Origin of the sequence: Actinoplanes sp. NPDC023801 (assembly GCF_040639655.1) — a bacterium.
Lineage (GTDB): Bacteria > Actinomycetota > Actinomycetes > Mycobacteriales > Micromonosporaceae > Actinoplanes.
This window is the reverse complement of the sequence record NZ_JBFAAI010000041.1, coordinates 1-86,136: the sequence shown is the minus strand read 5'-3', so window position 1 is coordinate 86,136 and position 86,136 is coordinate 1. Positions and strand designations below refer to the sequence as shown.

At 69.0% G+C, this 86,136-nt stretch carries 70 protein-coding genes and 5 pseudogenes; 37 read left to right on the top strand and 38 right to left on the bottom strand.

Translation table 11 applies throughout. The annotated features are described in order from the left end of the window. Both AB0G04_RS41070 and AB0G04_RS41065 read right to left on the bottom strand, forming a co-directional pair. A partial coding sequence (locus AB0G04_RS41070; protein ID WP_360995108.1) for a hypothetical protein occupies nt 1–412 on the bottom strand: 412 nt, incomplete at its 3' end. 366 nt (nt 413–778) lie between these two features. Further along, nucleotides 779–2,257, bottom strand: a complete 1,479-nt coding sequence (locus AB0G04_RS41065) for an SGNH/GDSL hydrolase family protein (RefSeq protein WP_360995105.1) — start codon at nt 2,255–2,257, stop codon at nt 779–781. Nucleotides 2,258–2,788: 531 nt separating this feature from the next. On the opposite strand from AB0G04_RS41065, the gene AB0G04_RS41060 reads away from it, so the two are divergent. Beyond that, nucleotides 2,789–3,118, top strand: coding sequence for a transposase (locus tag AB0G04_RS41060; RefSeq protein ID WP_360995102.1), 330 nt, complete (start codon nt 2,789–2,791; stop codon nt 3,116–3,118). On the opposite strand, the gene AB0G04_RS41055 is transcribed toward AB0G04_RS41060, so the two are convergent. The 6 genes from AB0G04_RS41055 to AB0G04_RS41030 form a co-directional block, all read right to left on the bottom strand. Next, the gene (locus AB0G04_RS41055) at nt 3,051–6,128 is read right to left on the bottom strand and encodes an FtsX-like permease family protein (RefSeq protein WP_360995100.1); all 3,078 of its coding nucleotides are present in this window, start codon (nt 6,126–6,128) and stop codon (nt 3,051–3,053) included. The genes AB0G04_RS41060 and AB0G04_RS41055 overlap by 68 nt on opposite strands. Beyond that, nucleotides 6,125–9,220, bottom strand: coding sequence for an ABC transporter permease (locus AB0G04_RS41050; protein WP_360995097.1), 3,096 nt, complete (start codon nt 9,218–9,220; stop codon nt 6,125–6,127). The genes AB0G04_RS41055 and AB0G04_RS41050 overlap by 4 nt, the downstream gene beginning before the upstream one ends. 73 nt (nt 9,221–9,293) lie before the next feature. After that, nucleotides 9,294–9,686, bottom strand: coding sequence for an NUDIX domain-containing protein (locus AB0G04_RS41045; RefSeq protein ID WP_360995094.1), 393 nt, complete (start codon nt 9,684–9,686; stop codon nt 9,294–9,296). After that, on the bottom strand, nt 9,683–10,048 hold the full coding sequence (locus AB0G04_RS41040) for a TfoX/Sxy family protein (protein ID WP_360995092.1): 366 nt from the start codon (nt 10,046–10,048) through the stop codon (nt 9,683–9,685). Before AB0G04_RS41040 ends, AB0G04_RS41045 begins: the two co-directional genes overlap by 4 nt. Continuing rightward, nucleotides 10,045–10,674 carry a helix-turn-helix domain-containing protein gene (locus tag AB0G04_RS41035; RefSeq protein ID WP_360995090.1) on the bottom strand — a complete coding sequence of 210 codons (630 nt, stop codon included), beginning with the start codon at nt 10,672–10,674 and terminating at the stop codon, nt 10,045–10,047. The genes AB0G04_RS41040 and AB0G04_RS41035 overlap by 4 nt, the downstream gene beginning before the upstream one ends. Further along, complete coding sequence (locus AB0G04_RS41030) at nt 10,671–11,330, bottom strand: type 1 glutamine amidotransferase domain-containing protein (RefSeq protein ID WP_360995088.1); 660 nt, start codon at nt 11,328–11,330, stop codon at nt 10,671–10,673. Before AB0G04_RS41030 ends, AB0G04_RS41035 begins: the two co-directional genes overlap by 4 nt. Nucleotides 11,331–11,773: 443 nt before the next feature. Between AB0G04_RS41030 and AB0G04_RS41025 the strand changes: the two genes are divergently transcribed. Further along, nucleotides 11,774–12,700, top strand: a complete 927-nt coding sequence (locus tag AB0G04_RS41025) for an NADP-dependent oxidoreductase (RefSeq protein ID WP_360995085.1) — start codon at nt 11,774–11,776, stop codon at nt 12,698–12,700. Nucleotides 12,701–12,894: 194 nt separating this feature from the next. On the opposite strand, the gene AB0G04_RS41020 is transcribed toward AB0G04_RS41025, so the two are convergent. Further along, the gene (locus tag AB0G04_RS41020; protein WP_360995083.1) at nt 12,895–13,851 is read right to left on the bottom strand and encodes a GGDEF domain-containing protein; all 957 of its coding nucleotides are present in this window, start codon (nt 13,849–13,851) and stop codon (nt 12,895–12,897) included. 318 nt (nt 13,852–14,169) lie between these two features. Between AB0G04_RS41020 and AB0G04_RS41015 the strand changes: the two genes are divergently transcribed. Beyond that, nucleotides 14,170–14,376 carry a DUF397 domain-containing protein gene (locus AB0G04_RS41015; RefSeq protein ID WP_360995080.1) on the top strand — a complete coding sequence of 69 codons (207 nt, stop codon included), beginning with the start codon at nt 14,170–14,172 and terminating at the stop codon, nt 14,374–14,376. 60 nt (nt 14,377–14,436) lie between these two features. On the opposite strand, the gene AB0G04_RS41010 is transcribed toward AB0G04_RS41015, so the two are convergent. Together AB0G04_RS41010 and AB0G04_RS41005 are read right to left on the bottom strand one after the other, a co-directional pair. Then, the gene (locus AB0G04_RS41010; protein ID WP_360995121.1) at nt 14,437–15,234 is read right to left on the bottom strand and encodes a helix-turn-helix transcriptional regulator; all 798 of its coding nucleotides are present in this window, start codon (nt 15,232–15,234) and stop codon (nt 14,437–14,439) included. A 220-nt stretch (nt 15,235–15,454) separates the two neighbouring features. Further along, entirely contained in the window at nt 15,455–15,796 is a 342-nt protein-coding gene (locus tag AB0G04_RS41005) for a helix-turn-helix domain-containing protein (protein ID WP_360995119.1), read from the bottom strand. Between the two features lie 175 nt (nt 15,797–15,971). Here AB0G04_RS41005 and AB0G04_RS41000 point away from each other — a divergent pair, with 175 nt between their 5' ends. Continuing rightward, nucleotides 15,972–16,787: an NAD(P)H-binding protein gene (locus AB0G04_RS41000; protein ID WP_360995077.1), complete on the top strand. Its 816-nt coding sequence runs from the start codon at nt 15,972–15,974 to the stop codon at nt 16,785–16,787. 6 nt (nt 16,788–16,793) lie between these two features. Here the strand turns inward: AB0G04_RS41000 and AB0G04_RS40995 are convergent, their stop codons facing one another. Further along, nucleotides 16,794–19,157 (bottom strand): acylase, encoded by a 2,364-nt coding sequence (locus AB0G04_RS40995; protein WP_360995075.1) that lies wholly within the window; start codon nt 19,155–19,157, stop codon nt 16,794–16,796. A gap of 323 nt (nt 19,158–19,480) precedes the next feature. On the opposite strand from AB0G04_RS40995, the pseudogene AB0G04_RS40990 reads away from it, so the two are divergent. From AB0G04_RS40990 to AB0G04_RS40960, 7 genes and pseudogenes are all read left to right on the top strand, one after another. Continuing rightward, nucleotides 19,481–21,119, top strand: a pseudogene (locus AB0G04_RS40990) (glycoside hydrolase family 15 protein). A 237-nt stretch (nt 21,120–21,356) separates the two neighbouring features. Beyond that, entirely contained in the window at nt 21,357–22,007 is a 651-nt protein-coding gene (locus AB0G04_RS40985; protein ID WP_360995117.1) for an alpha/beta fold hydrolase, read from the top strand. Nucleotides 22,008–22,073: 66 nt separating this feature from the next. Next, on the top strand, nt 22,074–22,412 hold the full coding sequence (locus AB0G04_RS40980; RefSeq protein ID WP_360995073.1) for a hypothetical protein: 339 nt from the start codon (nt 22,074–22,076) through the stop codon (nt 22,410–22,412). Further along, on the top strand, nt 22,388–23,170 hold the full coding sequence (locus AB0G04_RS40975; protein WP_360995070.1) for an ATP-binding cassette domain-containing protein: 783 nt from the start codon (nt 22,388–22,390) through the stop codon (nt 23,168–23,170). The genes AB0G04_RS40980 and AB0G04_RS40975 overlap by 25 nt, the downstream gene beginning before the upstream one ends. 1,162 nt (nt 23,171–24,332) lie before the next feature. After that, a complete protein-coding gene (locus AB0G04_RS40970; protein ID WP_360995067.1) occupies nt 24,333–24,983 on the top strand; it encodes a hypothetical protein in 651 nt (216 codons plus the stop codon). A 526-nt stretch (nt 24,984–25,509) separates the two neighbouring features. Further along, complete coding sequence (locus AB0G04_RS40965; RefSeq protein ID WP_360995064.1) at nt 25,510–26,346, top strand: alpha/beta hydrolase; 837 nt, start codon at nt 25,510–25,512, stop codon at nt 26,344–26,346. After that, nucleotides 26,339–26,926: a WHG domain-containing protein gene (locus tag AB0G04_RS40960; protein ID WP_360995062.1), complete on the top strand. Its 588-nt coding sequence runs from the start codon at nt 26,339–26,341 to the stop codon at nt 26,924–26,926. Before AB0G04_RS40965 ends, AB0G04_RS40960 begins: the two co-directional genes overlap by 8 nt. A 48-nt stretch (nt 26,927–26,974) precedes the next feature. Here AB0G04_RS40960 and AB0G04_RS40955 read toward each other — a convergent pair whose 3' ends face one another. After that, complete coding sequence (locus tag AB0G04_RS40955; protein WP_360995059.1) at nt 26,975–28,411, bottom strand: GGDEF domain-containing protein; 1,437 nt, start codon at nt 28,409–28,411, stop codon at nt 26,975–26,977. Nucleotides 28,412–28,565: 154 nt separating this feature from the next. Then, the gene (locus tag AB0G04_RS40950; protein WP_360995056.1) at nt 28,566–29,006 is read right to left on the bottom strand and encodes an OsmC family protein; all 441 of its coding nucleotides are present in this window, start codon (nt 29,004–29,006) and stop codon (nt 28,566–28,568) included. 167 nt (nt 29,007–29,173) lie between these two features. On the opposite strand from AB0G04_RS40950, the gene AB0G04_RS40945 reads away from it, so the two are divergent. Beyond that, the gene (locus tag AB0G04_RS40945; protein ID WP_360995053.1) at nt 29,174–29,842 is read left to right on the top strand and encodes an aminoglycoside phosphotransferase family protein; all 669 of its coding nucleotides are present in this window, start codon (nt 29,174–29,176) and stop codon (nt 29,840–29,842) included. 84 nt (nt 29,843–29,926) lie between these two features. Here the strand turns inward: AB0G04_RS40945 and AB0G04_RS40940 are convergent, their stop codons facing one another. Together AB0G04_RS40940 and AB0G04_RS40935 are read right to left on the bottom strand one after the other, a co-directional pair. Next, the gene (locus AB0G04_RS40940; RefSeq protein ID WP_360995114.1) at nt 29,927–30,139 is read right to left on the bottom strand and encodes a DUF397 domain-containing protein; all 213 of its coding nucleotides are present in this window, start codon (nt 30,137–30,139) and stop codon (nt 29,927–29,929) included. Continuing rightward, nucleotides 30,131–30,457 (bottom strand): annotated as a pseudogene (locus tag AB0G04_RS40935) (Scr1 family TA system antitoxin-like transcriptional regulator); the annotation flags it as partial. The gene AB0G04_RS40940 and the pseudogene AB0G04_RS40935, both read right to left, overlap by 9 nt. Nucleotides 30,458–30,971: 514 nt before the next feature. Here AB0G04_RS40935 and AB0G04_RS40930 point away from each other — a divergent pair. Together AB0G04_RS40930 and AB0G04_RS40925 are read left to right on the top strand one after the other, a co-directional pair. Then, nucleotides 30,972–31,370 (top strand): hypothetical protein, encoded by a 399-nt coding sequence (locus AB0G04_RS40930; protein WP_360995051.1) that lies wholly within the window; start codon nt 30,972–30,974, stop codon nt 31,368–31,370. Nucleotides 31,371–31,558: 188 nt separating this feature from the next. Next, nucleotides 31,559–31,714: pseudogene (locus AB0G04_RS40925) on the top strand (transposase); the annotation flags it as partial. A gap of 78 nt (nt 31,715–31,792) precedes the next feature. Here AB0G04_RS40925 and AB0G04_RS40920 read toward each other — a convergent pair. Continuing rightward, nucleotides 31,793–35,137 carry an NB-ARC domain-containing protein gene (locus AB0G04_RS40920; RefSeq protein ID WP_360995048.1) on the bottom strand — a complete coding sequence of 1,115 codons (3,345 nt, stop codon included), beginning with the start codon at nt 35,135–35,137 and terminating at the stop codon, nt 31,793–31,795. 724 nt (nt 35,138–35,861) lie between these two features. On the opposite strand from AB0G04_RS40920, the gene AB0G04_RS40915 reads away from it, so the two are divergent. The 5 genes from AB0G04_RS40915 (at nt 35,862) to AB0G04_RS40895 (ending at nt 41,645) form a co-directional block, all read left to right on the top strand. After that, the gene (locus AB0G04_RS40915; RefSeq protein WP_360995045.1) at nt 35,862–36,467 is read left to right on the top strand and encodes an SMI1/KNR4 family protein; all 606 of its coding nucleotides are present in this window, start codon (nt 35,862–35,864) and stop codon (nt 36,465–36,467) included. Between the two features lie 236 nt (nt 36,468–36,703). Beyond that, nucleotides 36,704–37,543, top strand: coding sequence for an aldo/keto reductase (locus AB0G04_RS40910; protein WP_360995042.1), 840 nt, complete (start codon nt 36,704–36,706; stop codon nt 37,541–37,543). A gap of 150 nt (nt 37,544–37,693) precedes the next feature. Further along, on the top strand, nt 37,694–38,128 hold the full coding sequence (locus AB0G04_RS40905; protein ID WP_360995039.1) for a transposase: 435 nt from the start codon (nt 37,694–37,696) through the stop codon (nt 38,126–38,128). A 58-nt stretch (nt 38,129–38,186) separates the two neighbouring features. Next, nucleotides 38,187–38,801 carry a class I SAM-dependent methyltransferase gene (locus tag AB0G04_RS40900; RefSeq protein ID WP_360995036.1) on the top strand — a complete coding sequence of 205 codons (615 nt, stop codon included), beginning with the start codon at nt 38,187–38,189 and terminating at the stop codon, nt 38,799–38,801. A gap of 543 nt (nt 38,802–39,344) precedes the next feature. Continuing rightward, nucleotides 39,345–41,645, top strand: a complete 2,301-nt coding sequence (locus AB0G04_RS40895; protein WP_360995033.1) for a PAS domain S-box protein — start codon at nt 39,345–39,347, stop codon at nt 41,643–41,645. Nucleotides 41,646–41,812: 167 nt separating this feature from the next. Here AB0G04_RS40895 and AB0G04_RS40890 read toward each other — a convergent pair whose 3' ends face one another. From AB0G04_RS40890 to AB0G04_RS40850, 9 genes are all read right to left on the bottom strand, one after another. Continuing rightward, nucleotides 41,813–42,787 (bottom strand): alpha/beta hydrolase, encoded by a 975-nt coding sequence (locus tag AB0G04_RS40890; protein WP_360995030.1) that lies wholly within the window; start codon nt 42,785–42,787, stop codon nt 41,813–41,815. 74 nt (nt 42,788–42,861) lie between these two features. Continuing rightward, entirely contained in the window at nt 42,862–44,577 is a 1,716-nt protein-coding gene (locus tag AB0G04_RS40885; protein ID WP_360995027.1) for an exo-alpha-sialidase, read from the bottom strand. A 106-nt stretch (nt 44,578–44,683) separates the two neighbouring features. Then, nucleotides 44,684–45,385 carry a putative N-acetylmannosamine-6-phosphate 2-epimerase gene (locus AB0G04_RS40880; protein WP_360995024.1) on the bottom strand — a complete coding sequence of 234 codons (702 nt, stop codon included), beginning with the start codon at nt 45,383–45,385 and terminating at the stop codon, nt 44,684–44,686. Continuing rightward, entirely contained in the window at nt 45,382–46,305 is a 924-nt protein-coding gene (locus tag AB0G04_RS40875; RefSeq protein ID WP_360995111.1) for an ROK family protein, read from the bottom strand. Before AB0G04_RS40875 ends, AB0G04_RS40880 begins: the two co-directional genes overlap by 4 nt. A gap of 2 nt (nt 46,306–46,307) precedes the next feature. Then, nucleotides 46,308–47,279 (bottom strand): dihydrodipicolinate synthase family protein, encoded by a 972-nt coding sequence (locus AB0G04_RS40870; protein ID WP_360995021.1) that lies wholly within the window; start codon nt 47,277–47,279, stop codon nt 46,308–46,310. Beyond that, nucleotides 47,276–48,289: an ABC transporter ATP-binding protein gene (locus tag AB0G04_RS40865; RefSeq protein ID WP_360995019.1), complete on the bottom strand. Its 1,014-nt coding sequence runs from the start codon at nt 48,287–48,289 to the stop codon at nt 47,276–47,278. The genes AB0G04_RS40870 and AB0G04_RS40865 overlap by 4 nt, the downstream gene beginning before the upstream one ends. Then, on the bottom strand, nt 48,282–50,210 hold the full coding sequence (locus AB0G04_RS40860) for a dipeptide/oligopeptide/nickel ABC transporter permease/ATP-binding protein (RefSeq protein WP_360995017.1): 1,929 nt from the start codon (nt 50,208–50,210) through the stop codon (nt 48,282–48,284). Before AB0G04_RS40860 ends, AB0G04_RS40865 begins: the two co-directional genes overlap by 8 nt. Continuing rightward, on the bottom strand, nt 50,210–51,169 hold the full coding sequence (locus tag AB0G04_RS40855; RefSeq protein WP_360995014.1) for an ABC transporter permease: 960 nt from the start codon (nt 51,167–51,169) through the stop codon (nt 50,210–50,212). Before AB0G04_RS40855 ends, AB0G04_RS40860 begins: the two co-directional genes overlap by 1 nt. Nucleotides 51,170–51,243: 74 nt before the next feature. Next, nucleotides 51,244–52,827, bottom strand: a complete 1,584-nt coding sequence (locus AB0G04_RS40850; protein WP_360995011.1) for an ABC transporter substrate-binding protein — start codon at nt 52,825–52,827, stop codon at nt 51,244–51,246. Between the two features lie 226 nt (nt 52,828–53,053). Here AB0G04_RS40850 and AB0G04_RS40845 point away from each other — a divergent pair, with 226 nt between their 5' ends. The 3 genes and pseudogenes from AB0G04_RS40845 to AB0G04_RS40835 all read left to right on the top strand — a co-directional run. Beyond that, nucleotides 53,054–53,782, top strand: a complete 729-nt coding sequence (locus AB0G04_RS40845) for an FCD domain-containing protein (protein ID WP_360995008.1) — start codon at nt 53,054–53,056, stop codon at nt 53,780–53,782. A gap of 1,314 nt (nt 53,783–55,096) precedes the next feature. After that, nucleotides 55,097–55,540 carry a hypothetical protein gene (locus AB0G04_RS40840; protein ID WP_360995005.1) on the top strand — a complete coding sequence of 148 codons (444 nt, stop codon included), beginning with the start codon at nt 55,097–55,099 and terminating at the stop codon, nt 55,538–55,540. A gap of 404 nt (nt 55,541–55,944) precedes the next feature. Beyond that, nucleotides 55,945–56,221, top strand: a pseudogene (locus AB0G04_RS40835) (Tn3 family transposase); the annotation flags it as partial. 76 nt (nt 56,222–56,297) lie between these two features. Here AB0G04_RS40835 and AB0G04_RS40830 read toward each other — a convergent pair. Both AB0G04_RS40830 and AB0G04_RS40825 read right to left on the bottom strand, forming a co-directional pair. Further along, a complete protein-coding gene (locus AB0G04_RS40830; RefSeq protein ID WP_360995003.1) occupies nt 56,298–57,158 on the bottom strand; it encodes an NAD(P)-dependent oxidoreductase in 861 nt (286 codons plus the stop codon). A gap of 614 nt (nt 57,159–57,772) precedes the next feature. Further along, nucleotides 57,773–58,384, bottom strand: coding sequence for a TetR/AcrR family transcriptional regulator (locus AB0G04_RS40825; protein ID WP_360995000.1), 612 nt, complete (start codon nt 58,382–58,384; stop codon nt 57,773–57,775). Nucleotides 58,385–58,537: 153 nt separating this feature from the next. Between AB0G04_RS40825 and AB0G04_RS40820 the strand changes: the two genes are divergently transcribed. The 7 genes from AB0G04_RS40820 to AB0G04_RS40790 all read left to right on the top strand — a co-directional run bounded on the left by AB0G04_RS40820 (nt 58,538) and on the right by AB0G04_RS40790 (nt 64,302). Then, nucleotides 58,538–58,687: a hypothetical protein gene (locus AB0G04_RS40820; RefSeq protein WP_360994997.1), complete on the top strand. Its 150-nt coding sequence runs from the start codon at nt 58,538–58,540 to the stop codon at nt 58,685–58,687. 2 nt (nt 58,688–58,689) lie between these two features. Beyond that, entirely contained in the window at nt 58,690–59,565 is an 876-nt protein-coding gene (locus AB0G04_RS40815) for an MBL fold metallo-hydrolase (protein WP_360994994.1), read from the top strand. 173 nt (nt 59,566–59,738) lie between these two features. Beyond that, a complete protein-coding gene (locus AB0G04_RS40810; RefSeq protein ID WP_360994991.1) occupies nt 59,739–59,978 on the top strand; it encodes a hypothetical protein in 240 nt (79 codons plus the stop codon). A gap of 52 nt (nt 59,979–60,030) precedes the next feature. Then, entirely contained in the window at nt 60,031–60,843 is an 813-nt protein-coding gene (locus AB0G04_RS40805; RefSeq protein WP_360994988.1) for an SDR family oxidoreductase, read from the top strand. A gap of 546 nt (nt 60,844–61,389) precedes the next feature. Continuing rightward, nucleotides 61,390–62,889: an alginate lyase family protein gene (locus AB0G04_RS40800; RefSeq protein WP_360994985.1), complete on the top strand. Its 1,500-nt coding sequence runs from the start codon at nt 61,390–61,392 to the stop codon at nt 62,887–62,889. Between the two features lie 208 nt (nt 62,890–63,097). Continuing rightward, on the top strand, nt 63,098–63,508 hold the full coding sequence (locus AB0G04_RS40795) for a hypothetical protein (RefSeq protein ID WP_360994982.1): 411 nt from the start codon (nt 63,098–63,100) through the stop codon (nt 63,506–63,508). Between the two features lie 326 nt (nt 63,509–63,834). Then, a complete protein-coding gene (locus AB0G04_RS40790; protein WP_360994980.1) occupies nt 63,835–64,302 on the top strand; it encodes a hypothetical protein in 468 nt (155 codons plus the stop codon). A gap of 3 nt (nt 64,303–64,305) precedes the next feature. On the opposite strand, the gene AB0G04_RS40785 is transcribed toward AB0G04_RS40790, so the two are convergent. Next, on the bottom strand, nt 64,306–64,764 hold the full coding sequence (locus AB0G04_RS40785) for a hypothetical protein (protein WP_360994977.1): 459 nt from the start codon (nt 64,762–64,764) through the stop codon (nt 64,306–64,308). A 141-nt stretch (nt 64,765–64,905) separates the two neighbouring features. Here AB0G04_RS40785 and AB0G04_RS40780 point away from each other — a divergent pair, with 141 nt between their 5' ends. Further along, the gene (locus AB0G04_RS40780; protein ID WP_360994974.1) at nt 64,906–65,136 is read left to right on the top strand and encodes a recombinase family protein; all 231 of its coding nucleotides are present in this window, start codon (nt 64,906–64,908) and stop codon (nt 65,134–65,136) included. 131 nt (nt 65,137–65,267) lie between these two features. Here AB0G04_RS40780 and AB0G04_RS40775 read toward each other — a convergent pair whose 3' ends face one another. After that, on the bottom strand, nt 65,268–67,310 hold the full coding sequence (locus AB0G04_RS40775) for a tetratricopeptide repeat protein (protein WP_360994971.1): 2,043 nt from the start codon (nt 67,308–67,310) through the stop codon (nt 65,268–65,270). A 202-nt stretch (nt 67,311–67,512) separates the two neighbouring features. On the opposite strand from AB0G04_RS40775, the gene AB0G04_RS40770 reads away from it, so the two are divergent. Both AB0G04_RS40770 and AB0G04_RS40765 read left to right on the top strand, forming a co-directional pair. Beyond that, nucleotides 67,513–67,992: an inorganic diphosphatase gene (locus tag AB0G04_RS40770; RefSeq protein ID WP_360994968.1), complete on the top strand. Its 480-nt coding sequence runs from the start codon at nt 67,513–67,515 to the stop codon at nt 67,990–67,992. Nucleotides 67,993–68,280: 288 nt separating this feature from the next. Further along, nucleotides 68,281–68,412 (top strand): hypothetical protein, encoded by a 132-nt coding sequence (locus tag AB0G04_RS40765; RefSeq protein WP_360994965.1) that lies wholly within the window; start codon nt 68,281–68,283, stop codon nt 68,410–68,412. A 97-nt stretch (nt 68,413–68,509) separates the two neighbouring features. On the opposite strand, the gene AB0G04_RS40760 is transcribed toward AB0G04_RS40765, so the two are convergent. Further along, complete coding sequence (locus AB0G04_RS40760; RefSeq protein WP_360994962.1) at nt 68,510–69,442, bottom strand: hypothetical protein; 933 nt, start codon at nt 69,440–69,442, stop codon at nt 68,510–68,512. 429 nt (nt 69,443–69,871) lie between these two features. Between AB0G04_RS40760 and AB0G04_RS40755 the strand changes: the two genes are divergently transcribed. After that, the gene (locus AB0G04_RS40755) at nt 69,872–70,852 is read left to right on the top strand and encodes an ATP-dependent DNA ligase (RefSeq protein ID WP_360994959.1); all 981 of its coding nucleotides are present in this window, start codon (nt 69,872–69,874) and stop codon (nt 70,850–70,852) included. Between the two features lie 116 nt (nt 70,853–70,968). Here the strand turns inward: AB0G04_RS40755 and AB0G04_RS40750 are convergent, their stop codons facing one another. Next, entirely contained in the window at nt 70,969–71,880 is a 912-nt protein-coding gene (locus tag AB0G04_RS40750) for a hypothetical protein (RefSeq protein ID WP_360994956.1), read from the bottom strand. An 894-nt stretch (nt 71,881–72,774) separates the two neighbouring features. On the opposite strand from AB0G04_RS40750, the gene AB0G04_RS40745 reads away from it, so the two are divergent. Then, nucleotides 72,775–73,341, top strand: coding sequence for a hypothetical protein (locus tag AB0G04_RS40745; protein WP_360994953.1), 567 nt, complete (start codon nt 72,775–72,777; stop codon nt 73,339–73,341). A 381-nt stretch (nt 73,342–73,722) separates the two neighbouring features. On the opposite strand, the pseudogene AB0G04_RS40740 reads toward AB0G04_RS40745, so the two are convergent. The 3 genes and pseudogenes from AB0G04_RS40740 to AB0G04_RS40730 all read right to left on the bottom strand — a co-directional run bounded on the left by AB0G04_RS40740 (nt 73,723) and on the right by AB0G04_RS40730 (nt 78,907). Beyond that, nucleotides 73,723–75,014 (bottom strand): annotated as a pseudogene (locus AB0G04_RS40740) (IS701 family transposase). 554 nt (nt 75,015–75,568) lie between these two features. After that, nucleotides 75,569–75,871, bottom strand: coding sequence for a hypothetical protein (locus AB0G04_RS40735; RefSeq protein ID WP_360994950.1), 303 nt, complete (start codon nt 75,869–75,871; stop codon nt 75,569–75,571). Between the two features lie 1,479 nt (nt 75,872–77,350). Continuing rightward, nucleotides 77,351–78,907 (bottom strand): methyl-accepting chemotaxis protein, encoded by a 1,557-nt coding sequence (locus AB0G04_RS40730; protein ID WP_360994947.1) that lies wholly within the window; start codon nt 78,905–78,907, stop codon nt 77,351–77,353. A gap of 248 nt (nt 78,908–79,155) precedes the next feature. Between AB0G04_RS40730 and AB0G04_RS40725 the strand changes: the two genes are divergently transcribed. Both AB0G04_RS40725 and AB0G04_RS40720 read left to right on the top strand, forming a co-directional pair. Continuing rightward, the gene (locus AB0G04_RS40725; RefSeq protein WP_360994944.1) at nt 79,156–79,659 is read left to right on the top strand and encodes a hypothetical protein; all 504 of its coding nucleotides are present in this window, start codon (nt 79,156–79,158) and stop codon (nt 79,657–79,659) included. 389 nt (nt 79,660–80,048) lie between these two features. After that, nucleotides 80,049–80,348, top strand: a complete 300-nt coding sequence (locus tag AB0G04_RS40720; RefSeq protein ID WP_360994941.1) for a hypothetical protein — start codon at nt 80,049–80,051, stop codon at nt 80,346–80,348. Between the two features lie 486 nt (nt 80,349–80,834). Here AB0G04_RS40720 and AB0G04_RS40715 read toward each other — a convergent pair whose 3' ends face one another. The 3 genes from AB0G04_RS40715 to AB0G04_RS40705 all read right to left on the bottom strand — a co-directional run bounded on the left by AB0G04_RS40715 (nt 80,835) and on the right by AB0G04_RS40705 (nt 83,907). Next, a complete protein-coding gene (locus tag AB0G04_RS40715) occupies nt 80,835–82,457 on the bottom strand; it encodes a S8 family serine peptidase (protein WP_360994938.1) in 1,623 nt (540 codons plus the stop codon). Between the two features lie 358 nt (nt 82,458–82,815). Continuing rightward, nucleotides 82,816–83,403 (bottom strand): hypothetical protein, encoded by a 588-nt coding sequence (locus tag AB0G04_RS40710; RefSeq protein WP_360994935.1) that lies wholly within the window; start codon nt 83,401–83,403, stop codon nt 82,816–82,818. Nucleotides 83,404–83,559: 156 nt separating this feature from the next. After that, nucleotides 83,560–83,907: a site-specific integrase gene (locus tag AB0G04_RS40705; protein ID WP_360994932.1), complete on the bottom strand. Its 348-nt coding sequence runs from the start codon at nt 83,905–83,907 to the stop codon at nt 83,560–83,562. 289 nt (nt 83,908–84,196) lie between these two features. Here AB0G04_RS40705 and AB0G04_RS40700 point away from each other — a divergent pair, with 289 nt between their 5' ends. Beyond that, entirely contained in the window at nt 84,197–85,897 is a 1,701-nt protein-coding gene (locus tag AB0G04_RS40700) for an L-lactate permease (RefSeq protein WP_360994929.1), read from the top strand. Nucleotides 85,898–86,136 lie beyond the last annotated feature (239 nt).

Here is an 86,136-nt window from a genome sequence, read left to right as displayed (position 1 = left end):
TTGCCTGCACGACTGCGAGCACCGCGTCGCACACTGCCCGCAGCGCGGACTGATCCGCCAGGACGACGAGCAAGTCAAGCCAGAGGAATGCGCCGAATCCAGGGCGGAAGACCCTGACATCGACATTGCTGACCGGGCCGCGAGGATGAGAGTCGCCGTAGCTCCAGAGGGTTTGAAGCTGATAGAGGTCCGGGACCAGGCTGTCGGCCCACACTCGGCCACTGATGGGTCCCCCGCTGCCGTCTTCGGCGCGGGTAAAACCGGTCATCTTGCGGTCGACCGGGGCCGCACCCGGGGGCTGGACCAGGAGCAGCAACGCAGCCTCGGCAGCGTCGTGCCAGCTGGCCACCGCAGGCAGATCGGCCACATCCAGATAAAGCACGGCCCGAACTGAACAGGAGCCGATCTCCATCGGACCTCCCGAGAATTGCGAAGCGTTGCCCCGGGATGGGGACCTGGAACACGGTACGGCCCGCGTGGATCGCGCCAGTTGAGGACCTGGCCACAGCCCGCGTGGTGTCTCCTACGGGTCGGGATTGTCGGCGGTGATGGTGCCGACACCAGCTCGCCTGCACCGCGTTCGGATGCGGGCCCGCGTCCACCAACCGGTAGCCGTACGGCGGACGACCACCCAGATGACGACCCTGTTCCCGCACCTGCGCACTCATCGCCGCCCGCACCCGAGGCCGCGTCCGCAACACCTCCCGGCCACCCTTACTGAAGGGAGGAGGCTACGCCGCGCGGACATTCCGGTAGGGAGGCCGCGCGGCGTTTTGCATCAGTCCAGGAAAGATGCAGCGGCTGCACTGATAGCTGCTTGTCCGCTGTTGGACGGGTGTAGTCCATCAGATGCGTACAAGCCCCCACCAACACCTGCCGGTGAGCCGGTCGACGTCAAGTCGAGTAGCGCAACAGATGAATCTGCGGCCGCTACATCGCGGATGGCATCGACGAAGTCGCTCCATGTGTAGCCATTAATGGAGCCGTAGGCTGAGAAGTCCCAAGGGATCACGACCGCGATAGACGGTTGGTGGGTGGAGTGCGTACTCGCCTTGGAACGGATGCTGTCGATCATTTCTTGCAAGTTTGCAGTGACGCCGGCAGGGGTCTCCGAGCCGCTCAGGTAGTCGTTCGCGCCAAGTGCAACGGTTACCAGGTCTGCTTTTGCGGTCGCTGTGATCTCGGCCTGGTCCCACATGCTGGAGGTGAAGTCGTCGGTGGTGGCACCGGTGTGCGCGGCGTCGTACAGGCGGATGCCTTTGGTCTCATCGCCGTTGTACACCATCAAGCCTTCAAGATAACTTGTGCCTGATACGCCGGTGATAGTGACCGTATGCGTGCCGGGTGTTGTGAAGGTGACGTGGACGTGGCTGGACGGATCGTAGCTGCCCGAAGTGCTGACATTCACCGGCGCGCCGGAATCAACTTTGTAGCTGAAGGTGCCGCCAGCGCCCCGAGAGTACAAGATGTCAACTGATGTACCGGTGACCGTGAACGTTTCGTAGCCGCCGGCGCTCATGTTGACAATGCGGTTACCAAGGGAGCCACCCCAGTCTTCCCAGGTGTGGCTGCCGCCCGATGAGGTGAATGGCATCCAGGTTGAATCAGGGGCGTAGGTTGCGTAAAAAGATGGCAGATAGCCCGCGCCGCCCGTTACGCCAGTCGTCGGGTAGGTATTGCGCAGACTGCCAAGTGCTTTGTCGATCCAGCGATCGGGCCTGCTTGATGCGCCCTGACCCTCTGTGAAGGAATCCCCCCAGGCAACCCAGGTCGCTGGTTGCGAGTTGCGGTTTGCGACAGCGCTCCTCCAGCGTCCAAGGGCGTTGTCGCCATAGCTGCTGCCCGGAGGTACGGTGGTGCCACCGCCGACAGTAAAGGTTTTCGAAGCACCCGCTTGGTACCAGACGTTATTGACGCTGAGGCACACAAAATAGGTGTACGTTCCGGCGTCGAAAGTTTTCCCGGAGCCATTCAACGTCGTGCCGGTTGTGCTAATAGTATGGTTGGTGCGCTTATCGAAGTCCCAAATTCTGTCAGAAGCATCGCGCACACAGATACCGGCGTATTCGGCCGTTGCCTGTGGCGACGCCTGCACATTGGCGGTAGCCGTGACGTTAGTGCCGCTCACTGTTGCCGACATCGATGTCAGGGTAAATGTCGGATTGGCATGAGCTGCCTTGCTATGCGTGAATGGCGCGGCGGCTGCCGCCACCATCACAATAGTGAGAAATCCTTGGTATGCGTTTCTACGCACCACGTACTGCCTCCTGGCCATGGAACTTGAAATGAACTCGATGTGCTGGTTCTTGAAGAGCCCGACCCCGCCGCCACGACACCGCCTGGGTGTGTGGGACACGACGCACGTACGCCTCCGGGTCATCGAGCCGAGTCCACCGGTTCGCGGTACGGGCCAGCGATACCTGCACGAGATCCTCCGTATCGCGCCGGTCACCGGTCAGCAGGTACGCGGTACGCGCGAACGTCGACGTCCGTGGGCGAACAAACTCCTCGTAGCCCACCCGCCGGATGGAAACCTCGACCAGTCCGTTCCGCGACCCGCAGCTGGCCGAGGCGACAACAGAGGGCCTGTCGTGGTGCTCCATGGCTGCCCGGACGGCCGCCTCGCGGAAGCGCCACCGTGCTGGATTCCGAGTGGCTGAGGCATATGTCGAGGCAGCAGCTGACGGTCGACGACGACTCTGTCCAGATGCGACAGCACGTCCACCAGGCTTCCATGATCGCACCGTCGGCACGTTAACACAGTGGACGATCACAGCGACCGATCTCGATGAACAATCGGTCAGTCCAACTGTCAGGCGTCCTTGACACCGATCGCGACGCCTCATCCGGCGACCGGAACCGGCACCGCCTGTCGCGGGCCGGGAACCGGCGCATCAACCGGGTCCTGCACATCATGGCCGCCGCTACTACCGGCGCAAACTCGCCGAAGGTAAAACCACCATGCGTGTGTTGGAACGAAGGCCGGGGGCGGCGTCCCCGTACGCCAGGTCCGCCGCGCCCACGTCAGCGCTCTCATCGCACCGCCGATGTCAAAGCGTTCCCCGGCGCATCACACGCCGGCGCAGATTGCGTCCCGTGGCGACGGCCACCGCCGTGAGCACCAGCAGGACCACCGCACCCACCGCGAGCAGCACGGTGACCCGCGGCCAGCCGGGCAGTGGAAGATCCGGCGGGTACGGGCCGGCGAGCGGCAGCGCCCAGCCGGTGACCAGCCACGCGATCGCCCCGACCAGCAGTCCGATCACTACGGCGACAGCAACCAGTGCCGGGTACGTCCAGAGCATCGCCTGTCCGGCCGGGCCAGGACGCAGCCCCTGGTTCCGTAGCACGGAGAGGTCCTCGACCCGGCGGCGCCGGTCCACCGCTGCCGCCAGCACCAGTGCGCCCGCTCCCAGCAGTACGGCCAGAGCGCCGGTCAGCACGTGGAACCAGAGCGCCAGCGCCGGCCCCTGCTGTTCGAGGCGGCGGCGTACCTGATCGGAGTGGACGTCGGCGATGACGGTGAGCCCCTGTGCCGAGACCCGGTCCAGGATGTCCGGCGGCGCCGCCGCGTTGAGCCAGATCTGTGGCGCGTTGCCGAGGCCGGCGTTCATGGTCATCCGGTCCGCGTACTCGAGGTCGACCACGACGGCCCGGCGGCCCAACTGGGGCACGACCGGCAGGGTCCCGGCGTTGGTGACCAGCATGGGCTTGGCGTCCAGACCGCTGATGACGTCGTCGGCGAGGCGGCCACCGGCCACGACGACCGGGATCGGGTCCGGGGTACTGGCCGGCTTGATCCAGACGAGCGGGGAGACGCTTACCGATTCGTCGAAGTCGAGCCGCAGGCCGTTCGGCGCTTGCGCCAGCCGCACCTCCGGGCTTGCCCGCCAGCTGTCCGGGTCGGCCAGCCGGGTCGGCGGCAACACTTCCCGGTCCGGGCCGGTGGCGCGCACGCCATGGAGCACCACCTCGGCGGTGATGCGGGACGAGCCGGTCCGGGCGAGCCCGATGCCGTCGATCCGGCAACCTTCCTGGCAGACCGCGATCCTCTGCTGGTACGTGACCGGCCGGTTCTGCAGCTCGCCGAGCTCGATCACCGCGTCACCGATCCCGTTCAGCGACGAGACCGACACCTGGAGCCGCAGGCCTTTCGTGCCCGGTACCAGGCCGGACGCCGACACGTCGACGGCGATGTCCGGGCCGGGGAACTCCGGTGGAGCCGGCAACTCCGGGCGCACCCGGCTGGCGACCTCGGCCGGGCCGGGTCCGTCGCCCGGCCACGCCGCGACGGCCGCCAGCCGGGTGGAGTCCACGGCCAGGCCTGGCGCGGCGGCGGCGGAGCTGCCCGGGGGCAGCCGGATGACCGCCATGGCGAAGTCACCGTCGGGGTCGATCCGGCGCACCGCGGCCAGCAGCTGCTGGGGTTGTGCCGTCTGCACGGTGAGGACCCGGTCCGCACCGATGCCGAGGGTTGCCTCGACGGCGCGGCCGGAGGCGGCGGTGTCCACCGCGCAGGTCGCGTATCCGGCCACGGCCACGGTGGCCACCAGCAGTGCGAAGAGCCGGCCGGCGCCGGGCCGGCGGGCGAGCTGCAGACCGGCCAGGGCGACACCGAGACGGCCGCGGTGCAGGGCGCGGATCGCGTACCGGCTGATCAAGGGAAGCAGGGCGCGGGCGGCGAGCAGGCCGAGGGCGAGCATCAGGACGGCGGGTGCGAACAGGCCCACCCCGGTCAGCGAACCCTTGGAGAGTACGAGCTGGACCGAGGCGACGACGGCGAGGAGTACGGCGAGCGCGTCCGCCGCGATCGCCCACCGGCTGTTGGCGGTGGAGGGGTGCCGGCGCAGCAGTCCGGCTACCGAGCCGACGAACTGGCGGCGCTGAGCCGCCATCACCGACAGCAGCGCTGCCCCCGCAGCCAGTGGCGCGTGGCGCAGTGAGCTCCAGCCGGAGGGGATGCCGCCGTCCGGGAAGACGATCGCCGCGATCGCGTTGACCAGCAGCTGCCCGATCAGGCAGCCGCACAGGGCGCCGGCCAGGACCGCGACGAGGCTCTCGCCGGCCGCCAGCCACCACCGCGTCCACCATCGCGAGCCACGCAGCGCGACGACCGCCAACTCGTTCTGCCGGCCCTCGAGGCCGTAGCCGACGGTGAGGAAGATGGTGAAGCAGGCGAGCAGGATCAGTGGCACGGCCAGCACCGGCACGAGCAGCCGGGTCGACGACTGTCCGATGTCGATGCGGTCCAGCAGTGCCGTCATCCCGGTGTCGATCTGCACCGCCATGCCGACGTCGGCGGTGGTCTGATTCAGCTTCCGCAGGTCGGCCCGGAGCTGGTCGAGACGGTCGGGGTGCAACGCGGCCGGGCCGGCCCGGCCGTCCATCGCCAGCGTGATCCGGCCGTGGTCCATCGTCTGCTGCGTCACCGCGGCGGTGAAGATAGGTTCGCCCGGGCCGGTCTCCGGTGTCGCGGTGAAGTAGCCGCGGGCGCCCCAGAAGCCGGCACTCGGCTCGGTCGGCCGGTAGGTGCCGGCGATCAGAAGGCGTCGCGGCTTCCCGTCCGGTGTCCAGACCTTCCGCCGTGGATCCGGATCGGGCACGGCCGACCGCAGCTCGACCGCGTCGCCTGCCTTGAGGTTCAGCCGCTGTGCCGTGTGCTCCCCGAGCAGTACATCGCCCTCCGCGGCCAGGCAGCGGCCGGTCAGGATCTGCAGGTGGGCGCAGACGTCCTGGCGGTAGACGAAGCGCCCGGGGTTCGCCGCATCCGAGTCGATGCCGATGACCCAGTACTCCGCCGAGTAGACGTAGGTGAAGCCGGGCAGGGCGACCAGCGCCGCGGCCACGTCGCCGAACTGCAACCCACCCTGCTCCGCCTGGTCCGGGTTCTGGCCCGGGTCCCGGGTGTCGTCCTCGGTGGCGACGCGCTCGTTCTGCACCGCGCTCGCCACCAGGCCGAGCTCGTCGGGCGCGGCGGTGGCGATCTGCCCGAGGGCGACCGCACGGTCGACCGCGATCAGATAGGCCGGTGCGGCGACCGCGGAGGTGACCGCCAGCAGGCCGAGCAGTGCCAGGGTGACGGCCTGCCCGCGGCGGTGCCAGAGCATGACGAAGACCAGCGAGATCATCGACCGTCCTCTTTCGGATCGGCACCGCGACCGGCCGCGGTGCCGGCCGGCACGCCGCCGGCATGCCGGTCAGGCGACGGCGCCGCGGGCGGTGCCGAGCCGGGCGCTCGAAGGCTGCGAAGGAGCGGCAGCACCGACAGCCACCCGGTCACGCCGAGCACGACGAGGGCGATCAGCGCGGACAGCGCGAGCACAGCGCCGCTGAGGGTGGCCGGCGGCGGCAGCACCGCCCAGCCGTCGGTGAACGGTGGCACGACGATCCGGGTGAGCGGCCCGACCAGCAAGGCGGAGAACACACCGACCGACAGACCGGCCAGTACGAGGGCGGCCGTCCCGGCATGACCGGTGGTGACCGCCACGGGGGCAGATAGTCCCTGCAGGCGCAGCGCCTCGAGTTGCCCGCGCAGCATGGGCCGGTCGACGGCGACAGCGACGGCTGTCGTGGCCGCGGCGAGCAGTAGCGCCGCCACGCCGGCCAGCAACGCGAACTGTGCGACGGCCGCCGGTCCCTGGTGGCCGAGGACGACGGATCGTTCCTTGGCGCTGTCGTCCGTGATCACGGTGAGCCCGGCCGCGGTCAGGTCGGCCACCAGGCTCGAGCGGGCGCCGGCGGAGAGCCAGACCTGGTACTCCCCGGGCGGCTCGCTCTCACCCGCGACACGGCGGGTGGCGTCCAGGTCGACGAGGATCCCGGTCGTTCCCAGCCCGGGCAGGGCCTGGGCGGTGCCGGCGACCCGCGCCGGGACCCGGCCGAACGAGTTCAGCAGCGGGTCGGTGAGCCGCCACTCGGCCGGAGCCTCGCCGGCCAGCACCACCGGCAGAGGCATCGAGGTGTCGGACGCCCAGACCTCGGTGCCACTCAACGGCACTCCCAGCTCGTTGCGGTCGGCGGACAGCCGCAGGCCGTCGCCGGTCGTGGCGATGTCGATGGCGACGCCCCCGACGGCGGGCCGCCACCAGCCGATATTGCCGAACCGGGCGGGGTCCAGGATCTCCGCGGCCGGGCCGTCCTGCCGCAGGCTCTGCAGCGTCACCACGGTATCCGGCGGGAGTGGGCTCCACCTGCTTCGCCAGCCCGGCGCGGTCAGCCCCCAGCGGACCAGGCGACAGCCGGGCGCGGCGGCGCATCCGGGCGCCGGAGCCGAGACCGTGCCCTCCCCCGCGCCCAGAACACCGAAGTCGACCTGCACCGGCAGGCCGGTGCCCTCGTGCTGGAGCAGCAGCTCGACAGTGACCGGGGCGGTGCCCTCGTACCGCGTCCGAAGGGTCAGCCGGTCGCCGGTGACCACCGGCAGCGGTTTCACGCTGCCGGCCGCCGTCGCGTCCGGGAGCAGGCCGCCCGGCCCGAACTCGGGGCGCCACTCGGCGACCGCGGCGAGCCGCGTGGTGTCCACGGCCAGCACCGGCGGGATGGTCGTGGTGTCGGCGACCACCGCCATCGCCTCCCGGCCGCCCGGATCGGCCCGCCGGACCGCCGCGAGCAGCGCCGTACGGTTCGGCGCCTCCACCTTGAGCACCCGGGCGGCGCCCAGCTCCGCGGCGCTGCGATCGGCGCGAACGGTACGGTCGGCAGCCAGCCCGCCGGCTGCCGTGGCGAAGCTGGCGACCGCCACCACGATCAGGGCGAACACCCGGTCGGCGCCGCGCTGGCGGGAGACCTGGACGGCGGTGAGGCCGAGCCCGAGCCGCCCGGCACGCAACGCCACGTTGCCGGCCCGGTCGGCGACGCGTACCAGCAGCCGCGCCGCCAGCAGTGCCACGGCCAGCGCGGCGAGCGCGGGCGCGGCGGCCTTGAGGCCGTCCTCCGACCCGCCGGACCGCGCCTGGTAGACCGCGGCGGCAGCAACGGCGGCGAGCACCTGGTCGACCATGGTGGAGCGCCAGTCGGCGCGTCGCATCGCCGAGCGCTGCAGCAGCACCGCGACCGGCTGCCGCAGCACCAGCGCCTCACCGATGATCAGCACGAGCAGGCTGCCGAGCAGTACGGCGGCGACGGCGGCTCCCACGAGCAACAGCGCAGCGTCCCGGTCGCTCGGCGGCACCGCCCCGGCGAGGCCACCGGCGAGCAGAAGCCCGGCGGGCGCACCGACCAGCACACCGAGCACCAGCGGCACCAGGTGTTGTCCCCCGGCCAGCCGCAGGATGACGCCCCGGCTCACGCCGTGCAGTTTGAGCAGCGCCACGTCGGTACGCCGGTCCCGGCCGGTGCAGCGCCCGGCGATCCCGATCGCGAACCAGGTGAGGATCAGCGTCTGCAGGCCCGCGGTCAGAACGCCGCGGCGCACCGTGTCCCGGTCCCTGGCGATGCGCTCCAGCACCGTGTCGATGCCGGTGATCATCCGCAGCCTGTCCAGGCTCAGCCGGGCCTCGGCATCGGCCAGCGCGACACCGAGGCGCTGCGCGCCGTCGCCGCGGATCAGGTCTGGCGGGACCCGGACGTCGTACGTGAGCGTCGGCTCCGGGAACCGGTCGGAACCGAACGTCTCGACCGGTGTGAAGGCCGGGTCCAGTCCGGGGGTCTCGGCCCGGAACAGCGGATTGCTCCAATACGGGTCCGCGGGATCGCGCATCGAGTAACGGGCGACGACCGTGAACTGGAACGGTGTGCTCAACGGGTCCAGCAGGGTCAGTTTGTCGCCGGTTGCCAGCCCCAGGTTCTGGGCGGTGGCGTTGCTGACCGCGATCTGAAGCGGGGCGGACGGACAGGGCCCGTCGAGGCGGACGTGCTGACAGAGGTCGTCCCGGTAGGCGACCGCCATGGTCGCGTCTGCGTCGGCCCGGGTGACGGTCAGCGGCAGCCGGATCCCGCGCACCGGCTGGTCCAGTGAGCTGGACAACTCACCGGAGGCGACGTCGGCGAACCGGCCGAGCACGCCGGCCGCGTCGTTCCGGGTACTGGTCTCGGTCTGGATCGAGATGTTGCGCTGGGCCGCCGAGGCGGCGCTCAGCTGAGCCTCGGCAGCGCGGGTCGCGGATGCGTACGCATACCAAGGACCGGCGGCAGCGACGGTGGCGGCCAGTGCGGTCAGCACAAAGATCGCCAGTACCTGCGCGGTTCGCGCCCGCACCGCGTCGAAAACGAGCGCGAACAAACTACACCCTCCCCCGATCCACGGGCAGGCTACGCGATGGCCACAGCACGTGGGGGGCACTGTGGATCTGCGGCTAGCGCATCGCTTCCATCAGCGCCGTACGTACGGGTTCGTGGGCAAGAGGAGGCAGCTCCTCGGGCCGGAACCAGCGGATCTCGTCGTGTTCTTCGGGGGCGGCGTTTACTGGTGTCCCCGCCCACTGCTTGACAATCCAGGCGCTGAAGTGCACGGATTCCCCTCCGCGGCCCGCCTGCAACCGGCACAGATGGATCGCCGAGCCGGGATCTATCTGTACGCCCAGTTCCTCGTCCAGCTCCCTGGCGAGCCCAGCCAGTTCTGTCTCGCCCGTCTCCAGGTGCCCGCCGCCAAGGCCCCACACGTCCGGGTAGACAGGACGGTTCGGACTTCGGTGCACGAGCAGAATCTGACCTTCGCGGATCAACGCCCCCATGACGATCTGAATCATGGGCGGGATAGTGGCATGACCCTCCGACAAGAACCAGCGGGGCGGCCCGCATCGCCACCTGTTCCGAAGAGGAGGTCGCGGAGCAGGTTCGAGTCCTCCAGTGCGTCAGCCGGGACGCTCCAGTAGGCCTCGACGGTGATGGTGCGGCCGCGGGCGGTGTACCGGAACGGAACCGAGCCGTTGTCGTGCCAGTTGTCGCGGTGTGCGGAATCGACCTTGGCGTAAGCGGTGTCCATGACGATGCCGATCTGCTTCCCCTCGTGCCGTAGTGACCAGCCACCGAAGAAGGGGACGAGGTCGACGTCCGGACGGGGGCCGAGGAGGTCGAGGATGTGCTCGGCCAGGGCACGGGAGCCGGTCATGCGACGGCTGCCGTGGTGTACCGGGCGACGAGTGTGCGGTATGCCTCGCGCAGCTCATCGAGGCGGTCGGCACCGAGGGCGAGGGGGACGCCGTAGAAGCCGGCGAGCAGGCCGGTCACCGCCGCCTCCGGGTCCGGCGACGATGGCAGATGCTGGCGGAACAGATCGGCCTGCGGTGTCACGGTGACGTCGAGGGCACGCAGGTCGTCGAAGACGAGCAGCCGTTCGGCGGCGCTGATGTTCAACACGGCACAGATACCGCCACCGCGTGCGACCTCGGCGGTGATCTCGAACCACATGCGGGGCCCCGCGACGATGGACCGGGCCGTCTCGTCGAAGAACCGCTGGATGAAGTCGACGCCGTCCGACGCACCGTCGGCGGCCAGGACGGTGCCGATGCGCCACATGCAGATGTGGTAAGCGAGCAGGTCGGTCTTGGAACCGAAGTGCGCGAAGAACGTCGGCTCGGACACCTCGGCTGCCGCCGCGAGTTCCCGCACCGGGATGTCAGCGAACGCCGTGTGTTCGACGCGTTCGCGCAGGGCCTGCCACAGCCCCACCCGGAGGCGGGCCCGCTTGCGTTCGCGCAGCGGCAGCGCCGCGAACTGGTCGGCGGGAGTGGTCACGGCAGCGTCAGAACGTCGACGACAGCGGCGGCGACACCGGCTGACGAAGCCGGGTTCTGGCCGGTGAGCAGGCGGCCGTCCCGGCGCACCGTCGGCGTGAACGGCTCACCGACCTCTACCACGGCGCCGAGACTCTTGAGCCGTTGCTCCAGCGAGAAGGGCAGTACGGCGGTCGCGCCGGCCAGCACCTCCTCGGCGTCGCTGAACCCCGTCACGGTCCGCCCCGCCACGAGCGGTTCCCCGGTCGCAGTGGTCGCACCGAGCAGCCCGGCCACGCCATGGCAGACGGCCGCCACGACACCGGTGCGGCCGATCGTGCTGACGATCCCGGCGAGGGACTCGTCGTCGGGGAAGTCCCACATGGTGCCGTGTCCGCCGACCAGGAACACCGCGTCGTAGCCGGCCGGGTCGACGGACGTCAGCGGCACGGTGCCGGCCAGCACAGTGTCGAGGATGGGGTCGATGGCGGTGTCGTTCGTGCTGGCCGGGTCCACCGTCGGCCGCCCGCCGCGCACCGAGGTCAGATCGACGGCCAGCCCGGCATCCCGGAAAGCGCGCAGGGGGACCACGAGCTCTTCCAGCCAGAAACCGGTAGGCCGGCCGGTAGCACCGAACGTGTCGTGCGAAGTGAGCACCATGAGAACCGATCGCGTCATGATCACAGTATGCACAAAACCTTTAGCGGACACAAGATTTTGTGCATACGTCCCCAGCAATCAGCGCCCGACCACGAACAGCCCTCGGCCCGCCTCGAATCGGCGAGCGAACCTGCGGGCGTAGCGTGTGTCCAGTTCACCGCGTGGAACCAGCAGCAGCCCCGAACGTCCGGACGAGCCATGACCCGGCGGGTCAGGTGCCGGACCGTACTCGATCGGAACGACATGCACACCGGATCCTCGACGGGATCAGGCCGCGGAAGCCGAGCGACTCTGTCCAACCGGAACAGCCAGCCCGGTTCCGGCGGGGATGGTGGTGCGCGCAGGGAGGAGACCGACGGAATGCCGCGTGGCCGGGGCAGGCATCCGAGCCGGTCGGCCGGCGCCAGGTAACGGCTACGGCGCGGGCAGTGAATCGGCAGGCGACGGTCTAGAGTGGACTCGTGCTGGGAGTCGTCGCGGCCGCGCTTGGCGGTCCTGAGGTGTTGCAGGTGACCGAACTGCCCGAGCCCCAGGCGGGGCCTGGGCAGGTGGTCGTCCGGATCCGTGCGGTCTGTGTGCACCCGGCTGACCTTGCCGCCACGACCGGAGAGATTCCTCGCGGGCCGGTTCCGCCGCCGTTCTCGCCCGGCTGGGACATCGCCGGTGAGGTGGCCTCGGTCGGCCCCGGTACGGCGGATTTCGGGGTGGGTGATCGTGTCGTCGGGATGATCCCGTGGTACTTGACGCGGGGTACACCAGGTGGCTATGCCGAGTTTGTGGCCGCCGACGCGGACTGGCTGGTGCGCCTGCCGGACGAGCTCGACTTCGTGTCCGCTTCCACGGTGCCGCTCAACGCCCAGACCGCACACCAGGGGCTGTCACTGGTTTCCTTGGCCATGCTGCCGGCCGGCAGCAGCATTCTGGTCACCGGTGCCAGCGGCGGTGTCGGCGGCTTCGCCGTCCAGCTTGCCCTTCGGGGTGGCTACCGTGTCGTGGCCCAGGCAAGCGACGGCGATGAGCAATGGGTGCGCGATCTCGGCGCTCACGAGGTGGTCTCCCGGTCCGTCGATCTGGCCACGGTCGGACCGGTGGGCGCGGTGTTCGACGCGGTCCCCGTCGGCGAGGCGGCGGCCGCTGTCGTCCAGGACCGGGGAATCGTGGTGACGACCCGGCCCACACCGGCCATCGTTCCGGCACGTGGTGTGCGCCAGGAGCTGCAACTCATCCGGCACGACCGCGGGCTGCTGGCCGACTTGGTGGGGCAGGTGGCGGCTGGACAGCTACGTACACGCGTGGCGGTCACGATGCCGCTGACCGAAGCGGCCGACGCACACCGGCGGGTATTGGCCGGTGGGCTGCGCGGAAAGCTCGTGCTGACGGTGGGCTGACAGGCTGACGCCGGCCTGACAACGACGGTGGGCTGACAAGCTGATGCCGGCCTGACAGCCGACGGTGCGGGCTGACTGACGGTGCGGCTGACTGACGGTGCGGCTGACTGACGGTGTGGCTGACTGACGGTGTGGCTGACAGGGAGTGCGGCGGTGACCGAGCCTGCCGCGATGGCGACCGTCAGCTCGCGCAGTCACATGGAGGCGGAGGACTTCCGGTCCAGGTACGGATCGGCTTCGGCTCGGACCGTGAGACAGTCCGTGGCTATCGTGTCGACCATCGTGCCGGCTCCGTCCTGGCATCGGTAGCGAACCAGCGCCGCCCATTCGCAGGCACCCTCGACCACCCCCGCACGACGCGCGCCACTGCGGCGCACCCATACCGGGTCGCCCGGCCGGTACACCACCGCGGATCCGGAGGCTGCCGGACCCGGAGGGGGCACAGGGACGGCAGCCGGCTCGTACGTCTCGGTGTGGTCGCCGGTCTCGGTGGCCACGACCCAGGTGATACCGGTCTTGTCGGTGGTTTTCGCGTGCCGCTTGGCGCTGAACATGGCCTGGTCCGCGCGGCGCAGCAGATCGGTAAGGTCGCGGGAGGGCCCAGCCGGCACGATGCCGATCGAGGCGGTGACGGACAGGGTGTGGCCCAGCACGTTCATCGGGGGCGCGATCGCAGCGCTCAGCGAGCCGGCCACCTCGTGCCACCACGCCCCCGGGGCATCAGCGCGCGGGGCGCGGGGCAGCGCGGCGAACTCGTCACCGCCGAACCGGGCCACCAGATGGTCGCCGAGGCAGGCGACGATGCGCTTGGCGACCACGCGGAGGACCTCGTCACCGGCATCGTGCCCGTAGGTGTCGTTGATCGGCTTGAAACCGTTGAGGTCGAGGATCAGGACGGCCGACGAGCAGTTGTCGCGGCGCAGCAACTCCGGGGCGAGCGTGTGAAAGAGGCGGCGATTGGCGAGTCCGGTGAGGTCGTCGTGGCCGGCCATCCATCGAAGCGAGGCTCGCTCCTGCTCCAGCTGCTGAACGTGGGCCGCGAGTTGATCGATGCGAGCCTGGAGGCGGGCGGTTTCGGGCTCGGTCCCCGGCTGGGCGTCATCTGACAGAGCACCGCCGGTGCCGGCGGCGGCAGGGTCGAGGATCCGCATCAGCCGTCCTCTCAAAACTCTGGCGGACCAGCGGGAGCTGTCGAGCCGACGGCGAGGGATCGCCAAGCACCACAGTGGAATCATGGCAGCCGGTTCAGACGTGTGCAAGATTTCACGCGGACAACTGTCACGGTGACGAGATGCATCCGAAGCAGGTTTCAGCTACTTTGAGTTCGTGCAATTTCGTGGTGAAAGAGCCGCCCGCGTACGTGAAATCCGGATTTTGCACTTCGGGCAGGCATTAAGGGCCGTATACGGCCACTCGATCGGTGGCAGGCCGATTACCCACAGTGAGCAACTCCAGAAGGAGGGGCACTGATGAGTAGTGAAACTGGCTGGATCATTTCCAGCAGGTCGACAGGCAACGGGGGCAGTTGCGTCGAGGCTCGCCGTCAGAACGGCCTCATCGAGGTCCGCAACAGCAAGGCACGCGAGGCCGGCACGGTGGTGTTCACGACCGAGGAGTGGGCCTCGTTCCTGTTCGGCGCCAAGCGCGGCGAGTTCGACCAGCTCCTGACCGACTGATCACGCCGGCCCGATCACCGCGGGCAGCCTCCCCGGTCACCTCGAGCAGTTCTCAGTCCGTCACAGGAACTCACCGACCGGCACGGAATCCTTGCTGATGAGATCGAAGATCCGCCGGTATTCGTCTACCTCGACCTGTTCCTCCAGGTAAAGGGCACCGACGTGGGACTCGAGGTAGACCACGTCGGGGTCGTCCGGGTCGTCGAACTCCAGGATCCGGAACGCACCGGCCATCGCCGCGTGCGCCCCGACCGAGAACGGCAGCACCCGCACGTCGACCGTATCCTCCCGGGACAGTCGTCGCAGATGCTCGATCTGCCCCTTCATCACCTGGTCGCCGCCGACCGGCCGGGTCAACGTTCCCTCGCCGAGCACCGTCACGAGACGGATGGGTGGGTTGCGAGCGAAGAGCGTCTTCTGCCGCTGCATGCGGAGGTTGATGTGGCGCTCGGCGACCTCCGAGTCGGCCGGCTGCTCGGCGCCGAACACCGCTCGCGCGTACTCCGGGGTCTGCAGCTCGCCGGGCACGATCTCGCCGTCGTACCCGAACATCCGGGATGCGGACGCCTCCAGCCCGACGTACAGCTTGAACCACTCGGGGATCACCGGGCTGGCGTCCCACCACTCCTGCTGTGACGTGCCCAGCGCGAGGTCGGCGAGCGCGTCAGTGATGCTCTGGTCCGCACCGTAGAGCCAGCAGAGCGCGCGTACGTTGGCCCCGGTCACCGGCACCTTGCCCGTCTCGATGCGGTGCAGTGTCGGCTCCGAGATCCCCAGCCGCGCTTCCACCACATCCCGCCGGCTCATCCCGCAGGCCGTGCGCAGGCGCGTCAATCGCCGCCCCAACGCCCGCCGCACGACGCGTTGGCCTGTGACCGGCACGCCTTACCTCCGCCTTGCCAACCCCATGTGGACGGTGACGCAGGTTACCGTACCCGCAACGCCGCGTTGTCAACAGGCAACCCGTCGTTGCGGACCCAACGTGTTATGGGGACGAGCCGGTGTTCGCGGTGAGGCGCGCCCCGGCGTAGCGGCGCGCGGCGATCTCTCTGGAGATGTGCTCGCGGGATCCTGTTGATCAGCGGATGTCGTGTCCGGGATGCTCGGCATCGTAGGCGTCGCGGGCCCCGGCGATGGTTTCCCGGTGTGCCAGCGACCAGTCGGCCAGCGCCTTGACCAGGTGGGTGAGGCTCGCGCCGACCTCGGTGAGGCGGTAGTCGACCTGCGCCGGCACGGTCGGATACACGGTGCGCCGCACCAGCCCGTCCCGCTCCAGCCTGCGCACCGTGAGCGTCAGCATCCGCTGGGAGATCCCCTGCACGGCACGCTCGATCTCCCGGAAGCGGCGCGGTCCCCCGGCGAGCTCCACGATCACGAGTACGGACCACTTGTCGCCCACACGATCGAGCACGTCCCGGATCCCGCAGTCCTGATGCTCCGGCTGCCCGCACGGTTCGAGCGCGGCGGGGACGGTTACCCCGGTGTGCGTCACTGACACGGAACTGCCTCCTTGCGAGCCGGTGGTGGCCGGATCAGGATCTCTTACCGCGGCAACCGAAGAGAACCACTGCAGGAGGTATCCCACCGTGATCCTGGTGACCGGCGCGAACGGACAGCTCGCCTCCCTCATCCTGGTCCAGCTCGACGCCCGGGGTGTGCCGGCGGCCGGAGGCAGCCGTACCCCCACGGGCGACCAGCGCCATCTCGACTTCGACGACCCGGGTGGCCTCGACCTCACCGGAGTCACGACCCTGGTCCTGGTCTCCGCCGGCTACGCGGAGGACGACCGGGTGGTGGCCCGTCACCGGGCGGTCCTGGACGCGGCGGTACGCGACGGCGTGCGCCACATCATCTACACCAGCGTGACCAGCGCCGGCGACCACCTGGCGTTCGCGCTGGCCCATCGCGCCACCGAGCGCATGATCCGGCACAGCGGCCTGGCCTGGACCCTGCTGCGCAACGGACTGTACGCCGAGCTTTTCGGCGCCCTGCTGACGTGGACGCCCGACGGGCTGGAGTCGCCCTTCGGCGACGGCACGCTGGCCGCGGCGTCCCGGGCCGACCTGGCCGCCGCCGCGGCAGCGGTGGCGAGCACGCCCTCCACCCACGCGGGCCGGACCTATGACCTGGTGGGCGAGCCGATCAGCGCCACCGGCGTGGCCGCGCACCTCGGCGTCGGCCACCGCACGATCAGCCTGGGCGAGTACCGCACCCGGCTGCTGAACGACGGCGGCCTGCTGCCGTTCCAGCCACCGATGCTCGCCTCGATCGCCACCGGCATCCGGCACGGCTTTCTCGGCGGCACCGGCCCTGACCTGAAGCAGCTGCTGCGACGCCCGCCGTCGAACGCCGTGACCATCGCGGCCCGGACGATCGACGCCCTGCGCCCGGCAAGGACCGGGCCGGCGTGACGTGGCTCAGCGTCCCCGCTGCACCACCCGGAAGACCCGCAGGTTCGGGTCGGCCGCGATCTGCGCCTCGGTGTACTTGACGGTGTCCCAGCCCTTCCGCGAGTAGAGCGAGGTCTGGTCGGCGTACCAGGGTGAGTTCGGGTTCGCCGACTGCGAATAGGTGAGGATCTGCCGGCCCGACGGGCCGTTGCGGCCGAGCTCGACGGCCATCACGAACGACGATCCATGTACGACCTGCGGGTACCCCACGCCCGGCACGAGCGGGTTGGTGATCACGTTGAAGACGCCGGCCTCACCACGGCCGCCGTGGATGGGGATGCGTCGTTCGCCACGGCTGTCGGTGTGGATGTCACCGAACTTCGCGTCGAGCGGGATGCCGGCGAGTCGTTGCACGGCGTCGGCGAGCGCCACCCGTACCCGCGGATCTGTGGTGTTGAGACGGCGCGGGGTACGCACCGGGTCGGTGGCATCGAAGGTGTCGGCGAACCTGATTCCGCCCGCCAGGGCGAATTCCGTGAACAGGTGCGCGCCCCGGCTGTCCAGGTCGACACGCAGGTCGAAGCGGGACAGCGCCTCGCAGGCCGCGGTGAGATCGACGGTCGCGCCGTTCGAGGCGGTCGCGGCCGGCTGCTGACGGCAGAGCGCCACCAGGTCGTCGCGGACGAGTTCGGCGCCGTACACCCGGTTGCCGAACATGACCTGCCAGAGCCGGGCGGTGGTGAAGCCCTTGCCGGGCAGGCCGTCCGTGCCGGCGAGGCGCTGCTGGATCTGGTCGAGCCCCAGCCGGGTACGCAGACTGCGCTGGGTGCGCTCGTTGCCGAGGATCCGCGGGAAGCCCTCCAGCGGCGCGGCCGGGCTGGCCAGCCAGTGACTGTCGTTGGAGTTGGTGACGTAGTCGTCGCGGAACCGCACCGGCAGGTTGGCCGGGCCGAGAATGCCCGGGACCGCGGCGTCGGGGTCGGCACCGAGCCCGCAGTCCGACCGGGAGCCGTCCAGGACCGCCTGGCCGCTGGAGGCGTAGAGCGGCTGGAAAGGCGCCGGGATACAGGCAGCCGCGAGCGCATCGGTCACCCGCGGAACGACCGAATGATCACCGTAGAGCGCCTCGCCGCGCGCGTCGGCCGCGATCACGTTGACCCAGGGAAGGAACTGGTACCGGTCGAGGACCGCCTTGAGCGCCCGGACATCCTTGGCCTGGCCCATCCGCAACCACCCGTCGAAGGCGCGGTTGTTGCCCGCGTTGACGTCGGTGATGGCGTACGCGGTGGCCGGCGTCCAGTCGAAGGTGCCCGGCACCACGGCCACCGGGCCGTAGCGGGTGTCGTGGAAGGTGCGGCTGACCGCGCCGCCGCCGGTCTGCACGGTGACCGTGCGGGTGCGCATCCTCTCGGGCCGGCCGTCGACGTAGTAGGAGGTGGGGTCTCCCGGCACGAGACTCAGGCGGTGCCACACGAACCGGCGCGCGGTGGAGACGGTGTGGCTCCAGGCGACGGTACGGTTGTGCCCGATCTCGACGATGGGGTCACCGATCAGCGCCGCGCCTTCGACGTCGTAGCGGCCGGGCACCTTGAGGTGCATCCGGTAGAAGCGTTCGGCGCCCTGCCACGGGAAGTGCGGGTTGGCCAGCACCATCCCGTTGCCGTTCGCGGTGGCCTGCGCACCGAGGCCGTAGGCGTTGCTGCCGATACCCGCGCTCGCCCCGTCGAGGGCGGCGACGACCGCGGCGGCGTCCGGAGTCTCCGGGGCTTCCGCGGGCCCTGCGGCTGCCGGTGGCGTTGCGGCGACGATGCCGTCGAGCAGCGCCCGGGAGCCGGCCCGGACCATGCTGTCCCACGACGTACGCCAGAAATCCATCTCGGAGATCGGGCGCACCCAGGCCTTGCCGCGGCACGCCGGGTCGGTCAGGCGGTGCACGCCGGTGCGGCGCAGGAAGTGGTTGTAGCCGGCGACGAAGCCGCGGATCTGGTCACGGACGTCGTCGGACGGTGACCGCACACCGTCGCGGGGACCCTCGAGCAGCCGCTCGGCGACGCGGTCGTCGAGCGCCTTGCGGTAGAAAAGGTCGCTGCGCACGTTGGCGTCGTCCGGCCCGGCCGCACCGAACCACCGCGACCGTTCACCGTTGGCCGTCACCACACTCTCGGCAATGACGCAGATGTTGTCCTCGGCCTGCACGTACCCGACGCCGAACCCGAGGCTGCCGAAGTCATCGGCGGTGATGTGCGGGACGCCGTAGGAGGCCCGGCGAATCAGGGCCGCATAGCCGCCGCCACGCTCCGTGGCGGAAGCCGGTGACGGTACCACTGCGCTCGCCACGACCACTCCGAAGGCGGCCGCCGCTGCTTTGAGGCACACGGACAAGGACGTCACGGCAGCATCTCCCCCTTGATGCGATGCCCGGCGGCTTCATCGCGACGGTGGGAGGGCACCGGCTGATGCCGCGGCCCTGCCCGCTCGTCGCCGCCGAGCTTTCCGGCTGTTCCCCGGCGACTGCTCTACCGTCCACATACTCTCATCGCCGGCGGGACTGGTGAAGCAACCAAGCTCATCAATTCCACCGCGCCGGAAGCACTTAAATCCCACGGTGGATCGACGGAACCGGCACCGAAGTCAGCTGGGAGCCGCGCGCCCGCCGCATGTCTCATCCGCACGGTATGAGACGGCCGGACCGGCGCAGCGGTCACTCTGACTACATGCCTGACTATCCCCTGATCGCTGACCATGGCCTCATCGGCGATCTTCAGACCGCGGCTCTGGTCGCCACCGACGGCTCCATCGACTGGTTCTGCGCACCGAGGTTCGACTCGCCGAGCATTTTCGGTGCCCTGGATGACCTTCACCGTCGACATCGCTCCGAGGTTCGACTACGGACGTGATCCGCACAAGATTCATGTGTCCGACGACGGCGTGGTGTTCCAGGGCACCCACACGTCGATGACGGCCCACCTGGTGCGGGAACCCGGCGACGAGCGGCGGGCCCGCACCCTGGTGGACGCTGATGGCGACCTGCACGCCGAACTCCGGCTGGAGTCGGGCGAGATGCGCGGCATCGTCCTGGAGACAGGCGTGGCCGGGCCGGTGCGAACTGTCCGGGCAGCCGAGGCCTCGCAACTGTTCGACGAGACGGTGGCGTTCTGGAAGCCCTGGCTCCGGCAGTCGACCTACACCGGACGCTGGCGCGAGATGGTGAACCGGTCGGCGATCACCCTCAAGCTCATGACGTACGCACCCAGCGGCGGCCTGGTGGCGGCACCGACCGCCGGACTGCCTGAGCAGATCGGCGGCGAACGCAACTGGGACTATCGCTACACCTGGATCCGCGACGCCTCCTTCTCGGTGTACTCCCTGCTCGGCCTCGGGTTCACCGACGAGGCGGCTGCGCTCGGGCGCTGGCTGCGCGACCGGATCGACGAAGGCTCCGGCAGCCGGAGCGCCGGCGGCCCGCTGCGCGTCATGTACCGCGTCGACGGCTCCAGCGATCTGACCGAGGAGAACCTCGGCCATTGGGAGGGCTACCGCGGCTCCTCGCCGGTCCGCATCGGCAACGCCGCCTCGGACCAGCTGCTGCTCGACATCTATGGCGAGGCGCTCGACAGCATCTATGCCGCCGACCGGCACGGCGTCACCGCCGGCCACCACGGCTGGGTACGGATCTGTGAGCTGCTCGACTGGGTGACCGACAACTGGAACCAGCCGGAGGAAGGTATCTGGGAGACTCGCGGCGGCCGGCAGGAGTTCACCTACGGGCGACTGATGTGCTGGGTGGCGCTGGACCGCGGCATTCGCCTCGCCGACGCCCACGGGCGCCCGGCGGCCCTGGACCGATGGCGCCGCGAACGCGACGCCATCTACCACCAGATCATGGACCGCGGCTGGAGCCCGGCCCGCGGCGCGTTCCGGCAGCATTACAACACCGACGTGCTCGACTCCTCCCTGCTGCGGATGTCCACGGTCGGCTTCATCACGCCGGACGACCCCATGTGGACCTCGACGCTCCGCGTGATGGACGCCGAACTCGTCACCGACAGCCTCATGTACCGCTACAACCCTTCGGCGTCGCCCGACGGCCTGCGCGGCAGTGAGGGGACGTTCCCCCGGTGCACATTCGCCTACGTCAGCGCGCTGACCCGGGCCGGCATGCTCGACAAGGCCCGGGTCACCTTCGAGAAGATGCTGACCTACGCCAACCATGTCGGCCTCTACTCGGAAGAGATCGCCCTGACCGGCGAGCAGATCGGCAACTTCCCGCAGGCGTTCACCCACCTCTCGCTCATCGACGCCGCGATCGCCCTCGACAGCGCACTCGACGCCGTACGCGGCCCCGGCCGGTGACCGGCGGCCGCCGCCGACGGAGGCGGCCTTCACCCGCCACGGATGAGTTCGGCTCACCACACGTCACCGTGCCGGGCTGGCATGACCTGAATGTCGAGGTCCGCGGGCGTCGCGTCTTCGTCCGGAGGGGTCCGGACGTTGCCGGCACGGTCCCTCTCGTACACGTACACGGATTCGCGGTGTCCGGCCGCTACCTGATGCCGACCGCGGAAGCACTCGCCCACCGGGCGGCCAAGCCTGGTCCCCGACCTGCCCGGCTACGGCCGCAGCGAGGAATGGGGCCACGTCCTCGGCATCTCCTCGCTGGCCTGGGCACTGCTGGACACCCTCGACGAGCTCGGCCTGCAACGCGTGACGCTGGTGGGCAACTCGATGGGCGCACTGGTATGCCTGGAAGTCGCCCACAGCGCCCCCGAACGGGTCGCCGGCGTCGTGCTCACGTCGCCGGCCGGAGGCATCCACAACCAGCCGCTGACCCGGGCCCTCGCGCAGCTGGCACGTGACGTCCGGCGGGAAAGCCGCGAGATGATACGAGTCGTACTCCCGGACTACCTCCGCTTCGGGCCGGTGAACGCCCTGCATCTGTTCAGTGAGCTCACGCGATTCCCCTCGCTCGAACGCATCCTGCGCACGCCCGTACCCACCCTCGTCGTGCTCGGATCCCGCGATCCGCTCATGCCGCCGCTGCGGCGCGTGAAGGAGACCGGCCGCCTGGCACCGCCGCACGTGTCGATCGCGATGATCGACGGTGCGGCCCACGCGATGAACTTCAGCCATCCCGGCGAGCTCTCCCATGTCATCGGGAGCTGGCTCGCCGGCGGCGCCGTCACCGACGATCCGGATCAGCCCGGCATCGCACATGTCCTGCAGCTTGACGACCCGGATTGAACGCCACGGTGCGGCCCGGCCGGCGTCGTCACGGACGGGCGGCCGCGTCCTTCGGCCGCCGTGCAGATGTCGAGCAGACACCGCAGTTCCCTGGTCCGGGCGGTGCCGAGCGTGCCGCCCACCCCCATTGCCCGCCGCACATGCTGGACCGCGCTGCGGAACATCCCGAGAGCGGCGATCGGCGGTGTGCAGGGCACGCTCCGTCAGTTGATCTACGCCGCCCGGCAGGGGCACACCGCACTCGTGCTCTTCGACCACCATCTGGCGGTCGTGGAGGCCGAGCCCGACCTGCCCGCCCCCATCGAGCCGCACCCGGTTGCGCCGCTGGTGCACGGCATCGAGTTCCGCGACGTGTGGTTCCGCTACGGCGACGATCACCCGTGGGTACTGCGGGGGTGTCGCTGACCGTTGCGGCGCACCGGGCGACGGCGCTCGTCGGTCTCAACGGCGCCGGCAAGAGCCCCCTCGTCAAACTGCTGTGCCGGCTGTACGACCCGACCCGCGGAGCGACCCTCTGGGACGGGGTGGATCTGCGGATGATGCCGGTGGACGAGTTGCGCCGCCGGATCGGCGTGGTGCTCCAGGACTTCATGGAGTACGAGCTCAGCGCGCACGACAACATCGCCGTGGGCGACCTCGACGCGGTCGGCCCCGATGCGGTGCGGCAGGCGGGCTGCCACGACCGGATCACCGCCCTACCGCACGGCTACGACAGTCTGCTGACCCGGATGTTCGCGCACACCGTCGACGACAGTCCTCAGGCCGTGCTCTCCGGCGGCCGGTGGCAGCGCCTGGCGCTCGCCCGGGCGCTGATGCGCCGCGACCCAGACCTGCTGATCCTGGACGAGCCGAATTCGGGGCTCGACGCGCAGGCGGAGGCGGACATGCACGAGGCCCTGCGGTGGCGGCACTACCCGGCGATCCGGTGCCGGGCGGAGGCGGACGTGCACGAGGCCCTGCGGTGGCGGCACTACCCGGCGATCCGGTGCCGGCCGGGTCGGTTCTCGACGGCGTACGCAGTGTGCACGCCACCGTTCCCGTGGGCAGCGTCGTGCCGCTGGGCGATGCCGACGCGGCAAGCCGCGACTTCAAGCAGCTGGGTTTCTTCCCCCTGCACGCCGTGCTCGGGCTCGCCGCGCGTCGTGACACTCCCGGCGAGGTGACGATCGCCGTCGTCGAGTCTGAGGGGCAGGCCCCTCAGGACCGGCGACCTTGCCCTTGCAGCGGCGCCGTTCGGGGCGAGAAGAACAGTTGCCGCTCAGCCTGCGACTCGGCAATCCACGCCGCCTCGGATACCGCCGGCCGGTGTACGTTTTCCACGTCCCGCCCGACCCGGCGCAGTATTGAGGCAAGGCGCGAGCCGCGTCCACGATGACGGACGCGTCGCATCAAAACTCTTATCCTCCCCGGGATACGAATCGGCGTTGCGCCGCATTCGCGGCTCGGAAGGTAGCCGACTTCGATCTTCATTCTGCGCGCCACCGCAATCACTGACGCACCGATCGAGGCCGATTGATCAAACTATGAGAACCGGCCATGACCGGCAAGCTCGGTGAACAAAGCGCGGAGTGCGGCCTCATCATTGAGAAGTGGACGGCCCGCCGTCCGACGATCGCCGGGATCAAAGGGGACGAATGGTGTGTAAGCCTCGGGTTTGACCGAGTGTGCTCTTTCCCCGGTTCCGTGGAATCGGCATGCTGGCATACGCGATCGTGAGCGGCGCGCTGATCGCGATCGCCCCGGTAGAAGAAGGCCGTGAACCGGGCTCACGCAAAAATCCGCGCCCCGGACGACCGAACGATCGCCACGGTCAGCACCTGCAAAGTCCTGCTCAAGCGGCGCCGCTGCCCACACCGCGCCCCGCGTGCATGCAGGTCGTTCCCGTCCTGCACATGTAGAGAGCGGCCGCTACGCAGGACAGAAAGGCCCATAGCGGATGAACATCACGGGGCTGAGATGACGTAATGGTGATTGCGCCGACCAAACGTGACTTGACCCGCCTAATTGTCCGGCATATCGAGGGCGTCGCCGATTACGGCTGGGCATCCCGCTTTCGTACATCGTAGCAAAACCGCGGAACGGAAATCCGTGTGCGCGCGGATCCGTAATGGTCGGACCGGAGCGGAAATTATTAAGATAAAATGCATACGGCCTGCCGAGCTCGCCGATATTGGCGGCGGCGGTTGATACACCAAGGATCCGCCCTTCGCCGCGCGATTTCGGTAGGCCGGTTGCCCTGCGTGACCGGCACCTGCGGCGTACTGTCGAAATGCATCCTTCGCCTGGGCATTCACCCGGCGATCCAACAATAGAAGCGAGAACACGATGCACGCTTATTCGCGGATTTCTCTTGCCATCGTCGGTGCCGCAGGGCTGGCCATCTCGGGCCTTTCCGCCGCTTCGCCCGCCACGGCTGCACCCAACGACAAAGTGCCGATCTGCCACCAGACGGGGTCAGCGACGAACCCTTACGTGCTGATCGATGTGAGCCAGTCCGCCGTCGATGCTCACCTCCGTAAACACGGCGGCCCGGGAGGCGACTTCATAGCCGACCCGGTAACCGGATGTACGGTCCCGCCCGTCATCACGGATCCGGATCCGAATCCGGGCCCGTTCGTCCTGTGCGTGGTCGGTGCAGGGGTCACTCAGACCTCCACGACGGTGACCGGAACCACGGGCGATGACGTCATCGACTGCACGAACGCCAGCCCCGGGAAGACGATTACGGGCAACGGCGGCAACGACACGATCACCGGTACTGCGTTCGGCGACGTCATCACCACCGGCGCCGGCAACGACACCGTAACCGGCGGTGCCGGCGCTGACTTCATCAACGCCGGCGACGGCAACAACACTGTCACCGGCGGAGACGGCAATGACACCATCACCACCGGTTCGGGCAATGACACGCTCACCGGTGGCCCGGGCACGGACGTGCTCTTCCCCGGCACCGGCAGCGATACCGTCACTCAATGATCAGCCCCTTGACAGGGACGCCCGGCGAGTTCGACCGCGCCGCCTAGCAGGCAGCACCAACTCGCACACCCGGGACTATCCGCAAGATAGTCGCAGATGAGAACGATGGCTCCGGCTTCCTTGCACAAGGGCCGGAGCCATCGCCTTCCGGTGGCCACCCCGGTCGGCGCTCGAGCGGCCGACGGAGCCGATGTCGTGGAGCTTCGCGCATCGGACCGGCGCCGTTCCGGCCGGGCGGAAACACCCGGGGGCGAAGCGCGGGCTGCGGCGGACGTGCGTCACGACACTCCCGCCCGCCGACCCCGTGGCCTGCCGCCCCCGTTGACCATCGCGTTCGGGCCTTCGGCGGGCGGAGGATCGGCCGACACAACGCCACCGCGCAACAACTCGCGGCAGGCGACATCGACGAGGTAGCGATCACCGTCGTCGAGTCGCACCCGGAGATCAGGGCAGGCTGACCTTGACACCTGCGGCTAATGACATTAGCTTTTAAGGCAACGAGGTTAGCCAACCCCTGGAGAGCATGATGACCGAGTACCTGAACATCGCCGGTAACAAGATCACTTACGACGTGACCGGCGAAGGACCCCTGGTGGTGCTCGCGCACGGCATGGGCGACAGCCGCCACTCCTACCGCTTCGTCGCCCCCGCCCTGGTGGCCGCCGGGTACCGGGTCGCCAACATGGACATCCGGGGCTGCGGGGACTCCAGTACCGGATGGGACGGTTATCGCCGTACCGACATCGCCGGCGACATGGTCGCTCTCGTTCGTCACCTCGGGGGCCCGGCCGTGATCATGGGGCAGTCGATCAGTGGCGGCGCCGCGACGATCGCCGCCGCCACGGCGCCGGAGCTGATCAGCGGGGTCATCGAGTTGGCACCGTTCACCCGTGAACAGGCCATCTCGCTGGGCGACCTGATCCGGGTGAAACGCTACCGTGCGGGATTCACCCAGCTCGGTATGACCATGGTTTCGGGAAGCCTGTCGAGCTGGAAGAAGTACCTCGACCTGGCGTACCCGGCCAAGCCCGCCGACTGGGCCGGCGAGCTCGCACGGATCGAGACCACCATGAGTGAGCCCGGCCGCATGAAGATTTTGCAGGCCATGTGCAAGACGAGCCCGGGCGACGCGGGCGCGCAGCTACCGAACGTCAAGTGCCCGGTCCTGATCATTCAAGGCAGCCTCGACCCCGACTGGGCCGACCCCCGCGCCGAAGGCGAGAAGATCATCGCCGACCTGCCCGCCGGGCTGGGGCAGCTGGCCGTGATCGAAGGCGCCGGCCACTACCCGCACGCGCAGACCCCGGACCAGGTGGTCGCCCTGTCATTGCCCTTCCTCACCCGGACGCTGGCCAATGCCTAGGGCCGGACTCGACCAGGCCGCGGTCACCGCCGCCGGCGCCGCCCTGGCCGACGAGGTCGGCCTCAACGGGCTCAGCATGGGCCTGCTCGCCGAACGGCTCGGCGTCCGGACGCCCTCGCTATACAAGCACGTCGCCGGCCAGGCCGATCTGATCCACCGGATCGCCGTCCTGTCCCTGAACGAGTTCGCCGATGCCATCCGCGACGCCATCCAGGGGCGAGCCGGCCGGGATGCCCTCGTCGCCGGCGCACACGCGATGCGCAGGTGGGTCCTGGAACATCCCGGACGGTACGCCGCCGGCAACGCCGCCGCCGTGACCGGCTCCGACGACCCGCTCCTCCCGGCCATCCAGCGGGTACTCGCCTCCTGGACGGCCATGCTGCACGGATACCACCTGGATCCCGGCAAGGAGATCCACGCCCTGCGGATGCTGCGCAGCATCCTGCACGGATTCGCCACCCTGGAGGCCGCCGGCAGCTTCCAGATCGCCGCCGACATCGGCGAGAGCTTCACCTGGATGCTCGATTTCATCGACCACGGCCTCAACGCGAACCAGTCCGACTCCCTCACCACCAGGTGAACGGGCTGTTGCGCACCTTGCTGAGAGCTGCCGCGGCGAATCGGTTCCTCAGGCTGCGACCGGCTCGGCGGCGACGCTGAGACTGAGCGCGCCGATGCGCTTGGAGCGTTTGGCGTCGTACATCGCCAGGTCGGCGCGGACGATCAATTCGTCGGTGGTGTCACCGGGCACGGCGTGCGCCACCCCGGCACTGACCCCGATGCGCACATTCCCGGCACCGACCGGGATCGACTGTGTGACCAGGTCACGGATGCGTGCGGTGATCGTGTCCACGGCATCACCCGGGCAGATGAAGACGAACTCGTCGCCACCGAGGCGGTACACCGTGTATCCGCCGGGAACGCCGTCGCGCAGCCGCTCCGCGACGGCGACCAGCAACGCGTCACCGGCGGCGTGCCCGAGCCGGTCGTTGACGGCTTTGAAGCCGTCCAGATCGCAGAAGATCACGGTGGTCCCGGCCGGACTCCCGGCGAGCGCGGTGGTCAGGTCGGCCATGCAGGCCACCCGGTTCGGCAGGCCGGTCAGAGCGTCCGTGGTGACGAGACGCTGCAGTCGCTGCTCGGCGAGGCGCCGCTGTGCCGCGAGGCGGGAGATGCGCAACATCACCAGCGGGACGATCCCGGCGGAGCCGAATGCCACCAGGATGCCGGCACTCGGCTGCCCAGCCATCATGCGGATACCGCCGACGATCGGGATCAGTGCGACCATCGTGCCGAGGAAGGTGAGCCGCAGCGGGGTCAGGTCGTCGGCCGGCGCCGGGCCCGGCTGCGTGCTCGTGATCGCCGAGGGGTGCAGGGCGGCGCAGGCGACGCACGCGTAGCCCATCATGAACAGCGCGTTGGTCCAGTCGGGGCGCACCCCGGTCGCCGGGTCGGTGAAGAAGATCGCCGCGAGGTTGCCGCTCATGGCGCCGGCCATGGCCCAGGCCAGCAGCCGGACGGCGGGCAGGCGGGGTCCGGACGCCATCGACACCCGGGCCAGCGCCCCCATCGTCCCGCACATCACGAACACGCTGAAGAACAGGGCGACCTGCCGGCCGAGGGATGTCCCCGTGGCGGTCAGGTGAGGCAGCACGGCCGCGTCCCACAGCAGGCCGCCGAATGCCAGAGCAGCGACCGCGGAGTCGATGACGCCACCGACGTCGCGGCGCCCGCGGCGCACGACCACGGTAAGGGCGCCGGCGAGTGAGCACACGTTCGCCACGGTGAAGAACAGGTCGGCGAGGCCGCCGTCACCGGTGGCGTGATGGCGCACCTCGACGTCCCAGAGCCACACCATGTTGCCGACGTTGAAGAAGCCCAGCATCGCCAGCAGCAGCCACCACGGCGACCGGGTCCCGGCGGGGCTGCGCCGGGCGCCGGACCACACCGCGGGCACCGCGGACAGCGTGAGCAGCATGAACGGCAGGCCTCGCCACTCGGTGGGACACACCAGAAAGAGCACGACGAGGCCGGCGGACCAGGCGGCGAACCAACGCAACAGCACGTCGGCTCACATCGGCGCGAGGCAGCGCGGCCTGAGAGGGCCGGGCAAGCGTCACGCCGTGACGCCCCCCACCAGCCCCCGCACCCTCACCGGGCGCCCTCGGCTCAAGGGTTCGCCGTACCCGTCGCGGCGCGAGGACGGCAGCAGGTGGTCGTCAATCGGCCGGCGCATGGCCGGTGCGGGTGTCGACCGGAGTGCCGAGCTCGATTGTTCGCGAGACGGTGCAGAGCCGGTCGTGTGACATTCGCGCCGCGCGTGGCAGCATCTCCCGGGCAGCGTCGCCGGCGGCGCCCTCCGGGAACGTCGCCCGCAGCTCCACGGCCAGGTTGATCAACCGGTTCCCGCCGGTCTCGTCCCGGACCTTGTCGGCGGTGACGTGGACGGTGAAGCTGTCCGGCTCGGCACGCTTGCTGGTGATGAAGTCGACGTCCGCGCCCGTGCAGCCACCGAGAGCGGCGAGCAGAAGCTCCACCGGGGTGAAGTCGGCGCCGTCGCCGACGCCGATGGTCATCGTGCCGCCGCGGGCGTTGTGAACCTCGTACTGGCCGAGGCTCGTCCGGTGCAGGGTCACGACACGCAGGGTCTCGTCTGCCATACCGGTGAACCTATCCCACCATGATCTCCGCACTTTCCGGCCCTCCCGGCCACCCGAGGGGTGCGGGGCGGTGGCGGCATGAGCAAGGCCGTGCGCCTCCATCCGTACGATGGTGGCGCATCGATCGTCACCACGGCGACGGGTGCCCTTGACCGGGAGGCCGGGAATTGCCCGAGACACACGCCACCGAGGCCACCGGTGCCGTCCCGCCGGGTACCGCCTCCGTGCTCGATCCGGAGGTCTGCGCGCGCTGGCGGCTGACCGCCGGCCCGGTGCTGGCGGACCGGCCGAGCGGCACCTGGGACGCGACGCGAGACGGCGTCCCGGTGATCGTGAAGTACTTCGACGATGCGACCTTCCCCGACTGGCGCTATCCCTTGCGTGTCGCGTCCGCACTGCGGGGCCTGGGCTGGCCTACCCCGGAACCGGTCGAGGAGCCGCTGACCGGCCCGTACGGTACGTGGATGCTGTTCCGGCGGCTGCCCGGCCGATCCCTGCGGCCGGCGGAGAAGGATCAGCCGGCCGAACGACGGGCCCGGGGGCGACTGCTTGCGGAGTTCCACGCGGCCGCAGCAGCCACCGGCATAGACGATCAGCGCGGCGGCTTCCACACCCCTGCGGAGGTCGTCACCGATCCTGAGCTGGAACCCTGGCTCCGACGTCATGAGGCGGCGCACCCGGAGCAGGCCAGGGTGCTGCTGCGCTGTCAGGAGTCCGCCGCGTCGTGGTTCATCGACCACCCGGCCCCGGACGCTCCGCGCATCGTCATCCACGGTGATTTCGCGCCCTGGAACCTGCTGTTCATGGTTTCCCCCGGACATCGACACGGATTTTAGTCGATCCGCACTCGGGGTGTCCGCCCCTGAACTGCCTGTCGATCGCCAAGGCCCACGGGCGTCCTGGGCCCTGGCGACGAGCGGCTACCGGGTCACCCCGTCAGAGGTCGAACTCGCCGTCCTTGGCCCCGCCAACGAACGCTCCCACTCGGTCAAGGTGAAGACTTGCGCGGGCAGCGTCCGGTCCTTCGTGTCGCGGACTTCAACGGTGTCGTCGACGCGCCGGACCTCGACGCACGCGCCTTTGTCTCCGCTGCGTGTGCTCTTGCGCCAGGTCATGGCGAAGCGCGACAGCATGGAGGCGTAGGCGCCTTCCTTGCAGGGGATCACCTGAATGGTGACGTTCCGGAGCTTGGCGAGGTCAAGCATGGCGGTGAGCTGCTCGTGCATCACCTCGGGTCTACCGATCTGCCGGTGCAGAACCGCCTCGTCCATGACGGCGACGAGCTGTAGCTTGTCCTCGGTCACCGGCTTCTGGCGTTCCATTCGGTCGACACCTCGGCTTCTTCTCGCAGCCGGCGGAGCTGCGCGCCGAGCTGAAGTCGGACCACGACCTGGTGCAACTCGCGATCTACATGTGGAACCAGCTTGAGGAAGCGGTTCGCGAGCTCCCACCGACGCCGGCTGCGGAAATGTTCGAGCGCTTCGTCAAGTGGACACGCTGAGCGGCCACGTCAGTGAGTTTGTAAGCGACTTTCGAGCGCCGGGTGTCAGTCGGTTGCAGCGCCGCGAGGCTGCCGACGACAAGATCCTCGCCAAGACCATCGCCCGTTACGGCCGCACCGGTTGCATGATCATCTGCGACTTGAGCATGGCGATCCGTCAGCCGTCTCCCGCGAGAACCCCCGCACTGAGCAGCATTGCAACCAATTTACAACCACGGATTGTCACCCTGTCTGCGACCTTCCATCGAAGGCGGTACGCAAGGAGACAGGAGAACTGATGGTCAACAAGCCCGCGGCTGGCTGGCCGCTTCTGCACAGCACCTAGAGCAGCGTCGCGCTGTCGCGACCCGCGATGAGTTATGCGACCACGTAGTCGCCTCGTCGTGGGAGATGCCAGTACCACACCGGGCACACGTGGCAGTTCCAACAGCCGATCGACAGAGACAGGAAGAGGTAAGCGAAGCGTGAAGAACAGACGGACTCTCAAGAAGGTCATCGCGGTGCTGATGGTGGGCGCGGCAACCACGGCGGTACAGGTGGCCACGAACTCACCCGCGTCGGCACACGACGCTTCCGGAGTGGTGTGGACCTCCGGACCGGGCCCGCTGCCATGGAACGTTGCCGCGCGGGGGCGCGTCACCAACAACTACACGCGGGTGTGGGCCGAGGACGCGAAGGCGGACAATCTCCCGGCGCACGTCTTCTACCGGTACTGGAATTCGGGCAGCCTGGTGACGTCCGTTGTCACCGACACGAGTTCCTCCGGCGGGGCCGTCTCCACGGGCGCGCCCGGGACAGTGCACTCGTTCCAGGTATGTGTCGGGAACTCCAACATGACCTGCTCGGGGTGGTACAGCGCGTAGCAACGCGGGGACGGAAAACCTGGACGGGTCGAGCGCAGTGCGGCGACCCGTCCAGGAGCGGCGAAGGGCGGGGCGCCCAGCCACAACACGACCGCCCTCCTTCTCGCCGACATGATTAACGTCAGTGTCGGAGCAGCGGTAGTCAGCGTACTCGAGAAGGATCGGGCTCCCGCTGACCTGCACGGGCTGTCCTCATCGTGCCCAACGCCGGCTACGAGGCCCCGCGTATCGCCTGGCTGCTGCGGGATTTGCCGGTGGAGATCCTCGGCGGGATGCGCTCCGACCGGGTGCTGCGTCGAGCGACTCCGCCCCGCGTCTACCAGCCCGGAGCCGGCTTGCCTCGCCACAGCTACCAGCCGTTGGACTGCCCGACCGGCGGATGCCGGATGGCATTGATTGGCAGAAGCTCCGAGCTGTGACAATTAGCCCAATGGGGATCGTCTACCTTTGGCTCGCTCTTTCGGATTAGAAAGGGGCGGGTTGAAATTAAAAAGGTACAGCCCAGCCGCACCTCCGACTGTTACACGGTGATTTGTAGGATCCCAGGTACAACAAAGAGCGGCTCGTTCAAGTCGCATCACTGAGACGCAGGCAAGGCCACCTCGATCCCAGATCCGCACTGTCCCGTCATCGCCGCCGCAGGTAGCGATCCAGTCGCCGTCGGGGGCGATCGCCACCGCGGAAATCCGTCCTTGGTGGGCGGTCAGTTCACCGCGTGGGTTGCCGGTGGCTGCGTCCCAGATCCGTATTGTCTTGTCGTCGCTGCCGGTGGCGATCCAGGTTCCGTCGGGGGCGATCGCCGCAGCGACCACCGAGTCTGTGTGACCGGTTAGTTCGCCGCGTGGGTTGCCGGTAGCTGCGTCCCAGATTCGCACCGTTCCGTCGCCGCCGCCGGTAGCGATCCAGCTCCCGTCAGGGACGATCGCCACCGCATGCACCGAGCTGGTGTGGTTGGCCAGTTCACTGCGTGGGGTGCCGGTAGCTGCGTCCCAGATCCGCACCATCCCGTCGCCGCCGCCGGTGGCAGCCCAGCTCCCGTCCGGGGCAATCGCCACCGCGACCACCGAACTGTGGCTGGTCAGTTCACCGCATGGGTTGCCGGTGACTGCGTCCCAGATCCGTACCGTCACGTCATCGCCGCTGCTGGTGGCGATCCAGGTTCCGTCGGGGGCGATCGCCACTGCGGACACCCGGCCCTTGTGGGCGGTCAGTTCATCCCGGGGGTTGCCGGTGGCCGCGTCCCAGATCCGTACTGTCCCGTCGTCGCCGCTGCCGGTGGCAATCCAGTCGCCGTCGGGAGCGATCGCCACCGTGCGTACCGTGCTGGTGTGGCCGGTAAGTTCACCGCGGGGGTTGCCGGTGACTGCGTCCCAGATCCGCACCGTCCCGTCACTGCTGCCGGTGGCGATCCAGGCTCCGTCGGGGGCGATCGCCACCGCGGATACCCCTTTGTGGGCGGTCAGTTCGCCGCGGGGGTTGCCGGTGGTTGCGTCCCAGATTCGCACCGTTCCGTCGCCTCCTCCGGTGGCGATCCAGCTCCCGTCAGGGGCGATCGCCACCGCGACAACCGAACTGGTGTGGCCGGTCAATTCACCGCGGGGGTTGCCGGTGACCGGGTCCCAGATCCGTACCGTCCGTTCGTACCCGCTGCTGGTGGCGATCCAGGTTCCGTCGGGGGCGACCGCCACCGCGACTACCCACCCCTTGTGGGCGGCCAGTTTGGCGCGTGGTGTGCCAGTATCTGAATCCCAGACTCGCACCGTCCCGTCATCGCCGCCGGTAACGATCCAAGCTCCATCCGGGGCGACCGCCACAGCGAACACCGTGCCCCTGTGACCGGCCAGTTCACCACGGGGGTTGCCGGTGACCGGATCCCAGATGCGCACCGTCCCGTCACCGCCGCCGGTAGCGATCCAGGCTCCATCCGGAGCGATCGCCACGCTTTGCAGCGAGTACTTGTCGGCGTGGATCACCCGTCGAGTGGCGGGATCGGGCAAATCTGGCAACGCCCACGTGGTTTGCAACCGAGGGTGCTGGCAGGCGAGGCGGCGGGCTTGTGGTCCCCAATCGGGATCATGATCGACTCGACTGAAGAGCACGTCGGTCAGTGAGTACGGTGGATCGGTCGGTGTCAGCAGATGGGCGCTCTGTCCGAGTACCCGGGTGAGCCGGGCGGTGCGAGGGGTGACTATGTGGGCGAGGTCGGCGAACGGCCCTGCCGGTCCGGCCTCGTGTAACCGTGACCGCACCCACCGCAGGTCCGTGGCAAGCAGCTCCGCATCGACGTGACGGCTGACGGCGAGATGCTCGACCAAATGTTGGCGCATGTAACGAGCGGTTTCAGGCAGCTCCCACCAGGCTGTCACCTGATCTCCGTTGGAGACCCCCGGCGCATGCGGCAGGTCGACGGCGACCGCATCTAACAGCGCCTGGTGCACGTCGGGGACCTGGTCAGCGAGTTGTTGGTGCAGGTAGTCGCGCACCACGTCGTGCAGGCCGATCGTGCCGCCGGTGTCGGTCGCCGTCAGCGTCAGCAGGGCCAGATCAGCCAGCCGCGTGCACAGCACGCTGGACTGTACTTCGTCCAGTTGACCGGTAGCCCGCCACAAGACGGCGACCAGCCTGACCGGGATGACCTCGTCCTCGATGAAGATCGCTAGCTCGGCCAGCCGAGCGCGCTCCTCCTCGGTGAGTAGGCCTGCGCTGGCCTCAATCGTGGCCGCCACCGCCTGGCTACGCTGTTCCGGGTCGTCAACGTCCAGCTGCCGCACATCCACCCCGGGTAGATGTCCGGTCGCCTGCAACGGTCCGTCATGTCGCAGCCGCCGCAGCAACTCCCGTGCCCCCACGGTCAGATCGGTATGAGACTGTGCCAAGGTTGCCAGGTTGCGGTTGGTCAGCCGCAGCAGGAGCGGCCACCGACCGGTCTCCTCCAGCAATGCTTGCACCACCGTCTCCGGCAGCCTGGGGAGATCGGCGGTCAACACTCGCCGGGCTTGCGCTGACGACATCCGATCCACCTGCACCGGGACCACCTGCCCCACGGCCAAAGACGGGATGCGTGTGGTCACCAAACGGACACACGGGCCCGCTACCGGGAACACCTCCAGCTGGTCGTCGAACCACACATCGTCGAGCACGAGCAGCCGCCGCGGTCCCTCGGCGAGCACCGCCGCCAGGTGCTCTGCCGCCTGCCGCACATCCGTGAACTGCTGGGCCCGACCCGGATCAATCCGTTTGAGAAGGTCGTTGACCTTCTCCACCAGTGCACCGCGACGCGCGTCGCGACCTAATGTCACCCAGTAAACCCGACCACTGAACCGGCGCAACACCCGCGGATCCGCCCGGACCAAACGCGCCACCGTGGTCTTGCCGAACCCTCCAGCGCCGCACACTGCCGTAGTGACTCTTACCGTTCCAGACTTTCGCCGGCCCAGCACCGCACTTACGATCTGCCGCACCTCGGCAGGCCGATCCACCACCCACGACTCCGGCCGCTGATACGCGGGCACCAGCTCGGCCAGGCTGTCCTCATAGCGTCGCTGCGCCCACCACGCCAACACCCCCGCGGCCGCCACCGCCGCCACCGACCCGGCCAACCACCACAGATAATTGCGGTTCATGGACGGCAACCAACCCGGCCACCACGAAACCGGACTACCCGTCGCCGCGTTCGCCGCGATCGACGCGAACGCCGCAGCCCCTGCGGCAACCAAAGCAGCCGCGACCATCACCAGCAACCGAACCCGTCGCACCGACCACCCCATCAATCGGAAACCTTGATCCAACCGCAACCAAACGATCAGTCGCCAACCGATCGGGGAGATCCATCACTTCGGATTCCAACGAGCCCTGGAAATCGTTCGCCAGCTCCTCCGGTTCACGCATCGCCGCCCCCAAATGGCCGTCGTCGACCTACTCCGCCCGGCCAGCACCGCCGAACACCAACACTTTGAGCATCCTCAGCGTCATCCGGCTAATGGCTCGATACCGTTGTTCGGATTGCCTACATGGCGCTTACGAACGGCCGCGCATTACCTAATCCGAAATTACCTCAAATCCTCGCGCCTTCATCGGTCACGGCGCTTGAACGCGGGACGCGGCCCTTCTAACCACGACGCGGCCACCGAATTGATGAGCAACTATGACTCCCAATGGAAAGTTGCTATACACAATACCGAAACGCTCTACAGCATTCCGCTCCCGACTTGAGCCACACTCTCATCGGCATGACAGGACACCGGTCCGTCGCCAGGCCACCGGTCGCGACGGCGGTGGGCGACCCTAGCGCGGACAGCGGCAGATCCGGATGTTCGGTTCAAGCAATTCGACGTTCTGTTGGTGAGCCATTTGCGCTTCGGTGATCTCGGGCTATGACCTCACCGGGCTCGGTCGCCTCCGCACCGTAGAGGCTGTGCAGTTCAAGAGCCGCGCGCTACTGTCCCGACCATGGGACAGGTCACCGACGCTTGGTCGGCCATCGAGAGGTGGATGGCGAGACACGCACCGCGGAGCGCGGAGCTGCTGGCCGGCCCCGCCGACCCGGCCGAGATCGCCGCCGCCGAGGCCCGGCTCCGGGTGGCGTTCCCGCCCGAGCTGGTCGAGTCCCTGCGCCGCCACGACGGGCTGAGCCGGTGGGGGTGGGACAACGTGCTCCCCGGGCAGCCCCCGCTCCAGGTCGCTCAGATCGTCGCGCATCACGAAATGTGCATGGAGATTGCCGGCTACTCTGACGGGCGGAAGCCGGTCGAGGAGGGCGGCGACGAGCCGTGGTGGCACCCGCTCTGGATCCCGTTCGCCGAGATCGACGGCGACGCGCAGATCATTGACCTGCGACCAGGCCCCGGCCACGGGCGGCTGGGCTGGGCCTACCACGACGACCGCGGCACCTTCCGCGACGCGTGGCCGAGCCTCGGCGCCTACCTGGCCGCGACGGCCGATGCGCTCCTGCGCGGCGGCGGCACCAGCAGGTACGCCGACGGTGGACGGTACTGCTTCCCGTACCTGACGCCGGAGGACACGCTGTGGTGGGCTCCTCCGGGCACGTCCGACCTGGACGGCGAGCCACTGCGCCCGGCACCGGTCGGCCTCACCTGAACGTGAAGTGACGGTGCGCAAGCGCCAGCGCGCGCGTCGCGGCAGATAGCTCGATTCCGCACCGCAGCGAGGGTGTATGCGTGCCGGTCAGCGCGCTGCGCGCGGGCTACGACGGGGACCCAGCGCGCGTTCTCTGCGGCAGATCAGTGCACTCTTACTCCTCTCGCGGCCTCGATGCGGGGACAGACACGAACGGATTGCGTTGCTAGCGTTGCGCCTTCAACGGGGGGAGCTGAATGACATCGAAGGGGTTCCGTATCGGCGGAGATCTGGAGGTGCGGCGACTCGGCTTCGGGGCCATGCACCTGTCCACCGAGGCGGGTCCTGCCCGCGAGTCGTCTTTGGCGGTGGCCCGGCGAGTCGTCGAGCTGGGCGTCACGCTGATCGACACCGCCTACCTGTATGGCGGGGGAGCCAACGAGGAGCTTCTCGCCGAGGCTCTGTACCCCTATCCGGACGGGCTGGTCATCACCACCAAGGTCGGTGTCGCGCGATCGGGCCCGCACGGCGAATGGAAACTGGACGGGCGGCCGGATGTCCTCCGCACGCAGGTCGAGCAGGCGCTACGCCGACTGCGCGTCGAGCGGATCGAGCTGCTCCAGTTGCACCGGATCGACCCGGAAACACCGCTCGCGGATCAGCTGGGCACGCTGCGGGACATGAGGACTGAGGGCAAGATCGGCCGAGTTGGACTGTCCGAGGTCACCGTTGCCGAACTCGACCAGGCGCGGCAGATCGTCGATGTGGCGAGCGTGCAGAACCGGTACAACGTGCTCGACCGCGAGCATGAGCCTGTGCTCCTCGCCTGCGAGCATGCCGGGATCGCCTTTCTGCCGTGGCGGCCTGTCGCGGCCGGCACATCAGGGGAACTGGCGGGGATCGCCGCCGTGGCGTCCGAGGTGGGCGCCACTCCCACCCAGGTCCTCCTCGCCTGGCTCCTCAGCCGCTCGCCGGTCATGCTGCCGATCCCCGGCACCGCCCGGGTGGAGCACGTGGAGGAGAACCTCGCTGCCGGGGAACTCCACCTCACCTCCGCTCAATACGCCGCCCTGGATCGGCTGCACCAGCCCACATAGTTCCCTGCCACGCCTGCACTGCCACGCACTTACTTCGGCAGGTGAGCGCGTTCGTAGGGCCCCGCCGCCGAGCCGACGGCTGTGACCCAGTGTCATCCGGCGCCCGGGTAGGTGACGCTTCGGCATGCCGAAGCCCGCGGAGCCGTGTCCGTGACTATCGATGTGATCGTGGACACCAAAGGCCTGCTCATGACGGTGAAGGTGACTGCGGCAGACGTCACCGACCGCGACGCCGCCCGGGAACTGCTGCCCGAGCTGCGCGAGCGGAACCCGGAGCTGACCCTGATGTGGGGCGACAATGCCTACACCGGTCTGGCCGACTGGGCCCGCAACGACCTCGACCTCACGTTCAAGGTGGTGAAGAAGCCACCGAATCAGGTCGGGTTCAAGGTGCTGCCCCACCGGTGGATCGTGGAACGGTCACTCTCCTGGCTGATGCGCGCCCGCCGCAACGCCCGCGACTACGAACGCTTGCCCGAGCACTCCGAAGTGCACATCACCTGGGCGAACATCACCCTGATGACCCGCCGAATCACCCGCGCGGACGCTCGACGAGCCGCAGTACCTAAGCCCATCGCTGCCTGATCCAGCTCGCCATCATGCAGGCCCGCATTTCTGTTCGGACTGACTCTAGAGTGACGCCGTGAAAAACCATCCGGTCCGTGACGCCTACTCGTACAAGTCAGAGCAGTACATCGCCTTGTTCGATGGTGACTGGCAGGCCCACGCGGACGACACGGCCCTCGTCCGAGGTCACCTTGTCGGCCTGGACGGAACGGTACTTGATCTCGGTTGCGGCCCCGGGCATTGGAGCGCCTACCTGTATTCGCTCGGCGCCGACGTGACCGGCGTCGACTTGGTCCCCGAGTTCATCGACTACGCCCGGACCAACTTTCCCGGGCCAAAGTTCCAGCTCGGAGAGATGACCGACCTGGACCTTCCCGCCCATTCGGTGGCCGGCATCCTCTCCTGGTATTCAACCATTCACATCCCGCCATCGGAGCTGGACGGTGTACTAACCCAGTTCCGCCGGCTGCTGACCCCTTCCGGGAAGCTAGTAATCGGCTTCTTTGACAGCGACGACGAGGTGGCCGCGTTCGATCACAAGGTCCACACGGCATACCGCTGGCCTGTAGACGAGTTCTCCGCTCGCCTGAGAGAAGCCGGTTTCACCGAACTTCAACGTCTTAGGCAGCAGTTTCCGGAAGGCCCAGACCGCAAGTATGCGGCCATTGCCGCAGCCGCCGCTGCGTCATAGTGGCCGACTGACCAGCCCTGCGGCCAACGCGCATGCTCGGTGACGACCGCTGCGCGCGGACGGTGCGGTCACCTCCGCAATTCGGCGTTCGGATCGGCGTTACCGTGACGGTGCTACGAACGGCAGAGATGAAGCTCGGCAGGCCAATACTCGCACTAGCTGCGGAAACAGGTTGCGAGACAGCTACTCACTCACGCCGGCGGCTGGCGGCTGGCGCTGATCCCGCACGCCGACGGCCAGGACGGCTGCTACCGGCTGTGCCGCGACCGCGTCTGGGCAGGTGACTGCCCCGCCCCCAGCTCACCGGCCTGCTGGGCGGCCACGGCCTGGTCTTCGACGACTTCACCGCAGCCCAAATCGACTGCTGCGTCATGGTGGACCCGAGCACACAGGTGGCGTGCCTGCGTCCCGCCGAACCCGTCGACGGCCAGAACCACCTGCCGCTGTGCGGCATGTGCCGGCAGAGCCTCACCAGGATGCACGGCTTCCCCCGCCCACAGGCCTGCAGACATCCACGCCGGCCCTACCCCTCCTGGGCATGCTGTGGGGCGACGCCGGCACCGGCCACCACCAGCGGAACTGTCGCACCACTTACGTCACCCCGTCGCCAAGATCCTCGGCTGGGCCGAGATCCTGCACGACGACGACACCATGCCCGCCACCTGCACGTCATCTACCGAGCCGCCCAAGACCTGCAACGACTACTCGACACCGCCGCCTCGCCGCCGTGACCTCCGGCCGACGGTCCTGCCACACCACCGGCGCAGCCTGGCCACATTGCTCCTGATTGGCACCGCTCAGGATCCGCAGTTCGCAGCCGAAGTAGCAAGCATGCCGGAGCAGACATTCTTGCTGGCGAATATCGTGATCACCTTCGCCTACGCGTCGATCACGGTGGCGATCCTCGTGCCGGTCTCCCGGGCCGGGCAGCTGCGCACCAACAAACTGGCCGTGGCCACCTCGATGATCTTCTTCAGCTGCGCGGTCGGGCACGCCCTGCACGCGATCATGGCCTACCAGACGATCATCCGCGGCCCGGCGGCACATCACATGGCCGGCAACGCGGTCGGCTGGTCGTGGACCTCAGCGCTGTGGGACGCCACCACAGCCGCGATCGGCGTCTACTACTGGACCCTGCGCCGCGGCTACGGGGTCCTGCTCGGCCCCGGTGGCATCTACGTCGACCCATGGGGTCAGCACCGCCTGGACGAGGCGGCCGCCCGCGAACGCGCCGTCCGCGATCTCGCCGAAGCCCAGCGGGCCACCTTGGCCACCGTGGTGGAGCACAGCGACGACGCGATCGTCGGTCTCACCCCCGAGGGGCTGATCACTGCCTGGAACCACGGCGCCGAGAAGATCTTCGGCTACACCGCCGCAGAAATGCTCGGCCGGCCCGCCACCATGCTCGCCGACCAGCACGGAGCCGAGCACCAGAACACCGTGCTGGCCAGCATCCGCAGCGGTGACGGCCGCCGGTCGTACGAGGCGCGGCGGCTGCGCAAGGACGGCACCCCGGTCGATCTCGCCTTGACCATCACCCCGATCACGGACGAGGCCGGCGCGGTGATCGGGGTGTCGGCGATCGCCCGCGACATCACCGCGGCCAAGGAGGCCGCCGAATACCAGCGTGCCGTTGGGGAACGCAGCAACAAGGCCCAGCGGATGGAGAGCCTGGGCAAACTCGCCGGCGGGGTGGCGCACGGTTTCAACAACATCCTGGCGATCATCGGGAACTACACCGACTTCGCGATCGAGGAGACCGGCGACAAACCACAGGTGCAGGCCGACCTGAAGCAGGCCCGCACCGCAGTCGACCGGGCCAGCAACCTGACCCGCCAGTTGCTCATTTTCACCCGCGGGGACGCCATCCAGCCGCAGGACATCGACCTGAACGCCTCGATCGCCGAAGTCCACGCCATGCTGCAACGCACCATCGGTGAGCACATCACCCTGCTGGCCCTGCCCGCCGGGCAGCCGCTGGTCGTGCACGCCGACCCCGGGCAAATCCAGCAGATCCTGCTCAACCTGGCCATCAACGCCCGCGACGCCATGCCCGAAGGCGGCACGATAGTGCTGGAAGCCAACACCGCCGTCCTCGACGGCGACGAGGTGAACATGCAGCCCCCGCTGCCCGCCGGCACCTACGCCCGGCTGCTGGTCAGCGACACCGGCCACGGCATGTCCGCCGACACCGCCGCCCGGATCTTCGAGCCGTTCTACACCACCAAACCCCAGGGCAAGGGCACCGGACTCGGCCTGGCCACCGTCTACGGCATCGTCACCGAAGCCGGCGGCAGCATCAACGTCTACTCCGAGATCGACATCGGCACCACCTTCCGCATCTACCTACCCCTGGTCGCCGCCGCCGCCACCACGACCGACACGGTCACCACCCAGCAGGCGCCGCCACCCGGCGACGGAAGCACCGTGCTGATCGTGGAAGACGAACCCGCCCTCGCCCGCGTCGTAGCCCGCATCGTCGGCAACGGCGGATACCACGTCCTCGTCGCCGCCAGCGGCCCCGAAGCCCTGGCAGTGTACGACCAGCACGGCTGCGACCTGCTACTCACCGACGTGATCATGCCGGAGATGTCCGGGCCCCGGCTCGCCGAAATCCTGCACGAGCACGACCCGCAGCTGCCCGTGGTGTACATGTCCGGCTACAGCAACGGCCTGCTCGGCAAAACCCCCATCCTCGACGAGGACATCACCTTCCTCGAAAAGCCCTTCACCGCCTACGACCTGCTGCACAAAGTCGCCGCGGCCCGGCGCACAAACAGCGACACCAAACCGGTAGAAGCACCGGCGCGGGCCCCGGCGTCGGTGATCGACCGTGGGCTGTAACGACTACAGAGGTATCCACGGCGGCATCGATCGCCACAGTCTTGCAGTGTGAGGCGTCGGCCTGCTCGAATGCGCCCGCCGGCTCACCTGTCCTTGAACAACTATCAAACGCTACGCACGACCAGCCGACCTTCTCCGGGATCCCGGCGGCCCGGCAACGGTCCCGGTCATCCGTCTACGGCGCGGGCAGATACCACTGCCGGGCCAGTGAGTGCGCGCTTGAGCGCGTTGACGCGCAGTGCCCAGATTCGCTGGGAGAGCTCCGCGTCCGGGGCTAGCGACTCCGCGCCGTGGTAGGCGCCGGGGTGGACGTGCAGCTCGGTGGGGACACCGGCCTGTAGGAGCCGCTGGGCGAAGGCGATGTCCTCGTCGCGGAACAGGTCGACGGTACCGACGTCGATGAAGGCCGGCGGCAGAGCGGAGAGGTTATCTTCGCGTGCCGGAGCCGCGTATCGGTCGGCGGGCTGGCCGGCGAGGTAGCAGTTCCAGGCTTCTACGCTGGCGGCGCGGTCCCAGATGCCGATGTCGGTGATCTCGTGGCTGGAGGGTGTCTCGTGGCGGTCGTCGACCATCGGGTAGATCGGCATCATCAAGCGCAGCGGCGGCCCGCCCCGGTCGCGGGCGGCGAGCGCGGTCGCGATGGTCAGCCCTCCACCGGCGCTGGCGCCGTAGATGGCCAGCCGATCGCGGGCGATGCCGACTTCGGCAGCGTTGTCGTACGTCCAGACGAGCCCCGCGTAGCAGTCTTCCAACGCGGCGGGGTACGGGTGCTCGGGCGCCAGCCGGTACTCGACCGAGACGACGACGGCCTGGACTTGTTCGCAGAGCAGGGCGGCAGCGGCGTCTTCACCGGCGACGGTTCCGAGGATCATGCCGCCGCCGTGGATGTAGTAGATGCCGGGCAGGCTGGTGGTCGCGGTGGCGGGGCGGTAGACGCGTACCGAGAGATGCGAGCCTTGCACCGTCAGGTCCTGCTGGATTACGCGCGGGTTGCCGGTAGCGGGTTCGGCCGCTTTCAGGGCGTTGATGGTGGCGCGGCGTTCGATGATGTCCGCGATGGCGTTGAAGCCGCCGGGGAAGGCCGCGAGGCGCGCGTCGAGGGCTGGCAGCATGTCGGGGTCGATGAGGGGACGCTGACGCATGTCTGCTCCGGGGTGGGACAGGCCCGGCCGGTCCGGCATCGTTGCCGGCACGGCCGGGCCTGTGATCGGGTCGGTCAGGCGGCGCGCAGCCAGCCGAGACCGAAGCGGGTGAAGTAGATGCCGCCGGTGCCACCGACCTCGTACAGGTTGGCGGCGGTCCCGTCACCGAGCACCGCCATCGTCGAGTACCCGGCGGCGCCGGGCTTGATCAACGCGCGGGCCGGCCAGGTGGCGCCGTCGTCGGTGGAGAGCCGGACGGTGAGGTTGCTACGTGCCGACGAGCTCGCGTTGTTGCTGAACAGCATGGTCGCGGTGCGCGCCGGCGCGCCGGCTACCGGGCGCAAGTAGGAGAGCTGGTCGGCGTTGCAGAGGGGGTCGATCAGGGTGGTGTTCGCGGTCGCCGCGCCGAAGGTGTTGCCGCCGTCGGACGAGGTGGCGAAGTAGCGGTTCCGGTTGCTGTTGTGCCGCATGTCCTGCACGACGGCGCCGGTGCTGCGTTCGACAGCCTTGCTCTCGTTGACGTTGGTGCCGGCTGAGCCGCCGCTGCGCCAGGTAGCACCGTGGTCATCGCTGTAGATGTTGGCGGCGTGGGTAGTGCCGGCGGAGTCGCGGTAAACGATCGGTTGCACGAGCCGGCCGTTGCTGAGCTGGATGCCGTGGCCGGAGGAGGCGAACAGCTGCTGCCAGGCCGGGTTCTTCACCGACGGGTTGAGGTCGACCGGGACGCTCCAGGTGGCGCCGTTGTCGCTGCTCTTGATGTAGCGCACGTGCAGGCTGCCGGTGTCGGTCGGCGAGTTGGAACCGGTGCCGGCGGAGTAGAAGCCGACCCCGGGCCGCGGCGAGTAGTTGTAGATCAGGAAGACGGTTCCGGTGGTGCGGTCGACGAGGAAGCTGGCGTCGCCTTCGCCCTCGCTGGTGGTGGCGGGGCGGCGTACGACGTAGGGCTGCTGCCAGGTGACGCCGCCGTCGGTGCTGCGGGTCATCGCCATCTGGATGTTGTTGGTGCCGCCGCCGAGGTCGTACGCGCCGTCGACGCGGGCGTCGGCCACGGCCAGCACGGTGCCGTTGTTGGTGACGGCCATCGCGGGGATGCGTACCGATCGGGCCGTTGCGTCGGTGCCGTTAAGGCCCTTGATGACGGTGCTGGTGGTCATCAGCGTGGTGGTCGTCATCTGCGGGGTGCCGGCGGCGAGCCGGCAGCCGGTGGTGCCGGTGGCGGTGTCGTCGAAGCCGTCGGCGGTGGTGCGCAGCGTGTAGACGGTGCCGGTGGGCACGGTCCAGTAGTGCGTGTAGTTGCCACCGGCAGCCACGGTGGTAACCCACGGCGAGTTGACCCGGCCCGGCCAGGCGACGGTGAAGGCCCGGCTGACCGTGGTGCGGTTCTCCAGGACCAGCTGCAGCCTGCCCTGCGTGCAGTCGTAGCTGACCAGCGCGGACATACCGGTACCGCAGCCGAAGAGTCCACTGCGGGTGGTGCTGAATCCGCTGACCGTCGTGGTGGTGATGGAGTACGCGGTGCTGGGGTTTAACGTCCAGTAGAGGGTGCTGCTGGCGCCGGCGGCGACCGTGCGGGTCCAGGGTGAGCCGGTGCGCCCGGCCCAGGTGACGGTGAACGTCTCGGTGCTGGGGCCACTGTTGGTGAGCGTCAGGTTCAGCCGGCTGGTGGTGCAGTCGGCTGCGGTGGTGGCGCTGACCGCGGGGGCGGCCTGAGCGGGGCCGGCCGTGGCAAGGCCGACGACGGTGGCTGTGGTGGCGAGGAGCAAGGTGAGCAGGGTACTCCGAAGACGCATGCCACTCCTTCGTGGAACGCCGGTAGGGACGGGGGTGCGGCGAAAGGGTGTTCCGCCGAGCCGGCCGCTGCCGCGTAGGGGGTGACGGCACCGGCCGGGGATTGGGTCAGCCCCTGCGGGGCCGATCGGTGTGCGCGGCGAAGCTGCCGGCGATCCAGGCCGGGTCGGTGATCGCGGTGCCGACCACCACCGCGGTGGCCCCGGCGTCCAGGGCGGCCCGGACCTGCTCCGGCCGGTGGTACCGGCCTTCGGCGACGATCACCGTGGACGGCAGGGCCCGGCTCAGCGCGGCCACCAGGTCCAGGTCGGGTCCGGGGCCTTGAGGGCTGTCCGCGGTGTAGCCGGACAGGGTGGTCGCGATCATGTCGGCTCCGGCGGCGGCGGCGGCGATACCGTCGTCCACAGTGGCGACGTCGGCCATGACGAGGCCACCCGCCGCCTGCACCGCCTCGACGGTGTGCAGCAGTGGCGTGCCGTCCGGCCGGCGTCGCCGGGTGCCGTCGGTGGCCACCACGGCCGCGCCGGCGGCGAGTACCTGCAGCGCGTCGTCGGCGGTGGGGGTGATGAAGACGCCGGCGATGCCGCGTTTGGTGAGCCCGATGATCGGCACCTCGACGGCGGAGGCGACCTCCTGGATGTCGGGGACACCGCCCACTCCCCCGCACCTGATGGCGGTGGCGCCGCCGAGCACGGCGGCGCGGGCCATCCGGGCGATGGTGGGCGAGTCGCGCAGTGGGTGGCCGGTCCCGGCCTGGCAGGAGGCGATCAGGCCACCGCCTACGACCCGCACGAATTCGTCGAGGGTCACGACGGGACCTCCTGGCCGATCTGCCGGGCCAGGTGTGCCGCGCCCAGCAGGGGCGCGTCGGCGGCGGTCGCCGGTACCAGCACCGGCAGGGTCCGCAGCGGAGGCAGCGCCTCGGTGTGGAAGGCCGCGGCGACGGTTGCGGTGAACTCCGGGATGCCGTGCACGACTCCGCCGCCGAGGGTCACCGCGTCCGCGTCGATCGCGGCGACCAGCCCGGCCAGGGCCCGGCCGAGCATGTGCGCGGCGGCGTGGATGACCGTGCGGGCGTCCTGATTGCCGGCGCGCATCAGCGCGGTGACGTCGGTGAGTGGGCGCACTGGGCGGTTGGTGGCCCGGGCGTAGGCGGCGGCGATGGCCGGTCCAGCCGCAACCGCTTCCAGGTGGTCGTAGCGGCCGCAGCCGCACGCCAGGGCGCCCTGGCCGGGCACCAGCAGGTGGGCGACCTCCCCGGTCACCGCGTGCGGTCCGGTCACCGGGCGCCCGTGGCGGATCAGGGCGCCGCCGACACCGGTGCCGACGGAGACGTGCAGCACCTGCTGGCAGTCGCGCAGCGCCGGGTCGAGGACCGCGCCGACCGCGGCGGCGCGCACGTCGTTGGCGACCGCGACGGGCAGCTGCAGCATCCGCGACAGCTCGTCGCGGATCGGCGTGCCCGCCCAACCGGGCAGAGTCTGAGTGGCCGAGCGCACCACTCCGGTGCTGCTGTCGACCACGCCGGGCGCGCCGACGCCGACCGCCCGGACCCTCTCGCCGCCCTGGTCGGCACGTTGGCGGAGGTCGGCGACGAGTTCGGCAACCACGCACAGGATGGCCGGGGCGCCATGCGGGGTGTCCACCCGGATCCGGTCGCGGATCACGCCGGTGTCGTCGACCAGCGCCGCGGCGATCTTGGTGCCGCCGATGTCGACAGCGGCGACCATACTCACAGCAGGCCCGCCGTGATCAGGATCTGTCGTACGTACTCGGTCTCGGCGGCGTCCAGCCCGATCTGCGGCGGCGCGGTGACGGCGTGCTCGATGACCCCACGCAGCTGCAGGGCGGTCTTGAACGCGCCGAGCGCCGACGAACCACGGCCCATCCGCGACGCCGGGGCGGCCCGGACGATGCGCATCAGGCGCAGCAGTCGCTCCTGCTCGCGGCCGGCCCGCTCCCAGTCGCCGGCGCGAGCGTGGGCGTAAAGGGTGGCGTAGCCGTGCGGGTCGACGTTGCCGAGCCCTGGCACCACACCGTCGGCGCCCATCCGCAGCGCGCTGTCCACGGTCAGCTCGGAGCCGGTGAGGACGCTGAACCCGGTCAGCCCGGCGTCGTTGCGCGCCACGATCAGGTCCCGCAGGCCCGCGTCGTCGCCGGTGGAGTCCTTGAGCCCGGCGAGCACCCCGTCGGCGGCCAGGCGCAGCAGCATGTCATGGTCGAGGTGGCTGTGTACCGAGACCGGCAGGTCGTAGGCGTACAGCGGGGCCTCGCACTGCTCGGCGATGCGGCGCAGGTGCAGCTCGATCTCGGTGGGGTGGGTGCGGGTGTAGAACGGCGCGGTGGCCACGATGCCGGCGCAGCCGTCGCGGACTGCCCGGTGGGCGTGGTCGAGGACCCGCATGGTGGTCATGTCGATGACGCCGATCAGCACCGGAACCTGTCCGCCGACGTGCCCGAGCACCGTGTCGATCACGGTCTGTCGGTGGCGGTCGGGCAGGAAGGCGACCTCGCTGGAGGAGCCGAGGATGAACAGCCCGTTGACGCCGCCGGTGATCTGGAAGTCGACCAGGCGCAGCAGCGAGGCGACGTCAACCTCGAAGTCGGGGGTCAGCGGGGTGCACACCGGCGGCACCACCCCGGTCAGCGACGGGGCAGCGGCACCGGCCGGCGAGGTGAGCGGGACGGTGGTGATGGCGGTCATGAATTGAGCTCCTGTACAGGGTCCGCGACGGGGCGGGGCAGATCTGCGGGGTCGGTGACGGGGTGGAAGCAGCGATACCGGCGGTCGTTCTCGGTGGCGTACGGCGGCATCTCGGTGGCACAGAGCTCGGTGGCCCGCCAGCAGCGGGTGCGGAACGGGCACCCGGACGGCGGGTTCACCGCCGACGGGACCGGCCCGGTCAGCGGGATGGCCCGCATCGGGTGGAGCAGGCCGGGTGCGGCGGAGAACAGCGCCTGGGTGTACGGGTGCCGGCCGTCGCGGACCCGGGCGGCGGGCAGCTCCTCGACGACGCGGCCGAGGTACATGGTGACGATGCGGTTGGAGACCCGGCGCACGGTCTGCAGGTCGTGCGAGACGAACACCATCGCCAGGCCGAGGCGTTCGCGCAGGTCGAGCAGCAGGTTGAGGATCTGGGCGCGGACCGATACGTCGAGCGCCGAGGTGGGTTCGTCGGCGATCAGCAGCGGCGGTTCCAGGGCCAGGGCCCGGGCGATGGCGACGCGTTGCCGCTGGCCGCCGGACATCTGGCTGGGCAGCGCGTCGCGGGCCGAGCCGGGCAGCCCGACCAGTTCCATCAGCTCGCCGACGCGGGCGCGGCGTTCCACCGGTGTGCGCCATTTCTGTACGTCGAGCGGGTCGCCGATGATCTGCTCGACGCTGAGACGGCGGTTCAGGGATGTGGCCGGGTCCTGGAAGACCATCCCGACGAGCCGGCCGATGTGCCGGCGCCGCTCGGCGGTCTTCATCGCCCAGATGTCGCGTCCGCCGAGGCGGACCGTGCCTGCGGTCGGCTGCTGCAGGCCGACCAGGACCTTGACCAGTGTCGACTTGCCGCAGCCGGACTCGCCGACCACGCCGAGGGTCTCCCCCGGCGCGACGCTGACGTCGGCCTTGGTCAGGGCGTGCACCCGGGCACGGTTGAGTACCGACCCCCCGGGGGCGCGGAATTCGACGCTGACCTCGCTCAGGTCAGCCAGTGCATCAGTCATGGACGCCAACCTTCTCGACCTCTTCGACCTGTGCCGGGTGATGACAGGCGGCCAGGTGCCCGTTGACCTCGGCCAGCGGCGGCCGGTCGTCGATGCAGATCTGGGTGGCCCGCGGGCAGCGGTCGGCGAACCGGCAGCCGGCCGGGAAGTCGGCCGGTGACGGCACGGTGCCGCGAATCTGCACGAGCCGGGGCACCTGCGCCTCCAGCGACAGCACCGAGCCGAGCAGCCCGCGGGTGTAGTGATGGGTGGGTGCGGCCAGCACCCCGGCGGTGGCGCCCTGTTCGACGATGTGCCCGCCGTACATCACCGCGATCCGGTCGCAGACGTCGCTGACCAGGGCCAGGTCGTGCGAGACCAGGATCAGGGCGAAACCGAGTTCGGCGCGCAGCCGCAGCAGCAGTTCGATGACCTGGGCCTGGACGGTGACGTCGAGGGCTGTGGTGGGTTCGTCGGCGACCACGAGTTGCGGGTCGCGGGCCAGCGCCATCGCGATGACGACACGCTGGCGCTGCCCGCCGGACAACTCGTGCGGATACGACGACAGGGTCCGGCGCGCATCGAGGCCGACGAGGTTCATCAGCTCCTCGGCGGTACGGGTGCCGCCGCGCTTGATGATCTGCTTGAGCTGGGCCCGCACGGTCATCGACGGGTTGAGCGCCGACAGCGCGTCCTGATAGATCATCGCGATGCGCCGGCCCATCAGCTGACGGCGCTGCCCAGCACCGAGGGTCAGCAGGTCGGTGCCGTCGAAACAGATGGTGCCGCTGGTACGGGCGCCGCGCGGCTGCAGGCCCATCACGGTCAGCGCGGTCAGCGACTTGCCGCAACCGGACTCACCGATCAGACCGAGCACCTCGCCGGGCCGGACCTCGAAGCTGACCCCGTCGACGATGTCCACGCCGCGGTGGCTGCCGGGGAACCCGACGCGCAAGTCGCGGACCGACAGCACCGGCGCGCCGGTGACCGCTGGCCGGGCCTGCAACGCTAACCGTCTCGCCGCCTGGGCCAGGCCGGGCAGCGCGACCGGGGTCTCCCGCTCGACGTCGGTGAACTCGGTCGCGGCCGGGCCGGCTCCGGAGCGCCGGCGTGCGGCCGGGGCCGCCCAGGCGTCCGAGATGCCCTCGGCCAGAATGTTCAGGCACAGCACGGTGACCAGGATCAGCAGGCCGGGGAAGAAGGTGGCCCACCAGCCGCCGCTGGCCAGCAGCTGCTGACCGTACGCGATGACGCTGCCCCATGACGACGCGCCGGCCTCCGGCTGCAGGCCGCCGCCGATGAACGACAGCGACGCCTCGAAGACGATTGCGTTGGCGACCATGACGGTGGCGTAGACCAGGATCGGAGCGGCGCAGTTACGGGTTACGTGCCGCACCAGGATGTGCCGGCGCCCGGCGCCGATCACTCGCTCCGCCGCGACGTAGTCCTCCTGGTACTGCGCGGCCACGTTGGCGCGCACTAGCCGGGCGATCTGCGGGATCATCACGAACCCGATCGCGCCGACCAGCACCGTGATGCTGTCGTTGCCGTACGCCACAACCAGGATCGCGGCGAGCACGATGGTCGGGAACGCCATGATCACGTCGAGGACCCGCATGACGATCTCGTCGACGGCGCGCCGGCTGGTCGCCGCGATCGCACCGAGCACCGTGCCGATCAGCAGGGCCAGGCCGGCGGAGCCGAAGCCGACGATCAGCGAGCGCGGGGTGCCGGCGACCAGCCGGGAGTAGATGTCGCGGCCGAGCCGGTCGACGCCGAACCAGTGGTTGCCGTTCGGTCCGGTCGACGGCGCGGCGAGCGCGACCTGGGTGGGGTCGTGCCGGATCAGCCAGGGCGCGGCGATCGCGCTCGCGACGACCAGCAGCAGCAAGCCGAGGCATATCTTGGCGATGAGCGGCAGGCGCCGCAATCCGGTAAGCATCAGTGGGCTCCTCGCATGCGCGGGTTGGCCGCCAGGTACAGCAGGTCGACCACGAGGTTCACGACGACGAAGCCCAGCGCGATGGTGATGACCAGACCGCGGGCCAGGCCGATGTCGTTCTGCTGGACGGCGCTCATGATCTGGGTGCCCATGCCGGGTAGCGTGAAGATCGCCTCGATGATCACCGCGCCGCCGATCAGGTAGCCCACCTGCAGGCCGAGCACGGTCAGCGGGGTCAGCAAGGCGTTGCGCAGCACGTTGCGGCCGACCACGACCACCGGCGGCAGGCCGGCGCCGATGGCGGTACGCACGTAGTCGCGGTCCAACTCCTCCACCATCGAGGTTCGCACCACCCGGGCCAGGGCGCAGCCGGTCGGCACGGCGAGCGCGATCGCCGGCAGGATCAGGTGCTGCAGCCAACCGCCGATCGACTCCGACGGTGCGACGTAGTGGCCACTGGGCAGCGACCCGCCGCCGATCGTGGACAGCTGCTGGATCAGCAGGATCGCCAGCCAGAACGACGGGATCGAGATACCGGCCATCGACAGCAGCCGGGTGACCTGGTCAGGCCAGCGGTCGCGGAAGAGCGCGCCGGTGAGGCCCAGCGTCAGGGCCAGCAGCACGGCCAGGCCGACGCCGAGGGCGGTGAGCTGAAGAGTGACCGGCAGCGCGTCGCCGATGATGCCGCTGATGGGCGCGGCGAGCGAGAACGTCTGGCCCAGGTCGCCCTGCAGCAGCGCCCACAGGTAGTCGACGTAGCGGATCAGCAGCGGCCGGTCGAGGCCATTGGCCGCGTTGAACGCGGCGATCTGCTCCGGGGTGGCCTGTTCTCCGAGCACCGACAGCGCGGCATCGTTCGGCGACAGGGCCATCACCAGGAAGATGAACAGGATGATGCCGAGCATCAGCGGGATCAGCGCCGCGAGCCGGCGCAGGATGATGCCGAGGAAGGCGTCCACCTGATGCTCCTTTCCGTGTCAGGGCGCGGCCGCCCGAGGGCGGCCACACCGCTTACGCGTGGGGTCACGAAAGCTCAGCCGCGCGAGGAGCCGAGGAAGTAGAGGCCGGTGGTCGCCGCGCCGGCGAAGTCCTTGACCTTGGCCGGGTCGTAACCGGTGATCATCTTGGCGTGGAAGACCGGGTAGAGCGGCACCTCGTCGGCGATCAGGTCGAGGGCCTTCTTCCACAGCGTCGTCTGCTCGGCGCCGGAGGCCTTCGCGGCGTCCTCGATGAGCTTCGCGCACTCGGTCGCCGCCGGCGTGCCGGCCCAGCGGTGTCGGTTCTTGGTCCAGGTCTCGTTGGTGTAGAACCAGCGCAGCAGCAGATCCACATCCGGGCCGAAGACTGTCGGGTCGCCGCTGGCGGCGAGCACCCGGAAGCCCGCGCCGGGCACGATGGTGCCGTACACGGCTGACGACGGGTTGGTGTTGAGGGTGGCGGTCACCCCGATCGCCTTCCACGCGTCGATCAGCACCGGCGCGCTGTCCTTGACGAACGCGGCGTCCGTGGTGACAAGCTCGAACGACAGGTTGCTGACGCCCGCAGCGGCCAGCAGCGCCTGGGCCTTCGCCGGGTCGTAGCCGTAGACGGTGGACGCCTTCTGGTAGCTGACGTTGCCCTCGTCGAGGTAGCTGGTGGCCGGGGTCGCGTAACCCTGCAGCGCCGTGGTGATCAGCTTCTGGGTGTCGACGGCGTAGTGCAGCGCCTGGCGGACCCGCTTGTCGTCGAACGGCGCGGCGGCGCAATTGAACATCAGGAACATCTGATTGAACGCCTGCTTCTCGTCGACCTTGCGGCCGTTGCTGACCGACTTGACGTCGAGGTACGGCACCGCCTCGATGGCCTGGGATGCGCCACCCTGCAGGTCGTTGAGCCGCGCGGTGTTGTCCGGCGTGGTGCGCAGCGTGATCTTCTCGACCTTGGCCTTCCGCAAGCCGTTGTAGTTGGCGTTCACGGCCATCACGACGCCGGCCGTGGCATTGGCGCTGACCAGGGTGAACGGGCCGGAGCCGATCGGCGCGGTGTCGAAGGCCTTGCTCGCCGCAGCGTCACCGGTCTTCGCCTTGGGCACGATCTTGATGACCGCGATGCGCTGCGCGAAGAGGCTGAACCTGCTCTTGAGCTTGAACTCGACGGTGCGCGAGTCCTTGGCGGTCACCGTGTCGATGAAGGTGATGAAGCTGGCCATCAGCGAGGCGTTGGCCGGGTCCAGTGCCCGGGTGAACGACCATGCGACGTCGTCGGCGGTGACGGCGGTGCCGTCGGAGAACTTCGCGCCCTCGCGCAGGGTGGCCGTCCAGGTCAGGCCGCTGCTGGCGGTGGGCAGCGCCGCGGCCAGGGCCGGGTACGGCTTGCGGGTGATCGGGTCGAGGTCGACCAGCGCCTCGAAGACGTGCTGGTTCACCGTGGTGGCGACGGCACTCGAGGCGAGCATCGGGTCGAAGCCACTGGACAGCGTGAAGGCGAGGGTCGCCTCAATGGTCTTGGCACCGGAGGAGGAGGAGGAGGAGGAGTCGCCGTCGCCACAGGCGCCCAGACTCGCCGTGATCGCGCTTGCGGTGCCCAGAATGCCCGCATATTGCAGCAGGCTGCGACGTGATACGCCCTTGCTATCCATCGTGATCCCTAAAGTCATGTGATTCGGGGGACGTCCTACGTCCTACGTAGCTTGTATGCGGTACCTTAAGAGCGTGCCCCCCCATGGTCAAGAGCATCCGGAGACAAGCCGCCATGACTCAGCCGCAGCCACACCCCACCGGCCAGGATCAGCAACCCGACGGCCGGACGTACCCGGAACAGGGACAATTCGGCTCCGCGGGGGCAGCAGCGGCAAAGCTGATGCGATGAAGCGGCGCAGCTCACCGCCCGCCCTCCCCCGCCGGCCGAGCCGCACCGACGAGGTGCAGCAGCAGATCAAGCGGCTGATCCTGGAACGTGGCTTGAACGCGGGCGACCCGATGCCCACCGAGCTCGACCTGCTCGACGAGATCAACGTCAGCCGCAACTCGCTGCGCGAGGCGCTCAAGGCGCTTCAGGCGGTCGGCATCGTCGAGATCCGCCACGGCTTCGGCATGTTCGTCGGCACCATGTCTCTGGTCTCGCTCGTGGATGAGCTGACCTTCCATGGCCTGATGTCGCTGCACGCGGGCCGCAACGACCTGCGGCACCTCGTGCAGATTCGCGAGGTCCTGGAGCACGGCCTGATCCAGCAGGTCATCCGCCAGCGCGGCGAGAACAGCGAGGCCGACGCGCAGCTGGCCGAGGTGATGGACCAGATGGAGGCCGAAGCCAGAGCCGGCGGCGTCAGCCCGGACACCGACAAGCGGTTCCACGAGCTGCTCTACGAACCACTCGACAATCCCCTCGTCACTCAGTTGCTGTCAGCGTTCTGGGACGTCTACCACGCTCTGCACACCGAACTCGACGACGCTGACGAGACACCCATCGAGATAGCCGCCCGCCACCGCCGGGTCTACGACGCGGTATGCGCCGGCGACGTCGAGAAGTCGGTCGCGGCACTGACCGAGCACTTCAGCGGCATCCGCCGCCGGCTCACGCCGGGACAGGACTGAGCCCGGATCGGCGCCAGCACGGCTGATGACGCGCATCGCTGCTGGACCTCGGATCGCAGGCTGGTGGCCAATCGGCATCCCGTTGCGCGCGGGCACCTTCCCGCGACGTGACCGCTCCCGCGCTGACGTCCAGGAGCCGCAAGGCCCCCCAACCCGCATCAGGGCAACAGCGCCTGTCACCCGCGCGCCATCGCCGCGGTGCTGGCCGGGCGGCTCGTCGGACGCGCACGTGAGCATGCGACAGCCGCAGGCCATGCTGCCGCGCATCAACTGGGATGAGCTGATCTTGCAGGTCATGGCCGGGGTCTCCCGGCGACCGCGTTCACCGCGCTGTCCGGTGCGGCCACGCGCCTCGACGACCTGCACGTGACGATCGCGGCGACCTTGACCGTGAACGCGCCCAACGTCGGTTCCGGGCCTGCGATCCACGTCCTGACGGGCCCCTCCGCGCACAACACCGCATCGGTCAGCTCGAACAATGCGTCGGGCCGCGCTCTCAGGCATCTCGACCGGCGGTGCGGCGCGTGTGGTGGCACGTACCCACGTCCACCGGGCCAGGTCAACGGCTACGTGCGCGGCGAGGCGCCGCCAGTGCCCGCGCCGTAGGCGGTCGAGTCCCCCCACCGTTCTTGGCCGACGACACTGTTGACGGGGACGTCGCATCGACGTTCAGGACCTGCACCGCCGGTGCAGCCGCTGGTGTGCCGGCCCGCGCCGCTGCTGTGTTCAGGGTGACGTTGGCCCAGGTGGTGGTGTGGGCCGCCGCTCGCCGCGGTCTTGCCGGCCTGGTGGGTCGGGCTGCTCGGAGTTGCGGGTCGGCTCCGCGTCGGCGGTCTGAGTGCGCCGCACGAACGCGTCCACGCGTGCGCGGGTGCCGCACGGCCTCGTGGCGGGCGCCCGAGGTGCGCCGTCCGGGGCAGTGCCGTCGTGGTCGGACGTCGTGCGGTCGCCCATCACAGGCACGCCTCCTGGCCTGACAACGCATGATCAGTAGTCACCGTATCGGAGCCCAGGCGGGCAGGTCTGGCCACTCACCCGCTTCTTCCGCGGCCAGCCGCCGCGTGTGACGCTGCACTGATGCAGCATTCGTTGGTCCTGCCGTGCCCTACCTGCGGAGCCGCGCCTCAACCGGCTTGGGCGACTGCCGGGGCGCCGCCCTGGGCGGCGCGCACCGGTGTGAGCCGGTTGCAGTGGCTGCACCGCGGCGGGCTGGTCGACCGCCACCCCGCCTGCGGCCAGGAAGCGACCATTCGGGTATGCGGTCCGCTCCTGTTGCCGCCGAACGCCCTGCTGTGGGCTTTGTTCACTCCGGCCTTGGCACAGCTCAACGGAGTCGAGGACCACCCCGACCAATTGCCCGGCATCGCCCTTATCGGGAGTGAGCCCCTGGGCCCCGCTCGTCCGCAGGACGGGCACAGCGTCCTGCTGTCGGTGAGAGTGCACGCGGTGCACGGCGTCGACGCGGCGACGCGGCAGTTCCCGCCACGGCACGCCGGGTCTCTGGACTGGCTGCTACCCACCACCCCCGACCCGTACCGCACCGTGGTTACGGCGGAAGCCGGTCCGCTGCGTTACATCGAGTGGTCAGTACAGAGCGACTTCGGCGCCTGGGCAGTGTTACAGCGAACCAAGCGCCGGTCCGCAACCTTGGTACTGGCCGGTCAGTGGGGCAGCCACGACAGCGGCGTGGCGATCGGCCACCGCCCGCTGCGCCCCGACGAGTGGGCGGCGGCCGAGCGGTTGGGTGCGCTCGGGTGAAGCGCGGTGGCGCCCAAGGTCGCGAGCATCGAGAACAGTGCAATCATGCTGGCGCCGAAACTCGGCGACATCGCCGCCAGTCTGGGCAAACCCTGCGAGCCCTCCTGACGATCTCACCCGGCGCACTCGGACGGCGCTAGCCGACCGCACCAGACGACTCGCCCGCGACGGCAGATACACGCAGATCCGTTCATGCCGGCGCCTCGCCGTCGTCGCGGGCCCGGGCGGGGTCCGTTGCACGCTATTCGCGCGGCTTGGCGCCGGGTGGCGTCAGCGACCGCGTCGACGTCGCGGTGGCCGTAGGCGGTGCGCACGCCGGAGAGGGACATGCCGGCGGCCGCGGCGGGGTTGCCGAGTGTGTACGGGCGGGGCTGGACGAACTCCCGGCCGTACGCGAGCAACTCGCGGATCAGCTCCTCCGATGCCCGCGCGCCGGGGCGCTGCTGACCCGACGGCTCAACCTGGATCTGATCACGGAGATGTGGGATGACCTGCTACGGGTCGCCGCGTCCGTGCAGGGCGGGCACGCCACCGCGGCGCTTGTGGTCAGGAAGCTGTGCTCCTCGAAGCGGCGTAGAAGGCGCTGACCAGCACGATCAAGGAGTCCGGGGGCTGCGGCGCACCGTCTACGCCGCCCGCTACCTCGCTGATGAGACGTACCGGCGACGCATCGCCCGGCAGCCCGGCCGACACGACATCCCGACGCTCTACGGACAGTGACGAAAGGACGTCAGCACACGCGCTAAGGGCGTTCGCTTCAGCCCAGGCGCAGTAGCTGATGGATTCCGTGAATTGGGCTGTAGCCGAAGGCTTCCGCGGCGGCGTGGGAGTCGTAGACCCGGTCGAGGGTGCGAGGCAATGGCCAGTTCCTCTCACGGAACGCGGACGCGACCTCGGGAAGCCGCGCCGCGATCAGGCCGGCCGCGTCGTGGTGCAGTGCCGAGCAGTCCGCGCGGGTGAAGGGGTACGGTCCGGCGATGTTGAAGGTTCCGGTTATGGCGTGTTGCTCGGCGATGCGCACGGCCGCCGTCGCGACATCGTCCAACGCTACGGCTCGGTGCAGCAGGTGAGTTGCCAGCACGGGTAGTGGCTTCGGGAAGCAGCGGGCGATGCGTAAGGTGACCGCCGGCGTCGCGGCCGAGGAGACGAGCCGCTCGGCGGCCAGTTTCGTCTCGTCGTAGATGTCGCGCGGACGGGGCTCGAGTGCCTCGTCGACCCATACCGCCTGCTTGGCGGGGATCAGGGCATGTCCGTGAACGCTGGTGCTGCTGATGTAGGCGATCTGCCGGACACCTACCCGGTCGGCTTCTTCGAGCAGCGCCTCGGTGGCGTCGACGTTGACGGCCCGGAATTCTCGGGGATCGACTCGGCCGACGTGCGGCGCATGCAGGGCAGCAGCGTGGACCAGGAGGTCTGACTGCCGGAGCGCGGCACGGCGCACCACGGGGTCTCGAAGATCCCCGAGCAGACTGGTCCATCGCCCTGGCGCTCGGTCGACCCCACGGATGAACAAGCCATCCGCATGAAGGGCTGCCGCGATCGTCGCTCCTACGCGGCCTGAGGTCCCTGTGACCGTCGCGGAACGGATCGTTGATCGTTCCTCTCGCCCTTCATGCACAGATCATTCTGAGACTGGCGCGGCACACTCGTCGACCCCGCCTTGGCCCTTGAGCAGCCGGGCATGTTCCGCCCGTACCTGGACGGCCGCTTTAAGGGAGCAGGTTGTAGGGGGCACCACATCGCCGTTTCCCGTGATCCCGGAACGTGGGATGCGAGATCAGCGGCGGCGCCGGGTGGTGGTGGTGGTGGTGGTGCTCGTCGTTCTCGGCGGGGCTGCGGCCAGAACCAAAGCCCAACCCGTCGCCGCCGGACGGCGGTTCGGTAGGGCTTCTCGTCGGCGAGATGGGGGCGTTGGCAACGAACGTGCCACTAATTAGGGGCCAAAAGCGGTCACTGAGCGCGTCTGACGCGAGCCCTACCGGCTGAGCCCTCTCTCCACCGGAGAAAGAGGGCTCAGCGCAGTTCCGGCCCCCTCGGCGGCCGGCAGCAGTTCAGCGCTGGTCACGGCGGCGCACCGCGTGCGCGACAGCACCGGGACCTGCGGCGCCGCCCAACGTGGCCCTGCGCTCGGGTGTACGACAACGTCAGCGATCCGGCCGCACTGCGCGGGTTCCTACCGGCGGCGGGAACGACGAAGGTGCTGATCACCACCGCCGGCGACACCTGTGGCCGTTATCGCGTCGGACTGCCCGAGCCGTCGGTCGGCGGAGCCTGGGGGTGCCGGCCGGCCCGGAGGCCTGGTGCCACGAGGGTGTGGAAGATCCGGTCGGCCTCCTCCGGGGGCATCTGTGGCTGGCTGGTCAGCCACCATTGCATGAGGGCCAGGTAGGCGCCGACGGTGTACCGGGTCTGCGCGTCGATCGGTATGCGCTTCGCGTCGGCGCCAGGCATGTCGGTGAGCTCGTCACGCACGATGTCGGTGAGCACCCCTTCGACCTGGCGCAGCACGGGTGTGCGGCCGCCGCCGGCGAGCAGCGCCAGAAGCAGTCGTCGCTGCTGGTAGACGTGGCGCAGCAGGGGCAGGCTGAAGCGAAGCCGATCGCCGGCACCGGTTGCTGCGGTGGCCGGCTGCGTGACGATCGCGCGCAGGTCGGCCAAGCCGTCGCGGAGGAGATCGTCCTTGTCGGTGTAGTGGTTGTAAAACGTGGACCGGCCGACGTCGGCCCGGTCAATGATGTCCTGCACGGTCACCGCGTTGTAGCCGCGCTCGGCCATCAGGTCGAGCAGAGCGTGACGCAGGGCGGCGCGGGTGCGCCGGACCCGCCGGTCCGGTGTGGTGACCATCGCCACTCCTCGTTCCTGGACGGCCGGGCCGGCGGGTGTCTCGTTATGGACGCCGGCCGACCCTTTTGCTTCTTGTCTTCACCATGCCCACGCGGCGAAGCTTCTGGACACGTGTTCAGAAAGAAACGTACCGTCTGATAGGAGGACCACCAAGTGACTGCGGTGATTTCGGGTCGAGACCTGGTGAAGACCTATCCGCCGCGGGCGGGGGATGTGGCGGCGGTCGCCGGCATCGACCTGCTGACCGCCGGGAAGATCAAGGGCCTCCCCGCGCTGTACAACCTCAACCCGCACGGACACTGACCATGCCCGGACTCACCACACCCACCACACCACCCGCCCCGATCCAGGTCGGGCAGCGCCGGATCGTCCCCATCATCGAGGCGGTCGGACCCGCGCTGCCCGCCAGGGCCACCTACCCGCACCTGGCACCCGACCAGCTCACCGCGCTGCTGTCGGTCGCCGGCCCCACAAACACAGACCCGTCCGGCACCTACCTGCACATGGCCTCACAGGGCTTCGCGATCCTCGGCGCCGGCCGGGTAATCCTGGTCGACACCGGCCTCGGCGGCCCTAAACCGGCCCGCCCACACCCCCGCCGAGGACTGGACTCCCGCTGGATGTCCACACTGGAGCTCGCGGGTATCGGACCGGCCGACGTGGACACGGTCATCAACACCCACCTGCACCACGACCACATCGGCTGGAACACCACGCTGACCGGCACCTACCTGCGCCCCACCTTTCCGAACGCGCAGTACCTGGTCACCCGACCCGAACTCGAACACGCAACCGCAACCACGCCCCCGGTCCACGTCGCCGACAGCGTGCTGCCCGTCCAAGCCACGGGGCAACTGTGGCCGTGCGCACTCGACCACCACGTCGATGAGGAGGTCCGGCTCGTACCCGCACCCGGGCACACACCCGGGCACGTCCTGGTCGAAGTTGCCAGCCAGGGCCGACGGGCCCTGCTGGCCGGCGACCTGATCCACCACCCACTGCAACTGCGTCGTCCCGACATCAGCACCGCGCTGTGCATCGACCCCATCCAGGCCACCGCCACCCGCCGCGCGGTCCTCGACCGGTACGCCGACACCGACACCCTGCTCCTGCCGAGCCACCTGCCCATCGGCGGATACCTACGACGCGACGGCGACGGATACCGGCTTGCTCCGCCATAGTCCCAGGCCTCTTCGCCACCGGGAGTGGGCCGTGCTGCTGGCCGACCTGTTCTCCTTGGGCCTGGCGTCGTCTCAGGTACGGGCCAGCGGCCGAACGTGTGCACGGTGGCGCCCATATGCAGGGGCATCCCACATGGCGGCCCCGTCGGCGGGCAGCAGGTTGACGCAGCCGTGTGAGCCCAGCGTGCCGTCGTGCAGATAAAGCGCTACGCGCCGGCCTGGACCCGCACGCCCTGGCCACCGTGCTCATCGGCGCCTTCGACGGCCCCAAAACCATCACCAACGCCCTGGAAACGAGCAGCGACCCAGGTCAACGGGCGACGGTCTTCCACGAGCGAGCCCACACCCTGCTGGCCTTGATCGAGTTCGCCTTGTTCGCGCCCGGCCCGACCGAGACCGCACCACTCCCGTGACGCATCCGCGCCGACACCAGCGACACCCCTCACCCAGAAAGGGCACACCTTCATGCCATTCACCGACCAGACCGCCCTGATCACCGGAGCCAGCACCGGCATCGGTGCCGCGTTCGCCCGCGACCTCGCCGCCCGTGGCACCCACCTCATCCTCGTAGCCCGCAGCAAGAACAAACTCGACGCGCTCGCCGGCGAACTGCGTACCGCGCACGCCATCCGCGTCGACGTACTACCGGCCGACCTCACCCGCCCCGACGCCGTCGCGGACCTGAGCGACCAGATCACCCGCCTGGGCCACACCGTCGACATCCTGATCAACAACGCCGGTTTCGCCACCCACGGCGACCTCGCCGCCGCCGACCCGCACCGAGTCCACAACCAGGTGCAACTCAACGTCAGCGCCGTCGTCGACCTGACCACCGTTTTCCTGCCCGCCATGACCGCCCGCCGACGCGGCACGATCATCAACATCGCCAGCACCGCCGCGTTCCAACCCCTACCCCACATGGCCGTCTACGGCGCCACCAAAGCGTTCGTGCTGTCGTTCACCGAAGCCCTGTGGGCCGAAGCCAAACCCACCGGAGTACGAGTCCTCGCCCTCTGCCCCGGCGCCACCGAAACCCCGTTCTTCGACGTCGTCGGCGCCGAAGAGGCCAGCGTCGGCAAACGACGCACCCCCGAACAAGTCGTCGCCACCGCCCTGAAAGCCCTCGACCGCGGCGTCCCCAGCATCGTCGACGGACGCGCCAACACCCTCGTCACCCGCCTGCCCCGACTGCTCCCCCGCCGCGCCACCATCGCCATCGCCGAGCGCAGCGTGCGACCCCGCACCACATCACCGACACCCGTGACCACGCACCACTGAACCGCCCTCACCGCCAGGAAGGCGTGAGACTCGAAGGTCTACCGGCTCGCGGACCTGGCAGCCACGGGGGAACGCGGCACCACGACGGGCGCGTAATTCTGCGGTTCCACTTCCATGACTGTGGAACGGCCCGGCGGACGCCGACCGAGACCGACAGCAGAGCGTGGCCGTGCCGGACCCTTTTCCGACATTCTTTGATGCTGGTGGGGACTTTGGTGTTGGGGTGTACCCAACACCACATGGTGGAGCCCCTTTCACCGCCGAACGCGCCGCGCAACGCCCGCGCCGTCGCCTGCCACGCCGGCCGACCGGTCGCGCACCCACCCGCGACGATCGAGCATGCCCGGCTGCTCAAGGCGCAGGGCAACAGCCTCGCCACGATCGGCGCCAAGAGCGGCATCCCGAAGACCTCACTGCACCGCTACCTCGCCGACGTCGTGGGTGTTGATGTCAGCAGTCACGAGCCGACAACGACACCCTTCCCTACTTCGATACGGCTGCACGCCGCTGCCCGGGATTCAGGACTCATCCATCTAGCATCCGGGTATGTCGAAACGAGCAAGATCGATGCGGTCGGCCGTCGCGGGGGCGGCCGCCCTGACCACCCTGGTCGGCCTGGTGACCGTCGTGCCAGCGCCCGGCAGGGCCGTCGCCGAGGCGGTTTTCCCGTTCGTTCTGGAGTCGGCCGCGGCCCAGCCTGCGACTGGGACGCCGATGCCCGCGTCCGGGAAGCATGCGGCGCTGGTTCGCAATACCAGCGCCGCGACGACCACCGTCGAGGGTTCCGGCCGGGTGGTCCTCGGTGCGATCGCCAGCAACTGCGAGGGCTGGCCGACGCTGCGCGTCACCGTGGACGGCACGGTCCGCGGCGACGTCAGGATTGAGCACACCAGCCAGTACGGCGCGCATGTCGTCGGCACCCCGGTGGGGCCCGGCCGGCACACCGTACGGATCAGCTTGCTCAACGATTACATGACCAGCGCCACCTGTGACCGCAACGCGTTCCTGGCGTCGGCCGAGATGGAGTATCCGCTCTCCGCCGCGTTCGGCACGGCGGTGCTGTTCCCGCCGAGCCGGATCGCCGCTCTGAAGGAACGCGTGGCGGCCGAAACCGCGCCGACCTTCACAGCGTGGAATGCGTTGCGTGCCGTGGCCGACGCCAACCTCACCCGCGAACCGGCCGTCCCCTCGGCGTGGATGGTGCCGTGGGCGTACGGTCCCGACGCTGCCAAGGGCGCCGAGATGGTCGCCAAGCTACGGGACCAGGCAAATGCCGCGTACCGGCTGGCGCTGGCGTACCGGATGAGCGGCGACGAACGCTACGCCGTCGCCTCAGCCCGCCAGATCACCACCTGGATCCGGGGCGTGCAGAGTTACAGCACGGCGGAGGACTCGAGCCTGGCGTTCGCGGTGAACTTCCCGCTCATGATCGTCGCCGCGGATCTGCTGCGCCCCTCGACGGCGTTTCCCGCGGCGACGCAGCAGGAGTTCGGCGCCTACCTGCGCACCAGGGCATTCGCGATGAGCACCATCAGTCACGAGAACAACTGGGGCAACTGGGGGCTGCTGCTGGAGGTGGCAGCCGCCGCGTACCTGGGCGATCGGATGAAGTTCGACCAGGCGGCGACGCGCTGGAAGTACTTCGTCGCGAACCAGATCGCGGCGGACGGGCAGATGCCGCGGGAACTGAACCGCCCCGGCGATCCACAGGGCTATCGCGGTGTCTGGTACACCAGCTTCGCATTGCACCCGCAGACCCTGGCCGCGGAGATCATGCGCGTGAACGGGCTGGACCTGTTCTACTACCGGTCGCCGAACGGGCGGACCCTGCGCCTGGCCTACGAGCGGCTGGTCGGCTGGGTGCACGACCCGGCGACCTACCCGTATCCGGCGGAGACCGGCTACGCCTACCACGTCGGGCACTGGGAGCTGCTCAACCTGCGCTGGCCGAACGCGAAGGCCGACACAGTGCTCGGCTGGCGCCGCCCGGTCAAGGATGACTCCGGGTCGGTCGGCATGACGTTCACCCACGGCGGCCTGCTGTAACCGCCGCACGCCGCGCCGGCGCGGGGCCGCCGGGGGCGTGCGGCGGGCCGCTGCCGTGCGTGTATCGGGCGGCGTGTCCGGCGCTCGGAGCGGAGTCGGTGTTGAGGGCAGAGGACCCCTCGGGTCCCTTCAACTGCAGGTGGAGGGAGAGAGGCTTGGTATTAGGATCGACTGGAAGCCTCAAAACCCTCAGACTCACCACGTAACTGTGATCTTCAAGGAGGACTTCTTGAAGGCCCAACGGTACGTCCTGGGGGGAGAGATGAAAGCGGAGCAACGAGGCGACGACTGCCTGCTGACCCTGAGTGAAGCGGAGTTGATGGTCATCATCAGCGCGCTGGGCGAGGTGCGATCCCTTGTGCCCGACACCGATTTCGAAGACCGTGTCGGCGTGGACCCGGAGGGCTTCCACGAGTTGACAGAAGCGACGGTCGGCATTGCCAGGAAAATACCGGCTACCGTCACCGTGGATAAGCCGTCTGGGCCCTACACCTTCCCACTGAGAGTGGACCAAGAGGTGTTCCTGGTAGTCGGGCGCACTGCCGCGATTCGGGGCACCGGCGCTAACGGCGCGTTGCGGCATCTGCTGCACCTCACACTCTCTGATACGGCGAAGTAGGGCACGGCCGATACGACGCGCGACGACACCTGAAGGCACTCTTTGCGGCGAACCGCGTGGCTAACGCCGCACTTGTCACTCTGAGTAGCTCCGGAGAGTCGTTCCACTTGCCTAAAAGTTGACCGGCTGATACGTGTCTCGGTGCGTGCGCGAGTCGAGAAGAGGACGGTAGGGGGTGTCGGACATCGACATGCCGGCTATGTCCGGGATCGAGCTGTCCCGGGCTCTTCGCGCCGAGCCGGACACGCCCGGGCTTGCGGTGCTGTTCGTCAGCGGAAGCCTGTTGCCGGGCGATCCTGGCCCCTGCCGTACACGTCACGGCAATCATGTTCAAGCCGTTCTGTCCTGATGATTTGCTGGCCTGCGTCGACAAGCTGGTGCAGAGCGGCCACAGCGAAGGGCCGGAGCCGATGGTCTGCCTCTGGCCGGAGGAGTTCCGCCTCGTGCCGCCGCCGGACAGTGACCCCGCCGACGCGCCGGGCGATGCCGAAAAGCGGTTGTTGCGCCCCGGGTACAGCAGTCCGTCGGGATCGTTGTCCACCTCCTACCGGGCGCCGCGCCGACGGCCGGGAGGTAACGCCGGCGAGCTGGTCGTCGACCCACGCGAGGCCGCCACGGTCGAGGACGTCCTAGGCGCGGGTGACGGCGACGTAGGCGAGCATCGCCTCACCGCAGGGAACCGGGCGGGGGCCAGCCGGCGGCGACGTCGTCGACGCGATGAATCGAGCTGTGGGCCGCACCCTGCTGTCGGGTGCGGCCCACAGTTGATTCATCGCGATGGTGTGGTGCGCTGACATTCAGTGCCCGCCGCCACCGGCCCCGTGACCCTTGCCCTGGCCGTAGCCGGGACCCTGGCCCTGGCCGTAGTCCTGGCCGTAGTCCTGGCCGTAGTCCTGGCCGTGTCCCGGCCAGTGCGGGCGGTTGGGCCAGTCACCCGGCCATTGCCCCGGACGCCACCGGTCTTCCCAGTCGTTGTCCCAGTTGTCCTCGTCAACGACCAGGGCCCAGGCGCCACGGCGCAAGCCCCAACGCATCCGCTCGCAGGCGTAGCCGTCCCAGGCCCCGATCCGCTCGCCCATCCGACCGGCCCGCTCACACTTCCAGATGTTGCGGTAGTAGCCGACGACCTCCTCGTCCCAGGGATTGTTTTGCTGCGCTGAGCTACCCGTGGCCGCTTGCCCGGCCGACGGTGCGGCCTGAGCGGGTCCCATCGCGAACGTCGCGCCGGCGAGTAGGCCCAGGCCCAACACCGTCATTCTTGCTGCCTTGTTCATGTCACTCCTTTGGGACAAAACATCATGGCTCTCCCACCCGATCACGATCGGGCGTCCGTCTTCTGGGATTTCGGGGCTAACCGATACGTTCGGTTGAGCCCCTGCACGCAGCAAAGCCGTGCGGTGGGCGAGCATGAACTGCTCACACCCGGCGGCCGGCTCGTCCTCCACGTCTTCGCGGCCCTTGCCAAGTTCATCGGCGAACTCATCGTCGCCGGCACCCGCGAAGGCCTCGCCGCCGCCCGCGCCCGCGGCCGCGTCGGCGGACGACTCACCGTCAGCACCCCGGACATCGTCCGCGCCGCCGGCAGAGCACGCACCGACCTACCCGCCCCGCGATCAACGAAGCGCTAGATCACCCTCGTTTGCGGCTGGTGACGCATTCCTTACCGGCACCCCAAGACCGGCATCCCGAAGACTTCACTGCACCGCTACCTCGCCGACGCAGCGCCCCCGGCCATGGACGGCTGAGCCGTCAGGACGGGTCACCCATTACGTGTTCGCTCCTGCCAGTAGGCAAGGTTGTCGCGGGCAACCCGGGTGTCGGGGTGGTCGGGGCCGAGTACCCGCTGATAGTCCTCGAGCAGCTGCTCGAAGGCGGTGGCGGCGCCGGCCCGATCGCCCGCCCTCCCACGCCAACCGGCGAGGTTGCTGCGGGTGGTCAGGGTGTTGGGGTGGTCGGGGCCCAATACCCGCAGCTGGTCGTCCAGCAGCTGCTCGAAGGCGGTGGCGGCGCCGGCCGGGTCGCCGGCCGCCCCGCGCCAGCGGGCGAGGTTGCTGCGGGCAGTCAGGGTGTTGCGGTGGTCGGGACCGAGTACCCGCCGACAGTCTTCGAGCAGCTGCTCAAAGGCGGTGGCGGCGCCGGCCGGGTCGCCGACCTCCCCGCACCAGTAGGCGAGGTTGCTGCGGGCGGCCAGGGTGTTGCGGTGGTCGGGGCCCAGTACCCGCAAACAGTCGTCGAGCAGCTGCTCGGACGCGGTAATGGCGGCGGTGACCTGGCCGGTTTCTCCAAGACTGCGGGCTGCCCAGAACAGCAGGAAATGTGCGTCAGGGCTGAGAAGAGCGTCGCCGGTGGCGGCACGCAGGGCAGTGGTGTTGGCGAACAGGGCCTGGGTGTAAGCGGGGTCTCGGTCGATGGCGGGCCAGATCTGTAGGAGTGCGTCGGCAGTGGCGAGGGCTGTGGTGGTGAGCTGGCCGGAGTTGAGCTGGTCGCGGGTGGCGTGCTGGACCAGGGCGTGGATTCGCACGGTGTCGGTGGCGGGGTCGTGGGTGATCAGGTGGAGCCGGTGCAGGTTGCGTAGCCCGTCGGTGATGGCGTGAGCATCGGGCGCGTCGGTGTCTGTCGGGGTGAGCAGGCCGGTGATGGCGGGGGCGGCGAACAGAGCGGCCGGGATGCCGTTGGGGTCCAGCAGGGCGGCAATGTCGAGCAGCGGGCGGGCCAGGCCGCGGGGTGGGTGGTCGTCAGCGGACTGCACGGACAGGGCCCAGGTGACCGCGACGGTGGCGCTGTAGCCGTCGGGCAGTGCGTCCCGCGGCGGGAGCACCCGGGTGAGGCCGTGTTCGCGTAGCAGCTCCCGGTAGATGCCGCAGTCGATGCCACGGTCGCGGATGTACGCGGCGGCCTGGGCGACGGCCAGCGGGAGCAAGCCGAGGTCGTCGGCCAGTCCGGCGATGTCGGCGGGCGGGCTGCCGGCGCCGGTGGCTTTGGTGAGGTAGCCGGTGGCTTCGGCGGGGGTGAACAGGCCGACGGTGATCATGGTGCGGTTGTCGGTGTCCAGGATCGGGTCGCGGCGGCGGGTGGTCACGAGGGTGCGGCCGTACGGGTTGTCCGGCGGCCACAGGCCGTTGGCGTCGGCGGGGGTGTCGAGGTTGTCGAGCACGATCAGCCAGCGCTTCTCGGTGCGTTCCAGCCAGGACAGCAGCCGGTCGGCGGCTACCTGCGGGTCGGTGTCGGCGTCGCACAGGCCCACCGTGTGGGCGAGGTCGGCGTAGCCGGCGATCAGGGCCTGCCGGTCGGCCGCGGTGATCCAGGCCAGCACGTCCAGCTCGCCTTCGGCGTCCAGGTGCCGGGCGAACCGGGCGGCCAGCTGGGTCTTGCCGACCCCGCCGAGCCCGGACAGGACCTGGGTCAGCACCACACTGCGCCCGGCTCGCGCGGCCCGGATCAGGTCGTGGTGGGTAGCGCGGTCCTGGAACCAGTCCGCCGGCCGCGGGACCTGCCCCACCCGCACCACACCGTCGCTGCTGGCCCGGCTCGCGGGCCGGGCCTGCTCGGCGGCCTGCCGCCGGGTGTAGCGATGGTCAATGACGGCCACGATGAACGCTCCCAGGCCGAAGACGGCCCCGGCGATACCGGCGATCCAGCCGGCCTGCTCGGTACCGTCCCAACCGAACTTCGGCAGCCGCCATCCGGCCGGGTTCCACCCGAACACCACCGCCGCACCGGCCAGCAGCACCGCGATGGCCAGCAACACCCGCACCCACACCCACCGGCGGCGCCGTGGCCGCGGAAGGACCCGCCCTGTCATCGACCCATCATGGACGGCGACCACCATCGACGCCGTACGGCCACGCACAGCCGACGGTATGCGGAGCATCTGTCGTCGTCTTACCAGGGGGCCGGATCGCCCCACTCGTAGGAGCGGCGGCCGGGGTGCCCGGAGCGATCAGAGTTGGATCGACACGGCGTGGGTGCCGCGCGTCGGCCCGCCACTGGGGTATCGAGGGGACATGGATGCCCTGGTCAACGTCGTCGTGGAAGTGCCCCGCGGTAGCCGCAACAAGTATGAGGTGGATCCCGACGGCCGGGTGCGTTTCGATCGTCGGCTGCCGGGGGCGTTCGCGTTCCCCGCCGACTACGGCTACATCCGCGGAGCCTTGGGGTCCGACGGCGAACCGCTGGACGCGCTGGTGCTCATGGTGGAACCGACGTATCCGGGAGTCCATGTCCGAGCTCGGGTCGTAGGCGTGTTCTGGGTGATGACCGGCCACGGCCGTGAGGCCAAGATGGTTTGCGTCCCCGAGGGAGATCCGGCGTACGCCGATGTGCACGACCTCTCCCAGCTACCGGAGCATCAGCTCACCGAGATCGCCCACTTCTTCGACATCTACCGAGACTTGGATCCGGACAAGGAGGTCTCGTGCGACGGGCGCGACGGCTCGACGGTCGCCCTGCGCACCCTGACCCAGAGCCGCACCGGCACGCCATGACTCCCTCCACACACCCGGCCGTCAACTTCGACGTCGCACCTCAACCAACGTCCCTGGACAGCACACCCAGACAGCTCCGCTCCACAACCGGAGTCCTTCACCCGTCCAGAGCACCGGCCAAGCGGGGTCGTCATCAGCCAGGACCGGCCCGTGGCCGTCACCGAGCGGACCGGCACGCTGCGGCTGCACGGCAAGGGCGACAAGGTACGGGACCGTGCGGGTCCCGCCCAAGGCCCGCAAGGCGCTGCGGGCCTGGCTCGACGACCGCGGCCGCGACCCCGGACCGCTGTGACTCGGCCAGCCCGACCCGCCCACATCCGTGCCCTGCTCGGCCACGCCTCCATCGAGACCAGTGCCGGCTACTTGCGCGCCGGCGCCGTCGAACAGGCCGCCATCGTCGAGGTCGTCTTCGATGCCTGATCCGGATCACCGAGCCCGGCCCCGACTGGCATATCGGGACTACAGCGAGTGTCGGCCGTTCGGTCGGCCGGCACCCGCCGGGCCGGGAGCCGGCGGATTACCGGCCGTTGCGCGTGTCGGTGGCCACCACCCAGCGGGCCGGGATGTCACCGAACCCGTGCAAGGAGGGGCCCCAGCCGCTCACCACATTCCCCACCACTTCGAGATCAGTGGAGTGGGTCGCCGGCTCCGGGGAGTTGAGGTGCGGCACGGTCAGGATCCCGTCCGCGGTCAGCGTGATCCACCCCGAGTAGGCCTGATCGACTGGGAACGGCTGACCTCGGACCGGCGAGTTCCCGTCGTCGGGATAGTCGTACCGGTTGCTGACGAGCAGCCGCACCCAGGCTCGCAAGGTGCCGTTCGCGCCGGGAGTCCACGTCCCGCTCGCGAACGCCATGACGGGCACCTGTCCGCGGGGTTGGGCACCCTGCGTCGCGGTCAGGACGAACGACCTGCCGCCCCAGCCGCCGATGAGGGAACCGACGGCCAGGTCGGGTTCCGTCGCCGGAGCCGGCCGGGAGGCCACGCCCAGGAGCCAATAGGAAGCGACGCCGGTGTTGCCGATCGAGCCCCCTCGGCCGCCGAGCATCTGGCCGCCGATCGAGGCCAGACCGATCGTCTGGGTGAAGCCCCAGGTGGTGCTCCGTTCGATCACTTCACCGGAGCGGGTGATCGTGAACGTGGACCGATCCGCCTGGAAGATGTCGAACGGCTGGCCGGCCAGGTCGCTGCGGCGTCTGATCCGGTCGCTGAAAAGGACGTCCACCTCCCCGGTGGTGAGGTTGCCATCGGGTTGCGCGGTGAGCGTTCCGCTGGCGTACATGGCGACGCCGTTGGGCTGGGTGGCGCTGATGATCAGCCAGTCGGCGGCGTCCAGGCCGGCTGCCCACGTCTCGACGACCGCGGCGGCGGCGGGGTCCGCCCGGGCCGGAACGGCCGGCCCGGCGACCGACACCACCGCCGCAAGGAGCCCGGTAAGGGCGGTGATCATGTGTTTCATCCTGTGCTCCTCAATCACAAAAGATCCATTTCGGGATTATGCCGGGGAAGTGGTCCTGCGGTGAGCGTGTCGGAGCGGCTGGCAGATGCGGGGGCCTGAGTGTCAAGGCGCCGGGTATGGCGGTGAGACCGACGGGCGCCCCAAGACGCCCTTGGCTCGCCGCGAGCTGCTTCGAGGTTGTTGCGAGAGGTCAGCGGGTACGGCCACGGGACAGGCGCCGCACCGGCGGCTAACCGCTCGAGGCCGTCGTGACGCGGGTCGCAACAGACCAGGGACGAACCGCGGGCCCGGGTGCCGTGGCGCCATACCTCGACGGGTTCCGGTCTGCCCGTTTGACTGCGACTGGCTGAGCCTCTCGCTTACCGTCCAGGCGAATGCTCCTGGACGGGGAAGCTGCTGCTCACACCACCTGTTGAACCCATGCGCGCGGTGCCCGTGCGCGACCTGCTCGACACCCGCGCGAAGGGCACTCAGCAGTTCGAGTGCAAGCACGACGGCTGGCGGTGCCTAGCGTTCGTCCGCGGCAGCCGGATCTTTCTGCAGTCGCGGCACCTGAAGGACCTGACGCACCTGTACCCGGACGTGGTGGCGAACCTGGACGCTGCACTCCTGCCGGACGGCGTCCTAGACGGTGAGCTCATCATCTGGGACCCCGAGGCGGGCCGCACCTCGTTCCCGGCGCTGCAGGCCCGGGTGACCGCCGGCCGTGGCATCCACGCCGAAGCACACGCGCGCCCCGCCTCCTACGTTGTCTTCGACCTGCTCGAATTCGACGGCCACGAGCTGCTCGACCGGCCCCTGCTCGAGCGTCGGCTCCTGCTGGAGGAACTGCTCGCCGACAGTCCGCCCGGTCTGACGCTGTGCCCGGCGACCCGGGACCCCGACGAGGCCCGCGAGTGGTTCGACACGTACCACGCGGCCGGTTGCGAAGGTCTGGTCATCAAGGACCTGACCAGCAGATACGGCGGGGGGCTGCCGGGCTGGTGGAAGTGGAAGCGAAAGACGGTCACGAAGGCTCTCATCGGCGGCGTGCTCGGGACCATCGCCAACCCGGTGGTGCTGCTGCTCGGCAGGTACACCGATCGCCAGGTTCTGCACTACGTCGGACGTACCGTCCCGCTGTCGGCCGCTCAGCGCGCCGAGGTCGCCGGTGCTCTCACACCGGCCATCGCTCACCCGTGGCGCAATCCGTTGCCCGCCGCCTGGACGGGCCGCTTCGGCGACCGGGAACCGCAGGGCTATCTACCCGTCGAGCCGGTACAGGTGGTCGACGTCTCGGTCGACGAAGCGTGGGAGTACGGCCGCTGGCGGCATCCGGTCCGCTTCGAGCGGCTCCGCAGCGATCTCACACCTGCCGACGTACCGACGTCGACCCGAGGTGTACATCCCAGCAACCACTGAACGCCCAGGCCTACGAAATGCCTGCGCGCCGTCCACTGGACTCGTGACGCCCCGAGACGTCAGGACGGTCGAGCCGGTTGAGCCGGAGGAGGGCGTCTCTCGATCGGAAGGAAACGTCACATCCGGTTCGTAACGCTTTCCGTCGTACCGGCGGTGGAGGCTTTACAGCTGTGGGCCGCAGGCTGGTGTTTCGCGGCGGCCCACAGGTCGGCCGGCGGTGGGGACGGCTGCAGGTTGGCCCACGGGTCTGCTGCCAGGCGTGGGGTGGTCTTGGTGCGCGGGGCGGCCGGCGGTGGGATCGTGGCCGGGAGGTCCGGGACGGCGGGCCAGGTGATCGTGGTGTTTCGTGGCCGTGCGGAGCGGCCGCGGCCGTCGGACTGCAGGGTCATGACCTGGCGCCGTAGCCGTCCCCGGCCGTGGCCGAGCCCGGCCCACTGCGAGCTGGTGCGTCGCAGGGTGACATCGGCGCCGGGCCACGTGTCGTCCGGTCCGAGGATCGGCAGCAGCACCGTTCCGCGCTGGCGGGCTCGGGCGGCGAGGCGCCCGGCGATCGTGCTGGTCACCGGGCCCGGCGCCTGGATGGCGACCAGGTCGACGCCGTCGATCAGCGCGGCGACGATGCTCGGCCAGTCCGGGCCCGGTTCGGGGACCAGGCCGAGGCGGTCCAGTGGGATGCCGGCCTCGTCCGCGGCGAGCGCGCCGAGCGCGGGCAGGCCCGCGACACATGCCCACGCGCCGTCACGCATGCCGGCGGCAAGGAGCAGCAGCAGGACCGAGGTGGATCCGGCGACGGCGACCGTGGCGCCGCGGCGCAGGCCAGCCCACGGCAGCAGCGACTGAACTCCCGGCGGGGCAGGTAGCAGCCGGGTCGTGTCCGGGGTGCCGAGGTCACCATCGGTGGCCGGCCGAACCGCGTAGGCGAGCGATCCGGTGGTGGTCGGCGCTTTGCCCGCGGTGACCCGTCGCAGCGCGGCGAGTGCGTCACCGGGGCTGGTGATCGGCTGGGAACCGGTCCATGCGGCGGCCATGGGCGCACCTCTTCCCCGTGTCGTGCACCGCGCGGGGAAGAGCGGCGGGCTGGCTGAGGAGTCCGGATTCGCGAGCCGAACCTATAGAACGTACGTTCCAATCGGCAGCATAGCGGCTGCTTGTAGGGCTTGTGCGGCCGGTGAGCTTATGGTGATCTTGAGCTCGTCGTTGTTGAGCGACAGGTTGATGGGCTCTGGTCGATTTTGGTGGAGCCGCCCTGGAGCGTTGTCGAGCACGCGGAGCGGGACGGCCCCAGCAGTAGCTCTTCCCCTGCTGACAGCCCCACGAGGTTCTCGAGCCGCGGGCGAAGGCCACCCGAAGTCGCGTGTCCACCAAGAGTGGCCAGAGCCGGTTGATGTCGGTGCTGATGCAAGGGGAACCTCAGAAGATGAAAGGTCGAGGGCTACCGCCCGAGCATCCGGCGACAGCCGACTATTCGGGCCGGACAGAGACCATAGATGAGCCGAACGGCCACAATTCGTCGATTCCGGGTCCTCACCTATTGCTTGTGTGCTGCGCTTTTCAGAGCGAGAACGTCGTCACTGAGGGGGACCGACCATAAACAGGATGCCTCGGCTACTGGCACTCGGATAAGGCGTCACCGTCGGAGCGGTCGTCAGGGCGGGACCGGCCGCGGCGTCGGACAACGGCGCCGCGTGTCCTTGGTGCAAAGATGTCCAGGAACAGGGCAGAACTTCTCGGACAAAGGTGTTGAGCGCCAGCTAGCTGAACGCGGGTGCGCCGGATAAATGTCCGACGACGAATAGGCGCTTTCGCCAGACTCAAGTACCGCGGTTCTTAAGGTGGCAAATAGTTCTCGCAAGTTACGAAAAGGTTGGTCTAATCGTGCCTGGAGTCGTAGCACTCGAGGACAGTCCAATGGGGGGAGAACAATGCCATCATCGATGATGAAACGCGGGCGAGGCCGGGCGGCCGTCACCGGCGCCCTGGTCGGCCTGGGGCTTCTGGCAGCGGGACAGACGCCGGCAGCAGCAGTGAGTGACCCGGCTGGCGAGCGGGTCGCGGTCACCATGTCGACGGCCTGGGGCGAGGTGACCTACAAGAAGTTCACTGAGTTCAACGGCAACTACACCGCACGGTGCCGGAAGGGCCAGGCCTACTTCACCGCGAAATACAGCGGTGACTACCGGGTGTTCGTCCGGCTCGGCCGCGCGGAGGTCAGCGACTACGGCGATTACGAGGGGCTGAAGGCCGGGTCGTTCTATTTCTCCAATGCTCTGACCAACGCCCGCAATATTCACGGGGACTACGTCTACCCGGCGTTGGAGAACAACCTGAACCTAGTAGTCGATAGCGACGACTATGACTTATATGACGACTACGTCACCCTCGGCATCTGGGTCCAGGACAAGGAAACCGACGAATATCTGTGGTCCAACCTCTGGAACTTCTCCCTCCTCTGCGGTAACGACTACACCATCGAGATCAACGACGTCTGATGCGCGGCGGGATCACGTTCAGGAACGGCAGTGCGCCCGGTTTGTCCTTCCAGGAGCCGGTCACGTCGGCGACGGCTACCCGTCCACCCCGACACCTCAGACCGGCACGAGGAGCACTGACACCAACCGGCTCTGGCCCACTCTTGGTGGACACGCGACTTCTGTCGAGCGACCGGTTGATGGGCTCTGGCGGCGGAACCGGAGCCCAGGGCTGGTCGCTGCTCCGGCGGGCCGAACGCGCGCGATCAGATCGACTCGGCTGCTGCCGACGCTGCCGTTCCGCACGCGTCAGGCCAGACCACCGGCTCGGCTGCTGTGCACCCATGCCCCTCATGGTGAGCCCCGGCCCACCCCCGGCCCACTCCACTGACCTCGACCTGTCTAGTACGGCAGCCGCCATTCGTGATCATGGCTGGATTCGAGGTTGAGACGGCGGGCGTGGTGGGCTCGTCTGGCTCGTGCCTGGTGTCGGCGTCGCCAGCTTGACCAGCGCAGACGGTGGGCGATGCTGCGGGTCGGGCGGATCAGCAGGACGTTGATCAGACGGCGGATTTCGTTGTCGATCATGTCCGGCTGAGCGTGGTGGTCTGCCGTTCGGGCGTCGGCGGCGCAGATCGCGAGGACAGCGAGAGCGGCCAGGGCGAGGGTGATGAACCGGTGCCAGGACGTCCAGCGGCGGACTTGGTGCTGGTCGAGCCCGACCTGGCCCTTTGCGGCCTGGAACGATTCCTCCACGATCCAACGAACTCCCGCTACCCGCACGAGTTGAGCAAGGGTCGTCGGGCCGGGTGCCCAGCATCGGTAGAAGGCCAGCTCACCGGTGGTGTTGTTGCGGCGGATCAGCAGACTGTGCCGGCCGTCGTCGGCCGGGTCACCGTCGGCGCCGACATCGGCCAGCCAGGCCCAGTCGTAGAACCGGGGCCCTTTCGACCCGTCACCGGCGCTGCGCCGGGTCCACGCCGTGGCAGGTCGGCGGCCAGCCGGTCGGCGCGGCAGCGGGTCTTGCCGCTGTCGATCGGCACGAGGTGATCGCAGGAGACTGCCAGGACGTAGCCGAGGCGGTGTTTGCGCAGCTCACCCCTCAGCCGGGTGTTGTTGCCGTAAGCCTCGTCCGCGGCGACCCACCGGGCCGGGACCAGAGCCGCAACGACGGCGGTGATCATGTCGGCGGCCAGCTCGGACCGAGTGGCGAACGCGACGTCGTCCGGGACGCCGGCCTGCTCACACCGCTGGCCATCCTCGGTCCAGGACCTCGGCAGGTAGACCCGCCGGTCGATCAGGGTGTGGCCGTGCCGGCTCGCGTAGGCCAGGAATACCCCGACCTGGGCGTTCTCGATCCGCCCGGCCGTGCCGGTGTATTGACGCTGGACACCGACGGTGTGCACACCTTTCTTCAGGTCGCCGGTCTCGTCGACCACGAGGACACCGTCGGGGTCACCGAACCGGTCCACGACGACCTGCCGAACGTCGTCACGCACCGCGTCGGCATCCCATTTCGCCCGGTAGAGCAGTCTTTGCATCGCATCCGGCCGGGCATGGCCGGCCTGCTCCGCCACCTGCCAGCAAGTCTTGATCGGCAGGTCAGCGAGTAGCCCGATGACGAAACCCGCAGCGGCACGGCGGGGCTCAACCCGGCTGAACCGACCCGCGAACGAGCCAGTCACCAGGTCGATACTTCGTTGCCACCGGGCAGGCTCTACGCTGTGGCTCTCGGCCACCGCAAGGTCTGATGTTGTGTCCACAACGCACAGACGATCATGCGGTGGCCGTCCTCGTTCCCGCGGGATCCGAGGTCACCTCACGAACGGCGGCTGCCGTACTAGCGCCGTGTTCAGGAGTAGCGGTGGACTGCGGGCGTGTTACCGCCCAGTTCAGGGGGTGGTAGCGCCTGAGGGAGAGGACCGGCCTTCGGCCGGTGGCGGCGGTGCCGCCCGATCGGGCGTTGCCCGATGGTCGGGCCTGGCGGCCCGCCCCGGGTCGGCGCCGGCCAGGGCGTCGCCGGCCAGGGCGTCGCCGGCGGGCCTTGCCGGCGTCGCCCGTGGCGGGCGCCGACGGTGCCGCTGCTCGACGGCCGTGGGTGGTGCCGGTGGGTGGTGAGGTCACGGCTGGCTGGTGGTAGCGGGCGTCGGTGAGCAGCAGAGCGAGCTATGCGCAGAGGGACGCTTATTCGGGCCTGAGATCAAGTCTGACGCGTGATCGACAGGGTGATTCCCCACTTAGAGTTCGGTCATGGACATTTGAGAGCTGCAGGCGCGCGCGGTGGAGATTGCCCGAATGTACGACCGGTCTCACCTTGCGGCCGGCCGTCCGGCGGAGCACGAGTGATCTGGCATTGGGTTTCGTCGGCGATGTCGGTGACCGCGCAAGGCTGGTCATGGCAGTCGACGGCCGCCGGGTCATCCCGAATGCCGAGGATCGGCTCGGCCATGAGTTGGCTGACTGCCTTCGGTCGGTTCTTGTGCTGGCCGATCGCTACGGAGTCGACCTCGTTGCCGCGTTTGCCGAGATGACAGGCGGCAACACGCAACATCTCCAACCTGACGCAGGACCGGCATCGAGTAAGGCAGTCACCGGTACCGACTGATTGAACGCTCTGCCTGGGTCGTAGGGCCGACCTGTGCCCAACACCGGCGAGGCCGTCGACATGGCACTCGATCTCGACGGAGTGCTCCATGGGGCAGACACGAGCGCTGGGAGCTGTGTGGCGCGCTTGTTGATACTGATGGTGTGAACCTCCGTCTCCGAACATGGGGCTCCTCGGCGCGGTCCGCACTCCAGCCGGTTGTGCCCTTCCCCGCCGGATCGAACGGCGGCCGTCCGTCGCCCACGGCCACGCCGCGGACCGCGTTATGACCTACTCCGGGACCCCGTGCCCCGACTGCGGCCACGACCTCCGTCTTCATCCAACAACTCGAGACCAGAACCTCAGCATTTGTCCAGCCTGTATCTGGGAAGAAGACGAAGGCCGGCGCAGCGTCGAAGCCATGTGCGAACGTGTTGTCGCCGAGAATGCTGAGGCGTCCCGACAGGGCTCAGATTAACTCCACTCAGATGTTGTCAAGCATCCGCTCTTCGCCAGATCCGGATGTTAGGCGCCGGTGACAATGCGTCACAGCGGTCCAGTGGTCGCTGGCTCACGTACGTACGGGTAGAGCAATACCAGCCGTAGCGCCCGGCTCCCGACGTCCGGGCCAGCCGCCCGCGCCCTGCTGTCGGTCTCGGTCGGCGTCCACCGGCCCGTTCCACAGTCATGGAAGTGGAACGACCGCATCCAACCACTCCACCGCTCTACGGACAGTGACGAAGGGGGACGTCAGCACCAGGCGGATCGCGGCAAGAGCGGCGCTTCGAAGCGCAGCGGGGGCGGGGGGCTGCCGCGCCGAGGCGCGGTCAGATGCTGCGGAGGGGTGGTTCATCGGCGGCGTGAAAGTAGCGGACGGCCACGTCGGGTAGTTGCCGCTGCAGCTCCCGCGCCCGGGCCAGTCCCTGCCGGACCCACGCGGAGCAGGAGAGGTTAGTGGCGGGTCAAAAGCATGATCCAAACCGGGGGCGACATGCTCAAGGAGTACCTGGATGCCCGAGACGGGCGTCAAGTGACCGAGGGAGGACCTCCGGTTGATCCGCCGGTGAGGCGTCGAACTGCGGCGGGCTGACCATGACCGCACCTTGCAGCCTGATGCCTCACCTGCCGGTACCGCTTCAGCTGTTCCAGTTCCCCGGAGGGCCCCGCTGAGCCGGTCAGCTTGGTGGATGAGCGTGCTCCGCGCGTTGTTCATGATCGTGATGGCGTCGGTCAACCGCGCCAGGGCGGTGGGATCGTCGTGAGCGTTCCGGCGAGCGAATTTGTCCAGCTGCTCCAAGGCGTAGGAGACGTTCACCGCGCCGTCGAGCAGCAACGTCGCGATCGTCTGGCGGGTCTGATTCTCTTCGGTGGACTCGTCGTTCGCTGGCACCAGCGCAATCCTTCTCGTCATGCCACATCCGCGGGCCGGTCAGGGCGGCTTGGCGGTCAGTGGCGGAAGCTACCCACGATCGTGGTGAGTTCGCCGGCCAGCCGGGTCAGGTCGGCCGCTGCCTGCTGGGTGGTCCGGGCGCCGTCCGCGGTAGTGGTGGCGACCTCCGCCACGGACGAAATGGTGCTGGCCACGTCGCCACTGTTGGCCGCGACATCGGCCACGGATCGGCTCATCTCGCCGGTGGTGGCGGTTTGCTCCTCGACTGCCGAGGCGATGGTGGTGGTGTAGTCGCCGATCTGCTGGATGACATGGGTTATCTCGCCGATGGCGGCGCCCGCGGAGCCACTCGATGCCTGGATCGCCGATATTCGGGCGGTGATCTCCTCAGTCGCCCGGGCGGTCTGCTGCGCGAGTTCCTTGACCTCGCCGGCCACGACGGCGAAACCCTTACCGAGCTCACCCGCACGGGCCGCCTCGATGGTGGCATTCAACGCCAGCAGGTTCGTCTGTTCCGCAATGGTGGTGATCAGTCTGACCACGTCACCGATCTCGGCACTGGCGGCGCCCAGCTCGGCGACCTGCTGGGTGGTCTGCTCCGCGACGGTCAGACCTTGATTGGCCACCTGGGCCGCCTGCGCGGCGTTGGAGGCGATCTCGCTGATCGCCGCGCTCATCTGCTCCGCGCCGGCGGCGATCGACTGCACCCCGGCGTTGACTTCCATTGACGCCTGCGTTGCCGTGGTGGCCCGCGACGCCGTATCCGACGCGCCGGCCTGCAACAGGCTACTGACCGTCGACAGTTGCTGCGCCGCGGCGGACAGCGTCATCGCAACGCCCGCCATACCTTGCACCGAGCCACGGATCGTGTCCAGGGCGCTGTCGATCCCGGTCGCCATCCGGCCGAGTTCGTCGCGGCTGTTTATCCCGGTGCGCTGAGTCAAGTCTCCACCGGCCAGGGCCGCAGCGACCCGGCCCACCTCGCGCACCGGTCGCAGGATCGAGCGCACCATCGGCACCGACAGCGCCAACAGAACCGCCAGGCCCATCAAGCCGACGAGGACCGACACCAGACGCCCACGGCTCTGCGTGGACGCCAGGTCCGCCCGGGCCTGAACCAACGCCTCATCCAGCTGCTCGTGCAAGCCTTCCAGATGATCGTCCACTGCCCCGTTACGATCGGCGACCTCGCCGAGACGCCCCGCCACCGCCTTCGGATTGCCGCCAGCGGCCCCGGTGAACTCGGTGACGAACGTACTGAACCCCTCCACATCGTCGCGGATCTGATCGAATGCCGCCTGCAGGTCGGCCGGCATCCCCGCGGCGTCCACCGCAGCGACCGCCTCGGCCGCCGAGGCTACGTCGTCGGGTACATCAGCGGTCACGTCCTGGCCCAGCGCGGCCCGGTACGCATCTGCTTTCAACTCCGCCTGCCGGGTGTCCAGGTGGTTGAGCGCCGCCTTGCTGCGCTCCAGCGCCGCCAACCCGTTCGTCCCCGTCTCGAGGGCCCCCTGGGTGAACAAAGCCATCATCACCACCGCGGCGAGCATGACCGCACCCGCCCCGACAATCAGCGACAGCCGTTTGCCCACCCCTATGTCCTGCAGATGCATACCAGCCGCCTATCGCCGCAGTACTGCCTACCCCCCCCCCATTCGTCACGAATCCAAGATCCGTGAGCAGCAGTGCAACCGGCATTCCCCAGGCGGGAGATACACCCCGCCCTGTTTCACTTCCAGGAAAGTGGAACACCACCAGAAACCGCCGATCCTCTACATCGAGTGGCCAAGCTCCGCCGCGGCACGCGGACCGCGGCTAAATCTCGAGGCCGTCGGTGGCACGCGTTCGGCATGATGACCGCGTGGCTGCTGACCTGCTCTGGGACGACGTTCGGGAGCTCTTTGATCCGGATCTGATGGGATCACTTCCCGATGCCTGCGTTCCGGATACCTCGATGGCGGATTGGCAGGCTCTCCTCGATCTCGTCGTCGCGCGCGGCTGGCGGTTCGAGTACTCCGAAGGTGAGAGGGTCCTGCCGTTGCCGACCGCGGCAGCGATTCTGGCCCGGAAACCCGACTCCGAGTGCCCGGCTCTGCGGGTATGGCCGTCCCCCGACATGCTGATGATCTTCCGGTTCGGTGCAGCCAAAGAGATCGACTTCGATCTCAGCCTGCGCGAGATACAAGACCAGGAGCGACTCGACGAGTTCTGCGGGTTTCTCCGGGAAGTCGGGCGGCACCTCGGCAAGCCGGTGTTGATGGCCAGCGAGATGGGCAAACCAGCCGAGCACCCGGTCCTCGGCTTCCTCCCCGAGACCGATCGGGTGGTCGTCATCGACCCACCGCCCGGCATGGTGAACCTGTAGGGCACTTGACCGAACCAACCCCATCGGCCAACCCTTTGTATGCATGACCGATGCCCGGGCGTTCCACTTCCGGAATCTGGAACGTTCCGGCTTCAAGGAATTGGAACGACGGGATTCTCGGCCCGGGTGTTGCCTACCCGCTGTGCCGACGGAACCGTCGCCGGGCGACGCTTCTTGCCGCCCTGATCCGAGAGTTCGTCATCCTCGGTCGGCGGCCGCGAGGCTGTGGGGTCGAAGATCCCGGTGCGGGCCTCACAGGTGGCACGTGAGGGCCGATCCGTACGAGTGACGGATCGGCCGGTGTGAGATTTCGGGGAGGCGGGTAGCTCAAGCCCGGCGTCAACGACGACGTCCCCGAACATCGATGATGACTTTCAGGAGCTGACCAGATGGCTACGTCCACTCACGGCAACCACGAGACCACCCACGTGGCGCACACCCGTTCGCGGGGCGAGGAGACCAAGCCCTCGTTCAAGACCACTGAGCTGATCGTCTACGTGCTCGCCGTCATCGGCGTGCTGATCGCCTCCAACATGGTCGGCGACGGCGCCGCCAACAACGGCAGCGACTACTTCGCCGCCGACAAGGCCTGGTGGTACATCACCCTGCTCACCATCGGCTACATGATCAGCCGGGGCCTGGCCAAGGCCGGCAGCCGCAGCAACGACCACGACCCCCGCACCCACTGACCCACACGCACACACGAACGGCCCTGGCGGGCCAGGCTGGTCCCCCGACATGAGCCTTGCCGCCAGGGCCGTTCTGTACGTGCCGGTTCGCCCACGCCTCGCCACACGGTGACGGGTCAGACGTCACCCCAGGCCTAGGGGAACCGGGCTCCGGCGTCATCCGGTACGCGCGGATCTCGACCTCGCCGGAGGCCTCCGCCGCGGCGTAGCCGGCGCCGGTGAGGAACCAGGCCCGGTGCCCGGGCCGTGCCTTGCCGGACCGCGATCACCGAGGAGAGCAGGTTCGCCGACGGCAGCCGCGGCAAACTGCCGGCCCGCAACCCGGGCACCGGGCGCGGCCACGACCCTGACGACGACGAGCCTCACCCAGACCGCGGTGCCGACGGACATCATCTGGGTCTACTCGGTCGTGCCAGTCTTACTGTGAGCGGCGAGACCCCCACTGCTCAGGGGGTCTCGCAGCTCATCATGGGGCTTACTTGTGTGTCAGGACCAGGTCCGGGAGGCCCAGTAGCTGCCGCTCCAGCTGCGGGCCGACCAGGAGCGGGCCGACCAGGAACGAGCGGACCAGCCGGTGGCGGTCCATCCGGCGGAGCTCCAGGATCGGGCGGTCCAGCTGAGGCCGGACCAGCTTCGTGCCGTCCATGGGGTGGTGCTCCAGGTTTTCGAGGTCCAGGAGGTACCGTTCCAGGCCGATCCGGTCCAGACGGCGCCGTTGTAGGTGCCGCCGTTCCAGGAGCGGCCGGCCGCGGCTGTCACGGTCCAGGTCAAGGGTCGCCAGGGCTGGTTCATGATGTCTCGCTCGCCGGTCAGCTCAACGCCGTTGTCGGGGTCGGCGACGTGTGCGGTGCCGCGAGCTCCTTCGAGGGTCCCGAGGCCGAGGGCGCGGGGGTGCAGCTGCATGGCCAGCGGGGTGGGGGCGGCGATGGCTGCCTGCATGTTGAGCTGGCCGGAGCCCTGAGCGATGCCGTCGATGTCCTTCATCGGTACGGCTGTGCTGGTCAGTATCTTCTTCACCTGGTCGGGTGTGAGGTTCGGGCGCTGCTGCAGCAGGAGCGCGGCGGCGCCGGACACCACCGCGGCGGCCTGAGAGGTGCCGCTGCCCTTGAAGTAGCGGTCGGTGACCAGACCGCCGGGGTGGTTGGCGTCGATGAACGAGCCGGGGTCGCGCAGCGACACGATCGAGCGGCCGGGCGCGACGAGGTCGGCGTGGCGCAGGATGTTGCCTCTGGTGCTGAACGCGCCGATGGTGTCATCGATAGGGGTGACGGTGCCGGCGGTGTCCGAGCCGCCGACCGCGATGACGTACGGGTTGAGTGCCGGGTTGCCGACGCGGGTCGTGATGGGCCCGTCGTTGCCGACCGAGACGACGACGACGATGCCGGCACGCCAGGCGGCCTCTACCGCGTACGACAGTGGGTCGAGCATCGGGTCCTGCAGGGAGTCGGTGCCGAATGACAGGTTGAGTACCCGGATGTTCACGCCGGGGTCGTTGCGGTGGGTGATGGCCCACTCGATGGCGGCGATGACCTGGGAGACGTCGACCGCTCCGTTGGCGGCGGCCACCCGGAGGCTGACCAGGTGGGCGTCGGGTGCCACGCCGACGAAGTAGCGGGGGTCGTTCTCGGTTCCGCGAAGGACCTCGGGATCGCGGCCGGCGATGATGCCGGCCAGGTGGGTGCCGTGTCCGAAGGTGTCCTGGTTACGCAAGTTGGGGGCCTGGGACTCGAAGGACAGGTCCGGGCCGTTGATGACCTTGCCGGGCTGGGCCAGGCCCTTGACCGGGGCGATACCGGAGTCGATCAGCGCGACGCCGACTCCCTGACCGGTCAGCGGGCGGCCGACGGCGTCCTTGCGCGCCCACACGGCCGGGGTTCCGATGGTGCTGGTGGCGTCGCGCATCGTGGTCAGCGCGGAGTCGACCAGCCAGGACGGTTTCGAGGAGCCGGTGATCGGCAACGTCGAGGTGGCCGTGACCGGCGCAGCGTATGCGGGGCCGGTGAGGGCAGGGGCGGCGAGGGCTCCGGCGGACGCGGCCAGCGCCGCGGACAGCACGGCCGTCGGCCATCTCCTGTCGAGGATCGTGCGTCGTGGGGCGTTGGTGCTCATCCGGTCTCCTTCGATCACCGCTACGAGGTCATCGATCCTCGTTTCGCTCGGCCTCGTCGTCGGCGGGCAGGCCCCGGATCTGAGCATTCCGCGGGATCTTGTCCGGAGCACGACGCGGACGGCGAGCGGTAGGGATGCGCTAGCCGGGACCGCGACCGCCCGCCGGCGAGTCCTCCCTGAAGGCCTTGATAGACCAGCTCCTACCCGGGCGTATCCGTCGACACGCACCACGACGCCGTGCGCAGTCTCGGTTTCTATGGTCGGGGCCGACGGCGTACCGGGTCGATGCGGCGGGTTCGGGGTGCAAGCGGCTCCTGTTGCTCGATATGGCGCCCTACCGCTCGCAGCAGACGCAATATCAACTGCCGTACGACGGATGCGGTTCCTCATCGCCCCGGGGCCGGGTCAGATCCCGCCAGGTCGCACGTAGCCGGCTGACCCGTTCGGGGGGCAAGGCGTAGAGGAGGCTCCAGCCGAATGTCGTCACTGCAAAGCCGACCAGCGGCAACCCGTAAGCGGCGTCTTGCACTGAGTGGACGTCATGCAGGCCGCTGATCAGACCGGCAACGCTAAACAGGCCCAGGGCTGTGAGCCGCATCAATGCGAACGGCCGCTCCATCATCGCGTCCATCGCGCGGAGAAGGCGATCCCCGCGAGCCAACACCGCCCCGCCGAAGACGATGGCGATGACGCCGCCGAGCCAGCCGCGACCGGCGATCATCCAGAACACGACCGGTTCGCCGGGAAGCAGCGGATAACGCAGCATGCCGGCGATCATCAGGGCGCCACCGGCGATACCTGTCATGCCGGTGAGCAAGGTCAGAGCGGTTCGTACCTTCTTCTCGCTGGAGACCGCGACGGCGACAATCGCCGCGGCAATAAATGTCAGATAGCCTCCTCCGACACCCAGCACCGAGGCGAAGAGCAGTGGCGACACCACGGTCACCGCGAACGGTGATGCATAATGCCGCAACGCCGAAGAGGGCCCGGGACTCCCGAAGCTACGGCGAGCCGCAAGGTAGGGGATCTTGATCGCGGGTCGTGATGGAGTCGCCGACCGCAGGCCGCGCGGCGTGGGCGTTCCGCCCCGCGGCCCTGTTGTCTAGCCCTTGGCCCGGGCGCGGCGGCGGGCGGCGCGGATTTCGTCGTCGGCGACTTTGTCGTCGAGCATGGCGTACAGCTGGGTGGTCTCGGTGGAGGCGTGCCCGAGCCTGCGGCGGACGGCTTCGATGGAAACCCCGGCGTTGATCAGTTCGGTGGCGTGGGCGTGGCGTAGCTGGTGGATGTCGATGGGGACCCCGTCCGTGGCGCAGTAGCGGGAGCAGCGGTGCTGGGCGGCGTCGTAGGACAGCGGTCCGCCGGAGCCGTTGATGCTGGCCCGGAACAGCGGCCCGTTCCGGGCCGTGACCGGGCGGGGGCACCGGCCGGCGTCAACGCCAGCTGAACCCACGGGGATCTTGGCCCTTGAGGAACATCGGAACTGTGATTCTTGAGCCGGTGATCCGGCTGGGTCGGGTTGCTGTCAGGCTGTCGCCGGTGTTCGGGAATGACCCACACCGGAACTGGCGCCCGCGGGCTGCGAAAAGTAGCGCTAGCGATGATCTTGTCGGGAAGGGCCTTGCCCGACTGCTACGGCTTTCGATGGGTTACCGGAAGGCACGGTGACACCATCACGTCTCGTTATGCCTTAACCTCGTACGGCGATCAGCCAGACGACGTACTGCTCCCCGGAGGTGGGCGTGTACCGACCGACACTGGATCCCCTTGCCGACTCGCTGGCGTTGAGCGCCGTCGCCGCCGGGCTGCCGATCGTCACGTTGTTCCTGCTGCTCGGCGTCGCCCGGGTACGGGCGTGGCTGGCGGCGCTCGGCGCGCTCGCCGTCGCTTTGCTGGTATCCATCACGGTGTACTCGATGCCGGTCGGACAGGCAATGCTCACCGCGAGCCAGGGGGCCACGTTTGCGCTGTTCCCGCTCGTATGGACGTTCGGCACCGCCATCTGGATCTACCGAATGACCGTGACGAGCGGGCACTTCGACGTGCTCCGGCGTTCGTTCGCCCGGGTCAGCGACGACCAGCATGTGCAGGCGCTGGTGATCGCATTCTGCTTCGGTTCACTACTGGAGGGGCTGGCCGGTCAGGGAACCCCGGTCGCGATCACCACGGTGATGCTGGTAGCGCTGGGCTTCAGCGCGATGAAGGCGGCCACTGTGGCGCTGGTGGCCAACACCGTGCCGGCCGCGTTCGGGCCGCTCGGCCTGCCGATCACCACGCTGGCGCGGGTCACCGACCTGCCGGCGGGAGACCTAGGCGCGATGGCCGGGCGTCAGGTACCGGTGATCGCGCTGTTCATTCCGCTGCTGCTCGTCGGCATGGTCGGCGGTCGCCGAGGTCTGCGCGGGACGTGGCACGTGGCCGCCGCCTGCGGCGTGTCCTTCGCACTGGCACAGTTCGTCACCTCGAACTACCTCTCGTTCGCCCTGGCCGACATCGTCGCCGGGCTGGTCGGCGCCGTAGTCGTGGCCGTTACCGCGCGCGTGTGGCCGCCTCGGCGCGATGGCAATCAGGCCATCGGCGCCGCAGCCGCTGGAGAATCGACAAGAGTCGAACCGACGGCCGTGGCGGGCGGGCCCGCAGGCGGAGCGAGTCGCGTGCTGGACCTCACGAGCCGCACCGAGGTGGCCGCGAACCGGCCGGACCCCTCGATCGAGGTCTGGCGGGCATACGCGCCGTATCTGGTGATTGTGGCAATCTTCGGACTATCGCAGGTGCCTGCGATTGCGGACATGCTGAACGCGGTCACCGTGAACTTCAATTGGCCGGGCCTACACCTGCTGACCGGCTCCGGCGTGCCGTCGTCATTGCCAGTTTTCCGGTTTAACTGGCTCTCCTCGACTGGCACGCTGCTGCTGCTGGCCGGCCTGGTCACGATGGCGATCCTGCGGATCAGGCCGCGGGCCGCGTGCGCCGCGTACGGGCAGACGTTGGCCTCGCTGCGCTGGGCGATCCTCACCGTCTGCGGGCTGCTGGCGCTGGCATTCGTGATGAACGGTAGCGGGCAGACCATGACCTTGGGCAGTTGGATGGCCGGTGCCGGTGGCGTGTTCGCTTTGCTCTCGCCCGTACTCGGCTGGCTGGGTGTAGCGCTCACCGGCTCGGACACCTCGTCCAACTCGCTGTTTGGCGGGCTCCAGGTCACCGCCGCGCAGCGAGCCGGCCTGGACCCGGTGCTGCTGGCCGCAGCCAACGCGTCCGGTGGCGTGGTCGGAAAGATGATCTCGTTGCAGAACCTGACGATCGCAGCGAGCTCGGTGGGGCTCAACGGGCGCGAGGGCGAACTGTTCCGCCGCATGTTCGGCTGGAGCGTGGTATTGATCTGCGCGATGGCGTTGCTGGTCGGCTTGCAGGCCACCCCGGCGTTGACCTGGATGGTGCCCTGACGGCGCGCCTATCACATTCTCTCGAGCCGGAGGTTTGTGCCGTTCGGCTGGAACCAGTCTCATCAGCACAACAGCGCCTCGGGCTAACGGTCAGCCGATCACGACAACGACGCACCTCGAACGTGTCCAGCAACTCGGGTCCCGCGGGACTGTGCATTGCTCCTCTGTCAACCCGTTGGCTGGTTGGCGTCGGCGCGGAGGGCTTGGTAGACGGCATCGGAAAGGCGGCGTTTAAGGAT

Bases quoted from the DNA above. Each gene is read 5' to 3' on its own strand.
- AB0G04_RS41060 (WP_360995102.1), top strand. From the start codon at position 2,789: ATGAACAATCGGTCAGTCCAACTGTCAGGCGTCCTTGACACCGATCGC.
- AB0G04_RS41055 (WP_360995100.1), bottom strand. From the start codon at position 6,128: ATGATCTCGCTGGTCTTCGTCATGCTCTGGCACCGCCGCGGGCAGGCC.
- AB0G04_RS41045 (WP_360995094.1), bottom strand. From the start codon at position 9,686: ATGATTCAGATCGTCATGGGGGCGTTGATCCGCGAAGGTCAGATTCTG.
- AB0G04_RS41040 (WP_360995092.1), bottom strand. From the start codon at position 10,048: ATGACCGGCTCCCGTGCCCTGGCCGAGCACATCCTCGACCTCCTCGGC.
- AB0G04_RS41030 (WP_360995088.1), bottom strand. From the start codon at position 11,330: ATGACGCGATCGGTTCTCATGGTGCTCACTTCGCACGACACGTTCGGT.
- AB0G04_RS41020 (WP_360995083.1), bottom strand. From the start codon at position 13,851: ATGCGGATCCTCGACCCTGCCGCCGCCGGCACCGGCGGTGCTCTGTCA.
- AB0G04_RS41015 (WP_360995080.1), top strand. From the start codon at position 14,170: ATGAGTAGTGAAACTGGCTGGATCATTTCCAGCAGGTCGACAGGCAAC.
- AB0G04_RS40980 (WP_360995073.1), top strand. From the start codon at position 22,074: ATGTCGAGCAGACACCGCAGTTCCCTGGTCCGGGCGGTGCCGAGCGTG.
- AB0G04_RS40970 (WP_360995067.1), top strand. From the start codon at position 24,333: ATGCACGCTTATTCGCGGATTTCTCTTGCCATCGTCGGTGCCGCAGGG.
- AB0G04_RS40965 (WP_360995064.1), top strand. From the start codon at position 25,510: ATGACCGAGTACCTGAACATCGCCGGTAACAAGATCACTTACGACGTG.
- AB0G04_RS40960 (WP_360995062.1), top strand. From the start codon at position 26,339: ATGCCTAGGGCCGGACTCGACCAGGCCGCGGTCACCGCCGCCGGCGCC.
- AB0G04_RS40950 (WP_360995056.1), bottom strand. From the start codon at position 29,006: ATGGCAGACGAGACCCTGCGTGTCGTGACCCTGCACCGGACGAGCCTC.
- AB0G04_RS40940 (WP_360995114.1), bottom strand. From the start codon at position 30,139: ATGCTGTCGCGCTTCGCCATGACCTGGCGCAAGAGCACACGCAGCGGA.
- AB0G04_RS40920 (WP_360995048.1), bottom strand. From the start codon at position 35,137: ATGGGGTGGTCGGTGCGACGGGTTCGGTTGCTGGTGATGGTCGCGGCT.
- AB0G04_RS40915 (WP_360995045.1), top strand. From the start codon at position 35,862: ATGGCGAGACACGCACCGCGGAGCGCGGAGCTGCTGGCCGGCCCCGCC.
- AB0G04_RS40910 (WP_360995042.1), top strand. From the start codon at position 36,704: ATGACATCGAAGGGGTTCCGTATCGGCGGAGATCTGGAGGTGCGGCGA.
- AB0G04_RS40890 (WP_360995030.1), bottom strand. From the start codon at position 42,787: ATGCGTCAGCGTCCCCTCATCGACCCCGACATGCTGCCAGCCCTCGAC.
- AB0G04_RS40885 (WP_360995027.1), bottom strand. From the start codon at position 44,577: ATGCGTCTTCGGAGTACCCTGCTCACCTTGCTCCTCGCCACCACAGCC.
- AB0G04_RS40875 (WP_360995111.1), bottom strand. From the start codon at position 46,305: ATGGTCGCCGCTGTCGACATCGGCGGCACCAAGATCGCCGCGGCGCTG.
- AB0G04_RS40870 (WP_360995021.1), bottom strand. From the start codon at position 47,279: ATGACCGCCATCACCACCGTCCCGCTCACCTCGCCGGCCGGTGCCGCT.
- AB0G04_RS40865 (WP_360995019.1), bottom strand. From the start codon at position 48,289: ATGACTGATGCACTGGCTGACCTGAGCGAGGTCAGCGTCGAATTCCGC.
- AB0G04_RS40860 (WP_360995017.1), bottom strand. From the start codon at position 50,210: ATGCTTACCGGATTGCGGCGCCTGCCGCTCATCGCCAAGATATGCCTC.
- AB0G04_RS40850 (WP_360995011.1), bottom strand. From the start codon at position 52,827: ATGGATAGCAAGGGCGTATCACGTCGCAGCCTGCTGCAATATGCGGGC.
- AB0G04_RS40845 (WP_360995008.1), top strand. From the start codon at position 53,054: ATGAAGCGGCGCAGCTCACCGCCCGCCCTCCCCCGCCGGCCGAGCCGC.
- AB0G04_RS40825 (WP_360995000.1), bottom strand. From the start codon at position 58,384: ATGGTCACCACACCGGACCGGCGGGTCCGGCGCACCCGCGCCGCCCTG.
- AB0G04_RS40815 (WP_360994994.1), top strand. From the start codon at position 58,690: ATGCCCGGACTCACCACACCCACCACACCACCCGCCCCGATCCAGGTC.
- AB0G04_RS40805 (WP_360994988.1), top strand. From the start codon at position 60,031: ATGCCATTCACCGACCAGACCGCCCTGATCACCGGAGCCAGCACCGGC.
- AB0G04_RS40800 (WP_360994985.1), top strand. From the start codon at position 61,390: ATGTCGAAACGAGCAAGATCGATGCGGTCGGCCGTCGCGGGGGCGGCC.
- AB0G04_RS40790 (WP_360994980.1), top strand. From the start codon at position 63,835: ATGTTCAAGCCGTTCTGTCCTGATGATTTGCTGGCCTGCGTCGACAAG.
- AB0G04_RS40785 (WP_360994977.1), bottom strand. From the start codon at position 64,764: ATGACGGTGTTGGGCCTGGGCCTACTCGCCGGCGCGACGTTCGCGATG.
- AB0G04_RS40775 (WP_360994971.1), bottom strand. From the start codon at position 67,310: ATGACAGGGCGGGTCCTTCCGCGGCCACGGCGCCGCCGGTGGGTGTGG.
- AB0G04_RS40770 (WP_360994968.1), top strand. From the start codon at position 67,513: ATGGATGCCCTGGTCAACGTCGTCGTGGAAGTGCCCCGCGGTAGCCGC.
- AB0G04_RS40760 (WP_360994962.1), bottom strand. From the start codon at position 69,442: ATGATCACCGCCCTTACCGGGCTCCTTGCGGCGGTGGTGTCGGTCGCC.
- AB0G04_RS40755 (WP_360994959.1), top strand. From the start codon at position 69,872: ATGCGCGCGGTGCCCGTGCGCGACCTGCTCGACACCCGCGCGAAGGGC.
- AB0G04_RS40750 (WP_360994956.1), bottom strand. From the start codon at position 71,880: ATGGCCGCCGCATGGACCGGTTCCCAGCCGATCACCAGCCCCGGTGAC.
- AB0G04_RS40745 (WP_360994953.1), top strand. From the start codon at position 72,775: ATGCCATCATCGATGATGAAACGCGGGCGAGGCCGGGCGGCCGTCACC.
- AB0G04_RS40735 (WP_360994950.1), bottom strand. From the start codon at position 75,871: ATGTTGCGTGTTGCCGCCTGTCATCTCGGCAAACGCGGCAACGAGGTC.
- AB0G04_RS40730 (WP_360994947.1), bottom strand. From the start codon at position 78,907: ATGCATCTGCAGGACATAGGGGTGGGCAAACGGCTGTCGCTGATTGTC.
- AB0G04_RS40720 (WP_360994941.1), top strand. From the start codon at position 80,049: ATGGCTACGTCCACTCACGGCAACCACGAGACCACCCACGTGGCGCAC.
- AB0G04_RS40715 (WP_360994938.1), bottom strand. From the start codon at position 82,457: ATGAGCACCAACGCCCCACGACGCACGATCCTCGACAGGAGATGGCCG.